The sequence below is a fragment of the Erythrobacter sp. genome (assembly GCF_036351135.1).
Taxonomy (GTDB): domain Bacteria; phylum Pseudomonadota; class Alphaproteobacteria; order Sphingomonadales; family Sphingomonadaceae; genus Erythrobacter.
The window spans coordinates 113,389-224,999 of record NZ_JAZBON010000026.1 but is presented as its reverse complement, the minus strand read 5'-3'; the positions used below and the strand labels follow the sequence as shown (position 1 = coordinate 224,999).

Here is a 111,611-nt window from a genome sequence, read left to right as displayed (position 1 = left end):
GCGATGGTGTTGGCGAGAAAATCGCTGAGATTGCCGACTTCGTAGCTGGTCAGCGCCAGCACGTCGCCGGCGCGATGATCGTCGTGAAAGGCAAGCTGCATGGTCTGGACGTGATCGTATATCCGCATCCGCAGCTCGGTCAGAATCTGCAGCGAGGCTTTCTCCGAAAGGTAGGCGGCGGCGATGGTCAGGGCGGTCAGCACGACGAGGACGGCAACGAGGAGCGCGAGCACCAGCGCGAGCTGCCTATCGACCTCGCCGGGTGTGAGCAATCCCGCGATCAGCTGCGCGCCGAGCCATGGCACCGCGAGCGTTGCCGCCGAGGCAAGGATCGCGAGCAGGCTGATCAGCGCCAGTTGCGGCGCGAACCGGCGCGCCCAGCCGAGCCAGAAGGACGAGCTCATCGCAGTCCTCCGCGCTGCACGAGCCGCCGGGCCAACTCGACGAGGTGACGCAGGCGCAGGAGCACCGTGGGCCAGCTGCGCGACAGGGGATATTTGCCAACCAAATGACGGCGCGAGGGAATGGCGCGCGCGGTAATTAGCCGGGCCTTCGTGGCGATGCCGGAAGCGGCGCGCAGATCGGCGAGGAAATGGCCAATCGTGTCCTGACTGGTGAAAAAGTCGGCGACCTCAGGTGCGAGCGGGGCGCTTTCCAGTTCGTCGACGAGTGCTTGCAGCGATGTGGGTGCTCCAACTTCGCCCGCCATCGCCAGCGCCTGCCCAATCATCGGACTGATCCCTCTTTCGCGGCAATCGTGCAGCAGCCGGTCACGCCCGCCCCCCTCGCATTTCTCAGCGAGCAGCGCCAGGTCGACCGACCAGATAAGCCGCAGTTTTCCGCGCATTCGCCCCGCTTCGGCAAAATAGCCGTTCTGTTCGTGCATCGCCTGGTTCAGCACCGCGTGAATGATCATCGTCGCTATGTCCGGGCGCTGCGCGTGTTCGGAGAAACGCGTAAGGGCCGCGCGATCCCGCCACGCGGCTGACGATGGCAGGAGGCGTTGCAGAAAGGGGCGATCGACGACCTGCCAATGCAGATCGATCGTGTGTTCGAACACGCCCGGCGTCCCCGTCTGCCAACTCTCCTGATGGTAGATGCCCGCCGGCCTCTCGCGGCGCTCCCAACCCAAACCTGCGAAGATCTTGCGCGCATCGTCGAGCGCGCTTGGCTCGACGAGCAGGTCGGTGTCTCCGCGCCGGCGTGCGGCGGGTATCTCGTGCACACTGTAGGCAAGAGCGGTGCCCTTGAGGATCACATTGTCGATGCCTGCGCGCGACAAGGCCTCCACGACCTGTGCCACCGTCTTGTGATGTGTCGCCTCCCACAAAGCGAGGAGCCGCGCCTCCTCGGCAATTCGATCGCCCAGGTCTTGCGGCCAGTCGGAAAGCGCCTCGCGCCTCTCGTGGAGCAGATAGGCGATGCCGTGAAAGTCGATCCGTGCCCAGTACGCCTCGTGTTCCACCTCGTTGAGGAAGGCGGGCGGGGCCATGCCGCTGCGCAGTGCGCGCAACGTTTCGCTCAGGAAAGGGTCGATGGTCGCCGCGTCGCTCATTTCGTCATGGTCGCGCAAGGCAAACTCCGGCTCCCGGCCACTTCGCGCTCGGTTGCCGCCCACGGGGGCGGGCGGGCGAGATGAGGGGTTGACCCCTATAGGCCATGCTGCGATGCGCCAAGCCCCCGCTTTTCCCCGTTTCTTCGAGAACCAGACCATTGACGAACCAAGATGCAGGGCAGGGCATGCAGGCACGCAAGGGCATCATTCTTGCCGGCGGTTCCGGCACGCGGCTTTATCCGTTGACGCGGGGCGTGTCGAAGCAGCTGATGCCGATTTTCGACAAGCCGATGATCTACTACCCGTTGAGCACGCTGATGCTGGCGGGCATTCGCGACATCCTTGTCATTACCACCCCCGAAGATGCCGAGCAGTTTCGCCGGGTGCTGGGCGACGGGTCAGATTTCGGCGTTGCGTTGAGCTATGCGGTCCAGCCGCGGCCCGAGGGTTTGGCGCAGGCGTTTCACATCGGTGCGGACTTCGTCGCCGGCGGGCCGAGCGCGCTGATACTGGGCGATAATATCTTCTACGGCCATGGCCTTCCCGATCTGCTCCGCAGCGCCAATGCGCGCACCAGCGGCGCCAGCGTCTTCGCCTACCGCGTCACCGATCCGCAAAGTTTCGGCGTGGTCGAATTCGATGCAAGCGGCCAGGCGATCTCGATCGAGGAAAAACCCGCGCAGCCCAAATCCAATTACGCGGTCACCGGGCTCTATTTCTACGACGAGACGGTGGCCGATCGCGCGCGCGACCTGAAGCCCTCGGCCAGAGGAGAGTTGGAGATCACCGATCTCAACCGGCTCTATCTCGACGAAGGCGCGATGTCGGTCGAGATGATGGGCCGCGGCTTCGCCTGGCTCGACACCGGCACCCACGCCTCGCTCCTGGACGCGGCGACCTATGTCCGCATCACCGAGGAGCGGCAGGGTCTCAAGATCGCGTGCCCGGAGGAAATCGCCTGGCGGCAGGGCTTTATCGACGATCAGCAGCTCAGGGCAATCGCCGAGCCGCTGCGAAAGTCGGGCTATGGCGAATATCTCATCGGCCTGATCGAGCGGCCGGGCGGGCCATGAAGGTCATCGAAACCGCCATTCCCGGCCCGCTGATCATCGAACCCAAGGTCTTCGGCGACGCACGCGGCTTCTTCCTCGAAAGCTGGAATACTGCGAGTTTTGCCTCGGTCGGGCTCGACATGACTTTCGTTCAGGACAATCACAGCCGCTCGCAAAAGGGTGTTCTTAGGGGATTGCATTTCCAGAACCCCGGCCCTCAGGGCAAGTTGGTGCGCGTCACATCGGGCGCGGTTTACGATGTCGCAGTCGACTTGAGGCGCAGTTCGCCACATTTCGGCAAATGGGTCGGGGTCGAGTTGACTGGCGAAAACTGCCGCATGTTCTGGGTGCCCGAGGGCTTTGCGCATGGTTTCCTGACGCTCGAGGACGGGACAGACTTTCTCTACAAATGCACCGCCCCCTATGCGCCCGATCACGAGCACACGCTCGCCTGGGACGATCCACAGGTGGCGGTGGATTGGCCGGCACTGCACGGCGAACCGACGGTCTCTAAGAAGGATGCAGGCGGCCTTCCCCTCGGCGAGGTTTCGATCTTCGCGTGAGGGCGCTGATCACCGGAGCGGGCGGGCAGCTTGGCCGCGCCCTGCTGGCTACCGCGCCTGCGAGCGCCGATCTGACCGCGATCGGCCATGCGGATGTCGATTTGGCCGACAACGCCATGCTGCGCGCGCGGCTGGCGGTCGAGGCACCCGATATCATCCTCAACGCGGCCGCCTATACCGCGGTCGACCAGGCGGAAGGGGACGAAGAGACCGCCCGCGCGATCAACGCTGATGCGGTGGCGATCATGGCGCGAACGCAGGCCGAAACCGGCGGCAGGCTGGTCCATATCTCGACCGATTTCGTCTTCGATGGCCGCGCGCCGCGGGCCTACCGCCCCGATGACGAACGCGCGCCGCTCAGCGCCTATGGGCGGAGCAAGGCCGAGGGCGAAGATCATTGCCGGCCGGCGGATTTGCTGGTGCGCACCGCCTGGGTCTACGCCGCCGGCGGGCGAAATTTCGTGCGTACGATGCTGCGCCTGATGCACGAGCGCGGCGAGATCGCGGTGGTTGCCGATCAGATTGGCGCGCCGACATGGGCGACCGGGCTCGCGCGCACCATCTGGGCGTTAGTCGACAGCAGCGCGACGGGAACCTACCACCACAGCGATGCCGGAACCGCCAGCTGGTACGATTTCGCCGTCGCCATCGCTGAGGAAGCGCACGCGCGTGGCCTTATCGAGCGGATGCCGAAGATCCGCCCGATCGCCACAGCGGAATATCCGACCCTCGCCACCCGGCCCGCCTTCTCGCTGCTCGACAGCAGCGCGACGCGGGCCGAGCTGGGCGATGAATATGTGCATTGGCGAACGCATCTTCGCGTGATGCTGGAAGAGGAAAAGGCGCTTGGCTGAGACCCTGGTCACCGGCGGCGCCGGCTTTATCGGCGGCAATTTCGTCCATTTCTGGAACGCGCATCATCCGGGCGACCGCGTGCTCGTGCTCGATGCGCTGACCTATGCCGGCAACCGATCGACACTGGCAGGGGCGGACAATGCCGAACTGATCGAAGGCGACATTCGCGACACCGACCTGGTCGAGCGGCTGCTGCGCGATCACGACATCAGGACGATCGTCCATTTCGCCGCGGAAAGCCATGTCGATCGTTCGATCAGCGGGCCCGACGCCTTCATCGACACCAATATCCTCGGCACAAATTCGCTGCTCAAGGCGGCGCGGGCGGTCTGGCTTGCGGGCGACGGCATTGCGCATCGCTTCCACCATATTTCGACCGACGAGGTTTACGGCTCGCTCGGCCCCGATGACCCGGCTTTCAGCGAAACGACGCCCTACGCGCCCAATTCGCCGTATTCCGCCTCGAAGGCGGCGTCCGACCACCTCGTGCGCGCCTATCACCATACTTACGGGCTCGAGGTCACGACCAGTAACTGCTCGAACAATTACGGGCCCTACCAATATCCGGAAAAGCTGATTCCGCTGTTCTTTCTGAACGCGCTGTCGGGCCAAGCGCTGCCGATCTACGGCGATGGGATGAATGTACGCGACTGGTTGCATGTGGAGGACCACTGCCGCGGGATCGAGGCGTGCCTTGGCCAGGGCAAACCGGGGGAGACATACAATATCGGCGGCGGCGCGGAGCTGCCCAACCTTACCGTCATCGATACGATCTGCCGCGAGGTCGACCGCGCGTTCGAGGAGGTGGACGGACTGGCCGAGCGCTATCCCGACGCACCTGCTGCGCGCGGGGAGAAGAGCGAGATGCTCAAGACCTTCGTCACCGACCGCGCAGGCCATGATCGGCGCTACGCGATCGACGAGACCAAGGCACGCCGCGAGCTCGATTATTTGGCACGGCACCGCTTCGAAGACGGCCTGCGCCAAACCTTGCGCTGGTATCTCGCCAACGAGGATTGGTGGCGTCCGCTGCTGCGTTCATGAACCGTGTGGGGTCGCAGGACTATGCAGCACTTCGGCGCGATCGTCTGGTCCAACGAAAGCCGGTTCGGCTCCCGGCGGTGCTGTTCTTCGCCGAATGCGGCTGTTAGACGCCCCGGCATGCTGCCACACGCGACAAGAGTCTGAAATGCCGGTCAATCTGCGAAACTCGCGCACGATGCGCAAGCTGTTGGGGCGTGCGGCCTGGAGCTTCGGGCGCAGCGCAATCGATCGCGCGGGCGGCGGCAGCGCGGGCGAAGCATAGATATAATGTCGCAGACCCCCTCCAATCCTCATTCGGATGAAGCCGCCCCGGTCAGCCGCATCGGCCTGCTGTGGCATTCCTTTCGCTCGGAGAATCTCGGCGTCGGCGCACTTACCGTCGCCAATGCGAATCTGATCGGAACGGCGGCACGGCAGGCGGGCTACCGACCTATCTTCCATGTCGTCGGCGTGCCGGGCGGTTTCGATTATAGCGACGAGGTTCTCTTCGAGACGCATTTCGTCAAGACCAGCTACAAGGGCGTCATCAATCCGTTCTCCGGCCTGCATTCGGCGCTTCGCCGCTGCGATTATGTCTTCGATATCGGCGGCGGAGACAGTTTCTCCGACATCTATTCCGCCCGTCGCTACGGCCTCATCATTTCCACCAAGTTCGTCAGCCGTAGGGCGAATGGGCCGCTCATCCTTAGCCCGCAGACCATCGGCCCCTTTTTCGCTGCCCGGGCGCGGTGGGCCGCGGTGCAGGCGATGCGCGGCGCTGCGCAGATTTTCGCGCGCGATGAAACGTCCTACGCGCTCTTATCCGATCTGGGTTTTGCCGGGCGCAGCGACCTCACCACCGATGTCGCTTTCGCCCTGCCCTACGAAGCGCCGAGCGACAAGGACAGCCGCGATCTGGCCGCCGGACCGATCAAATTCGGTCTCAACGTCTCGGGCCTCCTGTATCGCCGCGATCTGGCGCTGGACGACAAGATCGAGCTTGCCGTCGATTATCCCGCGCTGATCGATACGATGATAGAGCGCCTGCTTGGGGATCCGCGCGTCGAGTTGCATCTCGTGCCCCATGTCCTGTCCGCCCACGCGCCGCCGCCCGGCGCTCCGCCGTCGCCCGATGACGATTACGACACGGCGCAGATGCTCGCGCGCAAATATCCGCAGGCCGTCCTGCCCGACCGTTTCACCGGACCGTCCGATGCGAAGAGTTATATTGCGGGGCTCGATCTGTTCGCCGGCAGCCGGATGCATTCGACGATCGCTGCGCTTTCCTCGAATACCGCGGTGCTGCCGCTGGGCTACAGCCGCAAGTTCAATGGCCTTTTCGGATCGCTCGGCTATGGCTGGAACAGCGATCTGACCTGCGAGACGGATGAAACGGCGCTCGCGCGCTTTGACCGAGCGATGCAGGATATCCCGGCGCTGCGAGTTGAGGCCCGGGCGGCCAACGAAGAGGCGCAGCGACGGCTCTCGGGCTACAAGCGTTTTCTCGAGGACCTTTTCGCAAACCGCGCGGCGCGCCATGCTTGATGTCGAGACGATCAAGGCGAGCGGACTGTGTTCGGGGTGCGGCCTGTGCGCCGGAATCGGCGAGGGCGACCGGCCTGCGATCGTGATGAAGGATGCCGCCAACGGCTATCGCCGCCCTGTCGTCACCGAGCCTGTTCCCGAAGAGCAGGCCAGGCGGATCGACGAGGTCTGTCCCGGAGCGAATATCGTCCACGGGGCCGAAGGGGAGGACGCACCGGACTACCACCCGGTCTGGGGTCCTGTTCAAACCGCCCGGCTGGGTTGGAGCAGTAATGCGGCCCTGCGTCGGAACGCCTCTTCGGGCGGGGGGCTTTCCGCGCTTCTCACCCATCTGCTGGCCACTGGCGAGATCGACTATGTCGTTCAGGTAAGTGCGGCGCCCGACCTGCCCCTTCGCAACATGACGCGCGTCAGCACGGGAGCCGAAGACGTATTCGCCAGCGCAGGATCGCGCTACGCACCATCCTCCCCGCTTGAGGATATCGAGCGGCATCTGGCGGGCCACAGCCGCTTCGCATTCGTCGGCAAGCCTTGCGATGTCGCCGGTTTGCGCCAGCTTGCGCGGATCGACCCGCGGGTCGACGAGAAGGTCGCCTACATGTTCGCCTTCATGTGCGCCGGCGTTCCGAGCCACCATGGCACCTCGGCTCTGCTGCGCGAAATGGGCATCGCATGCGATGATGAGGTGACGAGCTTTCGCTATCGCGGCGACGGCTGGCCGGGATTTGCGACCGCGGCCACCGCCTCGGGCGAGACCCACCGGATGGATTACGACAGCAGTTGGGGCGGGGTGCTCAACCGCTATCTCCAGTTTCGCTGCAAGATTTGCCCCGACGGCATCGGCGAATTCGCCGACGTGGTATGCGCCGATGGCTGGTATCTCGACGAGGCCAATGCGCCGATCTTCGACGAGCGCGGGGGCCGCAGCATCATCCTGTCGCGCAACGCGAAGGGCGAAGCGCTCGTCCAGAGCGCCGAGCGGGCGGGCGCGCTGCAAACCCAGCCGGTGACCATCGAAGAGATCGCCGCGATGCAGCCATATCAGGCGCGGCGCAAGGGGTTGACCGGGGCAAGACTGACGGCGATGGCGCTACTCGGCCGCCGGCGGCCACGCTATCGCGGCCTTGCGCTGGCGGAAAATATGAAACGCCTGGGTCCTGCGAAAGCGCTGCGCGAACTCCTCGGGACGCTTCGCCGTCTGCTGCGCGGGCAGGGGCGCGAATAGACATCATGGCCCGCGGCAGCTTCTTCAACGCCGGATCGATCCTGACCATCGGTTATGCGGCGGAACACGTTCTGTTGTTTGTGCGCATATTGCTGGTCGCCCGCTTTCTCGGGCCGGAATATTTCGGGATCAGCGTGACCTTCCTGCTGATTGTCAGCACCTTTCAACTGCTAAGCGATCTGGGTTTCGAGAAGTACGTCATTCAAGCGCGCGAGCCGGACTATCTGCGCTCGCGCGATACGCTGGCGACGCTGATCCTGGTGCGCGGGCTGCTCATGGGCGCGAGCATTATCCTACTCGCTCATACGATCGCGGGCCTGTTCGGCTATCCCGATATAGCTTGGTTTTATGCGATTGCCGCCGTCATCCCCATCATCGAGGGTTTCCGGCATATCGATCCCCTAGCCCAGCAACGGCAGATGCAGTTCGCCCCGTTCGTCATGTCGCAGCTCGGCGGGATGGTGCCCGGCGTGCTGCTGACCATCGTCCTTGCCTATGCAACACAGAATTACGTCGCGATCGCGGCGGGCTGCGCGCTCACCTCGCTGGTGACCGTAATCCTGTCGCACTTGCTTGCGACCCGTCCCTACCGGTTGGGTTTAGATCGGCCCGCCTTGCGTGATATCCTGGTCTATGGATGGCCGCTCCTTCTGAACGGGATCGTCATCTTCCTCTCGACGCAAGGGGACCGCATCGTTGTCGGCGCGCTGGCAGGAATGCGCGACCTTGCTGGTTATGCCGCGATGGCGGCCGTGACGGGAAGCGCGGCGGTTCTTTTCAATCGGATCTGCACGAACCTGCTCCTCCCCCTGCTGTCCGAAGCGCGCGATGATCCGGGCCTCTACGTAGCGCGCGCACGCACGACGGCCGCTGGCACGTTTCTGGCGGTGAGTCTCTTCCTGTTCCCGATCGCAACGCTCGGAGGGCCGCTCGTCTTCCTGCTGTTCGGGGACGGCTATTACACTTCGCCCCTGCTCGCCGCTTTTTTGACCGTGGTCGCCAGCTCGGTCGTGGTGCGCAGCTGGTGCAACGCGAACCTGCTGAGCCTGGGCGGCACGCGCGACATCCTCATGGCAAACATCCTGCGCGCCGGCGGACTGGCTCTCGCCTTTGCCGCCCTGCGGGCTGGGTATGGCATCGTCGGCGTTGCAGCGGGGATTTGCGCAGGCGACGTCGCGGCCAGTTGCCTCGCAAACTGGCGGGTTGCGACGAGGGTTCCGGCCATTGCCCGGACCTGCGCCCTTCTTGCCGGTGCGCTGCTTGCGGGAGCTGCGCTGCTTATCGCGGTCAATTCCCGGCTCGATCCGTTTGCCGATCCGATTACGACCCTGGCAGTCGTGGTTCTCACCACGTTGCCTTGGGCTGCCGCGGTTCTGGCGCTGTCGCGCGATCTGCGCGGGCGTATCGCTGTCGTCTGGGAGACGGCACGCGAGCGACTGGGTTGGCCAGCAGGGTGATCCAGCTTGCTGCAGCCCAGTCGCCCGCGTCCATTCAGGGCGTTACGACCATGTAGCTGCTGGTAGGCTCACCCTCTGCGTCGAGCCGCGAGGGTTGCAGCGGGTGCACACCGAAGTTGCCGCGATTGGGCAGCGATCCATTCCATTCGGTGAGCATGCCGGCGAAATAGAGCTGCGGCTGCCCCCAGACATTCTCGCCATTGTCGCCCCAGTCAGCGTTATGGGCGAAGTCAGCATCGGCAAAGTCCGGTGCATTTGGCGCGGCCCCGGTCCCCCATCGCATGATGAAGGCGTTATGCGCGATATCGGCGCTCCCGGTAGTGTTACCCGAATGCCCACCCAGAGCCAGCCCTCCGGCCGTGCCGAACAGCGCATTAAGGTTGGGCATATTCGCAGCTCGCGCGGACGACGCAGCAGCCGGCGTCCAGCTGCCCCTATCCCAAGCGAAATGCAATTTGACCATGCCAGCCTCGTCGGTCGCCGAATAGTCGAGTTGCACGTGCATCGTGATCTCGGTGCCGTCGAGGGGCAGGTTCGTGTTCGCGCCGGCGAAATCGACGCGATCCGAACTGACGCCGCTTGGGTAGAAGCGGAAGCTGGTACCGCTAGGCGAGTAGAACCAGAAACGCGAGCTCGAAGCGGCGTTGGTGCTGATCAGCGCGTCACCGCCGCTGAGATTGTAGAGCCGGAAGCGGTAGCTGAATTGCAGCCAGGCAATAGTCTCGCTGCCGAAAGGCGGCGCGGACGAAACCTGGCGCTCGGATCGGAGTGCGGTGTCGCGCACGGTCTCGATCTGGGCGGCGGGCGCGGGAAGGACACCGGTAAGGTTGGTCGCTACGGTTTCGGCGATGGTCGCAACGGGTGCACCGCCGATGGTCATGGCCGCATCGGTGCCCGGAGGCGTGTAGGCGATGGTAACCGTGTCGCCTTGCGCCACGGGTGCAGCGAGCCGCACGGCAAGGCTGTAGCCATAGACGTTCGGGGAGCGGTGTTCGGACGGTTCGTCGACGAAGGAGTCGGCTTCGGCAAGAATCGTCGCCGGCGATCCGTTAATCGATACAGCGAAGGCGCCTCTCGACGGAATCGCACCACGTGAAAGCAGCTTGTCGAATTCGATCCACACCTCGCTCTCACGGGCGGCGACGCGGACGATCGAAGGTGCGGCGGCGTCCGCACCGGCGCCGTAATTGCCCCAGAACGAAGCGAGCATGTCGAGGACGAAGGGCGAGGGGAGGTCGGCACCCCAGCTTTCGCCTAGTGCCCAGTCGTAGCCAAAGTCGAGATAGTCGTTGTAGGCCCCCGTCACGAAGCTGGCGGTCGCAAGCCCCATCATTCGCAGTGCGAGCGCCTGTGGCAGCGTGGTTGAGAGAACGTTCAAGCGATAGACGTGGTTCCAAGCCGATCCGGTCAGGGTCGGGCTTCGCACATCGCTGCGCCAGAGCGGGGCGTTCTCCATGTAGTGATTGAACGCGATATGGTCGAACCCGCTGCGCTGATCGGATGCCGCTTCGATATAGGCGCGATCGACATAGGTGAAGATATTGTCCTCGGTCGCCCAGCCATCGTTCTGCGCCGGGTCGACAAGCGCGAGCAGTTCCGCCGCCTTCGCCGTATCCGCAGCATTGCGCAGCGCGTGTGCGGCGAAGATTGCCACCGCCTTGACCCAATGCTGGCCGCCGCCCCAGCCGGCGAGGATCGCCCAACTGCCGCCATTCGTGACGTTGCCGAGGATGTCCAGTCCGATCTGCACGAGGTGGCGCGCAAGCGTTTCCTTCTCCGCCGCGGTCAGCGCGTCGGTGCACAACGCCAGCAACGCTTCGCCGAGCTCTTCGGCAATGTCGCGGCCGTAAAGCTCCTGGTGGTTCACCGCGCTCAATTCGCGGCTGAATAGATTATTCGTGAACCAGGTCTGGTAGACCTTGTCGATCCTCGCGGTCAGCGTGGCGAAGTCCGGCTGCGAGGCGGGCGCGGCGAGGCTCGGAAGAAACGCGAGATCGACGTCGTCGGCGGTGAAGTAGCTCGTCTTGTCGCCTGCCGCCGGGGCCGGTCGGAACGCATTCTCCGGCGGCACGGCGCTGACGCAGGTGAGCGCGGCGTAATTCTCGGTCAATCCGAAGCGTAGGTTCGAGGGCGGGGTCATATTGTGAACCGCCTTCATCAATGTCGAGGGCGCGGTGACGGCGAGCGGCGCGGCGGTGAAGCCGGGATCGAGATTGAGCGCGGTGTCGACCGGCTGCAGTGTCGAGAGGCTTGCAGGCGTATCGGCATTCTCGAAGTCGTGAAAGCCCTGCGCGGCAGTCGTCCATCCTTCACCTTCGCCCGGATCGACCATCAGCCCGTGCATCATCTTGTCGGTAAAGTCGCCGATATCGGAATAGTTGCCGCTGACCAGTTGCGAGGCGGGTGTGGTCGAGGCCAGCGTGATATCGCCGCCGTCCGGGATCACCGCGAAGTAGGAGCCGTCCGCATACTGGCCGACGTCGCGCGCCGCGGCGAAGGTGAAGGTCGCGTTGTTACGGGCGACGCTCGTCTCGCTGGTTGTGGGGGCGGGGGCGGGGGTCGGCTGTGCACCGGTTTTGCGCCCGATTGCACGGTGTTGCCCCCTGATCTTTCCGAAACCGAACCCCGGCATCAGGCGAAGCCGACGATGTCAGCGGCGCTGGTGCCCGATGCGCGGACCGCGCGGCAACGGACATCGAGGATAGCGCCTGTCTGGACGTTGCGGAACGTGACGTCCGCATCCGAATCCACGGGGCGGACCACCAGGTCGCCGCCTGTTCCGATATAAAGCGCCTTGGTAAAGAGCGCGAGGTCGTTCGCATCGTCAGCGATGATGGCGAATGCATGGCGGGCAGGTGCGATGACGCTGTCGGTCGAAGCGGCAAAGGGATCGGACATTGTTAAAACCTCTCTGATTATTTGGAGAGCAACGCAGTAACCAGATAGGTTATATGTAGGAAAGCTCTATCTCGCTCAGGAGCGGGATCAGCTACAATGTTGGTCGGTGGGTGCGGTATCCGCGACAGTCATCGTGACCGTCCGACATCCTAACCGGATTGACGGCAATGTCCTTTGCATGGGTGCGGGATCGGTCTAACGCTCGATCTATGGCGACAATTGCTTCCCCATACGCGCGATCCATCCCACCGCCGCGCCCCATGCCGGTCCGCACCGATAGCCGAACCGGCGTCTATATTCTCGCCGTCCTGGTCTATCTCATTTTCATCCCGGGCCAGTTCAGCGTCACGTTGTTTTCAATCTTTCTGACGCCGCTGCGGGTTTTTATTCTCGTCCTCTCTCCGTTCATCCTGCGCGAAGTGGTGAGAGGCCGGTTGCGCTTCACTACGCCGGATTTCTGTCTGATCGTCGTCGCCGGCTGGATCGCGCTTGCTTCCTACATGAACAGTGGAGAGCTGGAGAAGGCGTTCCAGCAAGGCGGGTCGCACCTCGTCGACATAACGCTGGCCTACTTCATCGCAAGAGTATGCATAAAAACCCCGCGGGACCTGCGCTTGCTCCTCATCCTCACCGCCCCCGGGGTTCTGATCCAGGGGCTGATCGTATTTCAGGAAGCGGTCACACATCAGCGCCTGCTGCAGCCTTTCGCGACGAGCCTGACCGGGTCCGTCAACCCGCTTCGCGACGAAGCTCGCCTCGGCCTGATGCGCGGGGCGGCAAGCTTTCCGCATCCCATCCTGGCCGGCATCTTCCTTGCGAGCCTGCTGCCGATCTACCTGCTTTCCGGGCTTCGCAGCTGGCCGAAATGGGCCGGCATCATCGCTGCGATCTGCGCTTTCTTCACCATGAGTTCCGCAGCTCTGCTCGGACTGATCTTCGGAGCTATCCTCGCCGCCTATGACTGGCTGACCGAGCAGATCAGGAACGTGACCTGGCAACTGCTTCTGGCGTTCGGGGCCGTGGTCTATTTCGTGATCGAAATGCTGAGCAATACCGGGTTTTACGGGCTGCTGGTGCGTTACGCGTCGCTCAACACCGCCTCGGCCTACAATAGGGTGCTGATCTGGCGCTTCGGCACGGACAATATCGCCGAACATCCCTGGTTCGGGATCGGTTACGACGACTGGGTTCGGCCCTCATGGATGCACTCGGACTCGTTCGATCATTTCTGGCTGATCATGGCGCTCCGGTTCGGTATTCCAGCCTCGTTGCTCCTCATTATCGCCCTGCTGGTCGCATTGGTAATGGTGGCACGCTCGTCGCTCTTCGCAAATCCCGTGGATGCACGGCTTTTGCGAGGAGTTGCCATCTCGCTCGGCGTGTTCGCTCTGGGGGTGAACTCGGTTTCGATGTGGCAGGGCATTCTTGTTTGGTTCTTCGTGCTGTTCGGCGTCGCGGTCAGTCTCGGGGTCTATCGCCCCTCCCCCGATCGCAGCATGGTCCGGGCGACGCCGCCGCGCGCCGCTGCGCCGGCCGTGGCAAACTGACAGCAGCGTTCGGACCCTTTGCCGGACACTCTATTCGCCTGGAGCGCCCCGGTCTTCAATAGTTCCGCCAAGCCGCCGGGCGCGCCAATCGGACAGTTCCGCCCCGATGCCGCGATCTGTGCGATAGCCTTGACGCCAACGGGAGGGAAACCGGGCCATGGCCGTGTGACCTTCCCCCACTGCGCGAGCTGACGGAAACAAGCGTCCCAGCACCTTGGCGAAGGCCCATCGCTCGATTGCCGCCAGCCAGAGCAGGACGAATGCGACCTCGCGCTTCCACCAAGGCCAATGGGTGCGCACGAATTGCATCATGCCCGCCGCGCGAAAGAGAATGCGTTCGCGTGAATGGACATTCCCATGTCCGATATCGTGGATAGCTCTCGCCGATGAAATCCGCCAGATGTCGTGTCCCGCGCTTCGCAGGCGATAAAATAAGTCCACCTCTTCCGAATAGAGGAAATAGCTTTCGTCGAAGCCGCCCACTTCGCGCCAGGCGTCGGCACGGATCATCGCGAAGCTGCCGCTGAGGCTCTGGACCTGCTGATCGCAGGCAAGCACTGCGGAGGAATCGAAGCGCGCCGAGGACCGTCCCCGCACCCGGCTTGCCATTTCGCTTAAGGAAGGAAAGCGGACGCTGTTGCCGTTATCGGGTTCGCCCTCGCGGTTCAACGTAACCCCGCCCCACGCGCTCGCTTCAGGGTAGCGCTCGCTTGCTGCGAACAGGGCGTCGATTGCGCCCGGAAGCAGGACGACATCGGGATTGAGGAGGAGGAACATCTCTCCGCGGGCCTCGGCGGCCAGCAGGTTGTTGCCGCCCGCAAATCCGATATTGCCCGCATCCTCGACGATACGGATATGGGGGACTTCGTGTTCGACCAGCGCACGGGTCGAGCCGTCGCCCTGATCGATCAGTAACACCTCGTAGCTGTGCGAGCGACAGGCATCCGGAATGGAGCCAAGGCAAGCGCTGATTAGCGCCGCCGAATTGTAGGCGACGATGAAGATGCTCAGCGCAGGGCTTTGCTCGGGTTCGGGTACGAACGTGGTCACAGGGCGTTCGGGTCAGGCGCTGCGTTGGCGCGAGCTGGTGTCGCGAACCCACACCTTTTGCGCGCCGAGCCATTTGCGGCGGATCATGTCAAGCCGGACCAGCCCCTTGATGATCGTGAAGACGATCACTTCTAGTGCAGACGCATCGCTCCTGATCGCGCCTGCGAACCCCCCGCCCTTGGCAAGTTGCGTGACATGCGGACTGGGATAGAGCCGCCTGACCTCGGCATTGCCGAACATTCGCCTCGCCTCGACGCGCACCTGGTCGAGCCCGGTATCGGGCGGGCGCACGAGCGAGAAGACCGGCTGCCCGTCGCCCGTGCGGGTGACGAACCGGCGCTCGTCCTCGGCGAAGCGGGTATGGATCCAGATATCGTCGCCGATGATTTCGGGGAAGCTTCCGATCCGTTCGAGCGCTGCGCGCGACAGGCCATAACAGCCCGCACCGCCCCTGCCCGAGCGCGCATAGGGTTGTTTCGACCACGCGCCGTAATAGGCGCGCACCACCCAGTTCGCATCGGAGAAGTCGTGGCGGATGCCCGGCGCGGCCACCATGACGCCCGGTTCGCGCAGCGCCTCGGCCAGGGCTGCGAGCGAAGCATATCCGCACACGACGTCGGCATCGAGATAGATGCGCGGAAAATGGGAGGCGGCGGCGTTGGCGGCGTTTATCGCGCGCGTTTTCGAACATTGCGCGAGGTCAAGAACGATCGCGTCGCCGTCGGCCTCTCGCGCGACTTCGACGGTGTCGTCGGTGCAACCATTGGCGGCCACAATGATCTCGATTTGGGCGCCCACCGGCGCGCCGCTCCGCGCCGCCTGCAGGCAGCGAGCGATCACCGCCTCTTCGTTATGGGCGGGGATGATCACCGTGAACGGTTCGAGCACCGCGCCGCTCCGTTGTCCGTCAAATGCTGCACCCGGCATCACCCGGCTTTGCGGTTCGGGCCGTATTCGTAATAATCGTATTGATAGGAATAGCTCTGACCCGCTTCGCGCGCGCGATATTTGCTGAGAATGAGGCCGAGCACAGTGCCGCCGGCCGAGCGCAACCGTGCCACCGCCGCGCGTGCCTGCGCGAACGGCACCTTGTTCGCCTCGAGCACGAAGATCGTCCCGTCGACTGCGCGTGACAGGGTCGGTGCGTCGGCAAGACCCAGAACCGGGCAACTGTCGAACAGAATGAGCGAGTAATTGTCGCGCTGCGCCTCGATGAATTTGGACAATTCCTCGGAGGACAGGATTTCCGCCGGATTGGGCGGGATCGCTCCCACCGGAAGCACTTCCAGATCTTCATGGACACCCTTGACCACCGCATCTTCGAGCTTGGAATGGCCCATGAGGACTTCGACGAAGCCTACTTTGGGGCTTTCGAGTTCGAGCAGCTTGGCGACCGACGGGCGTCGCAGATCGGCGTCGATCAAGAGCGTCCGGCGACCCGAACGCGCGAACAGTTCGGCCAGCACCACCGCGGTCGTCGACTTGCCCTCGAATTCGCGCGTGCTCGTCAATTGCAGGACGTTGCGGCTGCGCGGCAGCGAAAAGTCGATTGCAGCCTTGATCGACGCATAGGCCTCCATCAGCGCGCTGAACTGGTGCGAGCTTTCGACGCTCGCATCGCCCGCCTTCTCATCGATGTGTGGCGTGTGGCCGATCAGCGGCAGGTCCATCTTTTCTTCGACCTCGTCAAGCGAACGGACGCGGTCGTCGAACATCTCGCGCAGCACTGCGAGCCCGCCCGCCAATGCCAGACCAAGGACCAGCGAGAGCCCGAGATTCTGCAGGAGGCTCGGTGCATAGGGCGAACCTGGAACCAGCGCGCTCTCGATCTTGGTCATGTTGCCGCTATTGACGTTGGCGGCGCTGCTGATCTGGTTGTAGCGTTCGAGCAACGAGCGAAGCTGCTGACGCAAGGCCTCCGCCTGGCGCTCCAGCACGGTCAGCTGAACCATCTCGTCCTGTTCGGCGAGGGATTCGCTCGAAAGGGAGCCGAGCTCGCTCTGCAATGCCTCTTCCTGGTTGCGCGCGACGATGAAGTCGTTGCGCACGGATGCCCTTATGTCCGCGCTCGAACGCTCGATCTGATCGTCGAGGATCTCGATCTGGGCGAGCAGGTCGGTGATTTGCGGAAAGCTGTCATTGTAGCGTTGACGCAACTCGGCCAGTTCAGCGCGTAACCCCGTGCGATCAGCCACCAGCCCTTGCAACACCGGGCTGTTCTGCACCTCGGGCAATTGCGATGTGGGTAGGTTCTGGATCGAACGCCATTTCTGCTCCGCCGCGATACGGGCTGCGCGCGCTTCTGCGAAGCGCTGACTGATATTGGTCAGGTTGGAATTGGTCAGCGTGGTCTGCGACGTGCTGCCGTCCTCGTTCGCGATCGGCTGCACGATGATGCCGCTCGCGCGCGCATAGGTGTTGGCGTCGCGTTCGGCCTCTTCGAGCCGCTCGCGCACGATCTCGATCTGATCGCTGAGATATTCGATGGCATATTCATTGCCGGCGATCGTTTCGCGGGTGTCCGAAGAGATGAAAGCATCGGCATAGGCATTGGCGAGTTCGGCCGCGAGTACAGGGTCTTCGGAACGGAAGGTGATCGGGATGACCCAGCTTTCCGCCGGTGTTGTTGCAGCCACCCGGCCGGCGAGGGCGGAGGTGATCATGCTCTCCTTCGCCTCGCGCCACTGTTCGTCGCCCATGCCCGGGGACCGCCTCTCCTCGATATCGCCAGGCAGCAGAACCCCGCGCTCCACCAGATTGCGCTCGTCAACCACGACTCCGGCAAGGCTGCGGCTCTTGATCAGTTCGACCAGGGTCGCGAGATAGTCGCCGACCTGGTTGCTGGCGATCCCCTGCTCGACATCCTGTCCTTCGAGAATGAAGGAGCCGTAGGGCTCGACGCTGACTTTCGAAGTCGCCTGGTACATCGGCGTCGAGAGCAACGTTATAATCAGTCCGATCGCCAGCGCGGCCAGCGTGATCGCCAGGAACAGCCAGCGCTGGCGATAGAGAATGCCGCGCACCGTATCGATGCTGACGAGCTTGGGACGCGGCTGGGCGGCAACAAGCTGCTGGTCCGGTAGATACTGGTCCAGCCAGCCGCCGCGGCCACCCGAATCGCTCGCCTCGTTCGGGCCGATAATGGAGCGATCGTTCATTGGATTATCTGACCAGAACCAGGCCGAACGTTCCAAATGCGGGCAGCGCCTGGAGCGCGTTCTTGTAGAACACCGAAAGGCCGTCCGTGCCCATCACCACGCGGTCGCCCGGCTGAAGGATGGGATCGAGCATCGTGCCCTGCCGGACCTGGCGATAGTCGAACTTGGCGACCAAGACGCCCTCGGGACTTTCGCGGAACACGGCGACCTGTTCCTCCTTGGCGATCTCCGTGGGGCCCTTGGCCATGGCGACGGCGGAAGAGAGCCGCGCGCCAGGCTGGAATGCGAAGACGCCCGGCTCCGTGACCGCGCCCTCGACGGTGACCAGATGCGAGGCGTAATTCGCGATATTGACCGCCACCATCGGCGTGCGCAGACCGGCGGCCAGCAAACGGCGGGAAATGTCCTGTTCGAGCTGTGCCGTGGTTATTCCCGCAGCCGGGATCGCTCCCAGCATCGGGAGGGACACCGTTCCGTCGACGCCGAGCCGCACATTCTCGATCGAAAGCTCGGGCTCGCGAAAGACATTGACCGAAATCTGATCCGAAGGACGCAGGGCATAGGTGTTGGCGGCAATCGCCGCAAATTCCTGCTGCCCAAGGTCGGCGCGGGGTGTGATAACAGCCGGTCCGATGATCGGTTCGGGCGATGAGGCGCAACCGGTCGCCACCATGGCGGCCAGACAGCAGGCGACACCGGACAACTTGGTCGGAAAAGCGGACATGATCGGCAGGGTTCCTCGAAGATCGACAGAGGATTACAATGGTTTGTCCCTAAACGCCCCCCCATGCATAAGCAACTGCCTTGCCGGAAGCCTGTGGGCGCAATGGCTCGATTCGGCGCGATTGGCGGGTTACGGGGCTTGGATAACCGCTGCACCCGACGTTCGGGCGCCCCGCTACAGGGATGAGAGAAATCGTGCTGCCTTCGCTTTCCCCGTTCAGTCTGGCCGCACTGTTTCTTTACGCTTTCGTCGTTGCCGCCTGCGCCTTCGCCGCCCGCGAAGCGCAAGGTAATGGTCAGCCGGCAGGTCATGGCCGTGCCTGGCTCATGCTCGCTCTTTTCTTCGCAGCCTTGATGCTACTGCGCGCGTTCGACGTCGAGGAGACAATCCGCTCTTATCTCCGCGATCAGATGCGCGCTGAAGGCAGTTTCGAGGCCAGAAGCGCGCTGCAAACGCCCCTGGTCGTCGTCCTGATCATGGGTCTGACCATCGGGGGTCTGGCCGCGATCCGCAATTTTCGCCGACACGCCGGAAGCCGGCGTAATCTTGCGCTCGCGGCAGGTTGGGCGGGAGCGCTCTTCATGCTTTGCGTAATTGCGCTTAGGATGGTGTCGCTGCACGCGGTGGACCGGCTTCTTTACGGGCCGCTCAAGCTGAACTGGGTCGGAGATATCGGGGCGAGCCTGATCGTGTTCGGGGCGGCGATCTATTACGCGATGCTGCTGCGCGGGCATTTTGCGCGGTCACGCCGCTGAAAGCCTTCGCCTTACTTTCGCGCGACGTCGTGCTGACGGACTATCGCCTCGACTGTGCGCGCGCTTGCCTGGCCATCGCCATAGGGATTGTGCGCCTTCGCCATGGCGTCGTAGGCGGCGGGATCGTCCAGTAGACGCTCGGTCGCATCGACGATCGCATTCTCGTGCGCGCCCACCAACTGGGCCGTGCCCGCCGCCACGCCTTCGGGTCGCTCGGTCGTCTCGCGCATGACGAGAACCGGTTTGCCGAGGCTCGGCGCCTCCTCCTGTATGCCGCCGGAATCGGTGAGAACGATATGGCTCGCCTCCATCAGCGCGACGAACTCGGGATAGGTCAGCGGGTCGATCAAGTCGATGTTGTCGTGGCCCGAAAGCGCGGGCCGCATGACGCTCGCGACCTTGGGGTTGGGGTGCAGTGGATAGATGATCGCCACGTCGCGGCGGTTCGCGAGCCGGGAGAGCGCGCGGGCAATGGCTTCCATGCCAGCGCCGAAATTCTCGCGCCGATGGGCGGTGACGCACAGGATATGGCGCCCGGCAAACTTTTTCCGCAGCGCGGTGACGACCGGAGCGAGCGAGGGATCGGCAGCGATCTTCGCGCGGGTTTCGAGCAGGGCGTCGATCACGGTGTTGCCGGTGACATGAATTGCGCTCGCTGGAATGTTTTCCGCGCGCAAAGCCTCGGCTGCGGCTGTGGTCGGAGCGAAATGCAGGTCGGCGACGGCGCCTGTAACCTTGCGGTTCACCTCTTCGGGCCAAGGGGCGTAGATGTCGCCGCTGCGCAGACCCGCCTCGACATGCCCGACCGGAATGCGGCGGAAATAGCAGGCGAGGCTCGCCATCATCGTCGTAAGCGTGTCGCCGTGGACAAGCACGCGATCGGGCCGCTCGGCATCCAGCGCCTCGCCGAACCGCGTAACGATACGCGCCGCGAGCGCATCGAGGCTCTGCCCCTGTTGCATCAGGTCGAGATCGATATCGGGCACGATTTGCGCCAGGTCGAGCACCTGGTCGAGCATCTCGCGGTGCTGCGCCGTCACCGCGACGCGGACGTCGAAAGCCTCGCTTTCGCGAAGCGCGCCGACCACCGGGAACATCTTGATCGCTTCGGGCCGGGTGCCGAACGTGACGAGGATGCGCGGAGGGCCTGCAGCATCCCGCGCCGCGCCTTCACCGTTCATTTCTTGAGCATTCCGCGCGTGTCGAAGACGAGCTTGCCCGCTAGGTCGCCCGGCAGGAGATGTTTGAAGGCGGTGTGATCGACGAGCACAACGATGATCTCGGCCTCGGCAAGCGCCACGTCAAGCGTCGCCAACTGCGCGCCGGTTCCGGCGAAACCGCCCGGCAGTTCGTCGGCAAACGGCTCGACCACCATGATCCGCTGACCGCGCGTGCGCGCCAGGCTGAGCGCGATTTCGAGCGCGGGGCTTTCGCGGAAATCGTCGATGTCGGGCTTGAAGGCGAGACCCAGCAGCGCGACCTTCGCGCCCGGTACCGCGTCGAGCAGCGCGCGGATGCGGCGTTCGGTATAGGTCGCCTTGAAATCGTTGACCTCGCGCGCGGTGCGGATCAGGCGTGCGGCCTTGGGCGATCCGGCGACCAAGAACCAGGGATCGACCGCGATGCAATGTCCGCCGACGCCTGGCCCGGGTTGGAGGATGTTCACCCGCGGATGCCGGTTTGCGAGCGCGATGACGTCCCACACGTCGACGCCGAGATCGTCGGCAATAACGCTCAGTTCGTTGGCAAAGGCGATGTTGACGTCGCGAAAACTGTTTTCGGTGAGCTTGACCGCTTCGGCGACGCGGGCGTTCGTGACGAGACAGTCGCCTTCGACGAAGCTGGCATAGAGCGCTGTCGCCCGCTCGGCGCAGGCAGGCGTGATACCGCCGATCACGCGATCGTTCTGCACGAGTTCGCGTACGATCTTGCCGGGCAGAACGCGTTCGGGGCAATAGGCGAGCGCGATGTCGCCTTCCGCTTGCGAACCGAAAACGGGGACGGCGATGTCGGGCCGCATCTCGGCGATGATCTGCGCGACGCGTTCGGTCGTGCCTACGGGCGAGGTGCTTTCGACGATGATGCAGGCACCGGTCGCGATGCGCGGCGCGATGGCGCGCGCGGCGGCCTCGACATGGCCGATATCGGGCGTGTTCTCGTCCGTCAGCGGGGTCGGCACCGCAATCAGATAGAACTGCGCGGCAGGAACCTCGAGCGAGGCGGTGAGCTTGCCCGAGGCGATCGCGTCATGCACCAGCCGGCCAAGATCGCGCTCTTCGATATGCACCCGGCCCGCGGCGACCGTTTCGACCACGTCCGGCGACACGTCCACACCGCACACGTTCCACCCATTGGCGGCGATCACCGCCGCGGTCGGGAGGCCGATATAGCCAAGGCCGACGACCGCCACCTGGCAGTTGCCGACATCATCGCCGGCGGTTTGGCTTGCGCTCGCCGTGGCCGCATCGAAAGGGGCGTTCATAAGGTCCGGTTTCCTGCCATGGTCGAGCGCGCGGATCATGGGCGAGGAGGGTTAAAAACGCGTTAGGCCTGCGCCTTGAGCATGGTGGTGGCTAGAGACTGCCGGCGGTGATGAAATGCCGGATCGCCGCTTCGAGCTGGGCTTGCTTAGGCGAGGGCTGATCGGGTGCCGGTTTGGAACCTAGCGCTTCCCCGATCCGCACGCCTAGCTCTGTCTCGCCGAGCGCCACCAGAATGCCGTCGCGCCCTGCGAGTTGGCAGACGGTGGCGACCTGATGATCGTTGCGATGCTCGCCAAGGTCGGCGCGGCGCGGCATCAGCACGATCGGCTTGCCCAGCCGCTGCGCCGTCAGCACCGTGCCGATCCCGGCATGACTGACGAGCACCCGCGCCCGGCTCGCCAGCTCTTCGAACCGGGTAGGGGCGAGCGCTTGGTGCGCTTCCATATTCGCCGGGCGATACTCCCCACGACCGGTCTGCGCGACAACCTTCATACCGAGTTCGGGCGCCAGCGCGTCCATCGCGCGGATCAGCCGATCGAAGCCCAGCTGCATGCCGACCGTCACCAGGATCACAGCACCGCTCCGCGATACTTAACCGCTTGGCCGTCGGCGAGATGTTGCCATTGCGTCAGGCATTCATGCGCCGTCCGCCGCGACAATTTTCCGCACATCGAAAGCTCTTCGCCGTTGGCGACGCTGTCGATCCAGAGCGTGCGCGCGCCGAGCATTCGCCCGGCCAGCAGACAGAAATAGCCTGGCGCCGCTCCGGTCGAGAGAACGATATCGGGGCGCAGTCGCGCTACCAGTGCGAGGGCGCTCGCGGCGCACCGAGCGGCCCTTATCGGTGTGTTCTGATTGCAATCGGGCAAGTGCGCCGCATCCGCGATGCCGTGCTGACTGGCCGCGGCCGGATCGGTGGTCGCAAAGGTGACGTCGTGGCCGGCAAGCGCGCTGCGCAGCCGCATCAGCTGCTCCCAATGACCGCCGCCCGAAGCCACGGCCAGCACCTTGCGGCTGGAATGCGTCATGTCGCTGGGTTGCGTCCTCGTGCGGTTTGCTGCGGGCGCGTCCTATTGGCGAGCGGTGCGGCGCTGTCAATTCGCGCATTGCCCCAGATCGCTACACATCGCCTTGCTCTCGCCGGGGTGAGCGGGCAGACAGGCGCGCGTTCGCAAGACATCGAGGGAGAGATGCGATGGGTCCGCTCGAAGGGCTGAAGGTGCTGGAATTCGCGGGGATCGGGCCGGGGCCGCATGTCGCCATGCTGCTCGCCGATCTCGGCGCCGAAGTGGTGCGGGTCGATCGGCCGGGCGGGGGCGTCATGAACCCGGTGGTCGAACGCGCGCGCCATCGCCTGACAGCCGATCTCAAGAGCGAGGAGGGGCTGGCGCTGTGCCGCGACGCGGCCGCCAGCGCCGACGTGCTGATCGAAGGATTGCGGCCCGGGGTGATGGAGCGGCTGGGGCTCGGCCCGGACGAATTGCTCGCGGCCAATCCGCGCCTTGTCTATGCTCGCATGACCGGTTGGGGCCAGGACGGCCCGCTCGCCCATGCCGCCGGGCACGACATCAACTACATCGCCATCACCGGCGCGCTCGATGCGATCGGCAAGGCGGGAGAAAAGCCAGTGCCGCCGCAGAACCTGATCGGCGATTTCGGCGGAGGTTCGATCTATTGCGCGTTCGGCATTCTCGCCGCGCTTTACGAACGCGAACGCTCGGGCAAGGGACAGGTTGTCGATGCGGCGATCATCGATGGCGTCACCAGTCTGATGAGCTTCTTCTCCGGACAGCCCGAGGGCGCGATCCGCACGACCGAGCGTGGTAAGGGCTTGCTCGGCGGCGGGGCGCATTTCTATCAATGCTACACCTGCAAGGACGGCAAGGAGATCGCGCTGGGATCGATCGAGCCGCAATTCTACGCCGAACTGGTCGCGCGCACCGGGGCGGAGGAGATTGCCGAGGGCCAGATGAACCCGGAAAATTGGGACGATTACGCCGAGAAGCTCGCAGCGCTGTTCAAGACCAAAACGCGCGAGGAATGGAACGATCTGCTCGAAGGCACCGATGTCTGCTACGGCCCGGTCCTCGGCCTCGACGAGGCGCGCGAGCATCATCACATGAAGGCGCGCGGCGCCTATGTCGAGCACGACGGCATCTGGCACTCCGCGCCCGCCCCGCGCTTTGGCCGGACGCCCGGCAAGGTGCGATCGAGCGACAATGAAGGCGAGGATGTGGTCCGCCGCTGGCAGGAAGGGGCGCGGGGCTGATGGCGGGCAAGTTCTTCGACGAATGGCAGGTGGGCGACCGGATCGAGCACGACATTCGCCGCACGGTGACCGAGACCGACAACCTCCTCTTCTCGACCATGACCCACAACCCGCAGCCGCTCCATCTCGACGTCGAGGCGGCCAAAAAGAGCGGGTTCGGCGAGATCCTGGTCAATTCGACCTTCACCTTCGCGCTGCTGGTTGGCCTTTCGGTCGGCGATACGACATTGGGGACGCTGGTTGCCAATCTCGGCTTCGACAAGGTGGTGACGCCCAAGCCGGTTTTTATTGGCGATACGATGCGGGCGCGCAGCGAAGTGAAAGCCCTGCGGCAGAGCAATTCGCGGCCGGAAGCCGGGATCGTCACCTTCGTTCACGAATTGCTGAACCAGCGCGACGAAGTGGTGTGCCGCTGCGAACGCTCGGCTTTGTTGCAGAAAAGCGCATAAGGTCAGGAAAGACCCTGCATCTCGCGCATTGAGGTTAGCGAGATGGCGAAAACGGATCAGAAAGACGCCAATTCGATCGGCGATGTCGTCGACGGGCTGGACGAGCTCGCCGGCGAAGAGGACAAGGTGCGCATCGGCGATGTGCTCGACAAGTTCGGCAGCCGCAGTTTCGCGCCGGTGATGCTCGTGCTTGCGCTGATCGAGATCAGTCCGGTGGGGGCCATACCCGGTGTCCCCACTTTCCTTGCGCTATGCGTCGCGCTGGTCGCGGTCCAGCTGTTGTTCGGACGCGATCATATCTGGGTGCCCGGCTGGATCGAGAACCGTTCGGTCTCGTCCGACAAGATGGACGGGGCGACCGACAAGCTCGACGGTATCGCCAACAAACTCGACAAGCTCTCGATCGATCGGATGACCTGGCTGACCAAAGGCCCGGCGGTGCAGGTTGCGGCCGGCATCATCCTGCTGTTGTGCTTCGCCGTCCCCCCGCTCGAAGTGCTGCCATGGGCCAGCGCCGCGCCGATGTTCGCTATAGCGATTATCAGCGTAGCCCTGATGGTGCGTGACGGGTTGGCCATGCTGATCGCCTACATTATCGCCGCCCTGGCGACGACAGGGGTGGGCTTCTGGTTCTTCAGCTCGGGTGGCTCGGGCTCCGGCGGCGGCTTCCTGCCATTCTAGAGCGCCTGGGCGTTGTCCGCTCGGCTCTCGTCTTCTTCCGCCGCATTGCCGCCCAAGGCCTGCCACAACAGGATCCGCGCCCGCTCTGCCCGGCCGATCGCCGCTGCCGCGCGCTCCCCGCTGGCGTCGGCGGCCCGCCGCGCTTCGAGCACTTCGAGAAAGTTCGATAGGCCCGCGCTGAAGCGCACATTGGCGAGCCGGGCGGCGCGTTCCAGTTCATCGCTCTCGCGCGCGGCAAGCTCGGCTTCCGCATCGGCGGCAGCAATCAATCCATACGCCTCCTCGGCCTCGCCCAGCGCTTCAAATACCGCGCCGCGATAGGCCTGAAAGGCGATCCGCTTGTTCGCGGCGGCACCATCGATTTCCGCTTCGATCCGTCCGAAATCGAACAGCGGCGCGGCAACGCTTGCGGCGAGCGTGCTGACGAAGGAATCGTCATCGAAGAAATCTTCGGGATCGAAGGCCAACAGGCCGACCACCGCCGAGAGTGTCAGGCGTGGAAAGCGCGCGCGCGAAGCGGCCGCAAGATCGGCATCGGTTGCTGCAAGTTCCGCTGCCGCGGCAAGCACGTCCGGCCGATTGGCGAGCAGTTCCGACGGGAGCGCTGCGGGCGGCTGGGTCAGAGTCATCGCCTGATCGGTCCGAGCCAGCGCGGCGCTAACTTCGCCGGCCGACGCGGCGGTGAGCGCGACGAGCCGCCCGATCAGCCGTGCGCGTTCGCTTTCGAGCGTGGCGAGGCGGGAGCGCGACGCGCTTGCCGCCGCCTGCGCGCGCACCCGGTCGAAGCCGGGCGCGATGCCGGCTTCCTCCCGCACCCGCGACAGATCGACCAGGCGCGTGGCGGCAGCAACGTCCTGCTCCAACGCCGTCTGCCGCGCGGAAAGCGTGCGCCAGTCGATCACGCTGCCCGCGATTTCCGCCAACAGCGCGTTGCGCACCGCGAGGGCCGAAGCGCTTGCGCTGTCGATCCGTGCGATCGCGGCGCGTTCCTGCGCGCGCAATTGGCCGAAAATGTCGGGATCCCAGCTCGCCGTCAGGTTCGCGCCATAGGACGTTTGAACCTCGGGAATGAAGCCGGCACCCGCATCGCCGAACTGCGCCGGGTTGATGCGGTTGCGAACGACGCTGGCATCGGCGGTGACATTCGGCAGTCGCTCCGCCCCGGCGCGTTCGGCCTGCGCGCGGGCACCGTCGATCCGCGCCAGAGCCTCGGCCAAGGTCGGGCTGTCCGCGATGGCCGCGCTCGCCAGCACCACGAAAGCGGGGTCTTCGGCGGGAAGCAGGGCTGCCACTTCGCTCGACACAGCCTCGTCCGGTGCGAAAAAGAATGCATCGGGCAGGGCGGGCGGCGGAGTGGCGATCTCGGGCGCGGGTCCTGCGACGCAGGCGGCGAGCGTCAGCGACGCCGCGGCGGCGGCGAGGCAGCGAGGCAGGCATATGCCTTGCGCCTGTGCGGGATCTCGCAGCGCCATCGTCCTACTCCCCTTCGCTCGCAGCCGCGGCGGCAGGGATGAAGGCGTCGATCTGCTGGCCGACGCGGAAGGCGTCCGAAGCGGCGCTTTGCGGCAGGCGGTAGATCAACTGCAACACGCGCACATCGACCCGTTCGCTAGCGCTGTTGGTGAGCGACCTCTTGGGCACGACCTGCGGCTCGGCGCGGACGAAATCGGCTTCGACGCGAATTTCCGCCGCGCCGCGCGGACTGACGATGGCCGGCGCGCCCAGTTCGACGCGCGAGGCTTCGTTCTCGTCGATATCGACCCGAACGTGCATTGGGTTGGTCTGACCCATCTGGATAAAGGGCTGCGTGTTGCCGCCCCCTTGCGTGGCGACGAATTCGCCGGGACGGATATTGACTGCAAGGATTTCGCCCGCAATCGGCGCGCGTACGGTCAGTCGGCCGAGCTCGGTGCGTGCGGTGGCGGCGCGCGCCTGCGCCTGCTCGAGCCGGGAGCGGGCAAGCTGCAGGCGATTGCCCGCACTCGCCGCATCCCCTTCGGCGCGGATGACCTCGCTGCGGCTGACCGCGGCGGGGTCGGAGAGATTGTCGTAAAGGGCGAGCTGTTCGCGAGCGACCCGGCGCGCCGTTTCCGCTTCGCCGATCGCGGCGCGTGCCTCGCGGATTGCGGCCTCGGCTTCGCGGATGTCGGCGCGCACCGCGCGATCATCGACTGTGAAGAGCGGCTGACCCTTTTCCACCCGGTCTCCCGGCTCGACGCGCAGATCGGTGACCAGCCCCGACAGCGCAGAGCCGATATCGATCACCTCGCTCGAGGGCTCGACGATCCCCGCGCCCGCCACGCGCGCCGCATCGGCCAGCGCGCCGGTCGGCTTGGGCGGTTCGCTGGCCGGCTCTGTGATCTCGCGATCGGGCAGTCCTGTGAAGATGTAGATCGCCCCGGCGACGATCCCGATCAGGGCGAGGATCGGCAGGATCTGGCGCGAGAAGCTGACGTTAGAAGGGAGGAGGGCCATAGGGGTCTCTGTGCGGTTGTGGCGTGTACGAATTTGGGGCGGGGTCAGTGTCCTTCGGGCATGTCGGTTCCGTCATGGGTGACGCGCCCGTCTTCGAGAACGAGGATACGATCGGCGAGGTCGAAAATGCGGTTGTCGTGGGTGACGATGATGCAGGCGCGATCTTCGGCGACGGCCACCTCGCGCAGCAGGTCCATCACGCGCCGGCCAGAGCTTGCATCGAGCGCCGCGGTCGGCTCGTCGCAGACGACCAGGCGCGGTTCGTGGACGAGGGCGCGGGCGATGGCGACGCGTTGCTGCTGTCCACCCGAAAGCTGGTTGGGCAGCTTTTCCGCCTGATCGCCGATATTCAGCTTCTCAAGCAGCTCTTTCGCCTTTTTGCGCGCCGGCTCGATATCCATTCCCTGTGCGATGAGCGGCACCGCGGCGTTGGCGGCGGCGTCGATCGAGGGGATGAGATTGTACTGCTGGAAGATGAAGCCGATATTCTGGAGGCGGAAATTGACGAGCTCGCTGTCGCTCAAATCGTAGATGTCGGTGCCGAAGACCTTCACTTCGCCATCGGTCGGCCACAGGATGCCGCACATGATCGAGATCAGCGTCGTCTTGCCCGATCCGCTCTCGCCCACGACATAGGTCATCTCGCCCGAACGGATGTCGGCGTCGATCCCGTGGAGGACGCGGATGGTCGTCTGCCCGGCCTCGAAATCGCGCGTGATCCCGCGCGCGCAGATCGCGGTTTCGCCCTCGACGCTGGCATCGATGGATTGCGCGTCGTCCTGCGTATCTGCCTCGCTGCTCATCTGAACACCGCCGCGGGTTCGGTGTTCATGACGTTGCGCAGCGAGATCCAGCCGGTCAGCGCGAGAATGACGATCACCGCGACGAGGCTGACAAGCGGGATCTGCCAAGGGATGTAGAAGCCCTTGAAGGTCGGATTGTTGGAAAAACCGTAGATGAACAGCACCGTGCCGACGACCCCGAGCGCATAGCCGATCGAGCCGACCAGGCCCGCCTGCGCGATCACCATCCCGGCGATCTTGCGATTGGTGACGCCAATCGCCTTCAGGGCCCCGAATTGCTTGATATTGTCGCGGATGAAGAGGCTGAAGGTGAGGCCCACGATCGCCACCCCAACAATGAAACCGAGCGCGACCGTAATCCCGAAATTCAAGGGAATGCCGGTGTTCTCGATAATGAAATCGATCCCAGCCTCGGCGAATTCCTCGCGGGTTTCGGCCTTGAGGCCGGTCTGGTCCTCGATCCGCTGCGCGACCGCCGCCGGGGTCTCGCCATCGCGCACGCCTGCGAGCACGAAGGAGAGCCGGTTGCGCGTCCCGGGCACATAATTAAGCGCCTGGCTGTACTTCGTGTAGAGCGTCACCTGACTGGTGAAGCTCGGGATGGCATCCGCCACTCCGCGGATAACGGCGCGCTGGTCGTTAAGTTCGAGTCTCTGCCCGATCGGGTCCTCGCCCGGCTCGAACATGTTGGTGATACCGACATCGTCGATCACCACCGTGTCTGGGGCGGAGAGGATGGTCTTGGAGCTTTCGGAAAAGCGATCGGGCAGGCCGATCAGCGTCGCATCGTCGACCCCGATGATCGAGACGCCTTCGAGATCGCCGGTGCTGGTGCGGACATTCGCATTCGCGCGAAGATGCGGGACAGCCCATTCGACACCCTGGACGGACCGTACTTCGTCGAGCGCGGTCGAAGGCATCTCGTATTTGACGTCGGTCGTTCGGCTGACCGGGTCCATCACCCAGATTTCCGCCTCTGGAGCGTTGTAGACGCCGCTCGCCCCGCGTTCGATGAGATTGACGAAGATCGTCAACTGCTGCGTGATCAGCAGGGTCGAGAAAGCGATGCCGAACAGCAGCCCGTAGAATTTCTGGGCATCGCCGGTGAGCATGCGGATCGCGATCCAGAGCATGGGTAGGAACTTTCCTCACGGGCGAGGGGTTGCGGAAGGGAGACGATGCGACAATAATGAACGGTGTCGTTCAATTGAACGGAGTCGTTCACTTTGTCAATCGCCAATGATCCGCCCGCACAAAAAAGGATCGGCCGACCGGCCGACGCCGCAAAGCGTGCCGGGATTGTCGAGGCGGCGTCGAAGAGCTTTTTCGAGGATGGGTTCGCGGGCACCTCTATCGAGCAGGTGGCCGCCGATGCGGGCGTCTCCAAGGTCACGATCTACAATCATTTCGGCGACAAGCGCGGTCTGTTCGCCGCCGCGGTCGAACGCGAATGCGAACGGATGGGCGGCTATTTCAGCCTTGAGAAGACCCCGCCGGGAACGATCGCACAGCGGCTGGCAGCGATCGCGCAGGCGATGGTGGAATTCCTCTCCCGGCCCGAGATGATTCAGTTCGATCGCCGCATCGCCGCCGAAACCGCGCAGGACCCGGCGATCGGCGAAGCGTTCCTGGAGGCGGGACCGTGGCGGATGAAGGCCGATTTCAGCGCCTGGCTGGCGCGCGCTGCCGCGCACGGCGAATTGCGGATCGCGGATCCCGATCTCGCCGCCGAACAATTCGTCGCGCTGGCCAAGGGCATGGGCGATCTGGAACGCCGGTTCGGTGCGCAGCCCAGCGCCGAGGACAACGAGCGCCGGCTGAAGGGCGCGGTCGAGCTGTTTCTCGCCTCCTATGGCGTGGACTGAGACGGCGATCCGTTATCTTGCCATTCACCGGCGCACGCCTACATTGTGGGGACAATCAAGGAACCCGAGCAAATGAGCGAGCAGAACGACCCGAACCAGCAGCCCCCCGAAGGACAGAACCCCTGGGTAAAGCAATTGATGATCTGGGGCGGCATTTTCATGGCGCTGCTGCTGGTCGTCTCGCTGTTCAACGGCGGATCGCAGGCGACCGGAACGGGCATTGCCTATTCGGACTTCCGCGACCAGGTTGCGGCGGGCTCGGTCGCCGAAGTGCAGCTGGGTGAAGACATCATCACCGGCACGCTCAAGAACGGCCAGAGCTTCAGCACAGTGCCGGTTCCCAGCGACCTGCAGATCACCGAGCTGCTCGAGGAAAACGACGTCCAGTTTACCGGGCTCGAGCGTGAGGAGCCCAACGTTCTTCTCTACATCCTCATCCAGTCGCTGCCCTTCATTCTGATCCTCGGCATCGCGTTCTTCGCGCTTCGCCAGGTGCAGAAAGGCGGCGGGGGCGGCGCGATGGGCTTCGGCAAGTCCAAGGCGAAACTGCTGACCGAACGCTCGGGCCGCGTTACGTTCGAGGATGTCGCGGGCATCGATGAGGCGCGCGAGGAGCTCGAGGAAATCGTCGAGTTTCTGAAGGATCCGCAGCGCTTCTCCAAGCTCGGCGGCCAGATCCCCAAGGGCGCGCTGTTGGTCGGTTCGCCCGGTACCGGTAAGACGCTGCTTGCCCGCGCGATCGCAGGCGAAGCCGGTGTGCCGTTCTTCACCATCTCGGGCTCCGACTTCGTCGAGATGTTCGTCGGCGTGGGTGCCAGCCGGGTTCGCGACATGTTCGAACAGGCTAAGAAGAACAGCCCCTGCATCGTCTTCATCGACGAGATCGATGCCGTGGGCCGTAGCCGTGGCCATGGCCTGGGCAATTCGAACGACGAGCGCGAGCAGACGCTGAACCAGCTACTCGTCGAAATGGACGGGTTCGAGGCGAATGAAGGCATTATCATCATCGCCGCGACCAACCGTCCCGACGTGCTCGACCCCGCGCTGCTGCGCCCGGGCCGTTTCGACCGCCAGGTCGTCGTGCCGGTGCCCGATATCGACGGGCGCGAGAAGATCCTCGGCGTCCATATGAAGAAGGTTCCGCTCGCCCCCGACGTGAACCCGCGGACCATCGCGCGCGGCACGCCCGGCTTTTCCGGTGCGGACCTCGCCAATCTCTGCAACGAGGCAGCGCTTCTGGCGGCCCGCCGCAACAAGCGTCTGGTGGCGATGCAGGAATTCGAGGACGCCAAGGACAAGGTCATGATGGGCGCCGAGCGTCGCTCCATGGTCATGACCGAGGACGAGAAGAAGATGACCGCCTATCACGAGGCCGGCCACGCGCTCGTCTCGCTGAACGAGCCGGCATCGGACCCGATCCACAAGGCGACGATCATCCCGCGCGGCCGTGCGCTGGGCATGGTGATGCGCCTGCCCGAGCGCGACAGCTATTCCTATCACCGCGACAAGATGCACGCGAACCTTGCCGTCGCGATGGGCGGACGCGTTGCCGAGGACATTATCTTCGGACACGACAAGGTGTCGAGCGGCGCGAGCGGCGATATCCAGTACGCGACCGATCTTGCCAAGAACATGGTCACCAAGTGGGGTATGTCGGACAAGCTCGGCCCGCTGCAATACGAACAGCAGCAGGAAGGCTATCTTGGCATGGGCCAGTCGGCACGGACCATGGCCGGGGCCGAAACGAACAAGCTGATCGATGCCGAGATCAAGCGGCTGGTCGAGGAAGGTCTCGCGCGCGCGCAGGAAATCCTGACCGACCAGGAGGACAAGCTCCATCTGCTTGCACAGGCGCTACTCGAATACGAGACGCTGACCGGCGAGGAGATCGACGCGCTGATGAAGGACGGCAAGATCGACCGGCCCGACGAACCGCGCGGACCGATCGCCGCCAAGCCCGTGCAGGGTTCGGCCATTCCCAAGGCCGGCAAGCGTTTCGGCGGGAAGAAGGCCGGTGGCGACGAGGCGCCGCAGGGCGCGTAAATCTTCCGTAGCGGACAGGAAGGGGCGCGGCAGGGACGACCTGCCGCGCCCTTTCTGCTGGTTTGGAACATTAAAGGAACATGGGCGTTGATCCGACAAAGGAGATAATGCAATGACCTCGATCGATACTGCCAACGAACGCCCCAAATCGAACCCCGCCGGCAATGCCGAAAAAGCCCCCGACAACTGGACCACGGGCGACGAGCCGATGACCGGCGCGCAGGCGAGTTACCTCAAGACGCTAAGCGAAGAAGCCGGGCAGCCCGATGCGTTCGATCCCGACCTGTCCAAGGCGGAGGCTTCCAAACGGATCGACGCGCTGCAGGACAAGACCGGGCGCGGCTGACCCCGCCCCGCTGGGACGTTAGAAGGCGCCGAGCAGCAACAGGCTTTGCAGGAAGAGGATTACGACGATCCAGATGAAGGCGCTTAGCACGAGCAATCGCCAGAACGCGGAAAAGCGGCTGAGTTCGTAGGTTCCGCGAAGATGTTTGTAGAGGTGGATCGGCGGCACGAAAGCGATGAGAAGTCCCGCCAGCCATTGCAGCGAAGGGATCGTGAAGAGTACCGACACCACGATGAACAGCAGCGAGGTGAATGCCAGCGAGTAGGTCACGAAAATCGCGTGATCGTAGGCCTTGAAGCGCCGCTTCCAGGCGAAGATCAGCCAGACGAAGGGGATCGAGAGCAAAATGAGTAGCCAGCTGAATTTGTAGGCGTTGGCCTGCAACTTGTAGAGCATGAGGCCCGGATTCTCTTTCCACTTCTTCGCCAGTCCATCGTCGATCCAGTCTATGCCGGTTGCGCCCATCGTCACCCGCGCGTTTCCGCCGCCGTCCATCGGGATGACGCGCGTCCCATCGGACCGAACCTCGATTTCCGGCCTCTTCGCATCTATAAACGGAAGGTCCGCCATGGCCGACAGACCTTCGAGCTCGCCCTCTAGTTCCGCTTTTCTCGTTTCGAGATCGCTGCGCTCTTCCTCGTCGAGTGTGTCGGCGGCCAATTCTTGCTCGATCTCGCGCAGCGTTCGTTCGTTGTTCTCGATTGCCGAGCTCAAAGAGCTTTCGACCTGATCAATGCCGACCTGATCGTCGAAGGTCGCGGGCGTGCTCAGCCCGATCATCTGGAAGATCGCGAACATCGCGAAGACGCTGAACAGGAACATCGCCATCGGGCTGACGAAGTCGGCGCGTTCGCCTTCGATGTAACGGCGCGTGAGCCGACCGGGCCTGAACGTGAGCAGCGGCAGCGTGCGCCAGAGCTTTCCGTCGAGATGCAAGACGCCGTGGATGAGGTCGTGACCGATTGCCGAAAGCGTGCGGTGGATATGCGTTTTCTGGCCGCAATTGGGGCAGAAATTACTGTCCGCCCTCGCGCCGCAATTCAGGCAGATGTCGTCTTCGCCCGTTGCCAGTGAGGGATCGAAAACGGCCTTTTCGCGATCCGCTTCGCCATGCTTGGGTTCGACGGCGCGGCCGGTCAGCGCGCCTTCGATCGCGCCGCCTATCCCCTCTGCAACATCGCTCATCGTACGCCGCCCCGTACAGCTTAACGACCGCCACTATAGCGCACGCGGCGATGTTGCCAAATTCGGCGCTGGATGAAAGGGCGCGGTTCAGCCCTTGGCGAGCTTGCGCTCGATCGCGGTCCACAACTGCGCAAAAGCGCGCGCCGCGGGGGACCGGGGGGCGAAGTCGCCGACCGGGCGCCGCTCCACCGCGCATTGCTCGACCGCGCTTGCAAGCGGCACGATCGGCCATTTCGGGTTGGCGTCGCGCGCTTCCTTGTGCAGGTTTCGCCGCATATCGATCATCGACAGGACGGGCAGGATCGGCGGGTGCTTCTTGCCCGATCCGCGCACTTCCTCGACCACCTGTTCGAAGGCGCGGCTCGAAAGCGGCGAGGGCGGCAGCGGGACGATCACGAGATCGGCGGCGCGCATGACCTGCGCGCTGACTTCGCTCAACACCGGAGGGCAGTCGAAGACGATCCGGTCATATTCCTTGCCGAGGCCCTCGACGAGCTTCGCCAGCCGCCGTTTCTTGCCGAGCTGTTCGAACTGGCGACCAAGCGTGCGGATGCTCTCGTCCGCGGGCAGCAGATGGAGGCCCTCATAGGCGGTTTCGCGGATCAGCTTGGCCGGTGGCTGATCGCGCTCGAACACGCTTTGCGCGGCGCGTTTCTTGCGCGGATCGACGCCCAGCAGAAAGCCCGAACCGCCTGAGGCGTCTAGGTCCCAGAGAAGCGTCCGGCGACGCGATATGGTGGCGGCGCACCACGCGAGATTGACGGCGAAAGTAGTTTTCCCGACCCCGCCCTTGACGCTGTACACCGCTATCGACGCCATTGGGGCCTCACCAATTCCTTTCTCGCAAAGATCGCTATGCCCGGTGATACAATGTTACGCCCGGCGCTTCGAAAGGCAAGTCCGATCGGCGCGGCGGCTGCTCCAGCCCCGCCTGCAGCGTGCGACCTATTCAGCGTCCACGAACGAAAAGGGCCGCCCGAAGGCAGCCCTTATTAGCGTCCAATCTGGCCGATCGGGTCAGCCGTCGTAATCCGCCCCGATCGAGGTCGAGCGCGTCGGCGCGCTGGCGGTGATCCGCAGCGCTTCGGCCGACTGGCTGAGCGAACCGATTTCGTCGGCATCGTCCTCGTCGTCGGGCAGAATCTTTTGCAGACTCGTAACCAGCGATTCCTGCAATTCCTTAGGCTTGATCGTCTGTTCGGCGATTTCGCGCAGGGCGACGACCGGATTCTTGTCACGGTCGCGGTCGATCGTCAGCTCGCTGCCGCCCGAAATTTCGCGCGCCCGCTGCGCGGCGAGCAGGACGAGGTCGAACCGGTTGGGAACCTTGTCGACGCAATCTTCAACGGTAACGCGTGCCATCTGCCGGGCCTCTGAACTGTAGCAATGTCGGGAATAGCGAGCCTCGCAGCTAGGGATATCGGAGCGCCGAGTCAAGAAAATGAGAACTTCGCCCTGCCTCGTGCATTGACATTTCATGGCCAAAGACGACGCACCCGATCCCAAGACTTCGCCGACGAGCGATTACCAGGATAGCGAAAGCTTCCAGGTCGAGGCGTGCGATCATGTTTTCACCTTCTACCCTGCCGGATCGGACCGCCTGGAGGCATTGCTCGATCACATCGCGCAGGCTGAACAGACGCTCGATATCTTCTACTACATGTTCCAGGACGATCGATCCGGGACGAAGGTGCGCGATGCGCTCGTCGATGCGGCGAAGGGCGGGGTGAAGGTCTCGCTTATTGTCGATGATTTCGGATCGGATGCGCCGCCCGAATTCTTCGAACCCATCGTCGATGCGGGCGGCGCATTCGCGATCTTTTCCGCCGACTGGAATGTGCGCTACCTCGTGCGCAATCATCAAAAGTTCGCCATTGCTGACAATATTCGCGTCATGACCGGCGGGTCGAATGTGTCGGACCACTACTACAAGCCGCCAAGCGAAAACGGCTGGTGCGATCTGGGTGTCGCGATCGAGGGCGAGATCGCCGAAAAATTCACCGAATGGTTCGAGCTTCTTTCAGAATGGAGCCGTAGCGACGGCTCGCAATTCCGCCGCATTCGTAGGATGATCCGCAATTGGGATCCGGGTTCGGGCGATGTGCAGCTGCTCATGGGCGGTCCGCTGATCCGCCGCTCGCACTGGTCCTACCGGTTCAAGCGCGACATGGTGAAGGCTTCGCGGCTGGATATGGTCACCGCCTATTTCGGTCCTCCGCGCAGTTTCCGCCGCGCCATCGCTAAAGTTGCGAAGCGCGGCAAGGTGCGCCTGATTGCGGCCGGCAAGTCCGATATCGACGGGACGATTTCGGTCGCGCGGCTATTCTACAACCGGCTGATCAAGGCGGGCGCGGCGATCTACGAGTTCCAGCCCTGCAAGCTGCACATGAAATTGCTGGTGGTCGACGATCACAGCTATTTCGGCAGCGCCAATCTCGATCGACGTTCGGTGCGGATCAATATCGAGCTGATGGTGCGGGTCACCGATCAGGCGATGGCGAAACGGCTGCGAGAATTCGTCGACCACCTTCAGGAGGCCAGCATTGCCGCCGACCGCGACTGGTACAGGCAGAATTCCAGTCTCCTACGCCGGATCGGCTGGCGCCTTTATCACTGGCTGTCGCTGGCCGATTACCGCGTCGCGCGGGTCGCCGTGGCTCAGCCTTCGCCCCAGTCCGAATAGTCGCGCAGATTGGGCGAGGTGAACTTGGTGATCTCGCTTTGAAAATGGAGCGGGACGTTGCCGGTCGAGCCGTGACGCTGCTTGGCGACCATCAGCGAGGCCTTGTTCTTGACCTCGAGATATTCCGCCTCCCACTGCGCATATTTTTCCTGCGCCTCGATCGAGCTCGAGCCGTCGGGATTGGGCATGTCGGGGCGAGTGGCTTCTTTGTAATAGTCGGCGCGGTAGATGAACCAGACCATGTCCGCATCCTGCTCGATCGAGCCCGATTCCCTGAGGTCCGACAGCATCGGGCGCTTGTCGTCGCGCTGTTCGACCGCGCGGGAGAGCTGCGACAGCGCGATGACGGGGACGCTAAGCTCCTTGGCAAGGGTCTTGAGCCCGCGGCTGATCTCGGAAATTTCGTTGACGCGGTTGTCGTTCGCGCGCCCCGACCCTTGGAGCAATTGCAGGTAATCGATGACGATCAGCCCGATATCGTGCCGCCGTTTCATCCGCCGCGCACGCGTGCGCAGCGCGCCGATGGTGAGCGCGGGTGTGTCATCGATATAGAGCGGCAATTCGGCGAGCCGCTGACTGGCGAAGGACAGCTTCTGGAAATCGTCGCGACTGAGCGAGCCGGAACGCAGGGCTTCTGAAGATACTTCGGACTGCTCGGCGAGGATACGGGTCGCGAGCTGGTCGGCGCTCATTTCTAGGCTGAAGAACGCTGTCGGAGCACCGTAATTGTGCTCGCCGCCCTCGCGCTGCCACTTCAGATGTTCCTCGGCGCAGTTGAAGGCGATGTTGGTCGCGAGGGAGGTCTTGCCCATGCCCGGACGTCCGGCGAGGATCACGAGATCGGAATCGTGAAGGCCGGCGGTCTTCTGGTCGATCACTTCGAGCCCGGTGGTCTTGCCCGACAGCCCGCCGCCCGAATTCATCGCCGCCTCGACCATCTTGATCGCGGTCAGCGCGGCATCGCGGAAGGTCGCCGCCTCCTTGCCCGTCGCTGCGCCCTCGGCGACACGGTAAAGGTCCGCCTCGGCCTGCGCGATGCGATCGACCGGACTGGTATCTTGCGAGGTGTCGAGCGCGCCTTCGACAAGACCGCGCCCGACGCTGACCAGTTCTCGCAGTAGCGCCAGGTCGTAGATTTGCTGCGCCAATTCGCGCGGCGCGAGCAGCCCGGCGCCATTGGCAGTCAGCTGTGCAAGATATTTCGGCCCGCCCAGTTCCTTCAACGCCTCGTCCGCCTCGAAGTGCGGGCGCAGGGTAACGGGCGAGGCGGTCGCGTTGCGTTCGATCAGGGCGAGAATGCGCTCGTAGATTCGCTCGTGCAGCGGCTCGAAGAAATGTTCGGGGCGGATCGGGGTCTGCAATTCCTCGATCACCCGGTTGTCGATCAGCACCGCGCCGAGAAACGCCGCCTCCGCCTCGAGGTTGGAGGGCAGCTTGCGCGCGGCGTCGTCGGCGTCTTCGACGAGCGAGAGGGGGGTGGGTTCGGCCATGAGGAGCCCTTCATCGCGGGCGCGCGGCAATCGTGCAAGCGCTACGCCGCGCCGAAATGCAGACTTGCCTTGTGGATAGCGGGGATGGCCGCCGAGCATCGCGGCGGGGCGAGCCGCTCGTGGGATTTGCGTAAGACTTGAAGTGTGGCCCTCCGATCTGCGAAGGCATGTCGCCATGTCCGCGTCCGCTTTCGATTCAGGGGGTTCGCCGCCCCCATCCCCGGGTTCGCCCCCCGGCGCGCCGGGCGCGTCCACCCATCGCATCGCGCATATCACGCTCGACGAAGAGACGATCCTGTGGCGCAATGCCGATGTCGAGCAGGAACGCCGCGTCGCGATTTACGACCTCATCGAAGAAAACACATTCAAGCCGGTGCGCAGCGCCGAGCGCGGGGCGTCGGGGCCCTATCGCCTGCACCTCGCCGTGCGCGACGGGCGGCTGGCGATGGATATTGCCGATAGCAAAGAGCAAATGCTGGAGACGCTGCTGATCGGCCTTGCCCGGTTCCGCCGTCCGATCCGCGAATATTTCGCCATTTGCGAAAGCTATTACCAGGCAATCCGCAAGGCGACCCCGGCGGAGATCGAGACGATCGACATGGCTCGGCGCGGCATCCACAACAATGCGGCCGAATTGCTGGTCGAGCGGTTGGAGGGCAAGGTAGAGACCGATTTCGCCACCGCGCGCCGCCTATTCACGCTGATCTGCGTGCTCCACATCAAGGGCTGAGCGCGGACGGGATCGATGGCGCGCGCACGACGCAAAAGCGGTTCTTTCCTGCCCTGGCTGCTGCGGGTGGCGGGTATCGTCGTGCTTACCGGCATCGGCTTTGCGATGTGGCTGTGGTGGGACATGCGTGAGTGGCGCCCCGACCCCGCGCTCTATCCGCAACAAGGTGCGGTGATCGCCAGCGGCGCCGGGCGTACGCGCTTCGAAACGCTGGCGGCAACGGGGGCGGCATTCGTCTATCTCGAACTTGCCCCGGCGAGCGATCGGCCTGATCCCGGCTTTGCCTCGCGGCTCGAAAGCGCGATGGCGAGCGAGCTCAAGGTCGGAGTGGTCGCCCCGTTCGATCCGTGTCTCAGCGCCGATGTCCAATCGGCCCGCTACACCCGCATGGTCCCGCGCGAGGCCAGCCTCTTGCCGCCCGCCATTGCGCTTGGCGATACGGGCGCGGGTTGTCTGCCCGCCGTCTCGCAGGCGGCGGTGGAAAGCGAACTCATGACGCTGGTCAACCAGATAGAGATGCATGCCGGCAAGCCCGTGATCCTTAAGCTCGAACGTGGCTTTGCCGAACGCCATGAAACCGCGCGCACCACCGCGCGCGACCTGTGGCTGATGCGCGACCGGGCGCGGCCCGACTATGCCGGACGCCCCTGGCTGCTATGGAGCGCCAACAGCCAGCGGGTGAGCGAGGCGACGCGCGGGCCGATCGAATGGGTGGTGGTGCAAAGATGAGCGACACGAAAGACAGCCTGATTGCCGCTGCCCGCGATGCGGCGCAGGGGGCCTATGCGCCCTATTCGAATTACCACGTCGGCGCGGCGCTGCTGTTCGAGGACGGCGCGGTCGTCACCGGGGCGAATGTCGAGAATGCAAGCTACGGCCTGTCGCTTTGCGCGGAGACGGTCGCCGTGTCGCGGGCGATGGTCGAAGGACGGCGAGGCGGTCTGGTAGCGGTGGCGGTGACCGGGCCCAGGACACAAGCGCAGGACGCCGCCCCGATCACGCCATGCGGTCGCTGCCGCCAGGTGCTGAGCGAGCTTGCCCAGCTCGGCGGCACCGATCCGGTGATCTATTGCGTGGGAGAGCGCGAGGTGCGCGAAGTGCCGCTCTCGGCGTTGCTGCCAGATGCTTTTGGCCCGGCGAACCTAGGTTAGCTTTGGCACCAACGCCGCGCGCCCGCGTTGGGGAGATGCAGCCGCCAGGGGAGAGCCGCCATTTTCGTAGAACCGCCCATCGCCGACGCGCTCCTTCGCGGCGTCATCCTCGCCATCCTCGCCCTTGCCTGGCTGAACCTGCTGATCCGGGTGAACGGTCTTCGGACCCTGTCGAAGATGACCAATTTCGACTTCGTGACAACGGTCGCCTTCGGCTCGCTTCTGGCCGGGGCGGGGCAGGCGAGCGACTTGAGCGCTTTCGTCCAGGTTCTGGCGGCGATGCTGGGCCTGATCATCGCTCAGGCAACGACTGCGTCCCTGCGCCGCCGATCAGAAATTTTCGACGACGTGGTCGGCAATCAGCCGTGTCTCATCATGCGCGACGGCGAGTTCAACGACGAGGGGCTCAAGGCGAACAATATTCGCCGCGAGGATATGATCGCCAAACTGCGCGAGGCCAACGTGCTCGATCTCTCGCGCGTGCGCGCCGCCATTCTCGAGACGACCGGCGATGTGTCCGTCCTTCACGGCGAAGGACAACTCGACGATATTTTGCTTCAAGACGTGCGCGGAACCTAGTCCGCCTCTTCGGCTTCGAGCCATTCGAGCAGCGCGGCGAGGCATTCGCGGGCCAGCATCCTGCAGCGCTCAGGCGACCAGCCCTGCTCGGGCTCGGGCGCGTGGTGCAGATCCTTGTAGGGCATTTCCAGCGTCATCGCGCAGGCGCCGTAACGCTCGGCGACGAGATTGGTGCTGATGCCGAGATTGGCCTTGCCCGCCGGCGTCTTGGGATAGCCGAGTTCGGTCTGGAAATCGGGCGTGCGTCGATCGAGGATGCGCTGGTAGCGATAGAAACGCTTGCCCTGTTCGTCGCTCCAGCCCGGAATGCCTTCGAAGCCTGCGAGGAAGACGGCGGGGATCGCCTCGTCCCCGTGCACGTCCATCGCGAAATGCACCCCGGTCTCGTCCATCCAGTCGCGGATCGCGAGCACTTCGGGGGATTTGTCCGCGCTCGGGTCCGACCATTCGCGGTTGAGATTGGTGCCTACCGCATTGGTGCGCAAATGGCCGCGGCGCGAGCCGTCGGGATTGCAATTGGGAACGATGTGAAATCGCACCCGCCGCCTCAATTCGCGGGCGACCGGATCGGCGGGATCGGTGAGGCGTTCGAGCGCGCCCTCCATCCACCATTCGGCCTGCGTCTCGCCGGGATGTTGGCGCGCATAGAGCCACACGGGTAGCTCGCCTTCGCCCATTTCGAGCAAGTCCAGCGGCTGCCCGTCGAGAGTGGTAGCGAGCCGGCGATAATCGACCCCCTCGCAAGCCGCCGCCTCGGCGATAAGATCGTGATGCCGCTCCATCGAGTAGGGCGCGAAATAAGCGAACCACGCGATGTCCGAGGCCGGCGTGTAACGGATCGTCAGCGTACCGCCCTCTTCGCTTTCGTCGTAGGTGCTGGCCGCCCGCGCCCAATATTCCCGGTCCTCGGAAACGCAGGCGTTGTAATCGGGCCACCCGCCGGGATAGGCGCTCTTGCCAAGACCGGTCAGCTTGAGTTCGATTTCCTCGCCCTCAGCGCCGCTCACCCGGAAGTGAAACCATTGCGCGAAGTCGGATTGGTGATCTTTGCGGATTGCCAGCCGGGCGCTGCGCTTGTCGGTCGACAGAACCTCGATATTGCCGCTCTCGAATGCGGCGTCGATTTCGATTTGAGTCATTCGGGTTCCTGAATTTCGTCGAGCTCGACAATGACGGTCTCGCCATTGCCACCCGGAAAGTCCCTGAACAAGGCGGCGGCGAGCGTCTGCGCGCTGACGTCCACATCGGCATAGGCGGATTTAGCCGAGACCGCCTGCTGCGCGCGGCCTTCCCACAGGCTCTCGCCGTCCGCATCGGAGATCCGTACCGACAGCTCGGTCAGTGCAGTCGGGCCGTCGCGCCCGCCGACAAGGTCGAGCCCGACGCCGACGCCCACGCCGCTGCCGAACCCGCCGGTGCCGCCGCCGACCCCGACGCTGACAGGGCCGCGCCGCTGCGCCTCGGCGATCGGGTTGCGGCTGGTGCGGATGGTGGCGAGGTGGGTGCTGCTGCCCCTCGTCATCACCACGTCGTAGCCGAGCGCGCCGAGTTCGGCAGAGACCGCCTCGGCAAAGGCCTCGCGGGCGCGGGCGTTGGACATCTCTTCGGGAAATTCGAGCGTGATCCGTCCTTCGCCCAGCCCGACCGGACGTTCGGCAACGAAGCGGGTGACTTCGACCGGACCCGAAAAGCTTGAACTGCAGGCGCCAAGCGCGGTCAGCGCGAGGGCGGCGAGGAGCGGACGCAAGGGGCGGGCAGGCAAGGCGGGCATGGCGTTTTCCTTTATACTTGCACCATCAGCGCGCGAACGGGCATCGCGGTTCCGAATGCGACACCGGCGCATCGGGTGATTTGAGACGCGGGAGCGCATCTTTCACCAAATGGCAGGGCATCGCGGCATAAGGCTGTGCGGATGAATACGAAGCGACAGGTAAGCGTCCTGGTAACCGGAGGGGCGGGCTATATCGGTAGCCATGCGGTTCTCGCGCTGAAGGATAGCGGCTGGGACGTCGCGGTGATCGACGACCTTTCGACCGGCTTTCGTTTCGCCGTTCCCGAGGACGTGCCGCTCTACGAAGGCGACGTTGCGGACACGCAGCTGCTGGCGCGCATCTTCTCCGAGCACGCCATCGGCGCGATCATGCATTTCGCCGGATCGATCATTGTGCCCGAAAGCGTGGCGAAGCCGCTCGACTATTATCACAATAACACCGCGAAAAGCCGCACGCTGATTGAGGCGGCGCGCCGGGCGAGCATTCGCCATTTTCTCTTCTCCTCGACCGCCGCGACCTATGGCGTTCCCGAGACGCAACCAGTTGGCGAGGACGCTCCGCAGCGTCCGATCAATCCCTATGGCTGGTCGAAGCTGATGACCGAACAGATGTTGGCCGACACCGCCGCCGCCGCCGGCGCGGACGACGATTTCAACTACGGCGCGCTGCGATATTTCAACGTCACCGGCGCCGACCCGCAGGCCCGCACCGGCCAATCCACCGATGGGGCGACTCATCTCATCAAAGTCGCGGTGGAGGCGGCTTTGGGCCGGCGCGAAGGCGTCGCGATCTACGGATCCGACTTCGACACGGCGGACGGGACGGGGGTGCGCGATTATATTCATGTGAGCGATCTCGCCGATGCGCATGTCCGCACGCTCGAGGCGTTGATCGCGCAGCCGGATCGCTCGCTGACGCTCAATTGCGGCTATGGTCGCGGATTCTCGGTGCGCGAGGTACTGGACGCGGTCGACCGGGTGGCGGGCACGCGGATCGCGCGGCGCGAGGAAGGGCGCCGCGCGGGCGATCCCGCCGCGCTGGTGGCCGATGCGACCCGCATTCGCGAGACATTGGGATGGACGCCGCGCCACGACAATCTCGACACGATCGTCGCCCATGCGCTCGCCTGGGAGCGTAAGCTGGCCGAACTTCGCAGCTGAGGCGGGGGCCGGCGCCGCGAATGGCGGTTGACGAACGGGGCCGTCATACATAGATGCGCTCCACGAAATTTCCGCGCGTCGGAGCGATTCCGGCGCGCTTTCTTGTTCGAGAGAGACGAAATGAAGATCCGCAACAGCCTCAAGTCGCTGAAGAACCGTCACCGCGATTGCCGCGTCATCCGTCGCCGCGGTCGCACCTACGTTATCAACAAGACCAATCGCCGGTTCAAGGCTCGCCAAGGCTGATTCGGTTCTGCGGCAGGCTGCGCCTTCGAGCGCGGCCTAGGTCATATGCAAGCGGCCCGCCTCCCTCGCCGGAGCGCGGGCCGCAGCTGTTTCGGGCGTGGATAGGGATCGCATCGCATGAAAAAGGCCATGGTCTTCGACATCGGGCGGGTACTGTTCCATTGGCAGCTGCGCGCCCTGTTCGAGAAGCTGATCGACGATCCCGCCGAGCTCGACCGGTTTCTGAGCGAAGTCGTGACCGAGGCATGGCATTTCCAGCACGACCGCGGACGGCCCCTGAACGAAATGGTCGATGAAAGGATCGCCGAGTTTCCCGGGCACGCAGCGCTGATCCGCGCCTATGCGGAGCGGTTCAACGAGACCATTCCCGGACCCGTAGAGGGCACGCACGATATTGTCCGGCGCCTGCATGCGCGCGGCGTGCCGCTTTATGGCCTGACCAATTTCGGGCACAATCTGTGGCACCGTTTTCGCCCGACCGCGCCGATCTTCGACCTGTTCGAGGACATCGTCGTCTCGGGCACCGAAAAGACTGCCAAGCCCGATCCGCGCATTTACGCCATCGCCGAGCAACGCAGCGGTAGATCGGGCCAGGCGCTGTTCTTCACCGACGACAACGCCGCCAATGTCGAAGCGGCCAAGGCGCGCGGTTGGGACGCCCATGTCTTTACCGATACGCCCACGCTCGAGGCGCAGCTAGCCGCGGCCGGGCTGCTTTAGCCGTAGTCATACAAGAAAAGAGGCCCCCGGTCCCCGCCTGGATGAGCGCGGGGACCGGGGGCCTTCGAGTTTGGCCCGAGTGGAGAAAGGGCCTTTGCCTTGCCGGAAAGCCGCTGACGATCGAGGGGGTGATCGCCGGGGAGCGCGGCGGTCCGGGTCGGAACAGGTTGCCGGGTTTAGTTGCCGTTGCAGCTTTCGAGCTTGTCTTCGGCCAGCTGTTCGCCATCGGCGGTGAAGTCGGTGATCTCGCCGACTTCGCGCATCAACCCGCGGCACACGCGCGAGGGGCGCGAGGCGCCCTTGTTGGCGACGCAGGTCGTGCCTTTGCAGGCCCAGGCGACGCCGCCTGCGACCGTGCGATTGTCTTCGGTCGGCTGCGCCAGCTTCGCGGTGTAGTAGGGGCCGTCATTCGCGAGCGCCGGCGCGCTCGACGTCGCAACCGCAAAAGTGAGACCGGTATAGACGAGCGCCGAGGCGATGGCGGCGAGGCGGGCGGGGCGGGATAGGGAGAAAGTCATCGTCGGAAATCCTTCTGCAAGAGCGGGGACAAATGTTGCAGTGCACCGTTTCGATTCGAAACCAGTTGCGAATCACTACCTATGCAATTAGGTTTTGCGTTGCAACCTAAAATTGATGTTGCTCTTCGCCCCCATCCGTATCTCGCCGCGTAAGCGCCGTTTTGCGTTCGGGATCGGGCTGGGGTAGATAGGTTGCAGCGAAAGGACTGATATGGGCGATATGAGAGAACCGCTGCGCGAGTTGATCGAATGCGGCCTGCCGCAGGCGCTCGAAGTGATGGGCGAGCGCTGGTCGTTCATGATTCTGCGCGCGAGCTTCAACGGCCTCAAGCATTTCGAGGAGTTCCTGAGCGAGCTCGGCATCGCCCGCAATATCCTGTCCAACCGGCTTGCCAAGCTGGTCGAACACGGCATCCTGAAGCGCGAGCCATGCGCCGACGATCGCCGCAAGATCGAATATCGCCTGACCGAAAAGGGCTTCGATCTCCTCCCCGCGATGCTGGCGCTCAGGCAATGGGGCCAGAAATACGGCACCGAATTGAAAGAAAACCCGGTCCTGGTCGACGAACGCGACCGGCTGCCGATCGGCCCCGTCTCCATTCTCGCGCATGATGGGCGGGTCCTGGGACATGAGGATCTGTGGCTGACCCGGCCCGAAGACCTCGGCAAGCGGGCGGACGGAACGATCGCCACGCCCGCCGGCGACATGCGCGAGGGCGACGTGATCGATCTGAAGAAAGCGGCCGGCTGAGCCCGGCTCTCGGGTGGCCGACCCCCCGCGCACGCCCGACGGTCGGTATATCGTCGTGCGCGAGCGGCTGTGGCGCGCCGCCAATCCCCACCTTCCGGAAAAAGAGCGCGCACGGCTGGTTTGCGAGCTGATGGACGCGCGCCGCGCGGTCGGCACCGCCAAGCGCACAGGCGACGAGGCAGGCGAACGCGCCGCCCGCGCGCAGGTTCACACCGCCAAGCTCGCGCTCGGCGAAAGGGGCCCGGTGTGGTGGGAAGATGGTGCGCCGGACCAGAACCGCAAAATGATCCGGAATTCGACCTATGCCGACTGGTGGGCAGAGCAAGGGGCCGCTAGTCCGGAATGACGCCGCCGTTGTTCCGCAAGAGCCCAGCCTTCCCCAATGACCGTCACGTCCTCGACCAAGACCGGCCCTGCATTCGATTCCGACATGCAGCTCGCCGAAGCGCATGCGGTGCTCAAACGCGTGTTCGGCTTCGACAGCTTTCGCGCGGTGCAGGAAGCGGTGATCGCGCGGGTTCTGGCGGGTGAGAACACGCTGGCGCTGATGCCGACGGGGGCGGGCAAATCGCTGTGCTACCAGCTTCCGGCGCTTGCGCGCGCCGGCACCGCGATCGTCGTTTCGCCGCTGATCGCCCTGATGCACGACCAGATTCGCGCTGCGACAGCGCTCGGCATCCGGGCTGCTTCGATGACTTCGGCGGACAACGACAATGCCGCCACCGCGCGCGCGCTTCGCGATGGCGCGCTCGACCTGCTCTACGTCGCGCCCGAACGCGCGACCTCGCCCGGCTTCCGTGCGTTGCTGAGCGATGCGGACATCGCCCTGTTCGCCATCGACGAGGCGCATTGCGTGTCCGAATGGGGCCACGATTTCCGCCCAGATTATCGCGGCCTTCGCCCAGTGCTCGATGCCTTTGCGCAGGTGCCGCGCCTCGCACTCACCGCAACCGCCGACGAGGCGACGCGCGCCGACATCCTGCGCCAGCTCGGCATCCCCGAAGAGGGCCTCGTCAAGGCGGGCTTCGACCGGCCCAACATCCGCTACACGATCCGCCCCAAAAGCGGCGGCGCGCGCCAGATCGCAGACTTCGTCGCACAAACGCCCGGCGCAGGCATAATCTACACCGCCAGCCGCAAGGGGGCGGAGGATCTCGCCGCCAAGCTCGCGGGCAAGGACCGGCCCGTCGGCGTTTATCACGCGGGCCTCCCGCCCGAGGAACGCGCGCGCACCCAAGCCGCTTTCGTCGCGTCGGAGGATATGGTGATGGTCGCGACCATCGCTTTCGGCATGGGGATCGACAAGCCGGACGTGCGCTTCGTCGTCCATGCGGGGCTGCCCAAATCGATCGAGGCTTATTACCAAGAAACCGGCCGCGCGGGCCGCGACGGCGACCCGGCCGAGGCCTGCCTCTTCTGGAGCCCGGGCGACTTCACCAAGGCGCGCCAATGGCTCGGCGAAGCGTGCGAGGATCGCCTGCCGTTCGAGCGCGCCCGCCTCAACGCACTCGCCGCGCTGATCGAGGCGCCGACCTGCCGCCGCGCGATCCTGCTGAAGCATTTCGGCGAGACGCCGAGCGAGAGCTGCGGCAATTGCGACAACTGCCTCGATCCGCCCAAGGTGCTCGACGTCACCGAGCTTGCCCGCAAACTGCTCTCGGCGGTCTATCGCACGCAGCAGAGCTTCGGCATGGGCCATATCGAAAATGTGCTGCTGGGCCGGGAGGACGAGCGCGTGCGTTCGCGCGGGCATGATCGGCTGTCGGTGTTCGGCATCGTCGGCGCCGAGGAAGCGGCGCTGCTCAAGCCTGTCCAGCGCGCGCTTGCAGCGGGGGACATGCTGGCGACGACCCAGCATGGCGGCCTCGCTTTGGGCCCCGCTGCGCGCGAAGTCTTGAAGGGCGAACGCCCGGTGGTCATCGCCGAACCGCCGCCCAAACCTGCGCGCAGGTCAGGCCGTTCGTCGGCAGGCGCAAGGGGCGACGGCGCCGTGCCCGCTCATCCGAACGATCCCCTGTTCGAGGCCCTGCGCGCCCGCCGCGCCGCGCTCGCCAAGGAGCACGCCGTCCCCGCTTACATCATCTTCCACGACAGCGTCCTGCGCGCCCTAGCCGCCGAGCGCCCGCACACGCTCGAACAGATGGGCCGCATCCAGGGCATCGGCGAGAAGAAGCTCGAAGCCTGGGGCGGCGCGTTTCTCGAGGCCCTGCGCGAGTTCGATGGGAGCTAGTTTGGGGGCTCCACTTCCTCGGGCGTATAGGGTTGAGGATCGGCGATGCGGCCGAGGAACAGCATCGTCCCCGTTTCGAGGTCGCGCAGCGCCACGAGAAACGGTCGGTCGACAAGGAAGCTGACTGCAAGCCGCCTGTCGGGTGGCGGTGCACTGCTCAGTCTGATCGTAACGACCGTAACCGCCGCGGCCCGCGTGCCCGTATCGAATACCTGCAGCTTCGCCAGCTGTTTCGCGTCGCCGACATAGAGGTTGCGCGCACCGCTCTCGCCGATGCCCGATAGGTCCGCGTTGTCGCGATCGAACGGCAGAGTAAGGCCCAGGGCCTGAAGCGGGGGAATGAGGTTCATGTCCGTATCGATCTCGAAACGGGGCAATTCCATATCGACCAGTTCCGGTTCGGCGACGTCCAACGCATTGCCAAGCTGCGCAATCTCGGAAAGGGCGGGAGTGCTTCGCATCACCTCGCGCTTCGCCGGCATGATGATATCCATGGCGTAGCGATCGTCGCGGTAGGGCAGGCGCACGGCGCGCCACTCGCCGCGATCCACCGTGGAGACGGTCAGGCGTTCCTGCATGAAGAGGAAGGGCTCGTCCGCGCCGCTGCCGAACAGGAACGGCTTTTCCTGCACATCTTCGAACACTTGCGCCCAGTCGCCGTCGAACAAGATCGCGTTGGTGACGAACAGCGCGAGGTCGTCGGTAATCTCGTCCGGGGACACAACCTCGGGAATCAGACCGTCGGTCGCCTCGGAGGCCCAGGCGTTGATGACGCGCGAACTTCCGGGCGGATCGGTCTTGTCGATGGCATCGATCGCGGAGGCATAACGCCCGCGCGCGGCGGTTTCGAAGGCGTTCGACAGCGAGAACTGCTGGTCCACCCACAACTTGTTGGCGAGCCGCAATTCGACGCCTTCGCCGCTATGCGTGTAGGCGCGCGGACGCTCCGGTGGAGGAAGCACCTGCGCCAGTTGCGCGGCGGTTTCGCCGCGTGCTCCCAGCGCCACGATACCGAACGCATGATCGATGCTGAGCGGCGAGAAGAAGACGTTGTCGGCAGGCCTCGCTTCAGCATCGAGAATCGGGAACAGCGCAGCGGCGCCGGCACTGTTCGCAACGAGCAGTACCGGTTCGGAGGTGCTCCGATCTTCGCCGGGTATGCTGCATCCAGCAAAGCCGAGGCAGGCTGCGAGGGCAATCGTTCGGGTGATCCAAGCAAGCATAGGTAATTCCTGGTTCTCACGCTCTGGTACCATTCTACCCCCGTCCGATCGTCTGGCGATAGCTGAGCGCTTCGGCGATGTGCGGGCGGCCCACTTGCTCCTCCCCAGCCAGGTCGGCGATAGTGCGGGCGACGCGTAGCATGCGGGTGTAGCTGCGGGCGGAGAGGCGCAGTTTTTCCGAGGCTTTGAGCAGCAATTGGCGGCCCTCCTCGTCGGGCGCGGCATGTTTTTCCAGCGCGTCGCCTTCGAGCTCGGCGTTGGAGCGCACGCCGCGTGTCCCGGCGCGGGCGCGGGCTGCCGCGACGCGCGCGGCGATCTCGGCGCTGCCTTCGGCGGGCGGGGGAAGGGCGAGGTCCGCGGCGCTTACGGCGGGCACTTCGACGTGACAGTCGATCCGGTCGAGCAGCGGGCCCGACAGGCGGTTTTGATAGTCGCCGACGCAGCGCGGATAGCGGTTGCACTGGCCCATCGGATCGCCGGCATAGCCGCAGCGGCACGGGTTCATCGCCGCGATCAGCTGCACGCGCGCGGGGAAGCTCACATGCGCATTGGCGCGGGCGACATCCACGCGCCCGGTCTCGAGCGGCTGGCGCAGCGAATCGAGCACGGCGCGCTGGAATTCGGGCAATTCGTCGAGGAACAGGACGCCGAGATGTGCGAGGCTGACCTCGCCCGGGCGCACCTTCAATCCGCCCCCGGTGAGCGCGGCCATGCTCGCCGAATGGTGCGGCGCGCGAAACGGGCGCGCGCGGCTGATGCGTCCGGCTTCGAGCGTGCCGGCGACCGACTGCACCATCGACACTTCAAGCGCTTCGGACGGCGAGAGTTCGGGCAGGATGCCGGGAAGGCAGGAGGCGAGCAGGCTCTTGCCCGATCCCGGCGGTCCGATCATCAGCAGGTTGTGGCCACCTGCCGCCGCGATTTCGAGCGCGCGCTTGGCGGTTTCCTGACCCTTGACCTGTTTGAGATCGGCGGCGGGCGGCGGGTCCTCGACTTCGCCTCGCGCAGGCTCAGCGAGGGTCTGCGAACCCTTGAGATGCGCGAGGAGCGAGGCGAGGTCTCGCGGGGCAAGCACCGGAACGCCGCTGGCCCAGCGCGCTTCGGCCCCTTGCGCGGCAGGGCAGATCAGTCCGACCTCCTCGCCGCTGGCGTAGAGCGCGGCGAGCAGCACGCCGGGCGAGGCCACCACACGGCCGTCCAGCGACAATTCGCCGACCGCGATCCAGTCGCCCAGTTGCTCGGCATCAGTGACGCCCATCGCGGCGAGCAGCGCGAGCGCGATCGGCAGGTCGTAATGCGAGCCGTCCTTGGGCAGGTCTGCGGGCGAGAGATTGATCGTGATCCGCTTGGGCGGCAGCGCGAGACCCATCGCCGACAGCGCCGCCTGCACGCGCTCGCGGCTTTCGCTCACTGCCTTGTCAGGCAGGCCGACGATCGAGAAGCGCGGGAGGCCGGGGGCAACCTGGCATTGCACTTCGACGCTGCGCGCCTCCAGCCCCAAATAGGCAACAGTTCGTACCAGCGCTACCAAGATGCGGCCCCCACCAGCGCTCGAATGGCGCGTTTGTCGTTAATCACGATAATGCAAGGTTAAGAACGACTTGTCGAGCACTTAGGGAGGAGTGCGGTGGCCGGTGGCAAGTATAAAGATTGGCAATTCGTGAACCGGCCTTTCGTTAGGCCCAAAGGCGATGAAATGGCTCGCCGCCTTTTTCGCTCTGTGCCAATGCGCCTTCCTTGCTGCCCCGGCCGCCGCCGCCGAGGCGGGCGGTGCGCGCGTGGTGTCGAGCGAAAGCTGGGTCGAGGAGTGGGACCCGCGCGAAGGGCGCTGGGTGCGCATCTCCGAAATCACGCGCACCGGCCCGGATATGCCCGCTGCTGCGATCGACATGCCGAGCGTCACGACGACCTACCTGAATGACCGCGTGGTCGATCAGACGCGCAGCGCCGCGCGCTATGCCGCCCCGCAGCACCGTGGCAGCGCGGAGCAGGCGTTCGCGCAATACGGGCCGTTCCGCGTCGCAGAACCCGGGCGCGCCGTCATAGTCGGGTCCACCGATGCGAGCAGTCCGCGCGATTTCGATGCGATGCTGCGGGATTTTCCCGGCATTCGCGTGCTCGAAATGGTCGAGGCGCCGGGCACCAGCAACGACATCGCCAATCTCGCGGTGGGTCGCCGCATTCGTGCAGCGGGCATCGCTACCCATGTGCCGCGCGGCGGATCGGTGCGTTCGGGCGCGGTCGAGTTGTTCCTCGCCGGCGCCACCCGCACGCTTGAAGACGGGGCGCAATTCGCGGTCCATTCCTGGCTCGACAATCATGGGCGCGAGGCGGACGATGTTGGCGCGGGCGATGCCGCGCACCGCATGTATGTCGACTATTACGTCGAAATGGGGATGAGCGCTCCGGCGGCGCGGGCCTTCTACGCGATGACCAATTCCGTCCCGCATCACAGCGCGCTGTGGCTGGGCGCGCAGGAGATACGGGGGTGGCTGCCGCCTGCGGGATCGAGGGCCGGGCCGGCATTCGTGATCGCCCCCGAACCGCTCGCCGCACCGGCTCGCCCGGCGCCGGCGAAGGTACTTGCCCTTGCGCCCGGCCCGCGCAAGCCCGCCTTGCCGCCTGCGCTGTGGCTGCCCGAACCGCTGATCGCTTATGCCGATCTCGCCACCATCGCGCCCCGGTTTCTGCCTGATCCGCGGCTTGACTCAAGCACGCGTATCTCATAAGTGCGCGCGCCTGATCGGTTGTTCCCGAGTGAGCGACCGGATATGGCTGCCGCCGCGATGCCGAACGGCTTGAACAGGCGGCGCCAGCGAAACATTCGAGGACAGGTTATGAAGCGGACTTTTCAGCCCAGCAATCTCGTGCGTGCCCGCCGGCACGGCTTTTTCGCGCGCAAGGCGACCCCGGGCGGTCGCAAGGTCCTGCGCGCCCGCCGCAAGCGTGGCCGCAAGAACCTCTGCGCGTGATCCCTGCGAAGGCGCTTCCGCGCCTTCGTCCTCGCTAGACGCGCGGCAAGCCGCGCCCGCTGCGGGCGGGCAGTCGCCCTTGCGGGCTCCCATGGGGAGCCCGTTTCGCGTATTGGCAGAGCGTGATTAAGGTTCTCACCAAGCGCTCCGATTTCCTTGCGGCGAACCGTGGCCTGCGAAATGCGCGGCCCGGCTTCGTGCTGCTGACGAGGGCCAATGGCGGGGAGGGGATGCGGTTCGGCATCACCGTGACCAAGAAGATCGGTAATGCCGTGGTGCGCAACCGGATGAAGCGGCGATTTCGCGAGCTTGTGCGCGCGGTGCTGCCCGAACACGGACTTGCCGATCACGATCACGTGCTGATCGGGCGCGCGGGCGGGATCGAGCGCGACTACAAAGCAATGACCGAGGAACTCGAAGCCGTGCTCTCCCGCGCGCGCGAAGGCAAGGGCGACGGCCCGCGCCGCCGCCGCCCACGCCGCGGCGACCGCCGGCCACGCGGCGCATGAGACATCTCCTGATCCTGATCGCACGCGGCTGGCAGCTCGGACCCTCGCTCATCCTGCCGCCGACATGCCGCTACAGCCCATCGTGCAGCCAGTACGCGATCGAAGCGCTGCGCAAGTATGGCGCTCTCAAGGGTGGATGGCTCGCGGCAAAGCGTATAGGGCGCTGCCATCCTTGGGGCGGGCATGGCCACGATCCGGTTCCCTGATGCGCTATCACACCGCGCGGGGGTTGGATCGCCAAAGTGTCATACCCACATAACACACGTCAGTTTTAAGGCACAGTCTTGGACAATCAGCGCAACCTCCTGCTTGCCGTGCTCCTTTCGGGTCTGCTCATCCTGGGCTGGGACCTCGGCATGCGCACCTTCTACCCGCAGGCGGACATCGTCGAGGCGGAGATCCCGACCTCGAGCGACGCCGTCGACGCGCCCGTGCGTCCGAGCGCCGCGAGCGTGCCGGGCACGGTCGAGCCGGCGGAAGACGCATCGGCGCCGCAGGGGCCGGTCGATCTCGACGCCGCGCTCGCCGATCCGCAGCGCGTCGCGATCGACGCACCGCGCCTAGCAGGCTCGATCAACCTCGTCGGCGCGCGGATCGACGACATCGTCCTGAAGGATTATGCTGAGACGACCGATGCCGACAGCGATCCGGTGCGCCTGTTCGCGCCCGAACGCACCGACACCCAGCATTTTGCCGAATTCGGCTTCGTCGAGGGCGGGCAGCGCCTCTCCAGCCGCGAGGTGTGGCAGGCGGACGGGGACATCCTGACGCCAAGTGCGCCCGTCACGCTGACGCGCACCGGCGAGAACGGCCTCACCTATCGGGTCCGCTTCACGATCGACGATCAGTACATGATCACCGCCGAGCAGTCGGTCGCCAACAATTCGGGCAATGCCGCGATCGTCCAGCCCTTCGCGCTTATCAAGCGCACCAGCGCCACCGCCACGCCCGACCAGTTCATCGCGCATTCGGGCCCGGTCGGGGTGTTCGACGACACGCTCTACGATCCCAACAGCTATGAAGAGCTGGCCGAAATCGGCCGTGACACTCCGGCGGGCGAAGCGGAGTGGCTGGGCTTCACCGACACCTATTGGCTCTCGGCGCTGGTGCGCGGAGATGGCGCGACCGACGCGGTGGGCTTCCGCGCGCTCGGCGACCAGCTGTATCGCGCCGACCTGATCTACGACGCGGCGACCATCCCGGCGGGCGGCACGCTGTCGCAGACGACGCAGCTTTATGCCGGCGCTAAGGAAAGCGTCGTGCTCGACACCTACGAGGATGCCGGCATCACCTATTTCGGCAAGGCGATCAGCTGGGGCTGGTTCGAATGGTTCGAAAAGCCGTTCCTTTGGCTCCTGCGCAACCTCAACGATCTGGTCGGCAATTTCGGCGTGGCTATCATTCTGCTGACCGTGATCGTTCGCCTGATTCTGTTTCCGATCGCCCAGAAAGGCTTCGCGTCTATGGCCGCTATGAAAGCGGTCCAGCCGAAGATGAAGGCGCTTCAGGAACGCTACAAGGACGACAAGCAGCGGCTCGGCCAGGAGATGCAGAAGCTCTACAAGGATGAGGGCGTCAATCCGCTCTCCGGGTGCCTGCCGCTGCTTGTCCAGATCCCGATCTTCTTCGCGCTCTACAAGGTGCTCATCCTCGCGATCGAGATGCGTCACGAGCCGTTTCTCTACATTACCGATCTCTCCGCGCCCGATCCCGCGACCATCCTCAACGCCTTCGGCCTGCTGCCCTACGACGTGCCCGGCTTCCTCGGCATCGGCATCCTCGCGGTGCTGCTGGGCTTCACCATGTGGCTGACCTTCAAGCTCAATCCGAGCACGATGGACCCGATGCAGCAGCAGATCTTCAACTTGATGCCGTGGATCCTGATGTTCGTGATGGCGCCGTTCGCCGCCGGGCTGCTGGTCTACTGGGTGACATCGAACATCCTGACCGTGGCGCAGCAGAGCTATCTCTATTCCAAGCACCCGCAATTGAAGGCGGCGGCGGAAAAGGAGAAGGCGGAAAAGGCGCGGGAGAAGGCGCGCAAGGATGCGGAAAAGAGCGGGGCGTAAGGTGAGCGCAGCCTCGCCCGAGGAACTGGAAGAACGCGCGCAGCAGCGCCGCGAGAAGGCAGCGGCAAAGCTGTTCTCGGGCCGCGTCGATTTCCTGCTTTCCGCACCGCAGCTCAAGTTTCTGCCCGATCCGGCCTGTCCCGAGATCGCCTTTTGCGGGCGCTCCAATGTCGGCAAGTCCTCGCTTCTTAACGCGCTGACGGGTCGCAAGGCGATCGCGCGCGCTTCGGTGACCCCGGGGCGGACGCAGGAGCTCAATTTCTTCGATGTCGGAGGCGAGCCGGGCGCGGCGCCGCTGTTCCGGCTGGTCGACATGCCCGGCTACGGCTTCGCCAAGGCGCCGGTGAAGGTGGTGGAGCGCTGGAAGAATCTGGTGAAGAGCTACCTGCGCGGTCGCCCGGTGCTGGCGCGCAATCTCGTGCTGGTCGACAGCCGCCACGGGTTGAAAGACGTCGATCGCGAGATGATGACGATGCTCGACGAAGCGGCGGTCGGCTACCGCATCGTGCTGACAAAGGCGGACAAGATAAAAGCCTCCGCGCTCGACCGCGTGATCGCCCAGACCGCCGAGGAGGCGCGAAAGCACCCCGCCGCCTTCCCCGAATTGCACGTGACCAGCAGTGAGAAGGGCATGGGCATCGCCGCGCTTCGGGCGGCGTTGGTGGAGGATGCGCTGGGCGAGAGCTACTTCGCAAACAGCTGAGCCGGGTCGGCGAATGCCTTGAATTCGAGTGCATTGCCCGCCGGATCGCGCAGGAACATGGTGGCCTGTTCGCCCGGCTTGCCGCGGAACCGGACGGTTGGCTCGATCACGAAATCCGCGCCGCGCTCGCGCAGCCGCTCTGCCAGCGCCTCCCAGTCGGCCATGGCCAGCACCAGGCCGAAATGCGGGACCGGGACGCCGTGCCCATCGACGTGATTCGTCGCGGCGTCGCCCGAGCGCTCCGGCGCCTGATGCGCGACGATCTGATGTCCGTGAAGATCGAAATCGACCCATTCCTCGCTTGAACGCCCCTCGGCGCAGCCCAGCCATTCGCCGTAGAAACGGCGCGCAGCGGCAAGATCGTCGACCGGGAAGGCGAGGTGGAAAGGGGGACGGGTCATGCGCTGCGCTTGTGCCCCAACGCGCCGGTCTGTGCCACATTTTCCTACATCGGGGCGATTTGCGATTGCGATATTCGTCATGGATCGCGCCCAAGCCCTTCGCCAGTATCGCCGCGCCATCCGCGAGCAGTTTCCTTTGTCAGGACCGTGTTCCACCTGTTCCACCGTTCAGCCTCGACAGCGTCAGGATGAACGCATAACACGGCGCCGCGACCGTGGTGGAGGGTCGAATCGCATGAAGCTGATCGTCGGAAACAAGAACTACTCGAGCTGGTCGCTGCGCGGCTGGCTCGCGGCCAAGCAATCGGGTCTCTCCTTCGAGGAGATCACCGTTCCGATCTTGGGCGAGCATTGGGAGGAGAAGAAGGAAAGCGACGAGTTCCAGCCCTCCTCGGGCAAGGTCCCCATCTTGTGGGACGGCGACAACGTCATCTGGGACAGCCTGGCGATCATGGAGTATCTCGCCGACAAGGTCGGGCGCGAGCGGTTCTGGCCCAAGGACGAAGCGGCGCGCGGCATGGCGCGCTCGATGGTCGCCGAAATGCACTCTTCCTATGCGAGTCTGCGCGCCGAGATGCCGATGAATGTGCGTCGGCGGCTCAAGCTGACGGGTCTTTCTGATCAGACCAGGGGCGAAGTGGTGCGCATCCTCCAGCTATGGGCGGAAGCGCGCGCGCGGCATGGCAATGCCGGACCCTTCCTGTTCGGCACGTTCGGGGCGGCGGACATCTTCTACGCGCCCGTGGTGTCGCGCTTCATCACCTACGGCATCGGCGTGCCCGGCTTCGCCGAAAGCTACATGCAGGCGATCTGGGAACATCCCTGGATGGCGCAGTGGATCGAGGCTTCGCAGGAAGAGGAATGGGTGATCGAGCAATATGAAAGCGTCGGTTCGTCTTGAAGGGGCGGCGCGGTTCAGGGCAGCCGTTTGGTCGGGTAGGGCGTGCCGTCCTTCTTCGCATAGCCTTCCGGGCCGAAGACCATGTCGATATCGGGATATTCGCCGCGATCCTTGGTCTCGTCGCCGGCGCTGATCGCGACATAGACGCACGGCTCGCCCGAGCGATTGTGCAAGTGATGCCCGTTTTGCCGCCCCGCGGGGAACGCCAGAACGTCGCCCGCGCGCACTACGACTTCCCCCTCGTCCTCGATCAGCACCGCCTCGCCCGCCAGCATCACCACCAGCTCGTCCTCCTCGCTGTGCCAATGCCGCTGGGAGGAGAACGCGCCCGGTTCGAGCATCACGTGGCTCGCCCCCATACGGGTCAACCCGGCGGCGGGCGCGAGCCGGCGATAATGGCGCCCTGCCACCGCGTCGGCGAAAGGCGGCGGGTAGCCGGTCGCATTGGTCTGCGCGATGGCGGCGAGATCGAGCTTGGGCATCGGGGGGCACTCCTGCTAGCGCGGGGCCGGTTATGAACACAGCGATCGACAACGCCAAGCGCCTGATCGGTGAGGCGAGCGTAACTCCGGCGACCGGGCCCGTCTTCGATGCGATGGAGGCGTTGCTGACATCGCTGGGCTTTGCCGTCCATCGCTTCATGCGCGGGGAGGGGCAGGCGGGAAGCGACGAGGCGCCGGTCGAGAACCTCTTCGCCCTTCGCGAAGGGCCGGCGGGATCGCGCCACTTCGCCTTTGCCGGGCATCTCGACGTGGTGCCGCCCGGCGAAGGCTGGGCGAGCGACCCGTTCGAGCCGACGACCAGAGGCGACCTGCTCTACGGCCGCGGTGCGGTCGACATGAAGGGCGCGATCGGCGCGATGGCGGCTGCCGTGGCGGACATACCGCGCGAGGCCGGCACGGTCAGTTTCATCATCACCGGCGACGAAGAAGGCCCCGCGCTTCACGGCACGCGCGCGCTGATCGACTACATGCAGGCCGAGGGTATTGCGCCCGACCTGTGCCTCGTAGGCGAACCGACCAGCGTGAACCGCCTCGGCGACACGATGAAGATCGGGCGGCGTGGCTCGGTCAATATCTGGCTGAAGGTCGAGGGTGCGCAGGGTCACGTCGCCTATCCGCATCTTGCCGACAATCCGATCCCCAAACTGGTCGCCATGCTCGCCGAACTGGACGCGCTGAGCCTCGATACGGGCACCGACTGGTTCCAGGCCTCGAATCTCGAGATCACCGAGATCGAGGTCGGCAACCGGGCGCACAACGTCATTCCGGCCGAGGCAAAGGCGCGCATCTCGATCCGGTTCAACGACCTCCATTCGGGCGCCAGCCTCTCCGAACGGGTCGCCGCCATCGCCGAAAAGCATGGGGGCGAGGCGCTGCCGATCGTGTCGGGCGAACCCTTCCTGACCGAGCCGGGTGCCTTCTCCGACTTCATCGCCGAAGCGATCGAGGCGGAAACGGGGGTGAAGCCCGAACTCTCGACCAGCGGCGGCACATCGGATGCGCGCTTCCTCAGAGCCGTGTGCCCGGTGATCGAATTCGGCCTATGCAATGCGACCATGCACAAGGTCGACGAAGCCGTCGCGCTGGCCGATCTGACCGTGCTCGCGCGGATCTATCGCCGCGTCGCCCTCGCCGCGCTCGCCGCCGGTGATGCCGAGCCCTCCGGGGATGGCGCGGCATCGCACGCACGGGCATAGATCCTGCAAGCGTGGTCAGTTGAGCGAGGCACGATGAAAAGCTGGTTTCGGATTCCCCTTTGGCAGCGCGTGATTGCCGCGCTCGTTCTCGGCGCGATAACCGGCTTTCTCTGGGGGCCGGGCGCAGAGAGCATCAAGATCGTCGGCGACGTTTTCATAGACTTCATCAAGATGTTGATCGTACCGCTCATATTCTTCAGCATCGTCTCGGGCGTCACCTCGATCGGCAATCTGGGAAGGCTGGGCAGTGTCGGCTGGCGCGCGATCCTGATGTTCGTGCTCACCGGACAGGTCGCGGTAATCCTTGGCCTTACGATCGGCAGCATCTTCCAACCTGGTCTGGGCGTCGACACCTCCGCGCTTGAGATGGGCGCAACGCCCGAGCCGACGCCGTTCGACTGGCGCGAGATGATCCGTTCGATGATCCCCGTCAGCCCGGTCGGCGTGATGGCGAACGTGCAGGTTCTGCCGCTGATCGTCTTTTCGCTGCTGGTCGGCATCGGCATTCTGCTGGCGAGGCGCGAAGAGGAGGCCGGGGAGGATGGCGGATCGGGCGGTGCGGCGGCGATCGCCCGCGCCTTCGACAGCGGTGCTCTCATCTTTCAGAAAATCACGATCATCGTGATGGAGCTGACACCCTTCGGGGTGTTTGCGCTGATCGCATGGGTGGTGGGTACGCTCGGCCTCGACGCGGTGACCGCGCTCGCGGCGTTGGTCGCGATGAATTACGCGGGCTGCCTGATCCTGATCGGCGGCATGTACACACTCATCCTCGCCTTCATCGCGCGGGTGCAGGTGATCGGTTTTTTCCGCGGCATGATCGATGCGATCGCGGTCGCCTATTCTACCGCGAGTTCCTCGGCCACGCTGCCGGTCACCTTGCGGTGTACGCAGCGCAATCTCGGGGTGAGCAAGCCCACGTCGAGTTTCGTCGTCTCGCTCGGCTCCACCATCAATATGGACGGGACGGCGATGTATCTCGGCCTCGTCACCCTGTTCGGTTCGCAGCTGTTCGGGGTCGATCTGAGCTGGAGCGATTATTTCGTGATCGCGCTGCTGGCGACGGTCGGTTCTATCGGCGCGGCCGGCATTCCGGGCGGCGGTCTCGTCATGATGGGCGCGGTCTTCAGCGCTGTCGGCGTGCCGCTCGAAACAATCGCGTTCGTTGCCGGGGTCGACCGGATCATGGACATGATGCGCACCGCCACCAACGTGACGGGCGATGCAACGGTAACGGTCGCGACCGCGAGCCTCCTGGGCGAGATCGACAAGAGCGAGCTAGCGAGCGCGGACGACGTCTAACGGGGATATACGATGACCGATTATGCGACAGTTCCGCTCGGCGAAGCGCGCCGCCGCTATCTTGCGAACAGCACCGTTTCCATGCCGATCGCCGGCTTTATCTCCTGGGCGGCGCTCGCGGTCGCCTATGCTGTCTTCGCGGACGACGCTCCGTTCTTCGCGCCTTTCGTCGCAGCGGCCATCCCGGTGCCGATAGCGCTGGCGATGGACAAGAGGCGCGGCGAACTGCATCGCTGGAAGGAAGATCGGGACAACCCGATCGGACATCTTTTCATGCGGTTCATCACGGTCGTCGGCCTTCTCATCCCGTTGGTGGTGATTGGGGCATCCGCGATGCAGGACGAGGCCTTCCTTGTCCTAGGCCTGGCGATCCTGGCTGGTGTCGTCTGGGTTCCGCATGGATGGGGCGCGGACGATCCTGCCGGTTTCATCCATTTCGTGCTGCGCGCCGGGCTCTGCTACGCGGTGTATCTTCTCACTCCGCCGGAATGGCGTTCGTCCGCCATCGCTGCGGTGACGGCTGCGACCTATATCTACGCGATCGCAGCGATGCGGAAGCCATCCTCGGTCCAGTAGGCTTCACTCGCCCTCGTCTTCGACATACTCCACCGGCACGAATTCCCCGAGCCCGCAGCCCGCGCCGCGCCTGACGCTGCCGCCGATCTGTTCGAGTGTGTAGATGATGTCCTGACGGCACAGCTGGGTGAGCGAGGTGTCATAGGTGAAGGCGCGTTCGAAGCCGAGCCTGGGGCAGCGGGTGGGAAGGACGCTGCGATAGACGTCGCCGCCGCGCATTTCGAAGTCGATGACCTGGTCGCTGCGCACCCGGCTGTTGCGGATCTGCGCGAGGTTCAGACAGCTGCGTCCTTCCCCCACTACCTCGACCGCCGGACCGGCAAGCGCGGGATCGACCTCGGTTTCCGCGTCGATCGGGGCGCAGGCGGCGACGGCCAGCGGGGCGGCGAGAATGGCGAAACGGCAGATCATGACGGAAACCTCCAGGCTTGGCTTGCTCCTGCATGAACGGGCCGGCCTGAACCCCGCCTGAGCGCTCGACCGCGCGCATTACCGCCCCTTCGGTTTCTCCAGCACCTTTTTGCGATAGCTGCACAGGTCGACGAGCTGGCAGCGCCAGCATTCGGGCGTCCTCGCCTTGCAGATATAGCGGCCATGCAGGATCAGCCAGTGATGCGCATGCAGGCGGAAGGGCGCGGGGACGCGATTTTCCAGTTTGGCCTCGACCTGTTCGGGTGTCTTCCCCTTCGCAAGCCCCGTCCGGTTGCCGACACGCAGGATATGCGTATCGACCGCGAAGGTCTCCTGCTTGAACCAGCAATTGAGCACCACATTGGCCGTCTTGCGGCCCACGCCGGGCAGCCGCACGAGGTCGTCGCGCGTGTCCGGGACCTCGCCGCCATATTCGTCCACCAGCAGCTGCGAGAGCGCGATGACGTTCTTGGCCTTGGAATTGAACAGGCCGATCGTGCGGATATGTTCGATGAGCCCGTCGATCCCCAAGTCCAGCATCTGCTGCGGCGTTTCGACCTTCGCGAATAGCGCGCGCGTCGCCTTGTTGACGCCGACATCGGTCGCTTGCGCCGACAGCGCGACCGCGACCACCAGCTGATAGCAATTGCCGTATTCAAGCTCGGTCTCCGGCTCGGGGTTGTCCTCGGCGAGGCGCCTGAACATCTCGAAGATCTGGTCTTTGGTCATCGGTGTCAGGTCGGCGGGTTCTGGTTGGCGCGTTCGAGCTTTTCAAGCTTCGCCACCACTTTTTCGTCGATCTCGTCCAGCCGCTCCAGATGCTCGCGCATCTCCTGAATTTTCAGGTCCCGCCGGCGATGCATCGCATCTGAAAAGGCCGCGGCGATGATCCCGGTCGGCATGGCCACGAAGGCGATGCCCGACAGCGCGAGCCCGCCGCCGATAATCTTGCCCAGCACCGTCACCGGATAGGCATCGCCATAGCCGACCGTGGTCAACGTGATGACCGCCCACCACAGCGCGCGCGGGATCGAGCCGAACTCGTCGGGCTGGATCGCGCCCTCGACGATGTAGAGGAGCGTCGCGCCGGTAAGCACGAACACGAAAGCCAGCGCCATGGTGACGATGAGGTCGTCCGCCCGGTCCGCGATCGCGTTCCCCACGGTCTCGATCGCCAGGCTGAAGCGCCCGAACTTCATCACCGCGATCACCCGGAACAATCGCACGAATCTCAGGATCGCGGCGTCCCCGGCGATCAGCGGAGCGAGGGTTGCGATGACGACGATGAGATCGATGATCCCGATCGGCGAGCGGATGAAAGCCCAGCGCTTCGTCCAGTTGGATGCCTCGCCCGGCTCTTCGGCGGCGGCGTAGACCCGCGCGCAATATTCGACGAGGAAGATCGTCCCGAAAACCAGCTCGCTTATCAGCAGGGCGTCCTGGCTTTGCGGTGAGAGATCGGGCTCGGTGCCCAACGCGGCGGCCAGCACGGCAAGGATGATGGTGACGATCAGCAGCTTGTTGGACAAGGTCAGCCGCCCGTCGGGATGCGCGCCGACGAACAATTGCTCGTGCAGTTTTGCCCGCAGGCCTGCCATCGCTTCCGCCCCCCTCAACCGCGGTGCGCCCGGCCTAAAGCCCGAGCACGTCCTCCATCGTGTAGCGGCCCGGAGGCTTGCCGATCAACCACTCGGCCCCGCGCACCGCGCCGCGGGCGAAGATCATGCGATCTTCCGCGACATGCGAAAGCGTCAGGCGCTCTTCGCGGCCCGCCAGTATGACGCTGTGTTCGCCCGCCACCGTGCCTCCACGCAAGGTGGCAAAGCCGATCGTGCCCTCACGGCGCTCTCCGGTGTGACCGTGCCGCCCGCTTTCCATATTGTCGGTGAGGTCGATGCCGCGCGCAGCCGCTGCCGCTTCGCCGAGCAATTTGGCGGTGCCCGAAGGCGCGTCGACCTTGCCGCGATGGTGCATTTCCAGCACTTCGATGTCCCATTCGGGGCCAAGGCGCGCAGCCGCCTCGCGCACGAGATGCGCGAGCAGTGTCACCCCGAGCGAGGTGTTGCCGGTCTGAAGCACCGGCACCGTTGCCGCCGCTTCCTCGATCAGTTCGAAATGCTCGGCTTCGAGGCCGGTCGTGCCGATGAGGATCGGTATGCCGGCTGTCTTCGCCGCCGACAGATTGGCCTTCAGCCCATCCGGCGCGGAAAAATCGACGATGACCTCGCAGGATTTGATGACCGCGCGGGGATCTCCGCCGAGATCGACGCCGACGCAGATCGCATGGCCCGCTTCCTCGATGGCCTGCCGAAGGGCCTGACCCATACGCCCTTTGTGACCAATAATCGCGAAATGCGTCACACTCACCCCATCCGCTTAGAGCCAGTCGAAGGACCGTCCTTTCCCTGCCACCATCCTAAGAGTAAATGCCGCCCTTCGACAAGCGCGCCCCGGGCTTCCCGAACGGCACGGGGCGAACGGGAAGAGAAATGCCTGAAAAGCCAAGCAGCATCGTCATCCTTACAGGCGCCGGGATTTCGGCCGAAAGCGGTATCGACACCTTTCGCGATGCCGGAGGTTTGTGGGAGCAACATCGCGTCGAGGATGTCGCCACGCCCGAGGGTTTCGCGCGCAACCCTGAGCTGGTGCTCGGTTTCTACGATGCCCGGCGCGAGGCGCTTTCAAAGGTTTCGTCCAATCGAGCGCACGAAGCCTTGGCGCGTCTCGAGAGCGCGTTCGATGGCGAGTTGCTGCTCGTCACCCAGAATGTCGACGATCTGCATGAGCGGGCGGGATCGCGCGAGGTGCTGCATATGCACGGGGAATTAAGAAGCGCGCTGTGCCTGTCCTGCGAAACGCGCTCGCCTTGGGATGCGCCGATGATCGGTCGTCCGCCCTGTCCCGCCTGCGGGGCGCGGAGCCTCAGGCCCGACGTCGTATGGTTCGGCGAAATGCCTTACCAGATGGAGCGCATCTACGCCGCGCTTTCCACCTGCGACCTGTTCGTCAGCATCGGAACGAGCGGCGCGGTCTATCCTGCCGCAGGCTTCGTCCAGGAGGCGGCTGCGCAAGGCGCGGCGACGCTGGAACTCAATCTGGATCCGAGCGAAGGCAGCCACCTGTTCGACGAGTCGCGACATGGCCCGGCGGGAAAACTGGTCCCCGAATGGGTCGAGGAGACGCTGCGCGCGAGCGGAGGCTGACGAGCGAGTTGGCGGCTCAATCTTGGCGTGAGGGCGTACCGTGTGCCGCCGAGCTTTGAGCGACCGGCTGCGCAGACGTGCCATGACTCGCCGAGCTTTGCTGCGTCGGCTCGTAGTTCGGCGTGTCCTGCGGCTTGGCCAGCTTGTCCTCGGGACGCACTTTGTGATCGTCGGGAAGTTCACTGCGCATCTTGCGCCACTGAAACAAGGCGAAGACGAGAACCGCGCCAAGAGTGAAGAGGCATAGGATAAGGGGGATGAGATTGTCGGAGATTAGGGAGTCCATCGGTTTGATTTCCTTTGCGTTTCCTTTATCACCAACCGCGCGAAGACCCGAATTGTTCCGAAAGGAGGCACGGCTTGGCGCCCGATTGGCGCAGGCCGTGGCGGGAATCGGGCGGACCGATCATCGCGTTAAATGTCAGTGGGAGGACGCGCCGCAGGTCTGGCAGGCGGGATCCTTGCCGATGGTCAGGGTGCGCATCCCCGGCTGCATTCCATCGAGAATATGGAGCTGGCCGAACATCGGCTGCCCGAACCGGCTGACGCCCGCCAGCAGCACCCGCACGGCCTGCATCGCGGCGAAGCTGCCGGCCCATCCCGCCATGGCGCCCAGCATGCCGTCTTCCGCGCAGGTGTCGCAGTCTTCGGCGTCGAATGCGTCACCGACGAAGCAGCGATAGCATGGCTGATCGGGCAGGTGTCCGGCGAAGGAGCCGACTTGGCCCTGGAATCGGCCCACCGCGGCGGAGAGCAGGGGCACGCGCGCTGCGACGCACGCGTCCGACACGGCCAGGCGGGTCGCGAAATTGTCGGTCCCGTCCAGGACCAGATCGACGCCATCGAAGAGGCCCGCCGCATTGTCGCGCGTCACCCGCGCATCGCTGATCATTACATTCAGCGCATCGTCGAAATTCGCCAGCCAGCGCCGCGCGCTCGTCGCCTTGCCATGGCCGACATCGCGTGTGGTAAAGATGGTCTGGCGCTGAAGGTTCGAGACGTCGACGATATCGTCATCGACGAGCGTAAAGCGCCCGATCCCGGCGCCCGCCAGATATTGCAGTGCCGGCGAGCCGATTCCGCCCAGTCCGATCACCGCGATATGCTTGTTCGCCAGCGCGACCTGCCCCGCGCCGCCGATTTCGGGCAGCACGATATGCCGCGCGAACCGATCGAGCCGGGCGGGGGATAAGGGTGTGGAAGGAGCGGTGGAAAGCCTGTCGACCATGACAGCCCTGTTGGCAGGCTGTGCATGGCTTGTGAATAGCGTGTAGACCGAGTGCGGGTCCCTGCGCAGGCGAGGGCCTCATCAGGGGTGGGAGAAGCTCCCGCTTTCGCGGAGAGCGCATCCGGCTCTATCAACTCTCCAGCTGTCGAAGCAGGCTGCGCACATCGCCGTCCATATCGGCATCGCGCTGGCGCAGATCTTCGATCAGACGGACCGCATGGATCACCGTCGAGTGATCGCGCCCACCGAACTTGCGCCCGATCTCGGGATAGGAGCGCGGAGTCAGCACCTTGGAGAGATACATCGCCACCTGCCGCGGACGGACCACGGCGCGCGCGCGGCGCTTGGAGCTCATCTCGCTGCGATCGATGCGGTAGAACTGGCAGACCGTGCGCTGAATTTCGTCGATCGTGATCCGGCGGCGGTTGGCGCTGAGGATGTCGGTCAGCTGCTCCTCGGCGAGGTTCAGCGATACTTCCTGTCCGGTCAACTGGGCATAGGCGATCAGCTTGTTGAGCCCGCCCACGAGCTCGCGGATATTGCGCGTAATCGTGCGGGCGAGGAAATCGATCACGTCTTCGGGCACGGAGAGCGGCGCGAAGCGCGAGAGCTTGGATACGAGGATCTTCTTGCGAAGCTCGATATCGGCGGCCTGAATGTCGGCGACGAGGCCCATCGACAGGCGCGAGAGCAGGCGCGGCTCGACCCCGTCGAGCGCCTGCGGAGCGCGGTCCGCGGCGAACACCAGACGCTTGCCCTCGGCGAGCAGCGCGTCGATCGTGTAGAGCAACTCCTCCTGCGCCGAAGCCTTGCCGATGATGAACTGGATGTCGTCGACCAGCAGTAGGTCGAAGCTGCGTAGCCGTGCCTTGAACTCGATCGTCTGCTGCGTTTTCAGAGCCTGGACGAATTCGACCATGAAGCGCTCGGCACTGCAATAGAAGATGCGCGCGCGCGGATGGGCCTGCAGAAAGCCGTGGCCGATCGCGTGGAGGAGGTGGGTTTTGCCCTGGCCGGTCGCCGCTTTGAGATAGAGCGGGGAAAATTGCGGCTGTTCGGTCGCGGCCATGCGTTCCGCGGCGTTCTTGGCCAGCACGTTGGCTTCGCCGGTGACGAAGGCCGCAAAGGTCAGGGACGGGTCCAGCCCGACGCTCGAGGTGAAGCCTGCATCGCCGATCGTGCCGGCGGCGACCGCGATCGCGCTGGCGCCGTCATTGGCAGGACGGCGGCCGTCGTCGATGCGCAGTTCGGGCAGCTGGCGGCGCCCGGGATGGACCTGGATGTTCACGCGGCGCACGTCGCTGCGCATGATCTTCCAGGCGAGTTGCAAGCGGTCGTGAAAACGGTCCTTGACCCAGTTGGCGGAAAATTCGGTGGGCAGGAAGAGATCGAGCGTGCCCGTCTCCTTATTTATAGCGCCGACCTGGATCGGCTTGATCCACTGGCCGTGCAATTGGTGACCGAGATCCTTCTTCAGGCCTTGACTAATATCGGCCCAGTCGGCGGCAAGATTGACCGCTTCAGCATCTTCCATCAGGTCCTCATCCGCTTTTCCGGCAGCCATGCGCGCCTTGTTCATCTTGTAACCCATCGTTTCCCCACAACTCTCTAATCTCCGGAAACGCACAATTTCCGAAAGCAGTCCCTACGATTTGTGACGAGTGCAAGACCCCACCACCCACGATCGATGTCCGTGGGCGCCCCGTCGTCCGACTTTTATGACCCCGGCGTGTCCCGCGCCGGTGAGAGGCAAATAAAGGCGCGTTCGCATCGCGGCGCAAGCGCACAATTGCAATAAATTGGAAATATTCCTGTTGACTCGGGGCTACCCCGCAGACCTTCGTTCAGGTAATTGATTTGAAAGGGTTTTGTGGTTTTCCCGGGTGCGAATCGTGGGAATACCTCACGTTTGTAACAGCGCCTCCAGATGCGGGGCTGACAAAACGAAAGGGCCGCGCCAACTGGCACGGCCCTTATCCACAATCGGTGTCCCCGAAGGTCGTTTTGAAAGGCCTTTCGCTTGCGAATCGCGCAACCGACAGACCGAAAGAGCTCTCAGAGCGCGGCGACGCGCTTCGACAGGCGCGACATCTTACGCGCAACCGTGTTCTTGTGCATCACGCCGCGCGACACGCCGCGGGCGAGTTCGGGCTGTGCTTCTTTCAGTGCCTTGGTCGCGGCTTCCTTATCGCCCGCCTCGCAGGCCATCTCGACCTTCTTGACGAAGCTGCGAATGCGGCTCATGCGCGCGGTGTTCACCTCCGCACGAGCATTGTTGCGGCGGATACGCTTACGGGCTTGCGGCGAATTGGCCATGATTGTGTCGTGTCTCGCATTTGCCGGTGGCCGGCGCGCATAAGGGCCGGGCACGGGTTTCGTTGTGTTCGAAAGTCGGCGATGGCTCGCCGGAAAGCGCGCCACCTAAGGTCTCGGGCCGCTAAACGCAAGCCTTTTAACCGGCGCCCGCGCCCGCACCTACCTCTGGCAGCGCGCGCAATACCAGGTGCTGCGCCCGCCCTGGACGATCCGGCGGACCGTCCCGCCATCCTCGCGCCGGCAGGTCTCACCCTCGCGCCCATAGACATCGAACGAACTGGCGAAGTAGCCAAGCGCGCCATCGGGCGCGGCATAGTCGCGCAGGGTAGAGCCGCCGTCACGGATCGATTCGCTCAGCACGTCGCGGATTGCGGGGACGAGCCGCGCAAGTTGCGGTTTCGTCACCTTGCCGCTCTTTTTCTTCGGATGGATCCGCGCGCGCCACAGCGCCTCGCAGACATATATATTGCCCAGGCCGGCGACGATGCGCTGGTCGAGCAGGCACGCCTTGATGCTTTGAACCCGGCCCGACAGTGCCGCCTTCAGATAGGCGGGAGTCAGATCGGGACCGAGGGGTTCGGGCCCGAGCGCGGCAAAGCGCGGCCAGGCATCGAGCAACTCGGTCTCCTCCAGATCGACCGAACCGAAGCGCCGCGGATCGCACAGGGCAAACCGGTTATGCGCGGTCTCGATGAGCAAGTGGTCGTGCGCATCGGGCCTTTCGGGGTCGATGCGCCACCGCCCGCTCATGCCCAGATGGAAGATCATCGTCGCGCCCCGATCGACATGGATGAGCCCGTATTTAGCGCGCCGCGACAGTCCGGTGACGACCGCGCCGGTCATCCGCTGAACCAGGGCCGGCGGGAACGGGCGGCGCAGGTCGGGGCGGTTCAGCACCACCCGCTCGATCCGCGCGCCATCGAGGAACCGCGCAAGGCCCCGGACCGTTGTCTCGACTTCTGGCAGTTCCGGCATGGGCGCTGCTCTAACAGTCTAGGCGAGCCATACAATTGGCTCTAGGGCGCATCGCATGACAGCAAGCAGCGACGAAACCGTCTCCTTCGGCTACGAGAATGTCAGCCCCGAGGAAAAGACCCGGCGTGTGGGCGCGGTCTTCTCCAGCGTTGCCGGCAAATACGACGTGATGAACGATGCGATGAGCTTCGGCATGCATCGCGGCTGGAAGGACCGGTTCGTGCGCCGCGTGAAACCGCAGCCGGGCGAGGCGATCCTCGACATGGCGGGCGGCACCGGTGACATCGCTTTTCGCATGGCCGATCGCGGAGCCAACGTGACGGTTGCCGACGTCAACCAGCAAATGCTCGATGTCGGCGCAGAGCGCGCAATGGAACGCCGCGAGGCGGAAGGCGCGGGCAGCCTTGTCTTCACGCGCCAGAATGCCGAAGCGGTCAGCTTTCCCGATGCGAGCTTCGATGCCTACACGATCGTCTTCGGCATCCGGAACGTGACCTACAAGAACAAGGCGCTGGCCGAAGCGCACCGCGTGTTGCGCCCCGGCGGTCGGTTCTTCTGCATGGAGTTCTCGACCACGAGTTGGTCCGGCTTTCGCGAGGTGTACGACCTATATTCCAAAGAGGTCATGCCGCGCATGGGTGAGGCGATTGCGGGCGATGCCGACAGCTACCGCTACCTCGTCGAATCGATCCGCAAGTTTCCCCGGCCCGAAGAATTCGCGCGCATGATCGCCGCCGCCGGCTTCGCCAATACGCGGATCGAGCGGATTCTGGGCGGCGCGGTCGCGATCCATTCGGGATGGAAGGTCTGATGGTTTCGTCGTCATTTCCCGGCCGCGCCCGCAGGTGACGTCACCCGCGATCCATCTCTTCCGCCTCGCACGCTGGGGCGTGACGCTTGCGCGCCGGCGGGCGCTGGTCGGTATCGAGGAGGATCCCAACGCGCCTGCAACCGTGCGCCGGCTGGCACGCCTCGCGCGGCTGGCGACGTTCACTTCCAAGCGCGGCCCGCGCGACTATGCCGGCGCCTTCCGCGCGATCGGCCCCGCCGCCATCAAGCTCGGCCAATCGCTCGCCACCCGGCCCGATCTCGTCGGCGAGGAAGCGGCGCACAATCTTCTGAGCCTGCAGGATGCTCTGCCGCCGGTCGCATTCGATCAGATCCGCGCCTCGATCGAGGCGAGCTTCGACCAGCCGATCGAGAGCCTGTTTGCCGAGATCGATCCCGTGCCCGTGGGCGCCGCCTCGATCGCGCAGGTGCACCGCGCGATGACCACCGATGGCCGCGAGGTCGCGGTGAAGGTGCTGCGCCCGGGCATTCGCGAGAAATTCGCGCGCGACATTAGAACCTATGAATGGGCCGCGGCGCATGTGGAGGCGATGGGCGGCGAGGCGACGCGGCTGCGCCCGCGATTGACCATCGCCAACTTCAAACGCTGGTCCAATTCCGAGCTCGACCTGCGGCGCGAGGCGGCATCGGCCAGCGAACTCGCCGAGGAGATGGCGGGGGTCGACGGCTACCGCATTCCCGCGATCGACTGGGACAGGACCAATGGCCGCGTCCTGACCGTCGAATGGGTCGAAGGCATCAAGATTTCCAAACGCGACGAATTGCTCGCCGCGGGCCACGATCTGGAGGAGATCGCCCAGCGCCTCGTAATCAGCTTTCTCATGCAGGCCATCAGCACCGGCTTCTTCCATGCCGACATGCACCAGGGAAACCTCTTCATCGAAGAGGACGGCACCATCGTCGCCATCGACTTCGGCATCATGGGCCGGATCGACCGCCGCGCGCGGCAGTGGCTGGCGGAAATCCTCTACGGCCTCACCACCGGCAATTATCGCCGTGTCGCCGAGATCCATTTCGAGGCGCAATACGTCCCGAGCTACCATTCGGTCGGAGAGTTCGCGACGGCCCTGCGCGCCGTGGGCGAGCCGATGCGCGGCAAGCCCGTTTCCGAATTGTCGGTCGGCCAGATGCTCGACGGGCTGTTCGCCATCACCCGCGACTTCGATATGCAGACGCAGCCGCACCTGCTGCTCTTGCAAAAGACGATGGTGATGGTCGAGGGGATCGCGACCCAGCTGAACCCGCAGATCAATATGTGGGACACCGCCGCGCCCTATGTCCGCAGCTGGATCCGCGATGAGCTCGGACCGGAAGCCGCGCTTGCCGAGCGGATCAAGCAGGATACCGATACGCTGCTGCGCTTGCCGGGGCTGATCCGCCGGCTGGAGGAGAAATATCCGCCCAAGGGCGGCGCCCCCGAGCCCCCGCCGCTGCCCGATATCAAGCTGATCACCGAGCGCCGAGCGCGCGAAAAGCCCGGATGGCTGAGCTATTTCCTCGCCGGGATCGTCGGGGCGGGCGCGGTCTATGCGGCGGGGCTTGCGGGGCTGGTGTGATCGGCGCTCAAGGGTAGCCGGCGCGCACCATTGCGCCGGGCATCGCACAATGCGGCGGCCTTGGCGCAGGGGAAGCGGGCCGCTAAGGTCCACGCAGCGTGCGCTTCCGGCACAAGGCGGCGCCAAACGGGAGTTAGGTCGGCGATGAGCGTTGAGGGGCCCAAGATCCTTCTTGTCGTGGGCGGCGGGATCGCGGCCTACAAATCCTGCGAGCTCGTGCGCCTGATCCGCAAGGGCGGCGGCGATGTCACCTGCGTTCTGACCCGCGGCGGACAGCAATTCGTGACGCCGATGTCGCTTGCGGCGCTCAGCGAGAACCAGGTCTACACCTCGCTGTTCGATCTCAAGAACGAGGTCGAGATGGGCCATATCGAACTCAGCCGCGAGGCCGATCTCGTCGTGGTCTGTCCGGCAACGGCGGACCTGATGGCCAAAATGGCGGCGGGGATTGCGGACGATCTCGCGACGACGCTGATCCTGGCGACCAACAAGCCGGTGATGGCAGTGCCGGCGATGAACGTGAAAATGTGGGAGCACGAGACGACGCAGCGCAATGTCGCACTGCTCGGCGATGCTGGGGTAACAGTGCTGCATCCCGACGAAGGCGCGATGGCCTGCGGCGAATTCGGCTATGGCCGCCTGCCCGAACCCGCAGCCATCTGGCGAGAGATCGCCGGGCATTTCGGGATCGAGGTTGAAGAGGAGGATCTGCCCGCTGCGGCGGAGGATGCGCCGGAAGTCGAGGCACCCGAGATCGAAGCGCTCGAACCCGAAGACGACAGCGCGGCGAAGAGCGGCGGGGGCCTAGGCGGGCTGTTGTCGAGGATAATCCCGCGCTCGACCGAAAAACGCAGCGCGGAAGAGATCGAGGCCGAACTTGACGCTCTGGGTGAGGAAGAACCGTCAGAGGACTTCGACCCCGCCGATTTCGTGGAAGAGGACATCGAGTTCAATCCCGACCTCGAAGGCTCGCCGCTGGCGGCCAAGGGGAAGGGCAGGGCCGCCCCGCCGATCGATCCCGACGCTATCAATCACGAGATGGATGAGAGGCGTCTTGCGCCCGAGGAGCTGGAAGAGGGCGAGCCGGAAGCCGAAGCGCCCATGCCGCGTAAAGCAGCCGCCAAATCCGCTGCTTCGAACAAGGGCGAGGTGATCGAGGCGGAAGAAGACGAGGTCGCCGCGATCAGCGTCGATCCCTCGCATCAGCCGCTCGAAGGGCGCCACGTTCTCGTCACCGCCGGGCCGACCTGGGAATCGATCGATCCGGTGCGCTACATCGCCAACCGTTCTAGCGGGAAACAGGGATTCGCCATCGCGGCCGCCGCTGCGGCGCTGGGCGCCAAGGTGACGCTGGTCTCAGGGCCGGTCGCTTTGAAGACTCCTGCCGGGGTCACGCGGATCGACGTCGAAAGCGCTGAGGAAATGGCGAGCGCGGTCAAGCGCGCTCTGCCCGCGGACGCAGCGGTGATGGTCGCGGCGGTCGCCGACTGGCGCCCTAAGGAATATCGCGACGAGAAGATCAAGAAACGCGGCTCGGCCCCGCCGGCGCTTATGCTGACCGAGAACCCCGATATCCTCACCAACCTTGCCGCCGGATCGAACCGACCGCCATTGGTGATCGGATTCGCCGCCGAAACCGAGAACGTCATCGACAACGCAAAGAAGAAGCGCAAGCGCAAAGCCGCCGACTGGATCGTCGCGAACGACGTGTCGGGCGATGTCATGGGCGGCGATGCCAACACCGTCCACATCGTCTCCGCGGAAGGGGTCGAGAGCCTCAAGACAATGCCCAAGGCCGAGGTCGCGATCGCCCTCATGGAAAAGATGGCGCAAAGCCTCGAGGCGGAAGCGGCCGAATGAACGACCCGGTTCGCGTCGAGGTCAAGCGCCTCGCGCATGGCGAGGGACTGGCGCTGCCCGCCTATGCGACGGCAGGTTCTGCAGGGATGGATATCCTCAGCGCCGAGGATGTGACGATCGCCCCCGGCTCACGCCATGCGGTCGCTACTGGCTTATCGGTCGCGATCCCGGCAGGATACGAAATACAGGTGCGCCCGCGCTCGGGCCTGGCTTTCAAGCACGGCATCACCGTGCCCAACACGCCCGGCACGATCGACAGCGACTATCGCGGGGAATTGAAGGTGCTGCTGATCAATCACGGCAGCGTGGATTTTACGATCGCCCGCGGAGACCGGGTGGCGCAACTGGTCCTGGCGCCCGTCACGCAGGCCGCGTGGTCCGAGGTAGAAGAACTTGACGTGACCACGCGCGGCGCAGGCGGCTTCGGCTCGACCGGCGGGCACGCGAGGCTTTAGCGCAGGTCGGGCTTTTCGACTGGCTTGAACGGGATATCGAGCCCTTTCGGATCGAAGCGCGCCACATCGGACAGATCTAAAGCGAGCCGAACAACGCGCTGGCCTTCGGCATCCTGCGAGAGGTAGATCGCGATACGCTCGCCGGTCCCCGCGTCGATCAGAGGTGGCCAATTGCAGCTTGAGATTATCGCGTTATAGGGAAATTTGACGGTCCCGGTGACGTCCGGCCCGTAGATTGTGCCGATGATCTCGGCTCGCGCGGTCCGCCAACTGACTTGCCTGCGCTCGCCATGATTATCGATGATCTCGACGATGTCCGCGACCGCGACCGACTTAATCGTCCCGTTTGTGTATTCTCTTTCCAGAATGCGGACGGGATCCGGATTTACCCGGCAAGCCTGCGCCGCCGAAGGCAGCGAAGAAATCAATACCGTCATTGCGGCAAAGGGGAGGGAGAACTCGCTCACCTACATGCACTAGCGCAACGAGATGAACATTCCCCGAATCAAAAAGGCGGCGCTGATCCCTTGCGCCGCCTTTCCGTCCCATCCACGGGCATCGTGAACCAGTCGCGATCCTAGTCGACAGCCTTCACGCTCTTTTCGTCTTCGCGGATGGTGATCCGCAAGGTTTCGCCCGAATTGCCCGGGAAGTCGGTGAACAGCGCATCGACCAGGTTGGGCACGAGCGACTGCAGCCGGTTGGTGCGCGAGACGGCCTGAGCCTGCCCTTCGAACAGGCGCTCTCCGGTGGCGGTGTCGTCGATCTTCATGTCGATGCCGCTGGTATACACGGTGTAGCTGCGCACATCCGGCCCGGCGAGCCACGGATCGTAGAAGCCGAAGGCGAAGTTGCGGCGGAAGCCGAAACCGCCGAAGCCGCCCCACGGACCCCAGGGACCGAAGGCGCCGAACCCGCCGACGCCCGGCGTGGTGCGGATCCGCTCGCGACCATTGTCGACATCGTAGTCGAAACGCACGAGCAAATCCGCATCCTGCGGCGTTGCCGCCTGGCGATAGCCGAGCTGCGCCATTTCGGCCGCAACCCGATCGGCATAGAGCGAAAATTCAAGCCCCCCGGCAAGCTCCGGATCGTCCGCGACGACGGCGAAGCTCTGGCCCTGAGGAGCGGGAAGCGTGGTGGTAAAGCGGGATACGTCCGCCTTGAAAGAGGGCGCGCAGGCCGCAAGGCCGAGGGCGACAGCCCCCGCCAGACCGAGCCGCATGGAACGACTCGCAAAGGCTGGACGGGTAATCATATTGGACAAAGTCATGCCATATCCTTCGCAAATTCACCAGCGCGACATGTCATCGGATGGCGAGGCTTATACGTAACGACAAGCGGTGCGTTCCCCTCGCACGCGAAGCGCCGGAATAGTAAAGCTTCCTCTTAGAAGTCTTCGCCATGCTCCGTCGCCTGGCCGCAACGAGCGCGACCTGCCAGTCTTGAATATGCTTTTAATTGAATGGGATGAACCGGGTTTGAACGTCGGTGAAGCGTGCGTTCAGCCGCGCACCAGCCCCAGCGCGCGGTAAGCGTGCGCGAGCGTATCGCGGCCTTCCTCCCGCGCCTGCGAGGCACCGCGCGCAAGGATCGCATCGAGCGCCTCGCCATCGTTCTTGAGCTCGGCAAAACGCGCGTTGATGGGCTTCAGCGTCTCGGCCAGCAGTTCTCCCAACGCGGGTTTGAAGACGCCGAAGCCCTGCCCGCCATGTTCGGCCAGCACGTCGCCCGCCGTCCGCCCGGTCAGCGCCGCGTATATGCCGACGAGGTTCTTCGCCTCCGCGCGGCCTTCCAGACCCGCCTCCTCGCTCGGCAGCGGTTCGGGATCGGTGCGCGCTTTCTTCACCTTCTTCATGATCGTTTCTGGACTGTCGGTCAGGCTGATCCGGCTCATGTCGGACGGGTCCGACTTGCTCATTTTCGCGGTCCCGTCGCGCAGGCTCATGATGCGCGCGGCGGCCGGCGGGATATAGGGTTCGGGCAGAGTGAAGGTCGGGTCCTTGTCGCTACAGAAATCGTTGTTGAACTTCTGCGCGATGTCGCGGGCGAGCTCGAGATGCTGCTTCTGATCCTCGCCCACCGGGACATGCGTCGCCTGGTAGAGCAGGACGTCGGCCGCTTGCAGCACCGGATAGGTAAACAGCGCGACCGACTGGCCCTCGCGGTTCTTGCCCGCCTTGTCCTTCCACTGCGTCATCCGGTTCAGCCAGCCCATCCGCGCGGTGCCGTTCAAGAGCCACTGCAGTTCGGCATGGGCGGGGACCTGCGCCTGGTTGAACAGCACGGTCTTCGCCGGATCCACCCCGCAGGCAACCAGGGTCGCGGTCATTTCGCGGGTATTTGCGGCGAGCTCGGTGGGGTCGTGCGGCTGCGAGATGGCGTGGAGATCGGCGAGGAAGATGAAGCACCGCCCGCCGCTCGCATGCGCCTCGTCCTGCAGCTTCACGTAATTCACGATGGCGCCGAGATAATTGCCCAGATGCGGCTTGCCGGTGGGCTGGATGCCCGAGACGACCCGCATCTCAGCGCTTGCGTTAGAGGCCATGGATCACGCTCTCTTCCTGGTCAGGGCGACGATGCGTTGGCGGTCGATTGCCCCCAGAGCGAAGGCAAGACCGAAATAGACGATTGCCGCAGCGGCCGCGAGTACGACGAGTGCCCCCAGCCGCTCGAACAGCCCGGCGGAATACCAGCCGGTTAGCAGAGCGCCGGTGTAGAGCAAGGCCGCCCCCATCGCCGCCGCCGCAACGCCCTGGCGCGCGATCCGCAAGAGCAGGGCGAAGGGCACGCGATAATGGCCGCGCATCGCCAGCACCACCAGAAGAAAGCCGACATTGATCCAGGCGCCGATGACGCTGGCATAAGCAACGCCGACCACGCCGTAGCGATCGAGCAGCGCGATGTTGAAGGCGATGAAGACGCCGAGCGAGATGAAGGCGGCGATCACCGGCGTCTTCGTATCCGCGCGTGCATAAAAATTGGGCACCAGCACCTTGACCAGCACATAGGCAGGCAGGCCGAGGACGAGGGCCGCCAACACGTTGCCTGTTTGTGCGGCATCGCTCATGTCGAAGCGGCCTCCTTGAAAGATCATGATGACGAAGGCCTCGGCGCAGATGGCAAGCGCCACCGCCGCCGGAATGGTTAACAGCATGGCAAGCTCGATCGCGTCGGACTGGATACGATCGGCGCCTTCGCGGTTCTCATCGCCGACGAACTTGCTCAGCGTCGGCAGGATTGCGGTCGAAAGCGCGATCCCGATGATCCCGAGCGGCAGCTGGTTGAGCCGGTCGGCATAATTCATGAAGCTGACCGCCCCGTCCTCAAGCTGGTTGAGGAAGTAGAGCTGGACGAGCGTGTTGATCTGGTAGGCCCCGCCGCCGATCGCGGCCGGCAGGGCGATGATCGAGAGACGCTTCACTTCGGGCGTGATTCGCGGCCAGAGCAGCTTTGGCCGGAAACCCTCGACCCGCGACCAATAGTATAGCCACGCGAGCTGCATCAGCCCGGCCCCCGTCACTGCCCAGGCGATGCCGTAGGCGATCTGTTCGATGCTCGCGCCGCTATTGTCGGCAAACCACTCGCCCGTCAGCAGCGCAGCGATCAGGACGAGGTTGAGAATGATCGGAAAGCTTGCCCCGGGCGCAAAACGCGAGACGCTGTTGAGCATGCCGGTGAACAACGTCACCAGGCTGACGAGGACGATATAGGGGAACATGATCCGCGCGAAATCGACCGCAAGCGGGTAGGTTTCGGGATCGACGGGCTTTTCCGAAAGCAACCAGATGACGCCTGGCATGGCGATCTCGAATATGGCGACCAGCGCGATCAGGACGGGCAGGAAAACGCTCAGAACATCGTTGCTGAAGCTCTTCGCCTCGTCGAGCCCGCGCTCGGACTCGTCCTCGTGCCCGTGCAGCCGCTTGGAGAACATCGGCACGAAGGCCGCGGAGAACGCCCCCTCGGCGAACAGCCGGCGGAACACGTTGGGGATGATGAAGGCCTGGAACCACGCGTCGGTGACGGCATTCGCGCCGAGCACGCGCGCGAAGATCATCTCGCGCGCCATACCGGCGACGCGGCTGACCATCGTCAGCGAGCCGATCGTTCCGACATTCTTGAGGAGGCTCATGGGTTTACGCCCCGCTCCAGGCTAACGCGCCTGTTCAGGCGTTGCCCGTAGGCGCCGGCGGGACTGCGCTGCCGTTTCCTTCGGCTCCCCCCTCCTGCTGGCGGCGGGCCTGGAGCTGTTGCACGTAGAGGCCGTTGAAGTCGATCGGATCGACCATCAGCGGCGGAAAGCCCGCGTCGCGCACGGCATCGGCGATCACCCGGCGGGCGAAGGGAAACAGGATGCGCGGGGCCTCGGCATAAAGAAAGGCGTGGCCCTGCTCCGAGGGAATGTTGCGCATGCCGACGAGGCCGCAATAGGCGAGCTCGACGAGATAGGCCGGGCCCTGGTCGGTCGAGGCGCTGACATTGATCTTGATCTCGACTTCGCTGACCTCTTCGCCCTTGGGGCTCGCGCCGATATTGAACTGGACATCGACCTTAGGCTGTTCGGTCCACTGGAAGACCTCGGGCGCGTTCGGGTTCTCGACCGAAAGATCCTTCACATATTGCGTGATGATCCCTGCGGCGGGCTGCTCGTCCTGGCCGGGAGCAGGGCCGGCGCCCGGATTGGCATTGTCGAGATCGGTCAGAACGTCGCCTTCGTCGGCCATGATGGGTATCCTTCGTCTGGATGGCGGCGAGGAGCCTCGTGCCGCCCGGCCTTGTCCGAGCGAGGGGCCCTGCCGCGGGATGGGAGGAGAGGCGTGCGCGACTAGCAGGGGGCGCGTGGGCAGGCAATGGGGCGCCGGGGCGCGATGGAACACGGCACGGCACCGCGGCGAGGGGGCGAGGCGACGCTCCCGAGCCACACCTGCCTGCCAAATCCCTCGGTCTGACACCTATCCCGGCGTTGGCGAATTGAATTTCGCGCCTATCTATGGGACGAGTGGCGCATCCCGGTCTTAAGGCAGCGCGTAACTTTGTTGGCTTACAGGAACAATTCAGCCACAACAACATAGGTCGACAGGACCGAGCGAAAGGGCACCAGGTAACAAACGTGATTCTCGAAATCGTCATTCTCGCCATGATCGCCGCATTTCTGGGCATGCGCCTCTATTCGGTGCTGGGCCGACGAGCGGAGCATGAAGAGGAATCGGTGCCGCAGCGTTTCGAGACTCCGGACGCCTCGGCTGCGCCCACGCCGTCCGCTCACGCGCAGCCGCAGGCCGCGGCGCAGCGTCCGGTCGATCTCGAAGGCGTGATGCCTGCGGTCGAGCGCGGCATTCGCGAGATCGCCGCCGCAGATCGCAATTTCGACCTCGCTGGTTTCATGGAGGGCGCCAAGGCGGCCTACGAGATGGTGCTCGAGGCGTTCTGGGCCGGCGACAAGGATACCTTGCGCGAATTGTGCGACGACGATGTCTATGAAGGCTTCGCCGCCGCCATCGAAGCGCGCGAGGAAGCGGGCGAAACGCTGGAGAACAAGCTCATCCGTATTGAGGAAACGCGGATCCATTCGGCCAGTCTCGAAACCAGCCGGTTCTCGAAGGTCGCGCGGATCGCGGTGCTGTTCGTCGCCGATATCGCCGCGGTCACCCGCGACAAGGACGGCAACGTCATCGCCGGGTCGCTCGACGATGCGATCGAGAGCCGCGACGTCTGGACCTTCAGCCGCGATACCGGCTCGCGCGATCCGAACTGGGTCCTCGACGAAACCGACCAGGGCTGAGCCTTGGCTCGCGAACGCGCCGAAAGCGCCGGGCAGGTCCGGCTCGGCGCGTTCGGGCCGGTCCGATTTTCCCGAACCTGCGACATGCGTCTGGCCGTTGCATTCGCTGCGTTCCTGCTCATGTCGGCCTGTATGCGCGTCGTTCCGGAAGGCGCTGCGCCCGCGCCCCGAACCGCGACCCCCGCCCCCGTACAAACCGCAGCTGTCGCAACACCCGCCGCCGCCGTCGCGAGCAGCGCGCTCGCTGCCGGGACCGCATTGGGTCCGAGCCTCGCGAGCCTGCGATGGGCGCCGGGCGATGCACAAGGCGCGCTGCGCGCCTTTCGCGTCAGCTGTCCCAAGATTCTGCGCCGCGAGGATGTGAGCGGATTGACGCAGCGTCCCGACTGGCAGCGCGCCTGCGAGGCGGCCGCGCGCTGGTCGGGCGATCCGGGCGCCTTCTTCCGCAGCGAGTTCGAGGCGGTGACGGTCGGCGACGGACAGGCCTTTGCGACCGGCTATTTCGAGCCCGAGATCCTCGCCAGCCGCACTCGCAGTGCGGGCTACGACACGCCGATCTACGCCATGCCGCGCGACCTCACCCGCGCCTGGCCCGCCGACATGCCGACATCCGAGCGCACGGGACGCCCGATGCTGGGCCGATATGACGAGAACGGCGATTTCGTACTGTATGACGAGCGCGCGCAGATCATGGCCGGCTCGCTCGAAGGCCGCGCGCCGATCATCGCCTATGCCGCCGACCCGGTCGAATTCTTCTTCCTTCAGATCCAGGGCAGCGGCCTGTTGCGGCTTCCCGACGGCAGCCTGATGCGCATCGGCTATGCCGGGCAGAACGGGCGCGGCTACACGGGCATCGGGAGGGTTCTGCGCGAGAACGGGCAGATCGGTCCGGGCACACCCTATGCGACGTCGATGCAGGGGATCATGCAGTTCATACGCGAGAACCCGCGAGAAGGCGAAGAGGTGATGAACCTCAACAAGAGCTGGATCTTCTTCCGCGAGCTCGACACCGACGGGCCGCTGGGATCGCTCGAAGTGCCGGTTTATGACCGCGACAGTGTGGCGGTCGATCCGCGCTTCGTGCCCTATGGTGCGCCGGTCTGGCTCGATCTCGACCGCGACGAAGCCGACGGCTTGTGGATCGCGCAGGATACGGGCGGCGCGATCAAGGGCGCCAACCGCTTCGACACGTTCTGGGGCGCGGGGGCAGAAGCGCGACGGATCGCCGGCGGCATGAGCGCGCGCGGGCGGGCGCTGGTGCTGCTTCCCAAGAGCGCGGCGGCGCGGCTCGACCGCGCAAGGTGAGTATTCCGCGCGGCCTGAGTGATGCCGAACAGGCCGCCTGGGCGAAGCTCGCGGCAAGCGTCACGCCGATGGAGGGTAAGGAGGTTCCTCCCCCACCGGGGGAGGGGGACCATGCGAAGCATGGTGGAGGGGCACGCCCGGTCAGCGCAAAATCGCGGCCAGCCCCAACACCTTCACGAAAGCAGAGAGTGCCCCTCCACCAGTCTGCGGCTGGTCCCCCTCCCTCCCCGCCTTCGCGGGGACAGGCTGCTACGCTCGGGGAGGATCAGAACCTCGACGGCAGTTGGAACCGCAAGCTCAAGGCGGGCCAGATCGCGCCCGACTATACGCTCGACCTTCACGGCCATTCGCTCGACCGAGCCTATGACCGGATCATGAGCGGCCTCGACCAGGCGCGCAGCATGGGCGCGCGCGTCGTGCTCGTTATTGCGGGGCGAGAGCGGCCGGTCGATCCGGCCGATCGTGGACATAAGCGCGGCGCGATCCGTGCGAAGCTCCTTGATTGGCTCGCCGCAAGCCGTCACGAAGATCACATTGCAGCGGTACGCCGCGCGCATATCCGCCATGGCGGCGAAGGTGCGCTCTATTTGGTGCTCAAACGCGCCCGCTAACTATTCCGCGGCCGCCTGCGCTATCGCGTCGATCCGCGACGGCAGCGGCGCGTCCTCGCGCGAGTCGATCGACTGCGCCGACATCATCCCTGGAGCTTTGGATTCGCCGCCGACCATCTCGCGCGTCTTGGCCTCAATCCGCTCGCCGATCTCCTCGTCGACCTGACGCCAGTAATCGAACGCACGCTTCAGGACCGGTTCGCTGACGCCGTCGGCAAGGTGGCCGCTGACATTCGAGACGAAACGCCCGCGCTGTTCGTCGTCCATGACGTCACGCACGAGCGCACCTGCCTGACTCCAGTCGTCGTCGTCTTCGCGCAAGGTATAGGCCTCGCGCATCATTTCCCCATCGGCAGCCCAGGTCGCTTCGTTGCCGATCATCGGCTGGGCGGCAGGACCGCCGTAGGAATTGGGCGCGTAGACCGGGTCTTCGCGCTTATCCATCTGCATATGCCCCCCGCGCGCATAGGAATGCACCTCGTTGACGGCCCGATTGACGGGGATTTGTTTGTAATTCGTACCGAGCCGAGCGCGGTGCGCATCGGCATAGGAAAAGCCGCGGGCGAGCAGCATCTTGTCGGGCGAAAGACCGATGCCCGCCGGAATGTTGTTCGGTTCGAAAGCCAGCTGTTCGATCTCCATGTGCCAGTCGGTGGGATTGCGATCCAGGCTGAGCTTGCCGACCTCCATCAGGGGATAGTCGGCATGCGGCCAGATTTTCGTAAGATCGAAGGGGTTGAGACGGTAGGTCTTGGCCTCCTCGAACGGCATTATCTGCCATTTGAGCGTCCAGCTCGGATAATCTCCGTCGGCGATGGCTTCGAACAGGTCGCGACGGTGATAGTCGCTGTCCTCGCCCGCCATCTTCTCCGCTTCGTCCTGCGTAAAATGCGCGTTGCCGCCTTCCTCGCCGACATCGGTGTGATAGTGGAACTTCACCCAGAAGCGCTCACCCTCTTCATTGATGAGCATGTATGTATGGCTGCCATAGCCGTTCATCTCGCGCCAGTTCTTCGGCACCCCGCGATCGCCCATCAGATACGCGACCTGATGCGCGCTTTCGGGAGACAGCGTCCAGAAGTCCCACATCATGTCGTGATCGCGCAGACCGTTATTCGCGCGGCGTTTCTGACTGCGGATGAAGTGCTGGAACTTCATCGGGTCGCGCACGAAGAAGATCGGCGTGTTGTTGCCGACCATGTCGAAGATCCCGTCTTCGGTGTAATGCTTTATCGAGAAACCGCGCGGATCGCGCCAGGTGTCCGGGCTGCCGCGTTCCCCGGCGACGGTGGAGAAACGCATCGCGACGTCGGTTCGGGCGCCTTTCTGGAAGAGTTTGGCCTTGGTATAACGCGAGACTTCGGCGGTCGTCTCGAACGTACCGAACGCGCCCGATCCTTTGGCGTGGGGGCGCCGTTCGGGGATATTTGTGCGGTTGAACTGCGCCATCTCTTCGAGAAGATGATGATCGTTGAGGACGACCGGTCCATCCCTGCCTATGGTGAGCGAATGTTCGTCGCTCTGGACGGGGATACCGGCATCAGTGGTGGTGCGGGGGGAGGGGGTGTCGGCCATCGGTCAGCCTTCCGGATCGAGATGATGGTGGGCGCTTTGGACCTACGCGCGCAGCAGGAGGTGGTTCCTTGCGCAGGGCATTTGCCGCTCGACGGGCTGCGCGCGTCATCGCCTATATAAAAAGGTCCCCGGCGCGCCTTTTTATCGGAAAAGTGCGCCGGGGACCGTGTGCGACCCTTCAGGGCTTGTTCCAGATTTTCGCTGGTGCGCCTCTAGCCATATTTCGCATAGGCGAGGTCGAAGCGGTCGGCGTTCATGACCTTGTTCCAGGCGGCGATGAAATCGTGGACGAACTTCTCTTCCGCGCCGCTTTCGGCATAGACCTCGGCCTGCGCGCGCAATTGCGAATTCGAGCCGAAGATGAGGTCGGTGCGCGTCGCGCGATATTTCTCCTCGCCCGATGTGCGGTCATGCGCGACATATTCCTCGTCGCCGCTGCCATCGACCGTGCTCCACTTGTTCCCCATATCGAGGAGGTTGCGGAAGAAGTCGGGCGTCAGCTTGCCGGGCCGATCGGTCAGCACTCCGATGCGGTCGCCGTGCTGCGCGTGATGACTCACCGCGCCCATCGCGCGCATTCCGCCGATCAGCACGGTCATTTCCGGGATCGACAGGCGGAGCAGATGCGCTCGGTCGATCAGCATGTCCTCGGTCTTCACGTTGGCCTTGGTCTTGAGGTAGTTGCGAAAGCCGTCGGCGAAGGGTTCGAGCGGCTCGAAGCTCTCAGCATCGGTGTGTTCCTCGCTCGCATCGCCGCGTCCGGTGGTGACCGGCACGGTGACCTCGACGCCTGCATCCTTCGCCGCCTTCTCGACTGCCGCGGCGCCCGCGACGACGATCGCATCGGCCATCGATAGCTCGCCGCGATGGTCCTCGATGGTGGAGAGGACCTTGGCAAGTTCCTCGGGATCGTTGACCTTCCAGTCCTTTTGCGGGGCCAGACGCACCCGCGCCCCGTTGGCACCGCCGCGATGGTCCGACCGGCGATAGGTCGAGGCCGAGGCCCAGGCCGCCTTGACCAGTTCGGCAACCGAGAGACCGCTGCCGAGGATCGCCTGCTTGAACCGCGCGACCTCGCCGTCGGACGCCTGCTTGCCGGCGGGAACCGGATCCTGCCAGCTAAAGTCCTCCTCCGGCACCTCCGGGCCCATATAGCGGACCTTGGGCCCCATATCGCGGTGGCACAGCTTGAACCAGGCGCGCGCGAACGCGTCGTCGAGCGCCGCCTGATCGTCGCGGAAACGCTCGGAAATCTTGCGATATTCCGGGTCGCGCTTCAGCGCCATGTCGGCGGTGGTCATCATCGTCGGCACCTTCTTCGACGGATCGCGCGCATCGGGCGCCATATCTTCGGGGTCCGGGTCGATCGGCTGCCACTGGTTCGCGCCCGCGGGCGACTGGACCAGTTCGTAGTCATATTTGAACAGCAGACGGAAATAGTCGCCGCCCCACTGCGTCGGGTTGGGCGTCCAGGCGCCTTCGATGCCGGACGTCGTGATATGGCCCTTGCCGATCTCCTCCTCGTCGTTGAGCCAGCCGAAGCCCATGAGTTCGAGCGCTTCGCTCTCCGGGGCGCCGCCGAAACCCTCGGCGGGTTCGGCCCCATGTGCTTTGCCGAAAGCGTGGCCGCCCGCGGTCAGCGCGACGGTTTCCTCGTCGTTCATCGCCATGCGCGCGAAGGTCTCGCGCATGTCGCGCGCCATGCCTTCCGCATCGTGCGGATTGCCGCCCGGCCCTTCGGGATTGACGTAGATGAGACCCATCTGGATCGCGGCGAGCGGATTTTCGAGCGCGCGGCCTTCATCGGGATGGATCCGGGTTTCCGCGCCGGTGTCGACCCACAGTTCCTCGGTGCCCCAATAGACGTTTTCGGGTTCGAACACATCGGCCCGCCCGCCGCCGAAGCCGAAGACCGGGCCACCCATCGATTCGATCGCGACATTGCCGGTGAGGATGAACAGGTCGGCCCAGCTGATGGCACGCCCGTATTTCTGCTTGATCGGCCACAGCAGGCGCCGTGCCTTGTCGAGATTGCCATTGTCGGGCCAGGAATTGAGCGGGGCAAAACGCTGTTGCCCGGACCCTGCGCCGCCGCGCCCGTCGCCGGTGCGATAGGTGCCCGCCGCGTGCCAGGCCATGCGGATGAAGAACGGGCCGTAATGCCCGTAATCGGCCGGCCACCAATCCTTGCTGTCGGTCATCAGCGCGGTCAGGTCTTCCTTCAGCGCTTTGTAGTCGAGCGTGTTGAACGCCGCGGGATAGTCGAAATCCTCGCCATAGGGATTGGCGGACTTGCCCTCTTCGGTGAGGATGTCGAGCTCGGTCGTCTCGGGCCACCAGTCCTTATTGGTGCGGCCCAGCAGGGTGCGCACACCGCTATCGCCCTGAAACGGGCAGCCGTTCATTTCGCCTGTTTTCGCATCCATCTCTCGTGATCCTCTCTCGTCTTGTTCTGGCACTCGGATTTTGGCCGAGTGCGATGACAGGAGAATGATGGAAGCGTGCTTATCAGTCCAATCGATTAATACGCGCGGATTGATCGAAGGAGGCGTTCAGCGCAGGCGCCGAAACGCGAACGCCGCCACAGCCGCTGCGCCTATGCCGAGGGCGGCCGTGAGGGCAGGGCGCATCTGCGCCTCGAGCGCAAGGCTGGTCTCTCGCACGGCCCGATTCTGGTTCGAACGCACGCGCCCATCCTCACGTGGTTCGAACAGGTTGTCCGCCGCGCCCGCTTCAGGCGGGGTTTCGATCGTCTGAGCAGACTTGCCCATGAAGGTTTCCATCACCTGGTCGGTAACGCCCGGGAATATGTTGCCAAGCGCGGTGATCATCAGCCCCTGTCCGCCAACCACCAGTTCGCGTCGCGAATGGGCGCAGGCGAAACAGATTGCCTTCGCCACCAGTTCGGGATCGTAAAGGACTTGCGGAAGGGCCGCGGGCTTGTCCATCTTGTTGCGCGCGTGCTCGGGATACGGGGTGTCCATGCTGTTGGGCTTGATCAGCGTTACCGAGATGCCGGCTTCGTTGCGCTGCAGCTCCATCCGAAGCGCTTCAGTGAAGCCCAGAACCGCATGCTTCATCGCGCAATACGGGCCTTGCAGGAGAATGGCCCGTTCAGACAGCACCGAACCGACATTGACGAGCGCACCGCCGCCGCGGCTCTGGAGTTCGCGCGCGGCGTAGAGCGATCCGCTCACCGTACCGAAATAGCCCACATCGAACACCCGCCGATGTTCCTTAAGGTCGATGTCAACAAGGTCGCCATACATGGCCGTCGCGGCATTGTTGACCCAGCTATCGAACCCGCCGAACTCATCCTTGGCAACCTGGCCTACCTTCTCGGGATAGCTGTCATCAGCGACATCGACCGCGCAGGTCGCAACATGGCCGCCGTGGGCGCGAATTTCCTCAGCGGCTTCGTTGAGCGCGTCCTCATTGCGGGCCACCATGACAACCCGCGCCCCTTTGCGCCCGGCACGGCGAGCCGTGGCGAGGCCGATGCCGGACGTCGCTCCGGTTACGACGATCGTTTGTTGTTCGAGCGGTTTCAGTTTGATGGACATGAGAAATCACCTTTCGCCAGGGCAAGTCGTCTGCTTTGGGAAGGGAGGCCGACTTGATCTTTGTTAAGCAGCTTTGGCCGGGTCGCATGACGTGACGCTCGCCCCTCTCCCCCACCCGTCAGCCCCCTGCTGCGCCGAAGTGGGAAGACACTCCCCGAACCCTCGCAAGCGCGACCGCGCGCCCATGGCTCAGCGGAAAGAATGGTTTCTAGGATCCTCGTACCGATGGCGAACCCGCTACCTACTACGCCGCCTGCGCGATATCCTCTACCGGCTCGTTGCGGATGAGGTAGTCGAATGCGCCGAGGCCTGCGGTTGCGCCGCTGCCCATTGCGACGACGATCTGCTTGTCCTTGACGATGGTGGCGTCGCCTGCGGCATAGATGCCGGGCAGGTTGGTCGCGCCGTGCGCGTCGACGACGATCTCGCCGTATTTCGACAGTTCGAGCCCGCTTTCCGCCAGCCATTCGGTGTTGGGGACGAGACCGATCTGGATGAAGACGCCTTCCAATTCGATCTGGCGTTCCTCGCCGCTCTCGCGGTCCTTGACCACCAGGCCGTTCACCTTCGCGCCGTCGCCGGTGATCTCGGTCGTCTGGCCATTGGTGATGATCTCGACATTGGCGAGGCTGCGCAGCTTGCGCTGAAGCACCTCGTCAGCACGCAGCTTCGTATCGAATTCGATCAGCGTGACGTGAGCGACGATCTTGGCAAGGTCGATCGCCGCCTCGACGCCCGAATTGCCCCCGCCGACGACGGCGACGCGCTTGCCCTTGAACAGCGGACCGTCGCAATGCGGACAATAGGCGACGCCCTTGTTGCGGTATTCCTCTTCGCCCGGAACGCCGAGATTGCGCCAGCGCGCGCCGGTCGCGAGGATGAGCGAGCGCGCCTTCAGGACCGCGCCGTTGGCGAAGGTCACTTCGTGCATGCCGCCCGCCTCGCTCGCAGGCCTCAGCTCGCTGGCGCGGGCGAGATCGATAAGGTCGATACCGTTGTCACCGACCTGCGCCTTCAATTCGTCCGATAGCTTCGGACCTTCGGTGTAGCTCGTGCCGGGCAGGTTTTCGATGCCGAGCGTGTCCTGCAACTGGCCGCCGAAACGCTCTGCCGCGATGCCGGTGCGAAAGCCCTTGCGCGCGGTGTAGACGCCGGCGGCCGCGCCAGCCGGTCCGCCGCCGACGATCAGCACTTCGAACGGGTCTTTGGCCGAAATCTTCTCTGCAACCTTCGCATCGGCGCCGCTGTCGAGCTTGGACAGGATTTCGGCGAGCTCCATCTTGCCGTTGTAGAATGGCTCGCCATTAAGGAAGGTCGCCGGAACGGCGAGCACGCCGCGCTCTTCGACCTCATCCTGGAACGTGCCGCCCTCGATCAGGGTTGCCTCGATTCGCGGATTTTCGAGCGCCATCAGAGTCAGCGCCTGCACCACGTCGGGGCAATTGTGACATGAGAGCGAGAAATACATCTCGAATGCGTAATCGCCCCCATCATCGGGAACTAGCGCGCGAACCTGGTCGATCAGGTCGGCATCGACCTTGGGCGGGTGGCCGCCTGCCCAGAGCAGCGCAAGCACCAGCGACGTGAATTCGTGCCCCATCGGCAGACCGGCAAAGCGCACCTGCCGCGAAGGGTCGGAGGCGCGGCGGATGACGAAGCTCGGGCGCCGCTCATCGGTGCCGTCGAACTGTGCGGTCACGTCGTCATGCAGCGCTGCGATTTCGGTCAGCAATTCGCGCGTCTGCGCGCTCTTGGGTCCATCGCCAAGCGAGGCGACGAGCACGATCTCCTCGCGCAGATTGGCGAGATATTGCGTCAGTTGCGCTTTCATATCGGCATCAAGCATGGTCATCATCCGCAAGCTGGAAGTGGAAGGGGCGGCGGCACCGCCGAGATCAGAATTCGCGGCATGGCGCGCGCGTGAGAAACATTATGGGCCGGACGCGCTCGCCAGGGGGGAGGGGCGAGGGCGTCCGGCCCTGATGCGACCGGAACAGGCCGCCTTTTGAAGGGCGTCGCCGGTTCGGGTCTTTCAAGAGCGCCCGGGCAAAGGGAGGGGGGTCTGCCGGCCGCTCTTCATTCGTTACAACTCAGATCTTGCCAACAAGGTCCAGCGAAGGCGCCAAAGTTTCGCCGCCCTCTTCCCAGGCGGCCGGGCAGACCTGTCCGGGATTGTTGCGGACATATTGCGCGGCCTTGATCTTGCGGGTCAGTTCGTTGGCGTTGCGGCCCACGCCCTCGCAGGTGATTTCCATGATCTGGATGACGCCATCGGGATCGACCACGAAGGTCGCGCGATCGGCCAGACCCATCTCTTCGCGAAGCACGCCGAAATTGTTCGACAGCGTGTGCAGCTGGTCGCCCAGGAACGGGAATTTCAGCTTGCCGATCTTTTCCGAGGTGTCGTGCCAGGCCTTGTGGCTGAAATGCGTGTCGGTCGAGACGGCGAACACTTCGACGCCCATCGACTGCAGCATGTCGTACTTCTCGCCAAGATCTTCGAGCTCGGTCGGACACACGAAGGTCCAGTCGGCCGGATAGAAGAAGAACACCGCCCACTTACCGGCGATGTCGTCCTGGGTAACGTCGTAAAAGTCTTCGCCCGCCTTGAATGCGGTCGCCTTGAACGGTTTGATGGTCGAACCGATGATGCCCATGGTGGTGTTTGTCCTTTGTCGTTCGGGTTGCTCTGACGAGCGTGGAATAGCTCTTGACCTTCCATCTAGGCAGCGCTGCGATGCACAAAAGCGCAATTGTGCGATTGCGAAGATCGGTTTTTTCCATCAGCCTTTCCGGGAACCTTTTCGGGCCGAGCGGTGAGGTCGCTTAGGGCCTTCGTGGGCAATGCCTAGGTCCGGCGTCGGACTTTTGGAAGGTTCGCGCCTGCAGAGTCCTTCTGCCTCATCCCTGCGAGCCGCTCTTTCGTTCGGGGGCGAGGCAAAGGAGGTCCGCACCATGTCGTCAGCTGTCGCCCCAACCCGTGTTCTCCCTGCCAGGGCATCTCTGGCTATCGCTGATGGGCCGTCTCCGGTTCGATCTCCCGACGCACATGCCTCTGTCTCCGCGCGAATGCTGCCATCGATGACGCCCGGTGAGCGCCGCCGCGAAGAGCGCTCGGACACGGCGCGCAGGCGGTGTTGCGTGATCGCATCCGACAAGGTCGCGATGGCGCAGCTCCTCAGCTTCTCGATCGGCGGCGCCCGATTCCAGTCGCTTGGCGACTTCGCGGTCGGCGAGCGCCTGCGCTATTTCTGGAAGGCCAATTGCTGCATGGAGGCCGAGGTCGCCTGGCGGGAAGAGACGACCTACGGACTGCGCCATGTCGACGTCTCGGCAGATACGGGAAGCGCCTTTCCTGCGCGTCCGGTGCGCATCGATTGCCGCGCACCGGCCGAATGCAGCGTCGATGGCCAGCCGCGGCCCGGCATCGTCGAGAATATCTCGCTCGGCGGTCTACGCATCAGCGGCGTGCCCGGACTTGCGACCGGCCAAAAGGTCGCGGTTCGCCTGTGCAGCCACACGATCCTGCCGGCCAGTGTCCGCTGGTTGCAACACGGCGTTGCGGGCCTCAAGCTGGACGAACCGATGAGCCCGGTGACACTGCAGGGCCTGTTGCTCGATGCAAGGTTCGCCTTCGCCGACGACGCCCCGCCGCCGGGCCCCTTGCGTTAGGCGTCGCAGACTTCGCTTCGTCCCCGCGACATCAGCGCCTCGTCGCTGCGCTCCGCCTGCGCTATCACCTCGCGCCAGTCATGCCGCATGGTCCAGCCGAGCGCACGCTGCGCCTTTGCGGCGTCATACACCCGGTCGATTGCGGTCGGCAGTGCCCAGCCGCGCCGCTCGAACGCAGCCACCAGAGCGCGCGCGCGCCGGCGCAGCACGTGCGGCGCATCCTGTCCGAGCATTTCCGCATCCTCCCGGAGAAAGGGTGTCGCGCCAGACAGGACGAACCGCTCGAACGGCGCGCCTCGATGGCTCAGCGCGCGAACATGCCCTTCGGCGACGTCGCGCGTATCGATCCCGCGATGCAGGCGGTAAACCGTCATGAGCGGCGCCGTCTCGGGAAAACACCGCCCGATACGCAGAACGCGCAAACTGCATTGCCGGCTCGCCGCGGCTTCGAGACGGCGCTCGGCGGCGAGTTTGGTGCGGTGATAGATCGTGCGCGGGGAAGGGGGCGTCGTTTCGTCGATCCACGTGCAGGTCCCCGGGACGATCGCATGGCCGTAAAGCGCGGTCGTGCTCGCGAAGACGAACCGCCGAACCCCGGCCGCGCGGGCCCAGTCGAACAATTGCGCGGTGTCGGCGACCACCGCCCGCTCGAACTCGGCCTCGGAGAGCTTGCCGACATGCGGGGCGTGGGGGCCAGCGGTGTGAATGACAGCATCCGCCCCCTCGAGCGCCTTTCGCATCGGATATTCGTCGGCGATGTTCGCCCTGAGGGTGGTCGCAGGTCCGGCGACACGGTCGACCCCCACGACCTCGAATATGCCCGTAAGCCGGGCCATGATCGCGCGCCCGATCCGTCCCGAAGAACCGGTGCAGACCACCTTTGCCCGCACCGCGCTCGCCTTCACCCGCTCTTGCGCAAAGCGGCGCGCCCGCCATCCTGTTCGATCTGGGTCGGAAGGTCGCTGAGCATCTCCAGCGTGAAGACCGTTCCCAGCCCTGTGCTGTTGACACTGATCTCGGCCCTCAGGCTCTTCGCGATCGAGCGCACGATCCGCGCGCCGAGATTGCCGGTGTTGGGCCAGTCGCTGTCGCCCATGCCGACCCCATCATCCGAGATCGTCAGGCGGATGCGGTCCGACCCCAACGATTTGAGACGCACCTCGACGACCCCCTCCTTGCGCCCCACAAAAGCGTGTTGAAAGGTGTTGGACAGCACTTCGGACACAATCAGCCCGAGATTCGCGGCGAGCTTCGCGCGCATGGGAATGGTGTCGACGTCGATATTGGTACGGATCGAAGCGCGACCCTCCAGCGCGGCGATGGTCGAGGAGATGCGGCTGATATAACCGCCCGAGGAGACCACGTCGTATTTCGTGCCCGGAACGATCGAGCTTTGCGTGAACTCGTCGTAGAGCAGGCTGAGCGCATCGACCCGCCGGGCAAGGACGTCGTAGACATTGACCTTGCGATCGGGCCGCTCGTTCTTCGCCTCCAACCGGATCATCGATGCAACCATGGCAAGGTGGTTCTTCACCCGGTGCTGCGTCTCGCGCAACAGATCGGTCGCATCCCGGACGGTCATGACCCGCCCCTCCTCGGTTTCGGCAAGCTCGGACTGCAGGCCGATAAAGGCGAACAGTTTGCCGTCCTCGTCATGCACCGGCGCAATGATCAGACGGTTGAGAAACGGCTCGCCGTTGGCCCTGTAATTGCGGATGTCGACCGCGACCGATTTCTCGTTCTGGATCGCCTCGCGAATTTCCGCGCGCGCGGGCTGATCCCGATCTTCACCCTGGAGGAAGCGGCAATTCTTCCCCAGCGCCATCCTCGCGCTGTAGCCGGTGATCGTCTCGAAGGCGCGGTTGACGTAGACGATAGGGCAATCCTCGCGGGTCGGATCGCTGATAACCATCGAGAACGGAAGCTGCGCAAGCAATGCTGTGGCCGGTCCTTCGCCGACAAAGTCGAAATTCTTGTCCAGCATAAATGATCCGTCACAGGTCCCTTGAAGCATCCATTTTCACTGAAAGGGCGAAGCGATCAAGTAGCTAAGCGGCGAAGGGGGCGCCAATATAGAATGTTAGAGACGTTGCTCGGCGCAACTGGTTGCATGCAAGGCACTGCTAAGACCGGGACCTGTGCAATCGCTGCAACCGGGCGGCGAGCGATCCGCCGTCGGGCTATGCGGGTCGGGCCTCTCTTTACGCCCGGTGGAGCAAGCTTCGGCCAATGAGCTTCAACGTCATCATCGGCCGATCACTTCGGCGGCTTCCGCGATTGTCTCCAGCGCAATCCCGCGCATATGTCGCTCGCGCCCGGGCTCCAGTCCCCACCGGCCCATATGGTTATAGGCGTGGCTACCGGCATAGGCCTGCCACAGGGCGAAGCGGAACGGTTCGATAGCGCGCCGCTCGCCATAGGCGCGTTTGAACCTTTGCTCCCCGTCCTTGCCGTGGACATAGCGCAGCTCGAGGCAGGAAAACGCGACATCGGCGTTGGGATCGCCGATACAGGCATCTTCCCAGTCGATCACCGCCCGGATCGATCCGACCTCGTCCCAGATGATGTTCTCCGGCCAGAAATCGCCGTGGATCAGGACCCGCTCTCCAACATACTGTGTACCCTCCAGGTCGCGCAGCCTCGCTCGCAGGCCGTTCCATCGTGCGTCCTCGGGCAGCCACTCGAGGAGTTCGGGGATCGGGTCGAGGACGAGCGGCAGACCGGGCAGATCGGTCAGGGGCGTCGCGTGGAGGCCGAACAGGTAGGCGGCCATTGCGTCGATGCGCGCGCCAGCCTCGTCCTCGGGGATTTGTGTGGACCCGTCGACGAACTCCATCAGCAGCCATGGATGCTCGAGAATACTGCGCGTGTCGTCGCAAGCCAGCGGCTTGGGCACCGCTAGCCCCGCGGCATGGATGGTCTTCAGCGCCTGAAATTCGGTGGCCAGTTCATGGCCGTCATGCCTTGCAGCGTGTTCGCGCAGCACAACCGAGTGGTGCGTGCCATCGGGCAGGATCATGTCGAGCCGCGTCACATCCGCGGAGACGCCCCCGGTCAGGCGCTCGAACGAGGCGAGGCGCGCTCCAGGAAAGTGTTTCGCAACCAATCGGCCAAGACGCTCGGCTCTCGGCACGGCGGGTCAACCCGTCTGCGCGCGGTGGAGCAGTTTATGATCGGCCAGCACCAGCGCCATCATCGCCTCGACCACCGGCGTCCCGCGAATGCCGACACAGGGGTCATGTCGGCCCTTGGTCATCACTTGCGTGGCTTCTCCCGAGGAGGTGATCGAGTCGACCGGCGTCAGGATCGAAGAGGTCGGTTTGAAGGCAACGCGGCAGACCACCGGCTGTCCGGTCGAGATGCCGCCCGCGGTGCCGCCGGCATGGTTGCTGGCGAAGACGGGTTTACCATCATCGCCCGGCGACATCGCATCGGCATTTTTTTCGCCAGTCAGCCGCGCGGCCGCGAACCCGTCGCCGATCTCCACGCCCTTGGTCGCGTTGATGCTCATCATCGCGGCGGCCAATTCGCCGTCGAGCTTGGCATAGACGGGCGCGCCCCAGCCCGCGGGTACGCCTTGCGCCGAGCATTCGACCACCGCGCCGAGCGAGGACCCATCCTTGCGCGCCGCCTCCACCTTTTCCCCCCAGCGGGTCGCAGCCGAAATGTCGGGGCAGAAGAACGGGTTCTTGCCGATCTCCTCATATGCGATGGCCTCACGATCGATTGCGTCGCCGCCCAGTTCGCAGACATAGGCCGTGATCGAGACTTCGGGAATGACCAGCCGCGCGACCGCGCCCGCCGCCACCCGCGCCGCCGTCTCGCGTGCCGATGACCGCCCGCCGCCGCGATAATCGCGGATGCCGTATTTGGCATCGTAGGTGTAGTCCGCATGGCCCGGGCGGTAGCTTCTGGCGATCTGCGAATAATCCTTCGATCGCTGATCGGTGTTTTCGATCATCAGGTGGATCGGGGTGCCGGTGGTGACCTGCCGGCCGCCGTCGTCCTCGAACACGCCCGACATGATCCGGACCCGATCGGCCTCGCGGCGCTGCGTCGTATACCGGCTCTGGCCAGGCTTGCGCGCATCGAGGAAGGGCTGGATGTCGGCTTCGGTCAGAGGCAGGCCCGGTGGGCAGCCGTCGATCACGACGCCCAGCGCCGGTCCGTGGCTTTCGCCCCATGTGGTAAAGCGGAACACCCGCCCGAACGTGTTGTGGCTCATGGTGGCCCGGTTTAGCGAATACGGGGTGCGTGTCGAGCGAACGTGTCTGTCGAGCGGATGGGGCGATTTCCTACGCGGCGTCGGAGTTCTATAGGAAAGGCATGTCTAGCTTCGCCGCCCCCAACCTGAACGATGGCTCCGCATCCGCTCGAAAGCCCGGAAAACTTGGCTTCAGGATCGTGTTCCATGTGTTCCATCCTGTTGGAAACGCCCGTTGGCGATTGGGCGGGGCACAAAGCCTCGCCCAGCTATGGTCAAAGCCAGCGCGCTGGGGCAGCAACGGGCCATGATCGCGAAGCTATCCGGACGGCTCGACGAACTGGGCGAGGACTGGGCCATCGTCGATGTGAGCGGCGTCGGCTATCTCGTCCACTGTTCGGCGCGCACCCTGTCGGCGCTGGGCGAACGCGGCGAAGCCTGCACCGTCCATACCGACCTGCAGGTCAGCGAGAACGACATGCGGCTCTTGGGCTTCGCCGAGGCGAGCGAGCGCGACTGGTTCCGGCTGCTGACCGGGGTGCAGGGTGTGGGCAGCAAGGTCGCGCTGGCAATCCTCTCCGCGCTTTCGACCGGAGAGTTGCGCGATGCCTGCGCCGCCGGCGATGCGGCAAGCGTGGCCCGGGCGAACGGGGTGGGGCCCAAGTTGGCCGGCCGGATCGTCAATGAGCTGAAGGACAAAGCCGGCGCCCTGCCTGGTTCTGGGCCGGGCGGCGGAATGGCGAGCGGGGCGCTCGCGGCCGCCCCCGCGGGCAGCGCCAGCGCCGACGCGGTAAGCGCGCTCGAGAACCTCGGCTTCAAACCCGCCATCGCCGCCCAGGCCGTCGCCCGCGCACAGGCCGAACTGGGCGAGGATGCAGGCGAGGGCGAGCTGATCCGCGTGGCGCTGAAGAAGGCGGCGGGGTGATGGGGAGCGTGATGGAGGACGTTATGGAGAACGCGATCGACACGGCACTGGCATTCGTGCTTGCAATGGCTCTTGTGGCTCCGGCCACCGCGCAGACGCCCAGCCTCGAAGCGTTCGACACCGGCCCCGTATTCGAGGAGTTCGGCCCGCATGCGCCTGTCGACGGGGCAAGCACGATCCCCTCCCTCTCGCGCTTCGACATCGCCTTCGACGTGGCGGACGTCGCGAAGGAAGGGGCGCGCAATCGCAGCTTCGAAAGCGCCGCGCGGTTCATCAACATGCACGCCGCCGCCGGCGTGTCGCTCGATCGCATGAACCTCGCGGTCGTCGTGCATGGCAGGGCGGTGACGGATCTCGTGTCTGGCCAGGCCAACCGCTCCGAACCGATGGTCCGCGCGATGCTGGAACGAGGCGTACGCTTCATCGTTTGCGGCCAAAGCGCCGCGGCCTATGGCGTGCGCGCGGAGCAGCTGATCGAAGGCGTCGAAATGCAGATCTCCGCCATGACCGCGCACGCATTGCTGCAACAGGACGGCTATACGGTGAACCCGTTTTGACCGATCCCGCCAACCGTTATCCTGACCTTCCCCTTTGGAGGCTGGCCCTGCTCCTTGCAGTGATAGCACTCGTCGCCACTTTAGGATCGACCGGCTTGATGAAGAGAGCAGGTCAGGAGAGGTGTGAGGAAGCGGGTGGTCGTCTTGCTCACGTGCCGAATGCCCCTGCGGAATGCGTGTTTCCCGAGGATGGGGAAGCGTCGAAATGACTGACCCCGTCCCCCTTCACGCGCCCGATCCGCAAGCCGGCGATCCCGACGCAGCGCTGCGGCCGAAGCGGCTGGCCGAGTTCATCGGGCAGGAGGCCGCGCGCGCGAACCTCGAGGTGTTCATCGGCGCAGCCAGGGCGCGCGGCGAGGCGATGGATCATACGCTCTTCCACGGTCCGCCCGGTCTCGGCAAGACCACGCTCGCGCAGATCGTCGCTGCCGAGCTGGGTGTCGGCTTTCGCGCGACCAGCGGGCCGGTCATCGCCAAGGCGGGCGATCTTGCCGCGCTGCTCACCAATCTCGAGCCGCATGACGTGCTCTTCATCGACGAAATCCACCGCCTCAACCCGGTGGTCGAAGAAGTGCTCTACCCGGCGATGGAAGACCGCGCGCTCGATATCATCATCGGTGAGGGACCTTCCGCGCGCAGCGTGCGGATCGACCTGCCGCCCTTCACGCTGGTCGGCGCAACCACGCGGCAGGGATTGCTGACAACGCCCCTGCGCGATCGGTTCGGCATTCCGGTGCGGCTGCAGTTCTATAGCGAGGAAGAGCTCGACCTCGTGGTGACCCGCGGGAGCCGCCTGCTCGGGCTCGACATCGAGCCGGCGGCAGCGCGCGAGATCGCCTGCCGCGCGCGCGGAACGCCGCGGGTCGCAGGACGGCTGCTGCGCCGGGTCCGCGATTTCGCCGAGGTGGCCGGCGCAGACCGCGTCACCCGCGCGATGGCCGACGATGCGCTGACCCGGCTCGAGATCGACCGGCTGGGCTTGGACAGTATGGACCGCCGCTACCTCACCATGATCGCCGACACCTACAAGGGCGGCCCGGTCGGCGTCGCGGCGATCGCGGCGGGACTTTCGGAGCAACGCGACACCGTCGAGGAGGTGATCGAGCCCTACCTCATCCAGCTTGGGCTGGTCGCGCGGACCGAGCGGGGACGAATGCTGAACGAGGCGGCGTGGACCCACCTAGGCCTCGACGCGCCGCGTCCCCGCAATAGCGACTCGACGCAGCCCGGCATGTTCGACGAGGAGGGCTAACGCGCGCAACTCCGGCGCGGAAACCGCGAGAAAAGAGCGGGTTTCGGTGCCAAAGCGGGACAGCAGCCCCAAAATGGGCCACGTTTGCGCGCCAACCGCCTGCTAACGGCCCGCAAACATGGTTAACCGCATTGCGATGCGCCTCCGGCCCCCGGCATGACAGGCTCGCGTCGGATTGCAGCTGTGGGTGCAGCGCTTCTTGCCGACGCAGGAAACGAGGCTTGGTATCATGTCGATCAAACTGGCAACTGCGAAACTGGCGGCGACGGCCGCGGGGGTGGCCCTGCTTCAGGGGGGCGCGGTGCGCGTGGCCGAGCCGATGAACACCGAGGAGCCGCGCTTCGCCTCGGATATGGACGGCAAGCTGGTTCAGACCGATGGCGAGCCGGTCTACATCAAGACCCAGCGCGCCCGCGAATTGCCGCCACTGCCCCAACCAGTGCGGCGGCGGATCGTCGAGCGCACGATCGAATGCGAGCCCATTGCCGGGCCCTATGGTTCGCAAAATGCGGCGCCGCTTCCCGTGGGCGCGACGCAGGCCTATTTCGATCCGGCCGAATGCCCGCCGATCGCGCAGGTCGCCTATGCTGCCGCGCCATTGCCGCCGATCCAGCCGGTGCGCGGCGGCGGGGGCTTCGGCGGTGGGCCGGTTGTCTTCGGCGGCGGACCCGGGGGTTTCGGCGGCTTCGGTGGTGGCTTTGGCGGAGGGCTGCTCGGCGGGTTCTTCGGCGGCGGCGGATCGTCCTCCGGCGACGTGTCGGTAAGCACGACCACTTCAGGCGGCGGTTCCAGCTCCAGCAGCGGCGGGGACGGCACCACGACGTCGGGCGGCTCGACCAGCACCAGCGGCGGCGACGGGACGACTTCGGGCGCGATCAATATCGATATCGACATCGATAATTCGACGAGCTCGGGCACGGTCACGTCGACCTCGTCGAGCGGGGCGGTGTCCTCCACCTCGTCGAGCGGCGAGGTCACATCGACTTCCTCCACCGGATCGATCTCCTCGTCGACCGGCCAGGTCTCCTCGAGCAGCGGGGGGATCTCGACCTCGACCACGTCGGGCAACGTCTCGAGCTCGACCGGTCAGATCAGCTCTTCGAGCGGCGGCGTCTCGTCATCGACCGGCGCAGTCTCCAGCTCGACTGGTGCGGTCTCGAGCTCCGGTGACGTATCGAGTTCGTCGGGCAATGTCAGCTCGTCGAGCGGCGGGGTTTCGTCGAGCTCGGGCAACGTAACCAGCTCGACCAGCTCCTCTTCGGGCAGCGTATCGAGTTCGTCCTCTGGCAATGTCTCGAGTTCGACCTCGAGCTCCACCTCCGGGGACGTCAGCAGTTCGTCCTCGACTTCGGGGGATGTCAGCAGCTCGAGTTCGACCTCGGGGGACGTCAGCAGTTCGTCCTCGACTTCCGGCGATGTGACGAGTTCGACCAGTTCATCTACCTCGTCGAGCAGCTCTTCATCCAGCAGCAGTAGCGGCAGCAGTAGCGGTGGGGACGGCCACCCGACTAGCAGCAGCGGCGGCGATTCGGGCGGTAGCAGTGGCGGGCACGAAGTTCCGGCGCCGCCGATGATGGTGCTGTTCGGCCTTGCCGCCGCCGCCATTCTGGGCCGGCGCAATATGTCGACCGACCGACCCGCGTAGACGAGCGCTTCGGCCGGAGCCGAGCGAAAACCGTTATATACTGGGTAGCTCAGCAGCGATCCACGGTGAGCGAACGCAGGCGAGCCGACCAGGCGCCATCGGTCCGTACGTTACTGCGTCTCGCCTACTGAAGCGCCTCAGCCTGGTTCGACGCCGGGCACGAAGCCGCGACGCTGGATGTCTTCCGTATCGCTGCGGCCGCGCTCGGCCAATTCGCGCCATTCCTTTTTCGTAGCGCAAACGCGCTTCTTGAACCGCGAGCCGATCACGGCTTCGCGGCGACAGACCATTTTGTCGTCATCGTCCAGCGCCTCTTCGGAGTCGGCCTGTTCCGAACTGTTCTGGGCCAATGCCGGCGCCGCCACGGGCACGGACAGGATGAGTGCGCTCGCCAGAGCGGTTCTGATAATCATGGTACGAATACCCCCAACGAATGAATGGTTTTGTCTTTTATACGCCAAAAGCGTCAAAATGGCTACCGCCTGCTGGACGAACGGTGCCTGAACGGCTTCGCCATGCCTATTTCTCGATAGCGAAGTCCGAGTCCGTCCACGCGAGGATGCCGCCTTCGAGATGCGCCGCGGGCCGCCCCGTATGCCCGGCAACGCGCTCGGCGGCGATGGAGGAACGACGGCCCGAACGACAATAGAGCACGATTTCGTGCCCATCCGACAGATCGAGTTCGGCGGGGGCGAACGCATCGAGCGCAATGTGCTCGGCGCCGGGAATCATGCCCTTCTCCACCTCCTTGGCGGTGCGCACATCGATCAGGCGGATGTCGCCGCGCTCCAAGCGTTCGGCCAGCTGCGCCGGCGTCAGATCGACGACCGGTCCCTGCACTTCGCCGCGCGAGGCCGATTCGTTGATCTCGCCCTGCACGACCTCGCGCATCGCATCCGCCTCCCCGCATCCGGCCAGCAACAGACTGGCCGCGATCGGGCCAAGGAAGCTGCGGACCATCACCTCAGGCAGCAAGCTTGCGCAGCACGTAATGGAGGATGCCGCCATTGCGGTAATATTCCATCTCGTTCGCGGTATCGATGCGGCACAGCGCGGTGAAGCTAGATTTAGAGCCGTCTTCGTGGGTGACCTCGATGGAGACGTCCTGACCCGGCTTGAGATCGGCAAGCCCCTTGATGCTGAACGTGTCGTTCGGCCCGAGGCCAAGCGTTTCGCGCGTATCGCCTTCCTTGAACTGCAGAGGGAGCACGCCCATGCCGACGAGGTTCGAGCGGTGGATACGCTCGAAGCTTTCGACGATGACGGCGCGCACGCCCAGCAGGACCGTGCCCTTCGCCGCCCAGTCGCGGCTGGAGCCGGTTCCGTATTCCTTGCCGCCGACGACGATCAGCGGGGTGCCGTCCTCGGCATGCTTCATCGCGGCGTCGTAGATCGGCATCCGCTCGCCTTCATAGGTGGTGTAGCCGCCCTCGACGCCGGGCACCATCTCGTTGCGGATGCGGATATTGGCGAAGGTGCCACGCATCATCACCTCGTGATTACCGCGGCGCGAGCCGTAGGAGTTGAAGTCCTTCTTCGCGACCTGATTGGACTTGAGATATTCGCCGGCGGGGCTGTCTTCCTTGATCGAACCGGCAGGCGAGATGTGGTCGGTGGTGACGCTGTCGCCGAGGATCGCGAGCGGTTTCGCTTCGATAATATCGGCGATCGGCGCGGGGGTCATCTCCATGCCTTCGAAATAGGGCGGATTGGCTATGTAGGTCGAGCCGGCGCGCCATTGATAGGTGTCGGACGGTTCGACCGTGATCGCCTGCCAATGCTCGTCGCCATCGAAGACATTGGCGTAGCGGCTCTCGAACATCGAGCGATCGATATTTGCGGCGCGGTGCTTCGCGATCTCGGCATTGGTCGGCCACAGATCGGCGAGCATCACATCGTTGCCCTCGCGATCCTGACCGAGCGGGGTTTCGGTGATGTCCTCGGTCACGGTGCCCTTGAGCGCATAGGCGACCACGAGCGGCGGCGAAGCCAGGAAATTGGCGCGCACGTCCGGGCTGACGCGGCCTTCGAAATTGCGGTTTCCGGACAGGACCGAGGCGGCGACGATGTCGTTGCCGTTGATCGCCGCGCTGATCGGCGGGGCGAGCGGGCCCGAATTGCCGATGCAGGTTGTGCAGCCATAACCGACGAGATCGAAGCCGATCGCATCCAGATCGTCCTGCAGGCCCGATTTCTCGAGATAGTCGGTGACCACCTGCGAGCCGGGCGCGAGCGAGGTCTTGACCCACGGTTTGGGCTTCAGGCCTTTCTCGTTGGCCTTTTTGGCGACAAGGCCGGCGGCGATCAGCACGTCGGGGTTAGAGGTGTTGGTGCAGCTGGTGATCGCGGCGATAACGACGTCGCCATCGCCGATATCGTGGCTCTTGCCCTCGACCCCGACCCGGTGCGGCGCGTCCTTGCCGTAGACCTTCTTGAGGTCTGTGTTGAACAACTCGTCGACCTCGGGAAGGATGACGCGATCCTGCGGGCGCTTGGGTCCCGCAAGGCTCGGCACGACACTCGAGACGTCGAGGTCGAGCGTCTTGGTGAAGATCGGCTCATGCGCCGGATCGAACCACATGCCCTGTTCCTTGGCATAGGCCTCGACCAGCGCGATCGTTTCCTCGCTGCGCCCGGTCAGGCGCATATATTCGATGGTCTTGTCGTCGATCCCGAAAAAGCCGCAGGTCGCGCCATATTCGGGCGCCATGTTGGCGATGGTCGCGCGGTCGGCGAGGGTGAGGTTGGCGACACCCTCGCCGTAAAATTCGACGAAACGGCCGACCACGCCCACTTCGCGCAGCATCTGCACGCAGGTCAGCACGAGGTCGGTCGCGGTAACGCCTTCGGCCATCCGGCCGGTCAGCTTGAAGCCGACCACTTCGGGGATCAGCATGGATATCGGTTGACCGAGCATGGCCGCTTCCGCCTCGATCCCGCCGACGCCCCAGCCGAGGACGCCAAGGCCGTTGATCATGGTCGTGTGGCTGTCGGTGCCGACGCAGGTGTCGGGATAGGCGACGAGATTGCCGTCCTCATCCTCGGAAGACCATACGCCGCGCCCGATATATTCGAGGTTCACCTGGTGACAGATGCCGGTGCCCGGCGGGACGGCGGAGAAGTTCTTGAAGCTTTTGGAGCCCCATTTGAGGAAATCGTAGCGCTCCGCGTTGCGCTCATATTCGAGCGCCATATTGGCTTCCATGGCCTTGGGGTGGCCGAATTCGTCGACCATTACCGAGTGGTCGATCACGAGATCGACGGGCACCTGCGGATTGATCTTCTGCGTGTCGCCGCCCAGTTCCTTGATCGCGTCGCGCATCGCGGCCAGATCGACTACGCAGGGAACGCCGGTGAAATCCTGGAGCAGCACGCGCGCCGGGCGATACTGGATCTCGCTGCCGGTTTTGGGGTCCTTTTGCCAGTCGACGATCGCCCGGATATCATCGCGCCCCACGGTGAACCCTTCGTCCTCGAAGCGCAGCAGGTTTTCGAGCAGCACCTTGAGCGAGGTCGGCAGGCGGGAGACATCGCCCAGCTGCTCGGACACCTTGGCGAGCGAATAATAGGCGTAGTGCTTGCCACCCACCGAAAGGGTCGAGCGGGTGGAGAGCGTGTCTTTGCCGGTGGCGGTCATGTGGGGGCGTGTCCTTTGCAGATGGCGCACGGTGCAAGCCGGAAAGCGGACGGCCGCGCCGTGAATTCTCGCCCCCGCAAGTGATAGAGCGGCGGTGGCGCGTCAAGGGGCGGGCGGGTTCTTGCGAGTCGATTGCGATAGTTTGCCAGCCAGTTCGCCATCTGCATCATCCGGGGCCTTTGCTGCTTGCGCCCCGCCGCGTGTCGCGAGCCAGCATCCCGCAACGATCAGCGCCGTCCCGGCGATTGTGACCAGCGTCACCTCCTCGCGGAAGAAAAGCCAGCCGAACAAGCTTGCCCATAGGAAGCCGGAATATTCGATCGGCACCAGCGCCTGCGCCTCGGCCCGCGCATAGGCCCAGGCGAGCGCCATTGCGGCAATCACGGTGAGCAGCGCGCCGATCGAAATCGCGCCCCACGTCGCGATATCGGGCGTGACCCAACCCCAGGGCGCGAATATCACCAGGATTATCCCGCCCACCCCGCTGTGGAAGGTCGCGACTTCGAGTGGGCCTGCGACCTGCGACTGCTTGCGGATAATGATGAAATTATAGGCGTAGAGCAGTGCGGAGAACAGGAGGGCAGCGAGGCCGAGCGCGATCTGATCGTCGAATTCGCCCTGTCCGATGCGTCCGCCGACGATCACCAGCATGCCGACAAAGCCGAGCAAGCTGGCAAGGATGGCACGCGGCGGGATGGTCTCGCCCAGCAGGATGCGCGCAAGATAGAGCGCTAGGAGCGGCGCGACGAAGCTGATCGCGATCGCCTCGGCAATCGGGAGCTTGGTCAGCGCGTAGAAGAAGCTCAGCGCCATGACGGCGGAGACCAGCCCGCGCTCGAGATGCAGCGCCATGACGGCGCGCGAGGGCACGCGGAAGTCGCGGATCGCCCAGATCGGCGCGATGATTGCGGCCCCGATCAGCGCGCGTAGGAGGGTCGCGGTGTACACCCCTGCGGCAAGGCTCGCTCCCTTCATCACCGCATCCATCAGCGACAGGGCGGCAACCGCGCCGAAAGCGGCGAAGAAAGGCATGTAGGAGGCGCTTTTGTCCATCGGGCGACGGCCCCTACCGCGGGCCGAGCCGCGCGTCACGCCGGGATGAGCCAATCAATGGTGAGCAGGCGGTTCAGTCTCGCGCAAGCACCAAGGCTTGATAGCTTGCGGCGATGGACGATATATTCACTTGGGTCTCGTAACCGTGCTCACGACACATAGGCCGTCGGGCGAAAGACGGGCGCGGCTTTCGGGATGGGTTTGCATTGGGAATGTCACGATGAACTTCACGGTCGGGAAACAGGCGCTGTCCATGGCGGGCGCGGGGCTTTTCGCGCTTTCTGCAAGCGCGCAGGCGCAGGACAGCGAAATTGCGCCTGCCGAAGCTGTGCCGGCGTCGACGATGCCCGATGCGAGCTTCGACGAGGCGTTCCCGCAAATGGTGTCCGAGCCGCTGGTGCAAGGCGATCTGGCGCCTCCCGGACCATTGGTGCGCGAATGGAGCCTCGATCAGGCGAATGCGCTGGTGGCGGTGATCGAAGATATCGACATCGAAGGGCTGGAGCCCGCCGATTATCGCCTCGCCGAGCTGAAGGCCGAGATCACCGCGGGCCGGTCCGAGACGCTTGACGAGATCGCTTCGCAGGCCTTTGTCTGGCTGGTCGAAGACCTGCGCGATGGCCGCACGCCTATGTCTGCGCGCACGCAATGGTTCGTCGTCGATCCCGATCGCGACACTTTGCGCACCGACGCCCTGCTCGAAGTCGCGCTCGAAAGCGGCGATATCGCCGGCACGCTCGCGAAGCTGAATCCCACCCATCCCGATTATGCGCGGCTGCGCGACGAGCTTGCGCTCACGCCCGAGAGCGAGACGGCGAAGCGCAAGCTGATCCGCGCCAACATGGATCGCTGGCGCTGGCTCGCGCGCGATCTGGGTCCACAATATCTCATCACCAATGTGCCCGAATATCAGCTGCGCCTGACGGTGAACGACCAGATCATTTCGACCTATCGCACGATCGTCGGGAAGCCCGGCCGCACCGCGACCCCTCAGCTGGCCGAAACGGTCGAAGGGGTGGTGTTCAATCCGACCTGGACGGTGCCGCAATCGATCGTGAAGGGCGAGGGGCTGGGCAAGCGGGTGCTAAGCAATCCCAGCTGGGCGCGCGCGAAAGGCTACAAGGGAACGCGCGGGGAGAATGGCTGGATCACGGTGGTGCAGCAGCCCGGACCGACCAATTCGCTGGGCCGGATGAAGCTGGAAATGCCCAATCCGCACGCGATCTTCTTTCACGATACGCCTTCGCGGCACCTGTTCGATCAGAACAACCGCGCCCTGTCGCATGGCTGCATCCGCACCGAACGGGCGATGGAGCTGGCGATTACGATGGCGATCCTGGGCGGCGGCGCGACACGCGACGAAGCGGTCGAGATCGCGACCTCGGGCGAATACACCAAGGTGATGATCGAGAAGCAGCTGCCCGCCTACATCACCTACTTCACCTACGGGGTCGACATCGACGGCAATCTGCGCAGCTTCGACGATATTTATGGCCGCGACGCCCCGGTTCTCGCCAGCCTCTCGGCTCCGCGCGAAGCCGACCGCTCTGCGACGAGCGACGACGAGGTGATCGTGATCGAGAACGACCCGCGCGGGGAGGCTTAGAAAACGCCCGGATTGTAACGCTGCATCACATTCGGGTTCGCCGGTCGCAGCAGCTTCATCTGGTCGGCGCGGGCCAGCATTCGGCCATCGTCCTGAAGGCCCAGCGCATCGGCATAGATCAGCCGTCCCCCCGACAGGTGCAGCAGCGCGTGGCGGAAGTTCTCCTGCCCGAAGGCGAAACAGCCATTGGAGCGACCGAGCCGCCCCCAGCGGCCCACATGCGACGGTTCGGCGTAATCGGCGCGGTGCATGACGATGTAGCGGCGCAGCGCGGCCTCGTTGGTCGGGTCGAGCCCGCCCAATCGCACCGAGGTGCCGTAGCGCCCCTGATACCATTCCCAGGTCACATAGGCGCCGCGGCTGGTCGCGTTCGAGCCCTCGACATTGGAGAAGTGATTGAGCCAGCCATCGTGCTCGGGGTCCGAGCCAGTGCCGTGGCTGCAATGGGCCGCGGTCACTTCCCCGCGCTCGAGATTGACGAAATAGAAGCGCCGCTCGGCCGAGTGCACGCCGAAATCCGCGATCCCGACGATGTCGCGCCGCCAGATCGCATCGCCCGCCCGGTCCAGCTCGCGTTTGGCGATCTCGAACAGTGCGCGGTCGCGCGGCGAACCGGCGCGGGGGGTCGCGGCGAGCCTTGACCCCGACGCCGGGATTGCCAGCGCGGCGCCAGTGGCAAGCGTACCTTTGAGGAGATCGCGGCGGTTCATATCGTTCATACTAGATAGGGCAAGATGAGGTTCCCGTTAACCGGGGCGCGCGCTCCGGTCATGCGCTTTCGCTCTCGTGAATCGCCTTGGCCTTCGTGGCGAGCTTCACGAGACCGGGCATATTCGCCTCGATCGCCGGGCCCACCTTCGCGAGCACGGCCAAACGCGGATCGCCCGCCGCCATCATCTTCGCGATTGCCGGGCCCGTGGGATGAAGGCGGCTGCGCGCGTTGAATGCGTTGGTCTTGGCGTTCTTCGACAGGATCGCGGTGCTCATCAGATTGGCAAGCACCGCGTAGGGATAGGTCGCGGTGCTGTCGGTCAGCGGCGCCGGCGGGAGCAGCGCGTTCTTCTCCTCGTCGGTTTGAAAATTCGCCTCGACAAAGGCGGCAAGCGCGGCGCTGTAGGGGACGAAAGGCGCCTGCGCGAGTTGCAGCGTGATCCGACCCGGCTCGAAGAAAGGACGGGCATCGTCGCGCACCGAAAAGGGCACGGCGCGTGCGGTGCAATCGATGAACAAGGTGCCCTGCGACAGGGTTACGCGATCCCCGCCGAGAATCATGGTGTCGCCGTCCAGCGCGCTCACGCGCCTGCCGCGATGAACCCGTTCGATCCGACGCAGCATGTCGACCTCGCCCTCGGAAATGACCGCGAAGTGGAACATGGTCGGCTGCACATCCTCGTCGATCCGCAGCATCGTGCCCCTCTCGCCGAGCCGCGCAAACATCTCGTCGCCCGTTTCGACGCTGTTAGCGCATTCGACGAGGTCGATTTGGAAGCGCACCAGCCCCTCGATATGATGCTGCGCGGGTTGCAGCAGCTTGCGATTGAACATCCAGCTGTCGCGCGGGCGCACCCAGTCGATCCGTTCGGGCGCAACGCCCGCCTCGAGCAACCAAACCGCGGTGTCCATCGCGGTCTTCCCGCCGCCGATGATACAGTAGTGGCCAGGGAGATTGCCTGCGTCCTGCCATAAAGCGGGCAGGTCGCCAGGCGCCGCAAAGCGGGTGCCCGGCGCGATGTCGAAGGCTGGCGTATGGGTCGCAGGCACCGAGGTCTGGAACCAGGTGCCATCGACCAGCCGCCGCCGGACCTTGAAGCGCAGGCTCTCGCCCGAAAGGATGCGTGCCGCTTTGTGGACGCCGTCCGCCGTCCCGCGATATTCGCTCATCGGATGATAGGCGACGCGGCCGCTTGGAATGAGCCGCTCGCTCATCAATCGGCTGTAATAGGCAAGAATTTCGGCGTGGCTGGCGAGCGGATAGAGGTCCTTGTTGTGGCCATCCGTATCGACCCGGTCGGGGCATAGCTCCATCGAATTGACGCCGTAGGTCGCGCTCGGCTGATGCAGCGAGACGAAGCTGTAAGCGTCGTTCCAGTGACCGCCGGGCCGCGTATGCTTGTCGAGGATGGTGACGTGGGCGTCTGGGTCCTCGTCAATCAGCGTGTCGACGAAGGCGAGGCCGACCGCACCAGCCCCGATCACCAGATAGTCGGTTTCGCGCTCGCTCATGCCGGGCTCCCCTCCGCCAGTCCCATCTCCGGCCGGTGCCGCGCGGGGTGGCGCCAATTCTCCTCCGCCATCGCCAGCATTGAGCGCGCATGCCGCGCGGCGACCGCGCGGCTGTCCTCGCCATAGCCGCCGCCCAGCGTGGAGGCGATGGGCAGGCCGCGGCTGCGCACCTCGCGAACGACGTAGCGATCGCGGAGCGCGAGCCCTTCGTCGGTGAGCGCGAGCCGCCCGAGCCGATCATCGACATGCGGATCGACGCCCGCCTGGTAGAATACGAAATCGGGGGCGAACTCCGCGAGGATGGTGGGCAGATGCCGGTCGAGCTCCGCCATGAAGCCGTCGTCGTCGGTTCCGTCCGCGAGCCCGACATCGAGGCTCGAGCGCGCTTTTCGCACCGGGAAGTTCTTCTCCGCATGCAGCGACAAGGTGAACACGTTCTCGCGTCCAGCCATAAGGCTCGCCGTGCCGTCGCCCTGATGGACGTCGAGATCGACGATCAGGATGCGGCGCACGTTGCCTTCGGCAAGCAGGCGGTTGGAGGCGACCGCAAGATCGTTGAACACGCAATAGCCCGCCCCCGTATCGCCGAGCGCATGGTGGCTTCCGGCGGCGGAGTTCGCGGCATAGCCATGGGCAATCGCCAGCTGCGCAGCAAGCCATGTGCCGCCATTGGTATGGCGCACGCGGTCGCGGATGCGGGGCGTGACCGGGAAGCCGATCCGCCGCTCCTTCTCGCGCGGGACGGCGGCGCGGAAGACCTCATCGACATAGGCCGGATCGTGCACCGCCTCCAGCCAGCGCCGCGGCATCGGATCGGGCGCATGTTCGGTAATCGTAGCACCGCTCGCGCGCAGTTCCTCCATGACGAGGTAGTACTTGTCGAACCTGAACGTCCCGCGCTGAGGGCGCGGGGCCATATAGTCGGCGTGGTGGACGACGTGGAGCAAGGTTCAGCCCACCTCTTCGGAAACCGGCGCTTCGGAGAGGCGCACAAGCTCGTCGTAAATCGCATCTCCCTCCCGGCTCGCGGCATTGCGCCAGGTCGTTGCCGTGGCGCCGTTCACCAGTTCGCCGTCGGCGGTAAGCACCAGCAGGTTCGGGGTGCCGGGAAGGTCGTCGAGGCCGAACCGCGCTGCGAGAGCAAGATCATGGCCGTCGCCCGATTGCGGCATGCCGATATTGACGAAGATCAGCCTGTATTCGCGTTCGATCAGGCGTGCGAAGCGTTCGGTTTCGAGCCATCCGGCGAGCGCGCGGCTGTCGTGGCACCAGTTCGCGCCCATGACGAGGAGCACGCGTTTCCCGCTCGCCGCGGCGCGGGCCAGCGCGGCTTCGACTTCGCTCGCGGCATCGTCGCTGGGCTGGTAGCTTCTCGCCTCGGGATAGTCGTGAGCGCCGGTGTCCCCCTGTGCAAGGCCGGCCCCGCCCACGATGACGAGGGCCGCGAGCAGGCCGGCGAGTACGGCACGGATCATTCCGCCGCCTGAACCTCTTGCGCATGCGGATCGAAGGCGACCGCCTCGCCCGCTTCGATTGCCGCGGCCTTTTCCTCGACCAGTTTCACGATGTGATCGAGCATGTCCTCGTCTTCGATCGTGTGACCTTTCACGCCCGAGAGGTAGACCATGTGCTTGCCATTGCCGCCGCCGGTGAGGCCGATATCGGTCTCGCGCGCTTCGCCCGGGCCATTGACGACGCAGCCAAGCACCGAGAGGCTCATCGGCGTCTTGATGTGCTCGAGTCGGGCCTCCAGCGTTTCGACGGTGCGGATGACGTCGAAACCCTGGCGCGAGCAGCTGGGACAGGAGACCACCCGAACACCGCGCGTCCGCAAGCCCAGCGCCTTCAGCATCTCGTAGCCGACCTTGACCTCGTGTTCCGGCTCGGCGGAGAGCGACACGCGCACCGTATCGCCGATTCCGGCCCAGAGCAGCGCGCCGAGGCCGATCGACGACTTGACCGTGCCGCCGACGATCCCGCCCGCCTCGGTGATCCCGATATGCAAGGGGCAATCGACCGCTTCGGCAAGCCCATGATAGGCGGCGACGGCGAGGAACACGTCGCTGGCCTTCACCGCAACCTTGAATTCGTGGAAGTCGTGATCCTGCAGCAGCTTGATATGGTCGAGCGCGCTTTCGATCAGCGCCTCGGGGCAGGGCTCCCCGTACTTCTCGAGCAGGTCGCGTTCGAGCGAGCCGGCATTGACCCCGATGCGGATCGCGCAGCCATTGGCCTTTGCCGCGCGCACGACTTCGGCGACCCTGTCGGAACCCCCGATATTGCCCGGGTTGATGCGCAGGCATGCCGCCCCCGCATCGGCGGCTTCGAGCGCGCGTTTGTAGTGGAAGTGGATGTCGGCGACGACCGGGATGTTCGCCGCCCGCGTGATCAGCGGCATCGCCGCGGTCGCCTCCTCGGTGGGGCAGGAGACGCGGATTATGTCGCAGCCCACGTCTTCGCAGCGGCGGATCTGGTCGATCGTCGCGCCCGCATCTTCGGTCGGCGTGTTGGTCATCGTCTGCACCGTGATCGGCGCATCGCCGCCGACCGGCACGTCGCCGACCATGATCTGGCGGCATTCTCGGCGCTCTATCGTGCGCCAGGGGCGGATGGCATTCATGTTACGCACTTCCAGTCTGAACCGTGGAACACATGGAACACGGTCCTGAGGCAATAAAATACGCTCCCGGCAACGGGGCGCGCTCGCTCCCCATATGGTGAAGTTGCTGCCGATTTACGACCCTTTTGCATGGCGGGCTTCTATCACTTCGCGCGGGGAGTAGGAAATTGCGCGCCCCTGCGCCATGATGGGCCGATGGACGCGATCGAAACCGATGCCGCCGAGGGGATGGATCCGCTGATCTTCGCCCGCGTGCTCGACGGGAAGGGCGGCGGGCGGTCATTGGCGCGCGGCGAGGTCGACGAGTGGCGGCCTGCACATCCTGGCGAAGTGCTGTGGCTGCATCTGCGCCGTCATGCGCCCGAAGTGCTGCCTTGGCTGCGGGGCGATCTCGGCATTTCCGAGACCACCGCCGAACTGCTCGTTTCCGAGGAAACGCGCCCACGCGCGTTGCGCGAAGGCGAGACACTGGTCGCGACCCTGCGCGGCATCAACTTCAATCCCAATGCCGAGCCCGAGGACATGATCTCGCTGCAATTGTGGAGCGACGGACGGCGGCTGGTGACCTTTCGCAAGCTGCCGATGCAGACGCCGCGCGACGTCGTCACGATGCTCGACCGGGGCCGCGGGCCGACCGATGCGGGCAGCGCGATCGTCGAGGTGGTCGAACAGCTGACTCTGCGCATGAACCAGACCATTGTCGACATGAACGCGCAGATCGATGTGCTCGAGGCACTCGATATCGAGGAGGATTACGAGGAGATCCTGCCGCGCATTACCGCGATCCGCCGCGCCTGCCTCGCGCTCAAACGGCACATGTCGCCCCAGCACGAGGCGCTCGAGCGGATCGCACGCGAAGCGCCCGACTGGTTCGACGAGAGCGACCGGCGCGAGATCGCCGAATCGATCGACCGGCTGCGGCGCTATCTCGACGATATCGACATCAGCACCGAAAGCGCGCTGGTGCTGCAGGACGAGTTGCGCGCCCGCAGCCTCGCCTCGAACGAGCACGCGACCTACATGCTGACGATCGTCGCCGGCATCTTCCTGCCGCTCGGATTTCTCACCGGACTGATGGGGATCAATGTCGGCGGCATGCCTGGAGTGGAGGAGAGCAGCGCGTTCTGGATCGTGGTCGCGGTCTGCATCGGCATCCTGGCGCTCCAGCTGTTCCTGTTCTGGCGCTGGAAATGGCTGTGAGATGTTAGCGCTGACCGCGAAAGCGACGCTTCGAGATCAGTCTTCCTGAAGGATGGCGTAGACCGTCAACACAGCTCCGCCCAGCGCACCAATGACGAACGGCCAAAAATCCGCATCCGACCCGGCCAAGTTAGCGATAACAAGCAGAACGAAGCCGCCTGCCGTTCCTCCGGCCGCAATATATTGGAGCGTGTGCTCCGGTATGGATGATGCGGTTTTCATATCAAATGACTTGTGGAACAAAGATAGTCACGATTCCCATAAAAGCAATCATCCCCAGTCTCAGTAACTGCTTGCCCTCATTCGTCTCTCCGATACGAACGTCTTCGCTCATCTCTCCAGCGATAAAAATCCCGGTGAGAAAGGCGATCACAGCATAAACTCCGAATTCACCAACTGGAAACTGAGGGTAGGAAGCTTGGCCATCGATAGCTGTCGTACCTTCGGAATAATCAGAAACGACGGAGAGAAATTTCGACGAGATAAGCGTCAGTATAAAAAAGCCAACTCCAAGCGGAGGGAAGAAATCAACGAGTTTGAGCTTTCTTCTGAGCGCATTCCCATTCTCATCCTTTGAAGGAGTTATGAACAGCCAAATCCCTAATAGGGCAGCTGGTAACGCCCACGGCAGTATGTTCTCGAAAATGAATGACACATCGACGCGCTAAGAGCGTAGATCGAAGTATGTCAAGGACGCCCCCCGCCCTCTACCACCGGATAAGCGGCGGCGCCGCATAGCGCCAGAACACGCCGGCGACGAAGACCGGGACGACATGCCAGATCGCGGTGTGCAGGAACCCGTCGAGCGGGCAGGTGATGTTGTATGCAAGCGCGCCCAGCGCACCGCTGGTCAGGCCCACCAGCCAGCCTGACCGATCGGGCGCAACCGGCGCGCCGCGACGAAGAAACATTATCGCGGCAAGTGCGACGATCG

Annotated in this window: 114 protein-coding genes (2 of these 114 only partly in view); 50 read left to right on the top strand and 64 right to left on the bottom strand. The window is 64.6% G+C overall.

What is annotated here, in order from left to right; translation table 11 throughout:
* Positions 1 to 404 carry the beginning of an ABC transporter ATP-binding protein gene (locus tag V2I30_RS09375; protein WP_330661877.1) on the bottom strand. The gene continues 1,276 nt to the left of window position 1, outside the view, so only the first 404 of its 1,680 coding nucleotides appear in the window; its start codon is at positions 402 to 404; its stop codon lies off the left edge, out of view.
* Complete coding sequence (locus V2I30_RS09370; protein WP_330661876.1) at positions 401 to 1,555, bottom strand: nucleotidyltransferase family protein; 1,155 nt, start codon at positions 1,553 to 1,555, stop codon at positions 401 to 403. Before V2I30_RS09370 ends, V2I30_RS09375 begins: the two co-directional genes overlap by 4 nt.
* A 185-nt stretch (positions 1,556 to 1,740) precedes the next feature.
* On the opposite strand from V2I30_RS09370, the gene rfbA reads away from it, so the two are divergent.
* The 7 genes from rfbA (at position 1,741) to V2I30_RS09335 (ending at position 9,275) form a co-directional block, all read left to right on the top strand.
* Complete coding sequence (gene rfbA, locus V2I30_RS09365) at positions 1,741 to 2,628, top strand: glucose-1-phosphate thymidylyltransferase RfbA (protein WP_330661875.1); 888 nt, start codon at positions 1,741 to 1,743, stop codon at positions 2,626 to 2,628.
* Positions 2,625 to 3,170, top strand: coding sequence for a dTDP-4-dehydrorhamnose 3,5-epimerase (rfbC, locus tag V2I30_RS09360; RefSeq protein WP_330661873.1), 546 nt, complete (start codon positions 2,625 to 2,627; stop codon positions 3,168 to 3,170). The genes rfbA and rfbC overlap by 4 nt, the downstream gene beginning before the upstream one ends.
* Positions 3,167 to 4,024, top strand: coding sequence for a dTDP-4-dehydrorhamnose reductase (gene rfbD / locus V2I30_RS09355; RefSeq protein WP_330661872.1), 858 nt, complete (start codon positions 3,167 to 3,169; stop codon positions 4,022 to 4,024). The genes rfbC and rfbD overlap by 4 nt, the downstream gene beginning before the upstream one ends.
* The gene (gene rfbB, locus V2I30_RS09350; protein ID WP_330661871.1) at positions 4,017 to 5,069 is read left to right on the top strand and encodes a dTDP-glucose 4,6-dehydratase; all 1,053 of its coding nucleotides are present in this window, start codon (positions 4,017 to 4,019) and stop codon (positions 5,067 to 5,069) included. Before rfbD ends, rfbB begins: the two co-directional genes overlap by 8 nt.
* A 267-nt stretch (positions 5,070 to 5,336) precedes the next feature.
* Complete coding sequence (locus tag V2I30_RS09345; protein WP_330661870.1) at positions 5,337 to 6,593, top strand: polysaccharide pyruvyl transferase family protein; 1,257 nt, start codon at positions 5,337 to 5,339, stop codon at positions 6,591 to 6,593.
* Positions 6,586 to 7,818, top strand: a complete 1,233-nt coding sequence (locus V2I30_RS09340; RefSeq protein ID WP_330661869.1) for a Coenzyme F420 hydrogenase/dehydrogenase, beta subunit C-terminal domain — start codon at positions 6,586 to 6,588, stop codon at positions 7,816 to 7,818. Before V2I30_RS09345 ends, V2I30_RS09340 begins: the two co-directional genes overlap by 8 nt.
* A 5-nt stretch (positions 7,819 to 7,823) precedes the next feature.
* Entirely contained in the window at positions 7,824 to 9,275 is a 1,452-nt protein-coding gene (locus V2I30_RS09335; RefSeq protein WP_330661868.1) for an oligosaccharide flippase family protein, read from the top strand.
* 34 nt (positions 9,276 to 9,309) lie between these two features.
* Here the strand turns inward: V2I30_RS09335 and V2I30_RS09330 are convergent, their stop codons facing one another.
* Complete coding sequence (locus V2I30_RS09330; RefSeq protein WP_330661867.1) at positions 9,310 to 11,907, bottom strand: hypothetical protein; 2,598 nt, start codon at positions 11,905 to 11,907, stop codon at positions 9,310 to 9,312.
* Positions 11,907 to 12,173 (bottom strand): spike base protein, RCAP_Rcc01079 family, encoded by a 267-nt coding sequence (locus V2I30_RS09325; RefSeq protein ID WP_330661866.1) that lies wholly within the window; start codon positions 12,171 to 12,173, stop codon positions 11,907 to 11,909. Before V2I30_RS09325 ends, V2I30_RS09330 begins: the two co-directional genes overlap by 1 nt.
* Before the next feature lie 260 nt (positions 12,174 to 12,433).
* On the opposite strand from V2I30_RS09325, the gene V2I30_RS09320 reads away from it, so the two are divergent.
* Complete coding sequence (locus tag V2I30_RS09320) at positions 12,434 to 13,720, top strand: O-antigen ligase family protein (RefSeq protein ID WP_330661865.1); 1,287 nt, start codon at positions 12,434 to 12,436, stop codon at positions 13,718 to 13,720.
* Between the two features lie 30 nt (positions 13,721 to 13,750).
* Here V2I30_RS09320 and V2I30_RS09315 read toward each other — a convergent pair whose 3' ends face one another.
* From V2I30_RS09315 to V2I30_RS09300, 4 genes are read right to left on the bottom strand one after another with little or no spacing between them, the layout of a single operon-like run.
* Complete coding sequence (locus V2I30_RS09315) at positions 13,751 to 14,770, bottom strand: glycosyltransferase family 2 protein (RefSeq protein ID WP_330661863.1); 1,020 nt, start codon at positions 14,768 to 14,770, stop codon at positions 13,751 to 13,753.
* A 12-nt stretch (positions 14,771 to 14,782) separates the two neighbouring features.
* Entirely contained in the window at positions 14,783 to 15,658 is an 876-nt protein-coding gene (locus V2I30_RS09310) for a glycosyltransferase family 2 protein (RefSeq protein WP_330661862.1), read from the bottom strand.
* Positions 15,659 to 15,696: 38 nt separating this feature from the next.
* On the bottom strand, positions 15,697 to 17,928 hold the full coding sequence (locus V2I30_RS09305; protein ID WP_330661861.1) for a GumC family protein: 2,232 nt from the start codon (positions 17,926 to 17,928) through the stop codon (positions 15,697 to 15,699).
* A gap of 4 nt (positions 17,929 to 17,932) precedes the next feature.
* Complete coding sequence (locus tag V2I30_RS09300) at positions 17,933 to 18,652, bottom strand: polysaccharide biosynthesis/export family protein (RefSeq protein ID WP_330661860.1); 720 nt, start codon at positions 18,650 to 18,652, stop codon at positions 17,933 to 17,935.
* Positions 18,653 to 18,846: 194 nt separating this feature from the next.
* Between V2I30_RS09300 and V2I30_RS09295 the strand changes: the two genes are divergently transcribed.
* Complete coding sequence (locus tag V2I30_RS09295; RefSeq protein ID WP_330661859.1) at positions 18,847 to 19,407, top strand: hypothetical protein; 561 nt, start codon at positions 18,847 to 18,849, stop codon at positions 19,405 to 19,407.
* Between the two features lie 11 nt (positions 19,408 to 19,418).
* Here V2I30_RS09295 and wecB read toward each other — a convergent pair whose 3' ends face one another.
* From wecB to V2I30_RS09275, 4 genes are all read right to left on the bottom strand, one after another.
* Positions 19,419 to 20,588, bottom strand: coding sequence for a non-hydrolyzing UDP-N-acetylglucosamine 2-epimerase (gene wecB / locus V2I30_RS09290; protein WP_330661858.1), 1,170 nt, complete (start codon positions 20,586 to 20,588; stop codon positions 19,419 to 19,421).
* Positions 20,585 to 21,889, bottom strand: a complete 1,305-nt coding sequence (gene wecC / locus V2I30_RS09285) for a UDP-N-acetyl-D-mannosamine dehydrogenase (RefSeq protein WP_330661857.1) — start codon at positions 21,887 to 21,889, stop codon at positions 20,585 to 20,587. Before wecC ends, wecB begins: the two co-directional genes overlap by 4 nt.
* Before the next feature lie 91 nt (positions 21,890 to 21,980).
* Complete coding sequence (locus V2I30_RS09280; protein ID WP_330661856.1) at positions 21,981 to 22,463, bottom strand: glycosyltransferase; 483 nt, start codon at positions 22,461 to 22,463, stop codon at positions 21,981 to 21,983.
* Positions 22,460 to 22,918: a glucuronosyltransferase gene (locus tag V2I30_RS09275; RefSeq protein ID WP_330661855.1), complete on the bottom strand. Its 459-nt coding sequence runs from the start codon at positions 22,916 to 22,918 to the stop codon at positions 22,460 to 22,462. Before V2I30_RS09275 ends, V2I30_RS09280 begins: the two co-directional genes overlap by 4 nt.
* A 167-nt stretch (positions 22,919 to 23,085) precedes the next feature.
* On the opposite strand from V2I30_RS09275, the gene V2I30_RS09270 reads away from it, so the two are divergent.
* Genes V2I30_RS09270 through V2I30_RS09260 form a run of 3 tightly spaced genes read left to right on the top strand, consistent with a single transcriptional unit; the run spans position 23,086 to position 25,289 of the window.
* A complete protein-coding gene (locus tag V2I30_RS09270; RefSeq protein WP_330661854.1) occupies positions 23,086 to 24,159 on the top strand; it encodes a CaiB/BaiF CoA transferase family protein in 1,074 nt (357 codons plus the stop codon).
* Positions 24,159 to 24,608, top strand: coding sequence for a MaoC family dehydratase (locus V2I30_RS09265; protein WP_330661853.1), 450 nt, complete (start codon positions 24,159 to 24,161; stop codon positions 24,606 to 24,608). Before V2I30_RS09270 ends, V2I30_RS09265 begins: the two co-directional genes overlap by 1 nt.
* 42 nt (positions 24,609 to 24,650) lie before the next feature.
* Positions 24,651 to 25,289 carry an exopolysaccharide biosynthesis protein gene (locus V2I30_RS09260; protein WP_330661852.1) on the top strand — a complete coding sequence of 213 codons (639 nt, stop codon included), beginning with the start codon at positions 24,651 to 24,653 and terminating at the stop codon, positions 25,287 to 25,289.
* Here V2I30_RS09260 and V2I30_RS09255 read toward each other — a convergent pair.
* The 4 genes from V2I30_RS09255 to V2I30_RS09240 are packed head-to-tail and all read right to left on the bottom strand — an operon-like array spanning position 25,286 to position 29,700.
* Entirely contained in the window at positions 25,286 to 26,761 is a 1,476-nt protein-coding gene (locus V2I30_RS09255) for an efflux transporter outer membrane subunit (RefSeq protein WP_330661851.1), read from the bottom strand. The two genes, V2I30_RS09260 and V2I30_RS09255, sit on opposite strands and share 4 nt — an antisense overlap.
* Before the next feature lie 4 nt (positions 26,762 to 26,765).
* Positions 26,766 to 27,764 carry an efflux RND transporter periplasmic adaptor subunit gene (locus V2I30_RS09250; protein WP_330661850.1) on the bottom strand — a complete coding sequence of 333 codons (999 nt, stop codon included), beginning with the start codon at positions 27,762 to 27,764 and terminating at the stop codon, positions 26,766 to 26,768.
* 44 nt (positions 27,765 to 27,808) lie between these two features.
* Positions 27,809 to 28,567: an ABC transporter ATP-binding protein gene (locus V2I30_RS09245; protein WP_330661849.1), complete on the bottom strand. Its 759-nt coding sequence runs from the start codon at positions 28,565 to 28,567 to the stop codon at positions 27,809 to 27,811.
* Entirely contained in the window at positions 28,564 to 29,700 is a 1,137-nt protein-coding gene (locus V2I30_RS09240) for an ABC transporter permease (RefSeq protein WP_330661848.1), read from the bottom strand. The genes V2I30_RS09245 and V2I30_RS09240 overlap by 4 nt, the downstream gene beginning before the upstream one ends.
* 93 nt (positions 29,701 to 29,793) lie before the next feature.
* Here V2I30_RS09240 and V2I30_RS09235 point away from each other — a divergent pair, with 93 nt between their 5' ends.
* The 3 genes from V2I30_RS09235 (at position 29,794) to V2I30_RS09225 (ending at position 32,821) form a co-directional block, all read left to right on the top strand.
* Positions 29,794 to 30,432, top strand: a complete 639-nt coding sequence (locus tag V2I30_RS09235) for a TetR/AcrR family transcriptional regulator (protein ID WP_330661847.1) — start codon at positions 29,794 to 29,796, stop codon at positions 30,430 to 30,432.
* A gap of 72 nt (positions 30,433 to 30,504) precedes the next feature.
* Positions 30,505 to 32,475, top strand: coding sequence for an ATP-dependent zinc metalloprotease FtsH (ftsH, locus tag V2I30_RS09230; protein ID WP_330661846.1), 1,971 nt, complete (start codon positions 30,505 to 30,507; stop codon positions 32,473 to 32,475).
* A 112-nt stretch (positions 32,476 to 32,587) separates the two neighbouring features.
* On the top strand, positions 32,588 to 32,821 hold the full coding sequence (locus tag V2I30_RS09225; RefSeq protein ID WP_330661845.1) for a DUF3072 domain-containing protein: 234 nt from the start codon (positions 32,588 to 32,590) through the stop codon (positions 32,819 to 32,821).
* A gap of 18 nt (positions 32,822 to 32,839) precedes the next feature.
* Here V2I30_RS09225 and V2I30_RS09220 read toward each other — a convergent pair whose 3' ends face one another.
* The 3 genes from V2I30_RS09220 to rpoZ all read right to left on the bottom strand — a co-directional run bounded on the left by V2I30_RS09220 (position 32,840) and on the right by rpoZ (position 35,368).
* Positions 32,840 to 34,006: a DUF3667 domain-containing protein gene (locus tag V2I30_RS09220; protein WP_330661844.1), complete on the bottom strand. Its 1,167-nt coding sequence runs from the start codon at positions 34,004 to 34,006 to the stop codon at positions 32,840 to 32,842.
* A gap of 87 nt (positions 34,007 to 34,093) precedes the next feature.
* A complete protein-coding gene (locus V2I30_RS09215) occupies positions 34,094 to 34,825 on the bottom strand; it encodes a ParA family protein (protein ID WP_330661843.1) in 732 nt (243 codons plus the stop codon).
* A gap of 198 nt (positions 34,826 to 35,023) precedes the next feature.
* Entirely contained in the window at positions 35,024 to 35,368 is a 345-nt protein-coding gene (gene rpoZ / locus V2I30_RS09210; protein WP_330661842.1) for a DNA-directed RNA polymerase subunit omega, read from the bottom strand.
* A 115-nt stretch (positions 35,369 to 35,483) separates the two neighbouring features.
* On the opposite strand from rpoZ, the gene V2I30_RS09205 reads away from it, so the two are divergent.
* Positions 35,484 to 36,689, top strand: a complete 1,206-nt coding sequence (locus V2I30_RS09205; protein ID WP_330661841.1) for a phospholipase D-like domain-containing protein — start codon at positions 35,484 to 35,486, stop codon at positions 36,687 to 36,689.
* Here the strand turns inward: V2I30_RS09205 and V2I30_RS09200 are convergent.
* Positions 36,665 to 38,179, bottom strand: a complete 1,515-nt coding sequence (locus V2I30_RS09200) for a replicative DNA helicase (protein WP_330661840.1) — start codon at positions 38,177 to 38,179, stop codon at positions 36,665 to 36,667. The two genes, V2I30_RS09205 and V2I30_RS09200, sit on opposite strands and share 25 nt — an antisense overlap.
* Before the next feature lie 175 nt (positions 38,180 to 38,354).
* Here V2I30_RS09200 and V2I30_RS09195 point away from each other — a divergent pair, with 175 nt between their 5' ends.
* Genes V2I30_RS09195 through V2I30_RS09180 form a run of 4 tightly spaced genes read left to right on the top strand, consistent with a single transcriptional unit; the run spans position 38,355 to position 40,639 of the window.
* Positions 38,355 to 38,909 carry a UPF0262 family protein gene (locus V2I30_RS09195; protein WP_330661839.1) on the top strand — a complete coding sequence of 185 codons (555 nt, stop codon included), beginning with the start codon at positions 38,355 to 38,357 and terminating at the stop codon, positions 38,907 to 38,909.
* 15 nt (positions 38,910 to 38,924) lie between these two features.
* Positions 38,925 to 39,638 carry a glycoside hydrolase family 25 protein gene (locus V2I30_RS09190; RefSeq protein WP_330661838.1) on the top strand — a complete coding sequence of 238 codons (714 nt, stop codon included), beginning with the start codon at positions 38,925 to 38,927 and terminating at the stop codon, positions 39,636 to 39,638.
* Positions 39,635 to 40,060, top strand: coding sequence for a cytidine deaminase (locus V2I30_RS09185; protein ID WP_330661837.1), 426 nt, complete (start codon positions 39,635 to 39,637; stop codon positions 40,058 to 40,060). Before V2I30_RS09190 ends, V2I30_RS09185 begins: the two co-directional genes overlap by 4 nt.
* A gap of 27 nt (positions 40,061 to 40,087) precedes the next feature.
* The gene (locus V2I30_RS09180) at positions 40,088 to 40,639 is read left to right on the top strand and encodes a DUF421 domain-containing protein (protein ID WP_330661836.1); all 552 of its coding nucleotides are present in this window, start codon (positions 40,088 to 40,090) and stop codon (positions 40,637 to 40,639) included.
* Here V2I30_RS09180 and V2I30_RS09175 read toward each other — a convergent pair.
* The gene (locus V2I30_RS09175) at positions 40,636 to 41,778 is read right to left on the bottom strand and encodes a M14 family metallopeptidase (RefSeq protein WP_330661835.1); all 1,143 of its coding nucleotides are present in this window, start codon (positions 41,776 to 41,778) and stop codon (positions 40,636 to 40,638) included. The two genes, V2I30_RS09180 and V2I30_RS09175, sit on opposite strands and share 4 nt — an antisense overlap.
* Positions 41,775 to 42,410, bottom strand: coding sequence for a hypothetical protein (locus V2I30_RS09170; protein ID WP_330661834.1), 636 nt, complete (start codon positions 42,408 to 42,410; stop codon positions 41,775 to 41,777). Before V2I30_RS09170 ends, V2I30_RS09175 begins: the two co-directional genes overlap by 4 nt.
* Before the next feature lie 141 nt (positions 42,411 to 42,551).
* Between V2I30_RS09170 and galE the strand changes: the two genes are divergently transcribed.
* The 3 genes from galE to V2I30_RS09155 all read left to right on the top strand — a co-directional run bounded on the left by galE (position 42,552) and on the right by V2I30_RS09155 (position 44,537).
* The gene (gene galE / locus V2I30_RS09165; RefSeq protein WP_330661833.1) at positions 42,552 to 43,571 is read left to right on the top strand and encodes a UDP-glucose 4-epimerase GalE; all 1,020 of its coding nucleotides are present in this window, start codon (positions 42,552 to 42,554) and stop codon (positions 43,569 to 43,571) included.
* Positions 43,572 to 43,691: 120 nt separating this feature from the next.
* Complete coding sequence (gene ykgO / locus V2I30_RS09160) at positions 43,692 to 43,817, top strand: type B 50S ribosomal protein L36 (RefSeq protein WP_007165381.1); 126 nt, start codon at positions 43,692 to 43,694, stop codon at positions 43,815 to 43,817.
* A 117-nt stretch (positions 43,818 to 43,934) separates the two neighbouring features.
* Positions 43,935 to 44,537: an HAD family hydrolase gene (locus V2I30_RS09155; protein WP_330661831.1), complete on the top strand. Its 603-nt coding sequence runs from the start codon at positions 43,935 to 43,937 to the stop codon at positions 44,535 to 44,537.
* A 176-nt stretch (positions 44,538 to 44,713) separates the two neighbouring features.
* Here the strand turns inward: V2I30_RS09155 and V2I30_RS09150 are convergent, their stop codons facing one another.
* On the bottom strand, positions 44,714 to 45,055 hold the full coding sequence (locus V2I30_RS09150) for a CC_3452 family protein (RefSeq protein WP_330661830.1): 342 nt from the start codon (positions 45,053 to 45,055) through the stop codon (positions 44,714 to 44,716).
* A 211-nt stretch (positions 45,056 to 45,266) separates the two neighbouring features.
* Here V2I30_RS09150 and V2I30_RS09145 point away from each other — a divergent pair, with 211 nt between their 5' ends.
* Genes V2I30_RS09145 through recQ form a run of 3 tightly spaced genes read left to right on the top strand, consistent with a single transcriptional unit; the run spans position 45,267 to position 48,036 of the window.
* Positions 45,267 to 45,806: a winged helix-turn-helix transcriptional regulator gene (locus tag V2I30_RS09145; RefSeq protein ID WP_330661829.1), complete on the top strand. Its 540-nt coding sequence runs from the start codon at positions 45,267 to 45,269 to the stop codon at positions 45,804 to 45,806.
* 13 nt (positions 45,807 to 45,819) lie between these two features.
* Entirely contained in the window at positions 45,820 to 46,152 is a 333-nt protein-coding gene (locus tag V2I30_RS09140) for a hypothetical protein (RefSeq protein ID WP_330661828.1), read from the top strand.
* A gap of 36 nt (positions 46,153 to 46,188) precedes the next feature.
* A complete protein-coding gene (recQ, locus tag V2I30_RS09135; RefSeq protein WP_442896920.1) occupies positions 46,189 to 48,036 on the top strand; it encodes a DNA helicase RecQ in 1,848 nt (615 codons plus the stop codon).
* On the opposite strand, the gene V2I30_RS09130 is transcribed toward recQ, so the two are convergent.
* Positions 48,033 to 49,259, bottom strand: coding sequence for a serpin family protein (locus V2I30_RS09130; protein ID WP_330661827.1), 1,227 nt, complete (start codon positions 49,257 to 49,259; stop codon positions 48,033 to 48,035). The genes recQ and V2I30_RS09130 overlap by 4 nt on opposite strands.
* A gap of 34 nt (positions 49,260 to 49,293) precedes the next feature.
* Complete coding sequence (locus V2I30_RS09125) at positions 49,294 to 50,790, bottom strand: YifB family Mg chelatase-like AAA ATPase (RefSeq protein WP_330661826.1); 1,497 nt, start codon at positions 50,788 to 50,790, stop codon at positions 49,294 to 49,296.
* A 160-nt stretch (positions 50,791 to 50,950) separates the two neighbouring features.
* Between V2I30_RS09125 and V2I30_RS09120 the strand changes: the two genes are divergently transcribed.
* The 6 genes from V2I30_RS09120 (at position 50,951) to yihA (ending at position 55,512) form a co-directional block, all read left to right on the top strand.
* The gene (locus V2I30_RS09120) at positions 50,951 to 51,988 is read left to right on the top strand and encodes an alpha/beta hydrolase (protein ID WP_330661825.1); all 1,038 of its coding nucleotides are present in this window, start codon (positions 50,951 to 50,953) and stop codon (positions 51,986 to 51,988) included.
* Positions 51,989 to 52,096: 108 nt separating this feature from the next.
* Positions 52,097 to 52,231, top strand: a complete 135-nt coding sequence (rpmH, locus tag V2I30_RS09115) for a 50S ribosomal protein L34 (protein ID WP_067678623.1) — start codon at positions 52,097 to 52,099, stop codon at positions 52,229 to 52,231.
* Between the two features lie 122 nt (positions 52,232 to 52,353).
* Positions 52,354 to 52,740, top strand: a complete 387-nt coding sequence (rnpA, locus tag V2I30_RS09110; RefSeq protein WP_330661824.1) for a ribonuclease P protein component — start codon at positions 52,354 to 52,356, stop codon at positions 52,738 to 52,740.
* Positions 52,737 to 52,946, top strand: coding sequence for a membrane protein insertion efficiency factor YidD (gene yidD, locus V2I30_RS09105; protein ID WP_330661823.1), 210 nt, complete (start codon positions 52,737 to 52,739; stop codon positions 52,944 to 52,946). The genes rnpA and yidD overlap by 4 nt, the downstream gene beginning before the upstream one ends.
* A 78-nt stretch (positions 52,947 to 53,024) precedes the next feature.
* The gene (gene yidC, locus V2I30_RS09100) at positions 53,025 to 54,809 is read left to right on the top strand and encodes a membrane protein insertase YidC (RefSeq protein WP_330661822.1); all 1,785 of its coding nucleotides are present in this window, start codon (positions 53,025 to 53,027) and stop codon (positions 54,807 to 54,809) included.
* Between the two features lies 1 nt (position 54,810).
* Positions 54,811 to 55,512, top strand: a complete 702-nt coding sequence (gene yihA, locus V2I30_RS09095; RefSeq protein ID WP_442896919.1) for a ribosome biogenesis GTP-binding protein YihA/YsxC — start codon at positions 54,811 to 54,813, stop codon at positions 55,510 to 55,512.
* Here yihA and V2I30_RS09090 read toward each other — a convergent pair.
* Entirely contained in the window at positions 55,494 to 55,913 is a 420-nt protein-coding gene (locus tag V2I30_RS09090) for a VOC family protein (RefSeq protein WP_330661821.1), read from the bottom strand. The genes yihA and V2I30_RS09090 overlap by 19 nt on opposite strands.
* 235 nt (positions 55,914 to 56,148) lie before the next feature.
* Here V2I30_RS09090 and V2I30_RS09085 point away from each other — a divergent pair, with 235 nt between their 5' ends.
* Entirely contained in the window at positions 56,149 to 56,814 is a 666-nt protein-coding gene (locus V2I30_RS09085; protein WP_330661819.1) for a glutathione S-transferase family protein, read from the top strand.
* 14 nt (positions 56,815 to 56,828) lie between these two features.
* Here the strand turns inward: V2I30_RS09085 and V2I30_RS09080 are convergent, their stop codons facing one another.
* The gene (locus tag V2I30_RS09080) at positions 56,829 to 57,296 is read right to left on the bottom strand and encodes a cupin domain-containing protein (RefSeq protein ID WP_330661818.1); all 468 of its coding nucleotides are present in this window, start codon (positions 57,294 to 57,296) and stop codon (positions 56,829 to 56,831) included.
* Between the two features lie 32 nt (positions 57,297 to 57,328).
* On the opposite strand from V2I30_RS09080, the gene dapE reads away from it, so the two are divergent.
* From dapE to V2I30_RS09065, 3 genes are read left to right on the top strand one after another with little or no spacing between them, the layout of a single operon-like run.
* Complete coding sequence (gene dapE / locus V2I30_RS09075) at positions 57,329 to 58,513, top strand: succinyl-diaminopimelate desuccinylase (protein WP_330661817.1); 1,185 nt, start codon at positions 57,329 to 57,331, stop codon at positions 58,511 to 58,513.
* Positions 58,514 to 58,546: 33 nt separating this feature from the next.
* Entirely contained in the window at positions 58,547 to 59,815 is a 1,269-nt protein-coding gene (locus V2I30_RS09070; protein WP_330661816.1) for a dicarboxylate/amino acid:cation symporter, read from the top strand.
* A 12-nt stretch (positions 59,816 to 59,827) separates the two neighbouring features.
* Positions 59,828 to 60,391 carry a DUF7010 family protein gene (locus V2I30_RS09065; RefSeq protein WP_330661815.1) on the top strand — a complete coding sequence of 188 codons (564 nt, stop codon included), beginning with the start codon at positions 59,828 to 59,830 and terminating at the stop codon, positions 60,389 to 60,391.
* Positions 60,392 to 60,394: 3 nt separating this feature from the next.
* On the opposite strand, the gene V2I30_RS09060 is transcribed toward V2I30_RS09065, so the two are convergent.
* The 4 genes from V2I30_RS09060 to dapB form a co-directional block, all read right to left on the bottom strand.
* Positions 60,395 to 60,802 (bottom strand): hypothetical protein, encoded by a 408-nt coding sequence (locus V2I30_RS09060; RefSeq protein ID WP_330661814.1) that lies wholly within the window; start codon positions 60,800 to 60,802, stop codon positions 60,395 to 60,397.
* A 78-nt stretch (positions 60,803 to 60,880) separates the two neighbouring features.
* Positions 60,881 to 61,531: an endonuclease III gene (gene nth / locus V2I30_RS09055; RefSeq protein ID WP_330661813.1), complete on the bottom strand. Its 651-nt coding sequence runs from the start codon at positions 61,529 to 61,531 to the stop codon at positions 60,881 to 60,883.
* 5 nt (positions 61,532 to 61,536) lie between these two features.
* A complete protein-coding gene (locus V2I30_RS09050; RefSeq protein WP_330661812.1) occupies positions 61,537 to 62,400 on the bottom strand; it encodes an ion transporter in 864 nt (287 codons plus the stop codon).
* Positions 62,401 to 62,434: 34 nt separating this feature from the next.
* Positions 62,435 to 63,163, bottom strand: a complete 729-nt coding sequence (dapB, locus tag V2I30_RS09045; RefSeq protein ID WP_330661811.1) for a 4-hydroxy-tetrahydrodipicolinate reductase — start codon at positions 63,161 to 63,163, stop codon at positions 62,435 to 62,437.
* A 128-nt stretch (positions 63,164 to 63,291) separates the two neighbouring features.
* Here dapB and V2I30_RS09040 point away from each other — a divergent pair, with 128 nt between their 5' ends.
* Positions 63,292 to 64,005 carry an NAD-dependent deacylase gene (locus V2I30_RS09040; protein WP_330661810.1) on the top strand — a complete coding sequence of 238 codons (714 nt, stop codon included), beginning with the start codon at positions 63,292 to 63,294 and terminating at the stop codon, positions 64,003 to 64,005.
* Between the two features lie 16 nt (positions 64,006 to 64,021).
* On the opposite strand, the gene V2I30_RS09035 is transcribed toward V2I30_RS09040, so the two are convergent.
* From V2I30_RS09035 to mutM, 5 genes are all read right to left on the bottom strand, one after another.
* A complete protein-coding gene (locus tag V2I30_RS09035; protein WP_330661809.1) occupies positions 64,022 to 64,291 on the bottom strand; it encodes a hypothetical protein in 270 nt (89 codons plus the stop codon).
* Between the two features lie 135 nt (positions 64,292 to 64,426).
* Positions 64,427 to 65,233, bottom strand: a complete 807-nt coding sequence (locus tag V2I30_RS09030) for a HesA/MoeB/ThiF family protein (RefSeq protein ID WP_330661808.1) — start codon at positions 65,231 to 65,233, stop codon at positions 64,427 to 64,429.
* Between the two features lie 130 nt (positions 65,234 to 65,363).
* Positions 65,364 to 66,824, bottom strand: coding sequence for a chromosomal replication initiator protein DnaA (dnaA, locus tag V2I30_RS09025; protein ID WP_330661806.1), 1,461 nt, complete (start codon positions 66,822 to 66,824; stop codon positions 65,364 to 65,366).
* Positions 66,825 to 67,288: 464 nt separating this feature from the next.
* Complete coding sequence (rpsT, locus tag V2I30_RS09020; protein WP_330661805.1) at positions 67,289 to 67,549, bottom strand: 30S ribosomal protein S20; 261 nt, start codon at positions 67,547 to 67,549, stop codon at positions 67,289 to 67,291.
* Between the two features lie 159 nt (positions 67,550 to 67,708).
* Complete coding sequence (gene mutM, locus V2I30_RS09015) at positions 67,709 to 68,524, bottom strand: bifunctional DNA-formamidopyrimidine glycosylase/DNA-(apurinic or apyrimidinic site) lyase (protein WP_330661804.1); 816 nt, start codon at positions 68,522 to 68,524, stop codon at positions 67,709 to 67,711.
* A gap of 55 nt (positions 68,525 to 68,579) precedes the next feature.
* On the opposite strand from mutM, the gene V2I30_RS09010 reads away from it, so the two are divergent.
* The 4 genes from V2I30_RS09010 to dut all read left to right on the top strand — a co-directional run bounded on the left by V2I30_RS09010 (position 68,580) and on the right by dut (position 73,244).
* Complete coding sequence (locus V2I30_RS09010; RefSeq protein WP_330661802.1) at positions 68,580 to 69,335, top strand: class I SAM-dependent methyltransferase; 756 nt, start codon at positions 68,580 to 68,582, stop codon at positions 69,333 to 69,335.
* 34 nt (positions 69,336 to 69,369) lie between these two features.
* Complete coding sequence (gene ubiB, locus V2I30_RS09005; RefSeq protein WP_330661801.1) at positions 69,370 to 70,929, top strand: 2-polyprenylphenol 6-hydroxylase; 1,560 nt, start codon at positions 69,370 to 69,372, stop codon at positions 70,927 to 70,929.
* Between the two features lie 144 nt (positions 70,930 to 71,073).
* A complete protein-coding gene (locus V2I30_RS09000) occupies positions 71,074 to 72,789 on the top strand; it encodes a bifunctional phosphopantothenoylcysteine decarboxylase/phosphopantothenate synthase (RefSeq protein WP_330661800.1) in 1,716 nt (571 codons plus the stop codon).
* Positions 72,786 to 73,244, top strand: a complete 459-nt coding sequence (dut, locus tag V2I30_RS08995; RefSeq protein ID WP_330661799.1) for a dUTP diphosphatase — start codon at positions 72,786 to 72,788, stop codon at positions 73,242 to 73,244. The genes V2I30_RS09000 and dut overlap by 4 nt, the downstream gene beginning before the upstream one ends.
* Here dut and V2I30_RS08990 read toward each other — a convergent pair.
* The 5 genes from V2I30_RS08990 to secB all read right to left on the bottom strand — a co-directional run bounded on the left by V2I30_RS08990 (position 73,241) and on the right by secB (position 77,971).
* Positions 73,241 to 73,711, bottom strand: coding sequence for a hypothetical protein (locus V2I30_RS08990; protein WP_330661798.1), 471 nt, complete (start codon positions 73,709 to 73,711; stop codon positions 73,241 to 73,243). The genes dut and V2I30_RS08990 overlap by 4 nt on opposite strands.
* A 110-nt stretch (positions 73,712 to 73,821) precedes the next feature.
* Positions 73,822 to 74,517: a DUF4136 domain-containing protein gene (locus V2I30_RS08985; protein WP_442896918.1), complete on the bottom strand. Its 696-nt coding sequence runs from the start codon at positions 74,515 to 74,517 to the stop codon at positions 73,822 to 73,824.
* A 231-nt stretch (positions 74,518 to 74,748) separates the two neighbouring features.
* Complete coding sequence (gene trpS / locus V2I30_RS08980; RefSeq protein ID WP_330661929.1) at positions 74,749 to 75,768, bottom strand: tryptophan--tRNA ligase; 1,020 nt, start codon at positions 75,766 to 75,768, stop codon at positions 74,749 to 74,751.
* Between the two features lie 27 nt (positions 75,769 to 75,795).
* Positions 75,796 to 77,379, bottom strand: a complete 1,584-nt coding sequence (gene murJ / locus V2I30_RS08975; RefSeq protein WP_330661797.1) for a murein biosynthesis integral membrane protein MurJ — start codon at positions 77,377 to 77,379, stop codon at positions 75,796 to 75,798.
* A 34-nt stretch (positions 77,380 to 77,413) separates the two neighbouring features.
* A complete protein-coding gene (secB, locus tag V2I30_RS08970; protein WP_330661796.1) occupies positions 77,414 to 77,971 on the bottom strand; it encodes a protein-export chaperone SecB in 558 nt (185 codons plus the stop codon).
* A 386-nt stretch (positions 77,972 to 78,357) separates the two neighbouring features.
* On the opposite strand from secB, the gene V2I30_RS08965 reads away from it, so the two are divergent.
* The 3 genes from V2I30_RS08965 to V2I30_RS08955 all read left to right on the top strand — a co-directional run bounded on the left by V2I30_RS08965 (position 78,358) and on the right by V2I30_RS08955 (position 80,945).
* Entirely contained in the window at positions 78,358 to 79,029 is a 672-nt protein-coding gene (locus tag V2I30_RS08965) for a Tim44/TimA family putative adaptor protein (RefSeq protein WP_330661795.1), read from the top strand.
* Positions 79,030 to 79,032: 3 nt separating this feature from the next.
* Positions 79,033 to 80,334, top strand: a complete 1,302-nt coding sequence (gene mltA / locus V2I30_RS08960; protein ID WP_330661794.1) for a murein transglycosylase A — start codon at positions 79,033 to 79,035, stop codon at positions 80,332 to 80,334.
* 188 nt (positions 80,335 to 80,522) lie between these two features.
* Positions 80,523 to 80,945, top strand: a complete 423-nt coding sequence (locus V2I30_RS08955; protein ID WP_330661793.1) for a Smr/MutS family protein — start codon at positions 80,523 to 80,525, stop codon at positions 80,943 to 80,945.
* Here the strand turns inward: V2I30_RS08955 and V2I30_RS08950 are convergent, their stop codons facing one another.
* The 5 genes from V2I30_RS08950 to ahpC form a co-directional block, all read right to left on the bottom strand.
* Entirely contained in the window at positions 80,946 to 82,520 is a 1,575-nt protein-coding gene (locus V2I30_RS08950; RefSeq protein ID WP_330661792.1) for a catalase, read from the bottom strand.
* A 212-nt stretch (positions 82,521 to 82,732) separates the two neighbouring features.
* Positions 82,733 to 84,946, bottom strand: a complete 2,214-nt coding sequence (katG, locus tag V2I30_RS08945) for a catalase/peroxidase HPI (protein ID WP_330661791.1) — start codon at positions 84,944 to 84,946, stop codon at positions 82,733 to 82,735.
* Positions 84,947 to 85,072: 126 nt separating this feature from the next.
* Positions 85,073 to 86,083 (bottom strand): SDR family oxidoreductase, encoded by a 1,011-nt coding sequence (locus V2I30_RS08940; protein WP_330661790.1) that lies wholly within the window; start codon positions 86,081 to 86,083, stop codon positions 85,073 to 85,075.
* A gap of 244 nt (positions 86,084 to 86,327) precedes the next feature.
* Positions 86,328 to 87,929 carry an alkyl hydroperoxide reductase subunit F gene (gene ahpF, locus V2I30_RS08935; RefSeq protein ID WP_330661928.1) on the bottom strand — a complete coding sequence of 534 codons (1,602 nt, stop codon included), beginning with the start codon at positions 87,927 to 87,929 and terminating at the stop codon, positions 86,328 to 86,330.
* A 244-nt stretch (positions 87,930 to 88,173) separates the two neighbouring features.
* Positions 88,174 to 88,740, bottom strand: a complete 567-nt coding sequence (ahpC, locus tag V2I30_RS08930) for an alkyl hydroperoxide reductase subunit C (RefSeq protein ID WP_330661789.1) — start codon at positions 88,738 to 88,740, stop codon at positions 88,174 to 88,176.
* 187 nt (positions 88,741 to 88,927) lie between these two features.
* On the opposite strand from ahpC, the gene V2I30_RS08925 reads away from it, so the two are divergent.
* Positions 88,928 to 89,755 carry a PilZ domain-containing protein gene (locus tag V2I30_RS08925; RefSeq protein ID WP_330661788.1) on the top strand — a complete coding sequence of 276 codons (828 nt, stop codon included), beginning with the start codon at positions 88,928 to 88,930 and terminating at the stop codon, positions 89,753 to 89,755.
* Here V2I30_RS08925 and V2I30_RS08920 read toward each other — a convergent pair.
* From V2I30_RS08920 to aroC, 4 genes are all read right to left on the bottom strand, one after another.
* The gene (locus V2I30_RS08920; protein WP_330661787.1) at positions 89,752 to 90,660 is read right to left on the bottom strand and encodes an NAD-dependent epimerase/dehydratase family protein; all 909 of its coding nucleotides are present in this window, start codon (positions 90,658 to 90,660) and stop codon (positions 89,752 to 89,754) included. The genes V2I30_RS08925 and V2I30_RS08920 overlap by 4 nt on opposite strands.
* Complete coding sequence (locus V2I30_RS08915; RefSeq protein WP_330661786.1) at positions 90,657 to 91,739, bottom strand: PAS domain-containing protein; 1,083 nt, start codon at positions 91,737 to 91,739, stop codon at positions 90,657 to 90,659. The genes V2I30_RS08920 and V2I30_RS08915 overlap by 4 nt, the downstream gene beginning before the upstream one ends.
* A gap of 261 nt (positions 91,740 to 92,000) precedes the next feature.
* Positions 92,001 to 92,861, bottom strand: a complete 861-nt coding sequence (locus V2I30_RS08910; RefSeq protein ID WP_330661785.1) for a phosphotransferase family protein — start codon at positions 92,859 to 92,861, stop codon at positions 92,001 to 92,003.
* Between the two features lie 33 nt (positions 92,862 to 92,894).
* Positions 92,895 to 93,980 (bottom strand): chorismate synthase, encoded by a 1,086-nt coding sequence (gene aroC / locus V2I30_RS08905; RefSeq protein ID WP_330661784.1) that lies wholly within the window; start codon positions 93,978 to 93,980, stop codon positions 92,895 to 92,897.
* A 286-nt stretch (positions 93,981 to 94,266) separates the two neighbouring features.
* Between aroC and ruvA the strand changes: the two genes are divergently transcribed.
* The 3 genes from ruvA (at position 94,267) to ruvB (ending at position 96,693) form a co-directional block, all read left to right on the top strand.
* On the top strand, positions 94,267 to 94,884 hold the full coding sequence (ruvA, locus tag V2I30_RS08900) for a Holliday junction branch migration protein RuvA (RefSeq protein WP_330661927.1): 618 nt from the start codon (positions 94,267 to 94,269) through the stop codon (positions 94,882 to 94,884).
* Complete coding sequence (locus V2I30_RS08895) at positions 94,884 to 95,441, top strand: DsrE family protein (RefSeq protein WP_330661783.1); 558 nt, start codon at positions 94,884 to 94,886, stop codon at positions 95,439 to 95,441. Before ruvA ends, V2I30_RS08895 begins: the two co-directional genes overlap by 1 nt.
* Before the next feature lie 205 nt (positions 95,442 to 95,646).
* The gene (ruvB, locus tag V2I30_RS08890) at positions 95,647 to 96,693 is read left to right on the top strand and encodes a Holliday junction branch migration DNA helicase RuvB (RefSeq protein WP_330661782.1); all 1,047 of its coding nucleotides are present in this window, start codon (positions 95,647 to 95,649) and stop codon (positions 96,691 to 96,693) included.
* A 582-nt stretch (positions 96,694 to 97,275) separates the two neighbouring features.
* Here ruvB and V2I30_RS08885 read toward each other — a convergent pair.
* The 6 genes from V2I30_RS08885 to V2I30_RS08860 form a co-directional block, all read right to left on the bottom strand.
* Entirely contained in the window at positions 97,276 to 97,761 is a 486-nt protein-coding gene (locus tag V2I30_RS08885) for a hypothetical protein (RefSeq protein WP_330661781.1), read from the bottom strand.
* A gap of 18 nt (positions 97,762 to 97,779) precedes the next feature.
* Positions 97,780 to 98,313: a hypothetical protein gene (locus tag V2I30_RS08880; RefSeq protein WP_330661780.1), complete on the bottom strand. Its 534-nt coding sequence runs from the start codon at positions 98,311 to 98,313 to the stop codon at positions 97,780 to 97,782.
* Positions 98,314 to 98,475: 162 nt separating this feature from the next.
* Positions 98,476 to 98,751 (bottom strand): hypothetical protein, encoded by a 276-nt coding sequence (locus V2I30_RS08875; RefSeq protein ID WP_330661779.1) that lies wholly within the window; start codon positions 98,749 to 98,751, stop codon positions 98,476 to 98,478.
* Positions 98,752 to 98,857: 106 nt separating this feature from the next.
* Positions 98,858 to 99,346: a rhodanese-like domain-containing protein gene (locus V2I30_RS08870; protein WP_330661778.1), complete on the bottom strand. Its 489-nt coding sequence runs from the start codon at positions 99,344 to 99,346 to the stop codon at positions 98,858 to 98,860.
* Positions 99,303 to 101,975, bottom strand: coding sequence for an aconitate hydratase AcnA (gene acnA, locus V2I30_RS08865; protein ID WP_330661777.1), 2,673 nt, complete (start codon positions 101,973 to 101,975; stop codon positions 99,303 to 99,305). Before acnA ends, V2I30_RS08870 begins: the two co-directional genes overlap by 44 nt.
* Before the next feature lie 102 nt (positions 101,976 to 102,077).
* Positions 102,078 to 103,028, bottom strand: coding sequence for a DMT family transporter (locus V2I30_RS08860; protein ID WP_330661776.1), 951 nt, complete (start codon positions 103,026 to 103,028; stop codon positions 102,078 to 102,080).
* 220 nt (positions 103,029 to 103,248) lie between these two features.
* Here V2I30_RS08860 and V2I30_RS08855 point away from each other — a divergent pair, with 220 nt between their 5' ends.
* Complete coding sequence (locus V2I30_RS08855) at positions 103,249 to 104,634, top strand: L,D-transpeptidase family protein (RefSeq protein ID WP_330661775.1); 1,386 nt, start codon at positions 103,249 to 103,251, stop codon at positions 104,632 to 104,634.
* Here the strand turns inward: V2I30_RS08855 and V2I30_RS08850 are convergent.
* The 5 genes from V2I30_RS08850 to ispG are packed head-to-tail and all read right to left on the bottom strand — an operon-like array spanning position 104,631 to position 109,477.
* On the bottom strand, positions 104,631 to 105,344 hold the full coding sequence (locus tag V2I30_RS08850) for a murein L,D-transpeptidase catalytic domain-containing protein (RefSeq protein WP_330661774.1): 714 nt from the start codon (positions 105,342 to 105,344) through the stop codon (positions 104,631 to 104,633). The two genes, V2I30_RS08855 and V2I30_RS08850, sit on opposite strands and share 4 nt — an antisense overlap.
* Positions 105,345 to 105,402: 58 nt before the next feature.
* Positions 105,403 to 106,857 (bottom strand): NAD(P)-binding protein, encoded by a 1,455-nt coding sequence (locus V2I30_RS08845; RefSeq protein ID WP_330661773.1) that lies wholly within the window; start codon positions 106,855 to 106,857, stop codon positions 105,403 to 105,405.
* A complete protein-coding gene (locus V2I30_RS08840) occupies positions 106,854 to 107,804 on the bottom strand; it encodes a histone deacetylase family protein (protein ID WP_330661772.1) in 951 nt (316 codons plus the stop codon). The genes V2I30_RS08845 and V2I30_RS08840 overlap by 4 nt, the downstream gene beginning before the upstream one ends.
* A 3-nt stretch (positions 107,805 to 107,807) precedes the next feature.
* On the bottom strand, positions 107,808 to 108,332 hold the full coding sequence (locus V2I30_RS08835) for a thioredoxin family protein (protein WP_330661770.1): 525 nt from the start codon (positions 108,330 to 108,332) through the stop codon (positions 107,808 to 107,810).
* Positions 108,329 to 109,477 carry a flavodoxin-dependent (E)-4-hydroxy-3-methylbut-2-enyl-diphosphate synthase gene (gene ispG, locus V2I30_RS08830; RefSeq protein ID WP_330661769.1) on the bottom strand — a complete coding sequence of 383 codons (1,149 nt, stop codon included), beginning with the start codon at positions 109,475 to 109,477 and terminating at the stop codon, positions 108,329 to 108,331. The genes V2I30_RS08835 and ispG overlap by 4 nt, the downstream gene beginning before the upstream one ends.
* 195 nt (positions 109,478 to 109,672) lie before the next feature.
* Here ispG and V2I30_RS08825 point away from each other — a divergent pair, with 195 nt between their 5' ends.
* On the top strand, positions 109,673 to 110,677 hold the full coding sequence (locus V2I30_RS08825) for a zinc transporter ZntB (protein ID WP_330661768.1): 1,005 nt from the start codon (positions 109,673 to 109,675) through the stop codon (positions 110,675 to 110,677).
* 36 nt (positions 110,678 to 110,713) lie between these two features.
* Here V2I30_RS08825 and V2I30_RS08820 read toward each other — a convergent pair whose 3' ends face one another.
* The 3 genes in view from V2I30_RS08820 to V2I30_RS08810 are tightly spaced (at most 52 nt apart) and all read right to left on the bottom strand, a layout consistent with a single transcriptional unit that may run on beyond the window.
* Positions 110,714 to 110,899 (bottom strand): hypothetical protein, encoded by a 186-nt coding sequence (locus V2I30_RS08820; RefSeq protein WP_330661767.1) that lies wholly within the window; start codon positions 110,897 to 110,899, stop codon positions 110,714 to 110,716.
* Between the two features lies 1 nt (position 110,900).
* Positions 110,901 to 111,332, bottom strand: coding sequence for a hypothetical protein (locus V2I30_RS08815; protein WP_330661766.1), 432 nt, complete (start codon positions 111,330 to 111,332; stop codon positions 110,901 to 110,903).
* Positions 111,333 to 111,384: 52 nt separating this feature from the next.
* Positions 111,385 to 111,611, bottom strand: partial view of a DUF1109 domain-containing protein gene (locus V2I30_RS08810; RefSeq protein WP_330661765.1) — the final stretch only. It continues 454 nt past the right edge of the window; only the last 227 of its 681 coding nucleotides appear in the window; its start codon lies beyond the right edge, outside the window; its stop codon occupies positions 111,385 to 111,387.

Bases quoted from the DNA above. Each gene is read 5' to 3' on its own strand.
- V2I30_RS09370 (WP_330661876.1), bottom strand. From the start codon at position 1,555: ATGAGCGACGCGGCGACCATCGACCCTTTCCTGAGCGAAACGTTGCGC.
- rfbA (WP_330661875.1), top strand. From the start codon at position 1,741: ATGCAGGCACGCAAGGGCATCATTCTTGCCGGCGGTTCCGGCACGCGG.
- rfbC (WP_330661873.1), top strand. From the start codon at position 2,625: ATGAAGGTCATCGAAACCGCCATTCCCGGCCCGCTGATCATCGAACCC.
- V2I30_RS09345 (WP_330661870.1), top strand. From the start codon at position 5,337: ATGTCGCAGACCCCCTCCAATCCTCATTCGGATGAAGCCGCCCCGGTC.
- V2I30_RS09340 (WP_330661869.1), top strand. From the start codon at position 6,586: ATGCTTGATGTCGAGACGATCAAGGCGAGCGGACTGTGTTCGGGGTGC.
- V2I30_RS09335 (WP_330661868.1), top strand. From the start codon at position 7,824: ATGGCCCGCGGCAGCTTCTTCAACGCCGGATCGATCCTGACCATCGGT.
- V2I30_RS09330 (WP_330661867.1), bottom strand. From the start codon at position 11,907: ATGCCGGGGTTCGGTTTCGGAAAGATCAGGGGGCAACACCGTGCAATC.
- V2I30_RS09325 (WP_330661866.1), bottom strand. From the start codon at position 12,173: ATGTCCGATCCCTTTGCCGCTTCGACCGACAGCGTCATCGCACCTGCC.
- V2I30_RS09320 (WP_330661865.1), top strand. From the start codon at position 12,434: ATGCCGGTCCGCACCGATAGCCGAACCGGCGTCTATATTCTCGCCGTC.
- V2I30_RS09305 (WP_330661861.1), bottom strand. From the start codon at position 17,928: ATGAACGATCGCTCCATTATCGGCCCGAACGAGGCGAGCGATTCGGGT.
- V2I30_RS09300 (WP_330661860.1), bottom strand. From the start codon at position 18,652: ATGTCCGCTTTTCCGACCAAGTTGTCCGGTGTCGCCTGCTGTCTGGCC.
- wecB (WP_330661858.1), bottom strand. From the start codon at position 20,588: ATGAACGGTGAAGGCGCGGCGCGGGATGCTGCAGGCCCTCCGCGCATC.
- wecC (WP_330661857.1), bottom strand. From the start codon at position 21,889: ATGAACGCCCCTTTCGATGCGGCCACGGCGAGCGCAAGCCAAACCGCC.
- V2I30_RS09275 (WP_330661855.1), bottom strand. From the start codon at position 22,918: ATGACGCATTCCAGCCGCAAGGTGCTGGCCGTGGCTTCGGGCGGCGGT.
- V2I30_RS09270 (WP_330661854.1), top strand. From the start codon at position 23,086: ATGGGTCCGCTCGAAGGGCTGAAGGTGCTGGAATTCGCGGGGATCGGG.
- V2I30_RS09265 (WP_330661853.1), top strand. From the start codon at position 24,159: ATGGCGGGCAAGTTCTTCGACGAATGGCAGGTGGGCGACCGGATCGAG.
- V2I30_RS09260 (WP_330661852.1), top strand. From the start codon at position 24,651: ATGGCGAAAACGGATCAGAAAGACGCCAATTCGATCGGCGATGTCGTC.
- V2I30_RS09255 (WP_330661851.1), bottom strand. From the start codon at position 26,761: ATGGCGCTGCGAGATCCCGCACAGGCGCAAGGCATATGCCTGCCTCGC.
- V2I30_RS09250 (WP_330661850.1), bottom strand. From the start codon at position 27,764: ATGGCCCTCCTCCCTTCTAACGTCAGCTTCTCGCGCCAGATCCTGCCG.
- V2I30_RS09245 (WP_330661849.1), bottom strand. From the start codon at position 28,567: ATGAGCAGCGAGGCAGATACGCAGGACGACGCGCAATCCATCGATGCC.
- V2I30_RS09240 (WP_330661848.1), bottom strand. From the start codon at position 29,700: ATGCTCTGGATCGCGATCCGCATGCTCACCGGCGATGCCCAGAAATTC.
- ftsH (WP_330661846.1), top strand. From the start codon at position 30,505: ATGAGCGAGCAGAACGACCCGAACCAGCAGCCCCCCGAAGGACAGAAC.
- V2I30_RS09225 (WP_330661845.1), top strand. From the start codon at position 32,588: ATGACCTCGATCGATACTGCCAACGAACGCCCCAAATCGAACCCCGCC.
- V2I30_RS09220 (WP_330661844.1), bottom strand. From the start codon at position 34,006: ATGAGCGATGTTGCAGAGGGGATAGGCGGCGCGATCGAAGGCGCGCTG.
- V2I30_RS09215 (WP_330661843.1), bottom strand. From the start codon at position 34,825: ATGGCGTCGATAGCGGTGTACAGCGTCAAGGGCGGGGTCGGGAAAACT.
- rpoZ (WP_330661842.1), bottom strand. From the start codon at position 35,368: ATGGCACGCGTTACCGTTGAAGATTGCGTCGACAAGGTTCCCAACCGG.
- V2I30_RS09205 (WP_330661841.1), top strand. From the start codon at position 35,484: ATGGCCAAAGACGACGCACCCGATCCCAAGACTTCGCCGACGAGCGAT.
- V2I30_RS09200 (WP_330661840.1), bottom strand. From the start codon at position 38,179: ATGGCCGAACCCACCCCCCTCTCGCTCGTCGAAGACGCCGACGACGCC.
- V2I30_RS09195 (WP_330661839.1), top strand. From the start codon at position 38,355: ATGTCCGCGTCCGCTTTCGATTCAGGGGGTTCGCCGCCCCCATCCCCG.
- V2I30_RS09190 (WP_330661838.1), top strand. From the start codon at position 38,925: ATGGCGCGCGCACGACGCAAAAGCGGTTCTTTCCTGCCCTGGCTGCTG.
- V2I30_RS09185 (WP_330661837.1), top strand. From the start codon at position 39,635: ATGAGCGACACGAAAGACAGCCTGATTGCCGCTGCCCGCGATGCGGCG.
- V2I30_RS09175 (WP_330661835.1), bottom strand. From the start codon at position 41,778: ATGACTCAAATCGAAATCGACGCCGCATTCGAGAGCGGCAATATCGAG.
- V2I30_RS09170 (WP_330661834.1), bottom strand. From the start codon at position 42,410: ATGCCCGCCTTGCCTGCCCGCCCCTTGCGTCCGCTCCTCGCCGCCCTC.
- galE (WP_330661833.1), top strand. From the start codon at position 42,552: ATGAATACGAAGCGACAGGTAAGCGTCCTGGTAACCGGAGGGGCGGGC.
- ykgO (WP_007165381.1), top strand. From the start codon at position 43,692: ATGAAGATCCGCAACAGCCTCAAGTCGCTGAAGAACCGTCACCGCGAT.
- V2I30_RS09155 (WP_330661831.1), top strand. From the start codon at position 43,935: ATGAAAAAGGCCATGGTCTTCGACATCGGGCGGGTACTGTTCCATTGG.
- V2I30_RS09150 (WP_330661830.1), bottom strand. From the start codon at position 45,055: ATGACTTTCTCCCTATCCCGCCCCGCCCGCCTCGCCGCCATCGCCTCG.
- V2I30_RS09145 (WP_330661829.1), top strand. From the start codon at position 45,267: ATGGGCGATATGAGAGAACCGCTGCGCGAGTTGATCGAATGCGGCCTG.
- recQ (WP_442896920.1), top strand. From the start codon at position 46,189: ATGACCGTCACGTCCTCGACCAAGACCGGCCCTGCATTCGATTCCGAC.
- V2I30_RS09130 (WP_330661827.1), bottom strand. From the start codon at position 49,259: ATGCTTGCTTGGATCACCCGAACGATTGCCCTCGCAGCCTGCCTCGGC.
- V2I30_RS09120 (WP_330661825.1), top strand. From the start codon at position 50,951: ATGAAATGGCTCGCCGCCTTTTTCGCTCTGTGCCAATGCGCCTTCCTT.
- rpmH (WP_067678623.1), top strand. From the start codon at position 52,097: ATGAAGCGGACTTTTCAGCCCAGCAATCTCGTGCGTGCCCGCCGGCAC.
- yidD (WP_330661823.1), top strand. From the start codon at position 52,737: ATGAGACATCTCCTGATCCTGATCGCACGCGGCTGGCAGCTCGGACCC.
- V2I30_RS09090 (WP_330661821.1), bottom strand. From the start codon at position 55,913: ATGACCCGTCCCCCTTTCCACCTCGCCTTCCCGGTCGACGATCTTGCC.
- V2I30_RS09085 (WP_330661819.1), top strand. From the start codon at position 56,149: ATGAAGCTGATCGTCGGAAACAAGAACTACTCGAGCTGGTCGCTGCGC.
- V2I30_RS09080 (WP_330661818.1), bottom strand. From the start codon at position 57,296: ATGCCCAAGCTCGATCTCGCCGCCATCGCGCAGACCAATGCGACCGGC.
- dapE (WP_330661817.1), top strand. From the start codon at position 57,329: ATGAACACAGCGATCGACAACGCCAAGCGCCTGATCGGTGAGGCGAGC.
- V2I30_RS09070 (WP_330661816.1), top strand. From the start codon at position 58,547: ATGAAAAGCTGGTTTCGGATTCCCCTTTGGCAGCGCGTGATTGCCGCG.
- V2I30_RS09065 (WP_330661815.1), top strand. From the start codon at position 59,828: ATGACCGATTATGCGACAGTTCCGCTCGGCGAAGCGCGCCGCCGCTAT.
- V2I30_RS09060 (WP_330661814.1), bottom strand. From the start codon at position 60,802: ATGATCTGCCGTTTCGCCATTCTCGCCGCCCCGCTGGCCGTCGCCGCC.
- nth (WP_330661813.1), bottom strand. From the start codon at position 61,531: ATGACCAAAGACCAGATCTTCGAGATGTTCAGGCGCCTCGCCGAGGAC.
- V2I30_RS09050 (WP_330661812.1), bottom strand. From the start codon at position 62,400: ATGGCAGGCCTGCGGGCAAAACTGCACGAGCAATTGTTCGTCGGCGCG.
- V2I30_RS09040 (WP_330661810.1), top strand. From the start codon at position 63,292: ATGCCTGAAAAGCCAAGCAGCATCGTCATCCTTACAGGCGCCGGGATT.
- V2I30_RS09035 (WP_330661809.1), bottom strand. From the start codon at position 64,291: ATGGACTCCCTAATCTCCGACAATCTCATCCCCCTTATCCTATGCCTC.
- V2I30_RS09030 (WP_330661808.1), bottom strand. From the start codon at position 65,233: ATGGTCGACAGGCTTTCCACCGCTCCTTCCACACCCTTATCCCCCGCC.
- dnaA (WP_330661806.1), bottom strand. From the start codon at position 66,824: ATGGGTTACAAGATGAACAAGGCGCGCATGGCTGCCGGAAAAGCGGAT.
- rpsT (WP_330661805.1), bottom strand. From the start codon at position 67,549: ATGGCCAATTCGCCGCAAGCCCGTAAGCGTATCCGCCGCAACAATGCT.
- mutM (WP_330661804.1), bottom strand. From the start codon at position 68,524: ATGCCGGAACTGCCAGAAGTCGAGACAACGGTCCGGGGCCTTGCGCGG.
- V2I30_RS09010 (WP_330661802.1), top strand. From the start codon at position 68,580: ATGACAGCAAGCAGCGACGAAACCGTCTCCTTCGGCTACGAGAATGTC.
- V2I30_RS09000 (WP_330661800.1), top strand. From the start codon at position 71,074: ATGAGCGTTGAGGGGCCCAAGATCCTTCTTGTCGTGGGCGGCGGGATC.
- dut (WP_330661799.1), top strand. From the start codon at position 72,786: ATGAACGACCCGGTTCGCGTCGAGGTCAAGCGCCTCGCGCATGGCGAG.
- V2I30_RS08985 (WP_442896918.1), bottom strand. From the start codon at position 74,517: ATGACTTTGTCCAATATGATTACCCGTCCAGCCTTTGCGAGTCGTTCC.
- trpS (WP_330661929.1), bottom strand. From the start codon at position 75,768: ATGCGGGTCGTCTCGGGCATCCAGCCCACCGGCAAGCCGCATCTGGGC.
- murJ (WP_330661797.1), bottom strand. From the start codon at position 77,379: ATGAGCCTCCTCAAGAATGTCGGAACGATCGGCTCGCTGACGATGGTC.
- secB (WP_330661796.1), bottom strand. From the start codon at position 77,971: ATGGCCGACGAAGGCGACGTTCTGACCGATCTCGACAATGCCAATCCG.
- V2I30_RS08950 (WP_330661792.1), bottom strand. From the start codon at position 82,520: ATGGCCGACACCCCCTCCCCCCGCACCACCACTGATGCCGGTATCCCC.
- katG (WP_330661791.1), bottom strand. From the start codon at position 84,946: ATGGATGCGAAAACAGGCGAAATGAACGGCTGCCCGTTTCAGGGCGAT.
- V2I30_RS08940 (WP_330661790.1), bottom strand. From the start codon at position 86,083: ATGTCCATCAAACTGAAACCGCTCGAACAACAAACGATCGTCGTAACC.
- ahpF (WP_330661928.1), bottom strand. From the start codon at position 87,929: ATGCTTGATGCCGATATGAAAGCGCAACTGACGCAATATCTCGCCAAT.
- ahpC (WP_330661789.1), bottom strand. From the start codon at position 88,740: ATGGGCATCATCGGTTCGACCATCAAACCGTTCAAGGCGACCGCATTC.
- V2I30_RS08925 (WP_330661788.1), top strand. From the start codon at position 88,928: ATGCCTAGGTCCGGCGTCGGACTTTTGGAAGGTTCGCGCCTGCAGAGT.
- V2I30_RS08915 (WP_330661786.1), bottom strand. From the start codon at position 91,739: ATGCTGGACAAGAATTTCGACTTTGTCGGCGAAGGACCGGCCACAGCA.
- aroC (WP_330661784.1), bottom strand. From the start codon at position 93,980: ATGAGCCACAACACGTTCGGGCGGGTGTTCCGCTTTACCACATGGGGC.
- ruvA (WP_330661927.1), top strand. From the start codon at position 94,267: ATGATCGCGAAGCTATCCGGACGGCTCGACGAACTGGGCGAGGACTGG.
- V2I30_RS08895 (WP_330661783.1), top strand. From the start codon at position 94,884: ATGGGGAGCGTGATGGAGGACGTTATGGAGAACGCGATCGACACGGCA.
- ruvB (WP_330661782.1), top strand. From the start codon at position 95,647: ATGACTGACCCCGTCCCCCTTCACGCGCCCGATCCGCAAGCCGGCGAT.
- V2I30_RS08875 (WP_330661779.1), bottom strand. From the start codon at position 98,751: ATGATTATCAGAACCGCTCTGGCGAGCGCACTCATCCTGTCCGTGCCC.
- V2I30_RS08870 (WP_330661778.1), bottom strand. From the start codon at position 99,346: ATGGCGGCATCCTCCATTACGTGCTGCGCAAGCTTGCTGCCTGAGGTG.
- acnA (WP_330661777.1), bottom strand. From the start codon at position 101,975: ATGACCGCCACCGGCAAAGACACGCTCTCCACCCGCTCGACCCTTTCG.
- V2I30_RS08860 (WP_330661776.1), bottom strand. From the start codon at position 103,028: ATGGACAAAAGCGCCTCCTACATGCCTTTCTTCGCCGCTTTCGGCGCG.
- V2I30_RS08855 (WP_330661775.1), top strand. From the start codon at position 103,249: ATGAACTTCACGGTCGGGAAACAGGCGCTGTCCATGGCGGGCGCGGGG.
- V2I30_RS08850 (WP_330661774.1), bottom strand. From the start codon at position 105,344: ATGAACCGCCGCGATCTCCTCAAAGGTACGCTTGCCACTGGCGCCGCG.
- V2I30_RS08845 (WP_330661773.1), bottom strand. From the start codon at position 106,857: ATGAGCGAGCGCGAAACCGACTATCTGGTGATCGGGGCTGGTGCGGTC.
- V2I30_RS08835 (WP_330661770.1), bottom strand. From the start codon at position 108,332: ATGATCCGTGCCGTACTCGCCGGCCTGCTCGCGGCCCTCGTCATCGTG.
- ispG (WP_330661769.1), bottom strand. From the start codon at position 109,477: ATGAATGCCATCCGCCCCTGGCGCACGATAGAGCGCCGAGAATGCCGC.
- V2I30_RS08825 (WP_330661768.1), top strand. From the start codon at position 109,673: ATGGACGCGATCGAAACCGATGCCGCCGAGGGGATGGATCCGCTGATC.
- V2I30_RS08820 (WP_330661767.1), bottom strand. From the start codon at position 110,899: ATGAAAACCGCATCATCCATACCGGAGCACACGCTCCAATATATTGCG.